Consider the following 112,824-nt stretch of genomic DNA (forward strand, 5'->3'; position numbering starts at 1 on the left):
GGTCACCCTGCTGGAGGCGGTCACCGAGTCGTGCAACACCGGCTTCGCCCAGCTCGGTGTGCGGCTCGGTGCCGAGACTGTCAAGGAGAAGGACCAGGATCGGTCCTCCACACCGGCCGACGTCGTGTCGCGTTCGGACGGGTCGATCAGGAGTACGGAAGCCGCAGCACCGACTGGTTGCCGATGCCCAGGGTGGTCGGGTTGCTGCCGATCGCCGACCAGACCTCCACCCGGACCGTGCCGTTGCTCAGCGTGCCCAACGTGCCGGTGGCCGAGGACAGGCCGGCGTTCTGGGTGTAGTGCTCGTAGCCGGTGACCGGGTCGGTGGCGAAGTAGCGCAGAGTCTCCACCCGTTCCCAACTGCCGTTGCCGGTGAGGTCGTAGGAGACCCGCACCTGCACGCCGTTGCCGACCGCCGTCCCGGCGTCCACGAACAGGTCGAACGCCGTCTGCCCGCCGGCGTAGGCGAGGTTGAGGCCGGTCGCCGTGAAGACCTGGGCGTTGGTGGGCGTACCGTCGTGGTTTCCGTTTGCCGCCGCGACCGTCGTCGTGGCCGCGCTGCCGGCGGCGCCCAACCCACCTCCGGGCAGCAGGTACCGCGTCGGGTTGCCCGGGGTCGGCGGCGGGGTGGTCGTCGGCGGGGGGTCCGTCGGCGTCGTCGGGGGGACGCCGCCGGCCGCGTTGCCACCACTCCAGGTGTACGCCCCGGTGGTGGCCGTCTTGCCGGCTCCCACGGCGAGCGTGGTGCCGTTGGAGAACGTCACAGTGATCGGCGTCGCCGTCGGGTTCGACGCCACGTAGGTGCGGGCCCCGTTGCGGGAGAAGACCGCGGACAGCGGATGGTTGCCGGTCACCGTCGTGTCCACATTGCCGAGGGCGGCGAGGTTACGGATCCAGTGGAACGTGTGCGCCCGGCTCTCGCCCTCCTCCGGGGTGTAGCCCGGGTTCGCGCGGAGGTTCGCCAGCGCCGCGTCGGGGTCGCCGAGGGCCTGGAACTGCCAGAGGATGTCCTGCCACACCGTCGGTTGTCCGCCGTTGTTGCGGACGAGTTCGGCATAGTTGGTCCGCACGTACGCCGGGTTGTTGCCCAGGTAGAGATGACCGCCGGTGACCGGCAGCAGGTTGATGCCCTGGATCATCTCCGGCTCGCCGCTGAACCAGGTGGCGTACGCGCCGCCGTCACCCCAGACCATGCCGACCGTCGAGTGCCCGAAGGCGGCGGGGAAGTTCTGGTCGCTGACGTCGAACCAGTACTCCTGGATGGCGGCGGCCTGGGTGGTGTAGAGGAAGACGCCGGCGTCGCGGATGGCGGTGTTACCCGTCGTCTGCCCCCACTGGATGAGGGCGCTCGCGAAGTTCATCCCCTCCGACGAGGACTCCTGGTTGTTGCCGGAGCCGAAGGAGCCGTGCCCGGACGCCCAGTCGTGCCCGGCGTAGATGTCGAAGTCACGCAGGTACGGGAACTGGGGGTCGCCGCGGCGGTAGTTGTTGGCGTCGCGGATCAGCAGGTCGACCATCCCGCCGTAGCGGCTGGTGGCCGCCCAGGCCGGGTCGAACTTCGCCAGGGTCGCGGCGGCGGCGATGTAGTAGCCGTAGTGGAAGTGGTGGTCGTTGAGCTCCTGGTCGGACCCGTACGACGCCGGGTAGCCGATCAGGGTGCCCCAGTTGTTGTCGTAGTAGAAGACCCGGCTGGTCTTGCCGCTGGACGCGGTGAACCAGTCGGTGAGCGTGCTACGGATCGCGTTCAGCGCGCTGTCACGCGTCGTGGTGTCGTTGACCTGATCGGCGATCTCGGCGATCCGAGCGGCCCGGCCGAGCCCCTTGCCGGTCCAGTAGGTGTCGTTGCCGCGTTGGTCCATCGGGTTGGCGCGGGTGGCGGCCAGGTGCCCGGTGAGCGTCGACAGGTCCCCACCGCTGCCGTCACCGACGGCCGGCAGCTCCGGCAGGATGCCCTGGAACTTCATGGCGGTGCGGAACTGGTTGACGCCGGTGAGCACCTTCATCCGGCCACGCGCCGACGGGTAGGTCGGCGTGATCGCGGTGGAACCGCTCAGCGACTTCCACTGGTGCGGGTAGAGACTGACCACGGTCTGCGTGGCGGTGCCCTCCCGGGCGGTAGTGGTGAACGCGTACGTGGTGGTCAGGCCGCTGGTCGCGGGGTTGTAGGCGTACGAGACCTGGGTGCCGGTGACGTGGGCGTGCGCGTACTGACCGTAGGTCGCGGCCAGCGCGGCGCGCTCCGTCGCGCTGGACGTCGGCGGCAGCAGTGCGACGGAGAAGTAGCCGCGGCCGGCCAGGGTGGACGAGATCCGGCCGGACGCCACGGTCCAGCTGGCGCCGCTGGGCGCGAACCCGACGTAGTCGTGGCCGTTGACCCGGAAGCCGATGGTGGCGCCGCTGTTGGACCAGACGTCGGGGGTGCCGGCGGTGCTGATCTGCGCGTTCCCCCCGGTGGTCTGAAAGTACGCGAAGGGCAGACCGTGGCCGATGGTCGCGCGCATGGTGCGCGTGCCGTCGCTCCAGTGCGGGCTGACCGTCCAGTCCGTCCAGCCGTCGACCTTCACCAGGGGAGCGGCGAGCCCGGCCACACCGACCCGGATGTCCTGCACGTACGGGTAGTGGAACTCGCCGACGCCGGTGGCGGTGCCGCTGATGGCGGGCGTGGAGTTGGCGGAGAAGCCGAGCCCGTCGCCAAAGGTGTCGTACGAGATCGGGTGGGCGTGCAGCGGCTCACTGAACGAGCAGTCGGTGCGCTTCCACAGCAGTGAGGACCACCAGTCGTTGGTGGGGATCGGCCCGGCGGGCGCGTTGGCGGTGGCGAACTGCCGGGGGTTGCTGGACATCGCGCCGCAGCCGCTGGGGAGCGGGCCGACCGGGGTGGTGGTGTAGCTGCCGGCGCCGACGGGTGCGGCCTCGGCCGCGCGGGTGACGGGGATGGCGAGGCCGCCGACGACCAGGGCCAGCGCGGTGGCGGCGGCCAGGGCCCATCGGCGGTGGGGGACGGGAGGTTTCATCGTGCCTCCATCGCGCGCGCCGGGTGCGGCCCTTGCCGGGTCCAGCGCTATGCGTCTGAATTGGGGGGAAGGTCAGGTGAGAGAGCGCTCTCTCGGCCACGGTAATGGAGTACCGAGATCCCCGTCAATGTGTCCAACGCGTTGCGTGCTGATGTCGCTATTTGCCGGCGCCCGCACGGTCGCCCAGTAGTTCGCCCGCACGGTCGTTCACCAGTGCGTCCGGCACGCGCATCCGCCACGCGTCGGTCACCAGCTCGGTCAACCGGTCCAGGTCGACCGCCGCCAGACGCAGCAACACCAGGGGCAGGCCGTCGTAACCGGGTGCGGTGAAGAAGACCTCAGGCTCCCCGAGCAGGAGAGCCTGCTTCTCGGCCTCGTCGCCGACGAACAGCACCGCGATGTCCAGCCGGATCACCCGAGGCTTGCCCGGTACCCGCTCCGGATAGGACCAGACGAAGCCCTTGTCGGCCACCCGGAAGTCGAAGCCGTCACTGGGGTTCTCCACCGTGTGCGGCAGGGCCAGCGCCACCCGGCGTACGTCGTCCGCGTCAGCCACCGAGACCCCTCGCACCCCGCACCATCCGCATGGGTCGAGATTACGCGGTGGACAGCTCGACGGCCGTGGCGCCGACGATCGCCCGTTCGCCGTTCTCCTGGACATAGCCGACCACGCTGGCGCTCCGCGGATCGAGGCCAGGTGGTGTCGCAAGCTCCACCTGCCCCCGCTCGGCGTCCAGGCCCACCGACCTGAAGGCGCGTACGACGTTGTCCTGCCGTAGCGTCCGCCCCGCGTTCTCTCCCCGGGCGATCTCGCTGGTCAGGTCCCGTTCCACGACCGCCATCTGCAACACCGCGCCCTCCGGCGGCTGTTCGGTCCGGTAGTCCACCATCACCCGGTCATTGCCCAGGTTGGCAATGGAGAGCGCCAGCGGTGTGGCGGCGGTCGCGGCCATGGCGGACATGATCGCGGCGGCCGCCCGGCGGCGATCGGAACCGACGAACTCGACGGTGCCGTTGACGACCATCTGCGGGGTGTACAGACCCCGGGTGCCGAACGCGCGGGCGTACGCCTCCTGTCGCGCGGTGTACGCCGCGTCCGCGAACTGGTCGGGCCAGCCCAGGTCGTCCCAGTAGTCGACGTGGAACCCGAGGGCGAAGACGTTCTGGCCCCGGTCCCGGGCGTCGCGCTCGATCTCGCTCAGCAACTCCTCCGCGGGAGGGCAACTGTTACAGCCCTGGGACGTGAACATCTCGACGACGGCGAAGCCGCCGTCCGTCGATGGATTCGTCATGGTGGCGTGTCTCCTCCCACGGTGTGCCCGGCGGCGTTTCCCGGTGCCCGGCGGCGTTGCGTTTCCCGTTTCGGCCGGGACAATGCGCGTGGGGTCGCGTCCCCTGCCGGCCTCGCAGCGAGCGCCGCCGGGCCGGGTGGTTGGATGGTCGGGTGCAGTTCACCGTGACAGACGCGCCGGCGCGGGAGCGTTTCGAGGCGCGCGACGAGGCGGACGCGGTCGTCGGGTTCGTCACCTACCAGCTGACCGGCTCGATCATCGCCTACACCCACACCGAGGTCGACCCGGCGTACGAGGGCAAGGGCGTCGGGTCGACGCTGGCGCGGGCCGTGCTGGACGACGCGCGGAGCAAGGGCCGGACCGTGGTGCCGATCTGCCCGTTCATCGCCGACTGGGTGGTCAAGCACCCGGAGTACGAGAGCATCGTGGTCCGGTCCACCCGCAAGATCAAATAACCGCGCTTCCGGCCGGGTGACGTCAGGCGTCCGGTAGGAGCTTGGCGGCGAGAGTGCGGGCCGTGGCGGTCAGGGTGTCGATGTCCAGCCCCGTCCGCCCCATGAACACCAGGCCCTGCTGTGCGGCGAGCAGCGCGCGCGCCGTCTCGACCGGGTCGACGTCGCGCGGCAGGTCGCCCTCGTCCTGGGCCCGTCCGACGCTCTCGGCGACCAGGGCGGTCGTCGCCTCGTAGGTGCGCCGCGCCTCGGCGAGGACGTCGGGGTCGCTGGTGGCGAGTTCGTATGTGCTGTTGGCCATGAGGCAGCCGCGCCGGGCCGCGGCACCACCCGGGTCGTTCACCGGCGCCATGACGAACGCGCGCAGCGCGTCCAGGGCGCGGGGAGCGGCGGTGAGCATCTCGCGCAGGTAGCCGCCGCTGGTGTCGGTGTATTCCCGCAGCGCCTTCAGGAACAGCCGGTGTTTGTCGCCGAAGGCGCCGTAGAGGCTGCCCTTGCCCAGCCCGCTGACGCGCACCAGGTCCTCCAGCGAGGTCGCCGCGTAGCCGGCGTCCCAGAACTGGTCCCGGACGGCGCGGATCACCTGCTCCTCGTCGAACTGCCGTGGCCTGGCCATCTGACCAGGATAGCAATTGTTGACCGGTCGGTCCACCAAGGGTCGGGTGGACCGATCAGGTCACCGGGGGACCAACCCGCGACACCGCCTCTCGCCGGCGGGTCGCCCTCGTCACCGGCGGTTCCCGCGGTCTCGGCGCCGCCACGGCCATCGCGTTCCTGACCAGCCCCGCGGCCTCGTACGTCACCGGCGCCGTGCTTGACTCCAACGGCGGACACACCGCCCGAGCCCCACCCTCCGCAGCCCCGTCGGGAGACCACGCCATGACAGCCTCCACCTTCCGTGCCCTGCACCACGACCGCGCCGCCGGTAACCCGCTCGTTCTACCGGGCCCCTGGGACGCGGCCAGCGCCCGGGTGCTGGCCGACGCCGGTTACCCGGCGCTCGCGACCCCGAGCGCGGGCGTCGCCGCCTCGCTCGGCTACGACGACGGCGCGACCCCGCCGGACGAGATGTTCGCGGCGGTCGCGCGCATCGTGCGCGCCGTGTCCGTTCCGGTGTCCGCCGACGTCGAGGGCGGATACGGCCTCGCCCCCCGCGAGCTGGTCGGACGGCTGATGGAGGCCGGCGCCGTCGGCTGCAACCTGGAGGACTCGGAGGGGGACGCCACCCTCAAGGACCCCCGGCGGCACGCCGACTGGCTGGCCGAGGTGCGCGCGGAGGCGGGCGACGCTCTCTTCATCAACGCCCGCGTCGACACCTTCCTGGTCGGAACGGGTGACCCGGCCGACGCTGTGGAACGCGCCCGCCTGTACGTGGCTGCCGGCGCCGACTGCGTCTACCCGATCCTGGCGCCGCCGCAGGTGCTCCCGCAGCTGCGGGAGGGCATCTCCGGGCCGATCAACATGGCCGCCGGACCGGACCGGGAATCCGTGGCCGAGCTGGGCCGGCAGGGTGCCACGCGCATCACCTTCGGTCCAGGAATGCAGCGGTACGCCATGGCGTCGATCGGCGACCTCGCGGCCGAGCTCCGCGCCTGACCCTGGACGTCACCCGCGTGGCCGTCGCGCCGCCGCGCCGCTCGGCAGGTCGGCCGCAGGGGCTTCCGCCGTCGCGAGATCGCGCAACATCCTGGATGTAGGGGCATCCGCCGCGCCCGACACCACTACATCCAGGATCGAGCACGATCTTGGGGGAGGTCCACCGGTCTCCGTGCGCCGTGCGGCGAGGGCGGGGGTGTGCGGCAGCTCGGTGGGTGATCGACTCGGGTTTCTGGAAGTGGGGGTGTCCCGGTCGGGTGGATCACGCGGTTTCCTGAAGGCCGAGTCGATCACCCAGCGCGGTGGGCGGCGGAGGAGTTACGGCAGCTACGGCCGAGCCCCCGGCGTGCCGTCGCGGTGGACGGCTGCCGGGGGCTCGGATGCAGGCGGTCAGGCCTGGTTGCCGCTCGGCAGTACCGCTGCCATCTCGTCGGCGGCACCGGCGAGCACGCGTGCCTGCTGCGGCCAGCTGGCCAGCCCAGGTGCGGCGCGCAGGCCAGCGGCCCGGATCAGGTCGCGCAGCGCCGGCTCGTCCAACTCGCCGAGCTGGCCGTACGTGCGCACGCCAGCGTCCTGCAACGCGGCCGCCATCTTCGGCCCGATCCCCTGGATCCGGCGGAAGTCGTCGGCCGGGCCCGTCGGGTCGGCGTCGACGCTGTCGATCGCCGTGTTGGCGGCCGAACGGACCGGAGGGGTCGCGCTGGTGGTCGGCCGGACCGGAGGCGTGGCCTCCGCCTGTCGCTCGGCGACCGCAGCGGCAACCGCAGGCTCGGCGTTCACCGAGTCGGCCTGCACTGGCTCGGCATCGGACGGTCCTGCGCCCGCCAACGCCTCTGCCGGCGTTGCGTCGACCGCCGCGGCCCTGGTCTCCACGTCGTCGGCCGGCATGTCGTCGGCCGGCATGTCGTCGGCCGGCGTCGAGTCGATCGGCGTGCTGTCGACGGGCGCGGTCCCGACCGGCGCATCGTCGGCGGGCGCGGTGTTGGCCGCGACCGGCGCATCGTCGATCGAAGCATGGTCAGCCGGCGTCGTGTCGATCGGCGTGGTGTCGGCGGACGGGAGGTCGTCCGCCGGCTGGCGGGGGGCGACGACGGCCGCCGGGGCGGGCTGGTCGTCGACAGTGACCGGCTCGGGGGTCGAGTCCACACCCGGCTCCTGCCGCAGCTCAGCGGCGTCGGACTGCTCGGTGGCCGGTACGGGCGGCGGGTCCTCGGTCAGCGCCATGTCCGCCGGGTCGACGGTGCTCGGAGCCTCCGCCGGCACGGGCACCGGGGTGGGACCGTCCCGTTCGGTCAGCGCGGCTGGCGCGCTGACCGTGTCGACCGGTACCGGCTCGTCGGCGACCGCGGTGGGCGCCGGATCGACGGCGGCCGCAGGCTGGGCCTCGTCGGTGGTGGCAGCCGGCGTGGGCGGGGTGATCACGGCCAGACCGGCGACGGGGTCACCATCCACAATCGAATTGCCCTGTACGCCCCGTCGGCCGCGCAGCAGCCACCCGGCGGCCAGGCCCAGCAACAGTGCCAGTACCACTATCAGCGAGTGTCCGAAAGACCACGCCACGGCGAACCTCCCTCTCAGCTCGTTGGAAAAGTCACGAGAAAAACTCGCCGCAGCTTTGCACACGCGTATTGCCGACGACAGGCAGGATCGGCCGTCGGCGTTGCCCGTCGACCAGCCACCTCAGCCGGTGCCTGCCGGGTAACAGAGCGTCGCCCGGTCACACCCGGACTCGACGTAACGAGACCGGCCCGGCACGGATCGGTCGGGCAGAGCGCTCCGGACACGATGAGACCCGGGCCCGGCGTGGGACGCCGAGCCCGGGTCCGGCGATGCGGGTTCAGTCCCGGTCGCCCTCGTAGGTGTGGAAGTCGTCGACGAACCGGCGACGGAGGCGTGGTATCCGGCTGGTCACTCCGAAGTAGCCGCGTGCGCCGAGCAGCGCGAGCCGACCCACCACCGGTCGGTACATGCGGTCGTCGCCGCTGGTGCCGCTGCGGTTCAGCGATTCGGCGACCCGGGCGAAGCCGTACGGCGCCATCACGGCCTCGTAGTCGGCGACCGCCTGGAGCAGAGTCTTGTCGCCGGCGGTGGCACGGCTGAGCTGTGCGCAGAGCAGGCGAGCGTCGCGCAACGCCGTGTTCGCGCCCACGCCCCGACCCGGGGTCATGGTGTGGATGGCGTCGCCGAGCATGGTGACGGTGCTGCTCTTCCAGGGCGGCACCGGCTCGGACGTGGACACTTTGATCGGTAGGGCGCTGGCCGGGTCCGCGTGGGCGAGCAGTTCCCGTAGGTGCGGGTGCCAGTTCGCGGTGAGGTCCAGGGCGACCTGCACCAGGTCCTCACCGCGGCGTTCCATGATGTCGGCCGGAAATCGGTTGGCCGCACTCCAGATGATCAGATTGATGTTGTCGGTGGTGGTGTCGTGGGCCAGGCCGGGCCAGTCTTTGAGCAGAGCGGCGTCGGGCTCGCTGACGCCGGGCTTGATCGCGCGTTCGGCGTCCCACTTGAACTCCATGACGTGCAGCACGCCCATCATGCCGCCGACGCCGAAGATCAGCGAGATGCCTTGCTGGACCCGCTCCGGAATGAGACCGCGGGTGTGCGGGGTCAGCGGGATCCGGGTGGCGATGTTGATCGTCCCGGCGTCGCGGGTGACGGCGTGCGGCAGGTACTGGCGGCGTACGGCGGAATGGGTGCCGTCGGCCGCCACCAGCAGGTCGCCGGTGGCGCTGGTGCCGTCGGCGAAATGCGCGGTGACCGTGCCGTCGTCGCGCTGCTCGTACCGGGTGAAGGTCTTGTCGAAGTGCACCACGTCCTCCAGGCCGGTCAGCAGCACCTGGCGCAGCACCATCCGGGCCACCGAGTGTTCGGTGCGGACCGGGTCGGCGCTCGGCCGCAGCGCGAACGACGCGGTCTGGCGGAGCCCCTGGGTGACGACGTTGAAGTAGTGCGGCGGCCGGGCGCAGGTGGCCAGGAAGGTGGCGAACAGTTCCGGGGGCAGGCATTCCCGCAGCGCCCGGCTACCGGTGGGGCCGATGCCGACCCGGTAGCCGAGCAGCCCCTCGGCGCGGTCGCGGTGCCGTTCGTAGACGGCGACGCTGATCCCGGCGCGGCGCAGGCCGTGCGCCAGGCACAGGCCGCCCGTGCCCGCGCCGATGATCAGGACGTGCGGCGGCGCGGCGGACATGTCAGCCGGCCGGGTGTGCGGCGGGCGCCTCGGTAACGGACGGGCGCGCGGTGGGCACGTCGGTGCTGGTTGGGCGCGCTGCTGGCGCCTCGGTCGCGTCCCACCGGTAGAAGCAGCCGGCGATCGCGTCCCGGGGGGAACGCCAGGTCGGCAGGTACGGCGACGTGTGCGCGGAGAGCCGCTCGTTGACCTGTCGGAAGAGCGGGTGGTTGCGGGCCGCCGCGAGCGCGTCCGGGTCGACGTCGTCCGAGGTCTCCAGCAGGTGTACGCACAGGTCGTGCAGGCAGTACAGGGATCGGTGCGTGACACCGGTCAGGCTGGGCAGTTCGGTGGCGTCGGACTCGGCGAAGATCTGCGCGACCCGCCCCTCCGCTCCCGGGATGATCCGGCTGACGATCAGTAGACGACTCATGGGACCCCTTCCGCCGGTGGCCTGCCCAACCCCTCGGGGATCGGTGCCACGTGCTCTGTGCGCCCACCGTGCCGCAGCGACTGTCACATCACCGTCACGTACGCCGACCGGGCGGTGACGGGCACCGCCGTCACGTACGTCGAACGGCCGGTGACGGGCGGTCGGAGATGGCCTCGCGGCTGGCCTGTCGGATCGGGGCGAGGGTGTCGTCGAGCAGGGCGCTCATGGCAGGGCTCGGCTCCAGCCGCAGCTCCCGGCGCAACAGGTCCCGGTAGACGTAGAAGGCGTGCACTGCTTCGAAGGCGTTGCCCTCGGCCAGGTGGATGCGGACCACCAGTCGGTGTGGTGTCTCCCGTAACGGCTCGGCGGCCATCGCCTCCAGCGCGGCTTCCAGGGCCTCGCCGTGTCGCCCCGCGGCCAGGTGGTGCCCGGCCACCTGTTCCAGCATGTGCAGGCGGAGTTGGCGCAGGCGTTCCCGGTCCAGCAGCACCCAGTCGTCGTACCAGCCGGGCAGGAGGTCGTGCCGCCCGGCGGCGAGCGCCCCGGCGGCGGTGCGCGGGTCGTCGCCGTCCCGGACCCGGGCCGCGGTGCCGACCAGGTCGTCCACGTCGAGCCGGACCGCCGGGCCGAGGCGTACGGTGTCGCTGGCCACGGTCATCGGGCAGCAAGGATCCTGTCGTAGCCGCCACAGGGCGGTGCGTAGTGAGGACAGCGCCCGTTCCTCCGACGCGTCGGGCCAGAGCAGCCCGGCGAGTTGGCTGCGGGTGGCGCCAGGGCGGAGCCCGATCAGCGCGATCACCCGTTGCAGCCCGCGCGGCACCACGACCGGCACCGCCTCGCGGAGAAGTCGGAAGCCGCCTAGCAGGTGCAGTGAGACGCCCTCCTCGGGCGGGTCTCCGGCGGTCGGCACGGACGGATCAGCGGCCACGGCGGCACCCCCTGCGGAACGCTCGTCCCGACTGTCTGCTGTGTCCCGGATCGGTTGCCCTCGACGCCACTGTCGACCCCGCCGATCGCGGCGTGGCGGGGCGCGGCCCCACCCGCCGAGGCCGCCGGACTGACCACGCTGAAGATTATCAATAACGGTCACGTTGCGTCAACGCCAGCGTGGCCTTCTGTTAGTGACAGCCAACCCGAGATCGGTTCTGAACTGCACAAACATTAGCGCGTGGAGCGCGCCCGGCGCATAGCTGATACACAGGTTGCGTCAACGCAGCGTCACCACCATCCGTCGCTGGCCGACCCGGCGCGGTGACGCCGCCGTGACGAGGATCGGCGCATCGTGTCGGCAGTCGTCCAGCGCGTCCGGGGGCCACCCGTCGCCGGCCGGACGCTGTGGGGGGAGGCCCAGTATGGACCGATCGCTGATCGTCGCGAAGGTGGATCCGACCGCCGAGGAGCGGGTCGCCGAGATCTTCGCCGAGTCGGACGCGACGGAGCTGCCGCGCCTGGTCGGTGTCCGGCACCGCTCGCTGTACCGACTGCACGACCTCTATGTGCACCTGCTCGAGACCGCGCAGCCGGCGGAGGGTGCGGTGGAGGCCGCTCGTGACCATCCCGAGTTCATCCGGGTCAGTGACCGCCTGCGCCCGTACGTGTCGCCGTACCTGTCGACCTGGCGCTCGCCGCGCGACGCCATGGCGCGGTGCTTCTACCGGTTCGACGCCCCGGACGCCGGGCGGCGGTCGTGACGGCCACCGCGCCGCGCGAAGAGCAGCTCTGGTCCCGCTGCGCCGGTTGCGCCAGCCTGCTCTACCGCAAACGGCTGCGCCGCAACCTCGACGTCTGCCCGGAGTGCGGGGAGCATTCCCGACTCGGCGCGCCGGAACGCCTGCGCCAACTGGTCGACCCGGGTTCGCTGCGCCTGCTGGCCGACCGGCTGCCGGAGGCGGACCCGCTCGACTTCGTCGACGTGCTGCCGTACCCGCACCGACTCACCGGCGCGCGGGCCAGCACGGGTCTTGCCGAGGGGGTCGTCTGCGCCACCGCCACCATCGGTGGACACCCGGTGGCCCTGGCGGTGATGGACTTCCGCTTCCTCGGTGGCAGCCTGGGCTGCGCGGTGGGCGAGCTGATCACCCGGGCGGCCGAACGGGCGCTGGACGACCGCACCCCGCTCGTCCTGATCACCGCCTCCGGCGGGGCGCGGATGCAGGAGGGCGCGCTGTCGTTGATGCAGATGGCGACCGTCAGTCAGGCCATCGCCGCGTTGCGCGAGGCGGGGCTGCTCACCGTGAGCGTCCTCACCGACCCGACCTACGGCGGGGTGGCCGCCTCGTTCGCCACCAACACCGATCTGGTGCTCGCCGAGAGCGGCGCGCGGATGGGCTTCGCCGGCCCCCGGGTGATCCGTCAGATCACCGGGCGGGCCCTGCCGGAGGGCTTCCAGACCGCAGACTTCCTGCTCCGACACGGGCAGGTCGACATGGTGGTGCAGCGCCGGTCGCTGCGCGGGCGGCTGATGGCGCTGCTCGCCGCGACCCGCGCCGGCCGTCCGGCACGTCCGCCCGTACCCCGGCAGGAGCCGGCGTCGCGCCGCGAGCGCCTCGCCGACGACGGCGCGGCCCTGGCGCGGCCGGCGGACCCGGCGGCCGAGGGAGACGACGGCACCCCGGCGGTACGCGACGCGTGGGACACCGTCCGGATGGCGCGGCACCCCGGGCGGCCCACCACACTGGACTACCTGGACTCCGTCTTCGACGGGTTCGTGGAGCTGCACGGCGATCGGCTCGGCGCGGACTGCCCGGCCATCGTGGGTGGGGTGGCCCGGTTGGCCGGTCGGTACGTGATGGTCATCGGTCACCAGAAGGGGCACACCACCGCCGAGCTGGTCGCCCGCAACTTCGGCATGGCCAGCCCGGCCGGGCACCGCAAGGCGCTGCGGCTCATGCGCCTGGCGGCCCGCCTCGGCCTGCCCGTGGTCACCCTCGTGGACACCCCCGGCGCCGACCCCGGGGTGAGCGCCGAGGAGCAGGGCCAGGCGGCGGCCATCGCCGAGAACATCCTCACCCTCACCGTGCTGCCCACTCCCGTGCTCGCGGTGATCACCGGTGAGGGCGGCAGCGGCGGCGCGTTGGCGCTGGCGGTGGCCGACCGGGTGCTGATGCTGGAGAACGCCGTCTACTCGGTGATCAGCCCCGAGGGGTGTGCGGCGATCCTCTGGCCGGACCGGTCCGCGGCGCCACAGGCCGCCCGCGCGTTGCGACTGACAGCGCCCGACCTGCGCCGGCTCGGGGTGGTCGACGAGGTCGTGTCGGAGCCGTCGAGTGCCGCGCACGACGACCCGGCGGACACCGCCCACCGGTTGCGCGCCGCCCTGCTGGCCAACCTCCTGCCGCTGCTGGACGTGCCGCCGGCCATGCTGGTCCGCCTGCGTCGGCAACGCTTCCGACGGTTCGGCGCGAACCGCGTCGGCGCCCGGGCGGACCTGCGGTGACCGCCGGCGACCGGGCGCTGTCGACAGTCGACGCGTCCGACGACGTGGGGGTGGACGGCGAGGAGGCGCTGGCCGGGCTGCGCCGGCAGGCGCAGCACCTGATCGCCGAGCTGGCCGGGCCGGTGCGCCGGATCCGGCTGCGCAGCGGGCCGGCGGTGCTGGAGGTCGAGTGGCACCCCGAGGACGTGACCCGACCGGACGTACCCCTGCCCCGGGCCGAGGCGGCGCCGGCGGTCGTGCCGGCGCCCGATGCCCCACCTGCGGTGCTCCGGCCGCCGGTGCCTGGGCGCGCCGCGGTGCGGGCACCGATCGTCGGCACCTTCTACCGGGCGCCGGAGCCCGGCGCGCGGCCGTTCGTCGCGGTGGGCGACCTGGTCCGCCCCGGCCAGCCGGTGGCCATCGTCGAGGCGATGAAGCTGATGAACGAGGTGATCGCCGACCGGGCCGGCCGGGTGGCCGCGATCCTCGTCGAGGACGGCCAGCCGGTCGAGTACGACCAGCCGCTCGTCGAACTGGACCCGGCATGACGGCGCGGGGTGGTTGACCATGTTCGAGACCGTGCTGATCGCCAACCGGGGCGAGATCGCGCTGCGGGTGCTGCGTGCCTGCAAGGAGCTCGGCGTGCGAACGGCGGTGGTCTACTCCGCCGCCGACGCCGACTCGGCGGCGGTCCGCCTCGCCGACCAGGCCGTCCGGATCGGACCGGCGTCGAGTCGGCGCAGCTACCTCAACGCCGCCGCCATCATGGAGGCGGCCCGGCAGGTGGGGGCGCAGGCCGTGCACCCCGGCTACGGCTTCCTCTCCGAGGACGCCGACTTCGCCGAGATCTGTGCTGACAACGGGCTGACGTTCATCGGCCCGCCACCGGCGGTGATGGCCGCGCTGGCCGACAAGTCCTCGGCCCGGGCACTGATGAGCCGCGCCGGCCTGCCGCTGTCGCCGGGCAGTGTCGCGCCGGTGCCGACCGCCGCCGCGGCGGCCGAGGTGGCCGACGCCGTCGGCTACCCGGTGATCGTGAAGGCCGCCGCCGGGGGCGGGGGCCGGGGGATGACAGTGGTGCACACCCCGGGCGAGCTGCGCCGGGCGTACACCCGGACCCGGGCCGCCGCGCAGGCCGCCTTCGGCGACGACCGGGTGTACGTCGAGCGTTACCTCACCGAGGCGCGGCACGTCGAGGTGCAGGTGCTCTGCGACGCGCACGGCAACGGGGTGCACCTGGGCACCCGGGACTGCTCGGTGCAGCGTCGGCACCAGAAGCTGGTCGAGGAGGCGCCCGCCCCGGCGCTGCCCGCCGCCGTTCTCGACACCATCGCCGAGACCGCCCTGCGGGGTGCGCTCCAGGTCGGCTTCGTCGGTGCCGGCACGCTGGAGTTCCTGGTCGACGCCGAGGAGAAGTTCCACTTCCTGGAGATCAACTGCCGGATCCAGGTGGAGCATCCGGTCACCGAGATGGTCACCGGGATCGACCTGGTGCACGAGCAACTGCACATCGCCGCCGGCGTGCCGCTGCGGTGGCGGCAGGAGGAGATCCGCCTGCACGGCGTCGCGGTGGAGTGTCGGGTCAACACCGAGGACCCCGGGCGCGGCTTCGCCCCCACCCCCGGCCGGTTGGAGCGGTTCACCCCACCCGGCGGCCCGTTCACCCGGGTGGACACCCACGCCAGCGCCGGTTACCTGGTCGGCCCCTGGTACGACTCCCTGCTCGCCAAGGTGATCGTCTGGGCGCCCGACCGGGAGTTGGCCCTCAACCGGCTGGAACGTGCCCTGGACGAGTTCGACATCGCCGGTCCGGGCGTGCACACCACCATCCCGTTCGTCCGGCGGGTGCTCGACGACGCCGCATTCCGCAAGGGCCGCTACACCACCGGCCTGGTCGACCGTCTGCTCGCCGCGCCCGCGCCGGTGCCGACGGTCACTCCCGCACCGCGCACCGCGCCCGCCGCAGATCCCGACGCAACCCACAGGAGGACCCGATGACCGTCACCCATGGTCGCCCGATGACCGCCGAGATCACCGACATCCTGGTGGCGCACTGCGGGCTGGACGCCGACGCCGCGGCCCGGGCGCCCGCCGCGTCGCTGGAGGAGCTGGGCATGGACTCGCTCGCCCTGCTGGAGCTGTCGGCGGTCGTCGCCGACCGCTGGCAGGTGGCCATCCCCGAGCAGGCCGGACAGTTGAGCATCCCGGCGGTGGCCGACCTGGTCGCCCGCCGCGCCGACCCGCCCGGGCACACCGAGAACAGCGTGGTCATCGACGCGCCACTGGGGTTGGTCTGGGAGGTCACCAACGACGTGGCGAACTGGACCGAGCTGTTCACCGAGTACGCCGTGGTGGAGATCCTGCACCGCGAGGGGCACACGGTGCGGTTCCGCCTCACCATGTACCCCGACGAGAACGGGGTGTCCTGGAGCTGGGTCAGCGAGCGCACCGCCGACCCGGTGAGCAGGCAGGTCCGGGCGCACCGGGTGGAGACCGGGCCGTTCGAGTACATGCGCATCCACTGGCGCTACACCGAGGAGGCCGGTGGCACCCGGATGACCTGGACGCAGGACTTCGCGATGAAGCCGACCGCGCCGGTCGACAACGCCGCGATGACCGAGCGGATCAACACCAACAGCGTGATCCAACTCGCGGTGATCAAGGACCGGGTGGAGCGGATCGCCTGGCAGCGCGCCGACCAGGGCGGCCCGACCGCCGGCGACGCACCGACGGAGGCCGACGATGAGTGACCTGAGTACCCGCCCGATCGCCGCCCGGGACGTACCCGCCGACCGCCGTCGCGGCGGTGAACTGCGGGTGCTGCTCGGCCCCCGCACCGTCGGCAGCACCTCGGGTTTCCTCGGGGTGGCCACCCTCGAACCGGGGGAGCGGATCGCCGAGCACTACCACCCGTACAGCGAGGAGTTCCTGTACCTGGTGCGGGGCGCCATCACCGTCGACCTGGACGACCAGCAGACTCTGCTGGCCGCCGGTGAGGGGCTGTTCGTACCGGTGAACGTGCGGCACCGGCTGCGCAACACCGGCGTCGAGCCGGCCGAGGTGGTCTTCCACCTGGGTCCGCTCGCCCCCCGGCCCGAACTGGGCCACGTCGACACCGAGTTGGTCGAACAGCGGGGCCCGTCGTGAGCGCGAGGAGTGAGCCGGGTTTGCGAGCCCCGCAGTGGCGAACCATCGGTGGCGTCGTGAGCGCGAGGAGTGAGCCGGGTTTGCGAGCCCCGCAGTGGCGACCAGAGGTGACGCGATGAGCGGGCGCCGCACGGTGGTGACCGGGATCGGGGTGGTCGCCCCGGGCGGCGCCAGCCGGGACCGCTTCTGGAAGACCATCACCGAGGGGCGGACCGCCACCCGGCGGATCAGTTTCTTCGACCCGTCGGCGTTCCGGTCGCAGATCGCGGCGGAGTGCGACTTCGACCCGGTCGCGGCGGGGCTCAGCGAGGCCGAGCGACGCCGGGCCGACCGGTACGTGCAGTTCGCGCTGGCCTGCTCCGCCGAGGCGGTGGCCGACGCCCAGTTGGTGCTCACCGACGCGGAACGGGACCGGGCCGGGGTGGTGCTGGGCACGGCGGTGGGCGGCACGATGGCGTTGGAGCAGGAGTACGTCACAGTGAGCGAGCACGGCCGGCGCTGGCTGGTGGACGGGGCGCGCGGTGGCCCGTACCTCTATCAGGCGCTGGTGCCCAGCAGCCTCGCGGCGGACGTGGCCTGCCGGCACGGGCTGCACGGCCCGGCGCAGGTGGTGTCCACCGGTTGCACCTCCGGCATCGACGCCATCGGGTACGCCCACCAGATGATCGTGGACGGTGAGGCGGACGTGATGCTGGCCGGCGCGTCCGACTCGCCGATCTCACCGGTCACTGTGGCCTCGTTCGACGCGATCAAGGCGACCAGCCCGGACAATGACGACCCGGCACACGCCTCCCGCCCGTTCGACGCCGACCGGCACGGGTTCGTGCTGGCCGAGGGCGGGGCGGTGCTGGTGCTGGAGGAGGCCGGGCACGCCCGGCGGCGGGGAGCGCACATCTACTGCGAGGTGGCCGGCTACGCCAGCCGCAGCAACGGCTTCCACATGACCGGCCTGCGGCCGGACGGGCTGGAGATGGGCCTCGCCGTCACCGACGCGCTCCGGCAGGGCCGGATCCTGCCCGAGCAGGTCTCCTACATCAGCGCGCACGGCTCGGGCACCCGGCAGAACGACAGACACGAGACGGCCGCGTTCAAGCGGGCGCTGGGCCAGGCCGCGTACCGGATTCCGATCAGCTCGATCAAGTCGATGGTCGGGCACTCGCTCGGCGCGATCGGGTCGATCGAGATGGCCGCGTGCGCCCTCGCCATCGAGTTCGGTGTGGTGCCGCCGACGGCGAACTGGAGCACCAGGGACCCGGAGTGCGACCTGGACTACGTCCCCAACGAGGCGCGGGAGGTCCCGGTGGACGTGGCCCTGTCGGTGGGCAGCGGGTTCGGCGGTTTCCAGTCGGCGATGGTCTTCCGTCGGATGCTCGGCGCGGTGGCGGCGTGAGCGCGGAGGTGGCTCGCGCCGTGGTGACCGGCATCGGGGTGGTCGCACCGAGCGGCATCGGCGCGGACGCGCACTGGCGTACGGTCCTCGCCGGCACCCGGCGGACCGGGCCGATCACCTTGTTCGACCCGGCCGGCTATCCGACCCGCTTCGGCGGGGAGGTGCCCGGCTTCACCGCCGACTCCTACGCCGACAGTCGACAACTGGTGCAGACCGACAGGTGGACGCACCTCGGCTTCGCCGCCACCCGGCTGGCGCTGGCCGACGCCGGCCTGCCCGATCGGGCCCCCGACCCGTACGGCTATGCGGTGACCCTGGCCAGTTCGTCCGGGGGCAACCTGTTCGGTCAGCGGGAACTGCAACGGTTGTGGGGCGGCACGTCGCGGACGGTAGGGGCGTACCAGTCGATCGCCTGGTTCTACGCGGCAAGCGTCGGGCAGCTCTCCATCCACCACCAGTTCAAGGGCCCGAGCGGGGTGCTGGTCGCGGAGTCGGCCGGCGGGCTGGACAGCCTGGCGCACGCCGCCCGCGCGGTGCGCCGGGGCACCCCGGTCGTGATCGCCGGGGCCACCGAGTGCCCGTTGAGCCCGTACGCGCTCGCCTGCCAGCTGCGCTCGGGGCTGCTCAGTGACGTCGCCGACCCGGAGCGGGCGTACCGGCCGTTCGACGCCACGGCCAGCGGCTACCTGCCGGCCGAGGGCGGAGCCGTGTTCGTGGTGGAGGAGCTGGGGCACGCCCTGGCCCGGGGCGCCCGGGTCTACGGCGAGGTGAGCGGGTGGGGCTCCACCCACGACGCCGCACACACCACGGCGGAGAGCACCGGCGACCCGGCCCAGTACGCGCGGGCGATGCGGCTGGCCCTGGACCGGGCGGGCGTCGCCGCCGCCGGAATCGACGTGGTGCTGCCCGACGCGCTCGGTGTACCCCGCTACGACCGCAGCGAGGCCGAGGCGCTGCGGGCCGTCTTCGCCGACCGGCCACCCCCGGTGACCACGCAGAAACCGTTGACCGGTCGGGCGTACCAGGGCGGCTCGGCGTTGGACGTGGCCACCGCGCTGCTCGCCTTCGCCCACGACACGTTGCCCGCGTCAGCGGGCCCGGACGAGGTGGCCGACGGCTGTGAGCTGGACTTCCTGCGGGAGCACCGCCGGCCGCGAAGCCGACTCGCCCTGATCTGCGCGCGGGGCTTCGACGGGTTCAACAGCGCGCTGGTCCTGCGCGGGGCCGTGCCGACGAGGGGAGAGGCGTCATGAGCGACAAACGGGCCCGGGTGGTCTTTCTGGTACGGGTGCCGGTGTCGCGCACCGAGCAGTTCCTCGCCGCGTACGAGGAGGTGCGGCACCTGGTCGCCGGCGGTGTGCCGGGGCACCTGGTCGACCAGGTGTGCCGGTCGTCGACCGACCCGGAGCAGTGGCTGATCACCAGCGAGTGGGCGAGCCTGGCCGACTTCGAAGAGTGGGAACGCAGCCCGGAGCACCGGGACCTCGTACGCCCGATGCGGGAGTGCTTCACCGACGCCCGTTCGCTGCGCTTCCACATCCACGCCCAGACCCCTGCCCTGGCCTGACGCCCCCCGCCCCCGCTCCCGGCCGGTGCTGCCCCGTCCGGCACTGCCCTCGTCGATCATGGAGTTGTGGTGGGGACAGATTGCCCTTTATCAGGGGAGATTCGGGCACCGTCATTCCATGATCGACCACCCCTTCCCGCGATCTTGCACTTAGTGTCGCGACATTAGGGGACACGTCACGCGTTTCGACGACCGAAACTGCAAGATCGGCGCGGTGGGGATGGGTTGGTGGCTTGGCTGCGCCGGGCGGGGTCGACATTGTGGCCAGGGGGCGTAGGGTTCTGGAGCCATGAAGGCACTGATCTCGGTGGACCTGGAAGGCATCTCGGGGATCGTGCATCCCGCCGAGACGAATCCGGACCGGTACGACTACGAGCGCGGTCGGGCGTTGATGACGGCCGAGGCGAACGCGGTGGTCGCCGGGGTTCTCGATGCCGAACCCGGCGCGGTGGTGTGGGTCGCCGACGCGCACGGAACGTTTCGGAACATCCTGCCGGAGGACCTCGACCGGCGTGCTCACCTCGTGCGCGGCAAACCCCGCCCGCTGGGCATGCTCGCGGGGCTGGACGAGCAGACGGATGCCGTTCTGCTCATCGGCTATCACGCTCGGGCCGGTGCCGGGCCAGCCGTGCTGGCCCACACGATAAGTGACGCCGTCCTCGACGTGCGGGTGGCCGGCCGGTCGGTGGGCGAGATCGGCCTCAACGTCGCCATGGCCGGGCACCTGGACACGCCCGTCGTCCTGCTCAGCGGAGACGACACCGCCTGCGCGGAATTCAGTGAGCTGGTGCCCTCGGCAGTCACCGTCGCCGTCAAGCAGACCCTGGGCCAGGCTGCCGCGGTGGCCCTGCATCCGCAGGAGGCCCGGGAGCGGCTGCGTCGCGCCGCCGCCGACGCGGTCGCCCGGCGCGCCTCGATTCCCCCGACGAAGATGGCCGGGCCGGTGGACGTCGAGGTCGACCTGTACGGCCCGTACATGGTCGACCTCGCCACTCTGGTGCCGGGTGTGGCTCGCGTCGGCGGCGGCCGGACGGTCGCCTTCCACGCCGTCGACTTCGCCGAGGCGTACCGGCTGGTTCAGCTGCTGGTCCAACTGGCCAGCATCAAACCGAGCTAGCGCGCGCATCGTCCGGCTCACCCGGTGACCGCGACGCCATCGGCCGTCCGGCCGGGGCCGGGCGACGGTGGTACGAGGCGTCATGCCTCGGTGACGCTCCGCCAGACCGCCCGCCCGATCCTGTCCGCCGAACGGGCTGTCGGCAATCCGGCTGGCCGCTGCTTTTGATCCATCCATTCGCATCTAGCAATGGCCCTGTGGGCGTCGTATGGTTCCCCGCAGCACCCCGACAAGCGTACGTGATGGGCGGATTCGCCCTCTTTCATGCTGGGCGGTGAACGGCAGTGACGGCAGAAGATCCTACGGCGACCGACCCCGGATGGGTGGACGAAGTCCTGTTCGCCGGCCACCCGACCGACGTTTGTCTCCGTCTGCCCGAGCCCGTCGACCGGGCCACCCTGCACCGGCTGGTGACCGACGCGCAGGACCGGTTGACCACCGCCGGACTGCGCCCCGGCGGCGCTGCGGCGCTGCGGTTGCCCCCGTCGCTGGCGTACGTGGTGAACCTGCTTGCCACCTGGCGCGCCGGGGGGCAGGCGATCCTGCTCGACCACCGGCTCACCGACCACGAGGTGGACCGGGCGCTGGCCCGGTTGACCCCGCACGTGGTGGTCGCTCCGGTGCGGACCGGTGGCGGCGCGCTGAAGATCTTCGTCGACGTCACCGAGGGCGTCACCCGGTACGCCGACCGCCCGGCGGTCAGCGGCCACGCCGTGATCCAGCTCAGCTCCGGCTCCACCGGCCCGTCCAAGGTGATCGGCCGCACCGTTGCCGACCTGGTCGCCGAGGTGCAGCGCTACACCCGGATCGACGGGGTGGCGCTGCCCGGCGAGCGGATCATCCTGCTGCCCTCGATGGTGCACGTGCTCGGCCTGGTCGGCGGCCTGCTCTACGGGCTGCACGCCGGGGTCGAGCTGGTGCCGCCGGAGCGGCTCAGCGGCGACGCCGTGCTGGCCGCGATCACCGCCGGCACCACACCGGCCACCGTGCTCGGTGTGCCGTTCCACATTGGACTGCTCGCCTCCACGCGCCCGACCGGTCCGCTGCCGCAACTGCGGCGGATGACCACCGGGGGTGAGTTGGTGCCGGCCGCCGTCGCCCGGGCGTTCACCGACCGGTACGGGGTGCCGCTGGGCAACATGTACGGGATGACCGAGGTAGGGGTGATCGGCACCGACCTGTACGGGTCGCACCGACCGTCGATCGCCCCCGCGCCCGGGATCGAGGTCCGCGAGTCCGGCGGTGAGCTGTGGGTGTCCTGCCCGGCGTCGCCGTACGTCGGACTGAGCGACCCGACCCGCTGGTCCGACGGCTGGCTGCACACCCGCGACGCCGGCAGCGTCGATGAGGACACCGGCCTGGTCACGGTGCGCGGTCGACTCGACTCGCAGGTCTCCGTCGGCGGGATGAAGGTCGACCTGACCGAGGTGGAGGCCACCGTCGCCGAGCTGACCGGGGTTGCCGCCGCCGTGGTGGTCTGGGACGACGGCATCACCGCGTACGTCCAACCCGACGGCCCGCTGTCGGAGGAGACGCTGGACAAGCTCCTCACCGAGCGGTTGGCCGGCTACAAACGGCCGCGGGCGCTGCACCTGCTCGATCAGTTGCCCCGTACCACCACCGGCAAGCTGGTCCGCTCCACCGACGCGCTGCGCTCGGCGGTCACCCCGTGACCGGGCCGCTGCACCACAGCGACATCGACCTGCGCGCTCGCCCGCACGGCGACCGCCAGGACGAGGCCCCCGCCCAGCCGCGGGTGACCGACCCGCAGGAGTTCGTCGCCGGGCACCGGCCGCAACGGCAGCCCCGGCGTCGGCATCAACCGGCGCAGCCCACCGTCGCGCAACCCCTGCCCGAGCGCCTTACCGATCGCCTCCTTGGCGGTCCACAGCCGCAGGAAGTCCACCGTCCGGCCGGCCTCGGGCCGATCGTCCAACCAGGCCAGCTCGGCGGGCGGGAACCAGCGGCGGGCCAGCGCGAGCGCCGGCAGCGGGCGGATCCGCTCCACGTCCACCCCGACCGCGCCGGCCCGACGGGCGGCGACCGCCACCAGCCCGGCGGTGCGGCTGACGCTGACCGCCACCTCGACCGACCCGGTCGCCTCGTCGACCCGCACGACCGGCCGTCCCTCGCGGTCGTGCGTCAGCACCAGCTCGTTCTCCGGGCGACCGAGCAGCAGAGCACCCGCCCGCCGCAGCAGCACAGCGGCCGGATCCGGCTGACCGCCGGTGTCCCGGCCGACCCACACGTAGGCGGTGTCCCGACCGGACACCGTCAGCTGAGCCACGCAGAGAGGGTATCCATGAGAGCCGAGGTCCGCGCCTTCGTCGTCGAGCAGCTCGCCGACATGAACTACGACGTCGAGGGGCTCGACGACGACACCACCCTCGGCCCCGCCGGCGTCGACCTGGAGTCACTCGCGCTGGCCGACCTGTCCGTGCGGGTCGAGGACCGGTACGGCCTGACGTTCGCCGACGACGAGTCGGAGCAGCTGGCCCTCATGACGGTCGGCGAGTTCACCACCATGGTCGCCAATCGCGTCACCGAGGCGACGAGCGACAAAGGCTGATGAGCGGTCAGCCCGATCTGGGGCGAGCTGACCTGATGACCATGCTCGCCGAACTCACCGCGAAACCGGCTGCCGAGGTGTCCGACCGGATCGGCTCGATGGAGCTTGCCTGGCTGGTGCACCTCGTCGAGCAGCGCTACGAACGCCGGCTCGACCTCACCGACGACGAGCTGGCCGGCATCCGCACCGTCGACGACGCCCTGGTGGTGTTCCGGGCGTCATTGACCGCCTCCGCAGATGGTTGAGGCGCGCGTCGCCCAGCTCACCGGTGTGCACGCGGTCAGCGCCCTGGGGCGCGGCGCGGACGCGCAGCTCGCCGGTGTGCTGGCCGGGGTGCCGACGTTCGGACCGGTGGGCCGATTCGACACCGCCGCCCGCCGGGTCACCGTGGCGGCCACACTCCCCGAGGTCGCTACCCTCACCGTCGAGTTGGCCGCCGCGATCGACGCGGCCTGCCGGGCGGCCGGCCTGAACCGCGCGCAGCGCACCGGGTGCGCCCTGCTGCTCGCCGTGCACGGCGGCCCGGCCCCAGGTCCGGCGCCAGCCGTGCTCGCCGGTCAGCTCGCCGCCCGTTGTGGACTCTCGGGTCACACCCGGGTCTACACCAGCGCCTGCGTGTCGGCGAGCACGGCGGTGGCCGACGCCGCCGCCCGGATCACCCGGGGTGATGTCGAGCGGGTGGTGGTCGCGGCCGGCTACCTGGTGGAGCCGGACCAGTTCGCGCTCTTCGACGCCGGTCGCGCCCTCGCTGTCGACGGGGCGGTCCGCCCGTTCAGCGCCGGCCGCCGGGGGTTGCTGCTGGGTGACGGCGTGGCCGCGGTGGTGCTGGAATCGAGCACCGGCCGACGGCGCGGCGTCGAGCCGGTGGCCACAGTGGCCGGTTGGGGACGGGCCGGTGACGCGTTCCATCCCTGCCAGCCGGAGCCCGGCGGCACCGGGCTGGCCCGCGCGGTCGGCGGCGCGCTGCGCCGGGCCGGGCTGCCACCGGAGTCCGTCGGCTACGTCAACGCCAACGCCACCGGTACCGCGCAGAGCGACGCCGCCGAGGCGGCCGCCCTGCGCCGGGCCCTCGGCGGGCATGCCGACCGGGTCCCGGTCAGCTCCACGAAGTCGGTGCACGGGCACGCGCTGGAGGCGTCCGGGTTGCTCGAACTGGTGGTCACCGCGCTCGCGCTGCGCCACGGCGAACTGCCGGTCAACGCCGGCTGGCTGGCCCCCGACGAGTCCTGCCCCCTGAACGTCGTGACGAACCGTCCTCGAAAGACGGAAGCCACCCACGCCCTGACCCTCAACGCCGCCTTCGGCGGCGCCAACACCGCTCTCCTGGTCGGCGTCGGATGACCGCCCCCAACTCCCCGCGATCTTGCACTTTCTGCCCCGACGAATCCGACCAACCATCCAAACCGACGACCGAAACCGCAAGATCGCCGGAGGAGAGGGCCGGGGGGAGGGCCGGGGAGAGGGCTCGGGCCTTCTGGCCTGAGGGTGGGGACGGCGGCGGCGCGGCGGCGGGGGTGCCGGGGTTTGTGCACTCGGACTTCGCGCCGGTGGTGGTGGCCGTCGCGCAACGGTGTCTGCGACGGGGGTACGGGTCGGCGGGAGTGCCCGCCGGGGTGCGGACGGGGATCGTGCTGGTCAGCGCCAGCGGTGATCTGGCCAGCGCCCAGCACGTACGGGCCACCGTCGAGGCCGGTGGGCGGATCGGCCCACTGTTCTTCTTCCAGTCCGTGCCCAACAGCGTGGCCGGGCACCTCGCGGCCCGCTGGGGCCTGCGTGGCCCGGTGGTCTGCCTCAGCCCGACCGGCGACCCATACACCGACGGTGTCGCCGAGGCCGACCTGCTGCGCGACGACGGCGACGCCGACGAGGTGTTGCTGATCCTGATCGAACAGGCACCCGACGGGCCGACCGAGGCGGTCGCGGTGCTGCTGGGGGGAGGAGCACGACCATGAGGAAACGGGGACTGCGCGGCGCACTGGCCGCCGACACCGAGCTGGGTGCGGGCAACGTCCTGGCCCGGGTGCTGGCGCACGGCGCCGACCCGGACGGGCCCGGCCTGACCTTCGACACCGCCGTCGACGGGCACCCCGCCGAGACGCCGCTGACGCTGGGGCAGCTCGACGAGCGGGTCGCCGCCCGCGCCGCCTGGCTGCACGAACAAGGGGTACGCCCCCGCGACCCGGTCGCCGTCTGGGCCTCCACCGCCGCCGACATGGTGCTCAGCTTCCTGGCGCTGGCCCGGCTCGGGGCGATCCCGGCGCTGATGAACGGCAAACTCCGCCCGGAGATCGCCGCCGAGTACATCCGTCGCCTGCGGGGCGTCGGAGTGCTGGCCGACGACGCGCACACCGCGTCGCTGGCCGGGCACGACCTGGGCGTACCCCTGCTCGGCACCCCCGCGCAGGCCGGCGCGGGTGACCCGGCCACGGCCCCGGCGCACTACCGGCACCACCCGGACGACCCGATCGTGATCACCCACACCTCCGGGACGACCGGGGTGCCCAAGGCGGTGCTGCACTCGCACGCCAGCCTCTTCGCGGCCACCCGGCACCTGCTCACCATGCCGCAGGCGCAGGGCACCACCCGGATCCTCAACGCGCTGCCCGCACCGCACACCGCCACGGTGCTGATGGTCAACCAGGCGCTGGGCAACCGCGCGCAGATGTTCCTGCTCTCCGAGCAGGGCGGCGAGCGGGTGCTCGACGCCATCCAACGCTGGCGCCCCGACGGGGTGTTCGGTTTCTCGGTCACCTGGGCGGAACTGGCCCGCTTCGACCTGTCCGGGTACGACCTGGACTCGGTGCGACTGTGGTTCAACACCGGCGACGCCTCGCACGAGCCGCACATCCGTCGCCTGGTCGCGGTCGGTTGGCGCGACACCATCACCCGCGACGGGGTGGCGAAGGTGCCCGGCTCGGTCTTCATCGACGGGCTGGGCTCCAGCGAGATGGGGCACTCGATGTTCCACATCACCCACCGCGCCGACACCGACCGGTACGGCCGCTGCATCGGTCGCCCGTACCAGTTCGCCAAGGTGGCGGTGCTCGACGCCGACGGCGAGCCGGTGCCGGTCGGCGAGGTGGGTTTCCTGGGCATCGACTCGCCGTCGCTGTTCCGGGGCTACTGGAACGACTCGGTCACCACCTACCGCTTCCGCCAGCGCGGCTGGTACCTCACCGGTGACCTGGTCCGCGCCGACACCGACGGCCGCTACTACCACCTGGACCGGGCGGTGGACTCGGTCGACGCCGGTGACGGGCGGCGCTTCTACACCGCGCTGTCCGAGGAGCGCATCCTCGCCGCCTGCCCGGACGTCACCGACTGCACCGTGGTGATCGTCGCCGAGGCCGGCGTGGTCGTGACCGACGTACTGCTGGAGTTGGCCGCCGGCGCCGACGAGGCCGAGGACCGCACCGAGCGGGTCCGCGACGCCCTCGGCCCGGACGTCGGCGCCACGCTGCGCCGGGTCGTGCCGGTGCGCTCCGCCGACATCCCGGTCACGGTGACCGGCAAGGTCCGCAAGGTGGTCCTGCGTGAGCGCTACCTCACCGAGGCCAGCTCGTGACCGCGTTGATCACGGGGATGGGTCTGTTCACCCCGGTCGGTCGGGGCGTCGAGGAGACCTTCGACGCGCTGACCACCGGCCGGTCCGGGCTGACCCGCCCGCCCGAGGGTCACCCGGTCAGGGAGTCACTGGACGTGGCCGGCCTGCTGCCCGACATCGACCCGCGGACGGTGACGTCCGGGCCGGAGACCCGGGTGCTGGACCGGATCGTCGTCCTCGCCCTGCTCGCCGCCGCCGACGCTCTCGCCGACGCCGGCATCGAGGTGGGCCGCGACGTCGACCCCGACCGGATCGGTGTGATCGTCGGTGGGGTCGGCGGGATGGCCACACTGGAGTCGCAGGTGCTGGCCCGGGCGGCCCGGGGTCGGGCGGCGGTCAGCCCGTACCTGCTCACCGGGATCCTGCCGAACATGCCGGCGGCCCGGATCGCCATCGCGCACGGCATCCGCGGCTACAGCTCGTCGGTCGGCACCGCCTGCGCCTCCGGCGCCCAGGCCGTCGCCGACGGGGTGCGGCTCATCGCGACCGGAGAGGTCGACGTGGTGCTCTGCGGGGCCAGCGAGGCACCGCTCTTCGCGACCTTCGCCGACACCTTCGGCAACGCGCGGGCCTTGGCGCGCGCCGGCACCGACCCCGGCCGGGCGAGTCGCCCGTTCGACACCTCGCGCAGCGGGTTCGTCCTGTCCGAGGGTGCCGCGCTGCTGGTGCTCGAACGCGCCGAGCACGCCGCGGCGCGCGGCGTCGCCGGGTACGCCGAGGTTGCCGGCCACGGCGCGACGACGGACGCGTACCACCCGACCGCCCCCCGCCCGGACGGCGCCGGTGCGGCGACGTGCATCCGCCGGGCGCTGCGCAACGCCGGTGTGCCGGCGGCGGCGGTCGGTTACGTCAACGCGCACGGCACCGGCACGAAGCTCGGGGACATCGCGGAGACCACCGCCCTGGCCGACGTCTTCGGCGTCGGCGGTGTGCCGGTCAGCTCCACCAAGGCGCTCACCGGTCACCTGCTCGGTGCCTCCGGGGTGCTGGAGGCGGCGGCCACCGCGTTGGCGCTCGGTCGGGGTCTGCTGCCGCCGACGTACCACCTCGACGATCCGGATCCGGCCTGCCCGGCGGACCACATCCGTGGCACGCCCCGCAAGGCCGACCTGGAGTACGCGGTCACCAACTCGTTCGGGTTCGGCGGCCAGAACGTGAGCCTGCTGCTGGCCCGCGTCGCCGAGCCGAGGGGGTGATCGAGGCGGCATCCCGGGCGGGGTCTGCCCGGACGGCAACACAGGGGGAATCGGGTGGGAAGGGTTTCAGGGGACATGGACATCCGTGGTATCGACCACATCGAACTCTACGTGGGGGACGCCCGACAGGCGGCCTTCTACTTCAGCACCGCCGTCGGCTTCCAGATCTGTGGCCAGGGTGGTCCGGAGACCGGGCTGGCGGGGCAGCGCTCGCTGCTGCTCTGCCACGGCGACATCCGGTTGCTGCTCACCTCCGGGCTGAGCGCCGAGCATCCGGCGTCGCGGTACGTGCAACGCCACGGTGACGGCATCGGGGTGGTCGCGGTCGAGGTCGACGACGTGTCGGCCGCGTACGCCGAGCTGCTGGGTCGGGGCGCGACCGGGGTGACGCCGCCGACCACCCGCACCGGCGCGGACGCCGAGGTGGTGGTCGCCGAGGTGGACGGCTTCGCCGACGTGCGGCACCGGCTGGTGCAGCGCCGGGGCGAGGGGGGCGAGTTCCTGCCCGGCGCCATCACCGCTGCCGTGTCCACCACGGACGGTCACCCGCCGGTGCTCGCCGAGATCGACCACCTGGCGGTCTGCGTGCCGCCCGGTCAGCTCGACGAGACGGTCCGGCACTTCGAGGCGCTGTTCGACTTCGCGCAGATCTTCGAGGAGCACATCGAGGTCGACGGGCAGGGAATGAACTCCAAGGTGGTGCAGAGCCCCTCCGGGCGGGTCACCGTGGTGCTGCTCGAACCGGACCGCACCCGACGGCCGGGGCAGATCGACGCGTTCCTCGACCAGCACGCCGGTGGGGGAGTGCAGCACCTGGGGCTGCGCACCGACGACATCGTCGGCGCGGTCGAGGCGTTGGGCCGGCGCGGGGTGCGCTTCGCCGGCACCCCCGCCAGCTACTACGACGCCCTGGAGGCGCGGGTCGGTCGGGTCGACGCCCCGCTGCACCGGCTGCGCGAGCTGGGTGTGCTCGTCGACTCCGACCACGACGGCCAGCTCCTGCAGATCTTCGCCGAGTCGATGCACGTGCGTCGCACGCTCTTCCTGGAGCTGATCGAGCGACGCGGCGCGCGGGGCTTCGGCAGCGGCAACATCAAGGCGCTCTACGAGGCCAAGGAGCGGGAGTTGGCCGCCGTGGCGGCCACACCACAGGGGGTGGGGGCATGACCGCGACCGAGTACGAGCCGACGTTGACCGCCGAGGAGCGGGCGCTGCTACCGTCCGACGACGACGTGCGGCACTACGCCGAGCACGGCTGGTACCTGTCGAAAAAGGTGTTCACCGACGACGAGGTGGACGGCCTCGCCGCCGCCGCTCAGCGCTACTACGACGGGGAGCGGGACCGGCGGCTGCCGGTACGCCCACCGAAGCTGGCCTACTGGGAGCAGTCCAGGGGCCCGGTGCAGCGGCACAACGACTACGTCCACCACGAGCACGACGGGCTCGGCGCGATCCTGCGCAAGCCGCTGCTCGGCGCGGTCGCCGCCCGGCTCGCCCAGGCCGACGAGATCCGGGTCTTCCAGTCCACGCTGATCTACAAGCCGCCGATCTCCGGCGAGCCGAGCAACATCGTGCCCTGGCACTTCGACAAGCACTACTGGGCGTCCTCGTCGTCGGAGAAGATGCTCACCGCGTTCATCCCCTTCCACGACTGCGGGGAGGAGATGGGCACCATCACGATGGTCGACGGTTCGCACCGGTGGAAGGAGGTCGGCGCCGACGACACAGTGGTGCGGCACTTCGCCGACCGGGACCGCGGCCAGCTGGAGGAGATGCTGGCCCTGAACGCCGCGTACAACGGCGCGGAGATCCGCAAAATCCCGATGGTGATCCCCAAGGGACACGTGAGCTTCCACCACTGCCGCACCTACCACGGCAGCGGCCCCAACGTCAGCGGTCGCCCCCGACAGGCGATCTCGCTGCACCTGCAGGACGGCGACAACGCCTGGCGGGAGTATCCGCTCTCCGACGGCACGCTCGCCGCGTACAACCACGACGTGCTGGTCCGCCGCACCCACGACGGGCGGCCGGACTACGCGGACCCCGACTATTGCCCGGTCATCTGGCGCCACCGCGCCCAGCAGGGAGGCTGACATGTCACGGTACGACTGGGGTAGGACGCACCCGGGCATCGAGCGGCTGGAACGGGCGGTGACCGAGCGGCGCGACGCAGTGGTCAAGCACCCGCTCTACGCCAACCTCGACACCCACGAGGCGCTTGTCACCTTCATGGAGCACCACGTCTTCGCGGTGTGGGACTTCATGTCGCTGCTCAAGTCGTTGCAGCGGCAGTTGACCTGCGTGACCGTCCCGTGGATCCCGACCGGCCCGACCGGCAGCCGCCGCCTCATCAACGACATCGTCATGGTGGAGGAGAGCGACGAGCTGGGCGAGGGCTACATCAGCCACTTCGAGCTCTACGTACAGGGCATGGCCGAGGCTGGCGCGGACACCACAGCCGTGAACAGCCTCGTCGACCTGCTGCGCGCCGGCCGGCCGGTGACCGACGCGCTCGCCGAGGCGGGGGCGCCAACCGCGTCCGCGCGGTTCGCCGCGACCACCTGGCACATCATCGAGTCCACGCCGGTGCACTGCCAGGCGGCGGCCTTCGCGTTCGGTCGCGAGGACCTGATCCCGGACATGTTCACGCAGGTCGTCGCGGTCAACGAGCGCAGCAACAGGCTGCACGCCTTCGTCGACTATCTGGAGCGGCACATCGAGGTCGACGGCGAACAGCACACCCCGATGGCCATGCAGATGCTCGCTGATCTGTGCGGCGACGATGACACGAAGTGGCAGGAGTGCGCCGACACGGTCAACACCGCGCTGGCTGCCCGCGCCCGGCTCTGGGACGACATCCTCGCGGCTGTCAAGGGCCCGGCATGACCGACGCCGACCCGGTCCGGCTCTACCGCACGGTCCGGCTGATCCGCCGGTTCGAACAGCGTGCGGTGGAGCTGGTCCACGGCGGGCAGATCGTCGGCGGCATCCACCCGTACCTCGGTCAGGAGGGGATTGCCGCCGGCGTCTGCGCCGCGCTCGGGCCCGACGACGTGCTCGCCGGCACCCACCGCGGGCACGGGCACGTGCTGGCCCGCGGCGCCGACCCGGCCCGGATGCTCGCCGAGCTGTGCGGCCGGCTGACCGGCCTCAACGCCGGGCGGGGTGGCTCGATGCACGCCGCCGACCTGAGCATCGGTGTGCTCGGCGCGAACGCCATCGTCGGCGCCTCCGGGGCGATCATCACGGGCGCGGTGTGGGCCCGGCGACGCCAGGGCCACGACACCGTCGGGGTGAGCTTCTTCGGCGACGGCGCGGTCAACGAGGGGATGCTGTTGGAGGCGTTCAACCTGGCCGCGCTGTGGCGGGTGCCGGTGCTGTTCGTCTGCGAGAACAACGGTTACGCCACCACCATGCCGGTCGCCGGCGCGGTGGCCGGCAGCATCGCCGGCCGGGCCGCCGCGTTCGACATCCCGGCCGTTCAGGTCGACGGCCAGGACCCGGAGGCGGTACGCGTCGCCGCGCGCGCCGCCGTCGACCGGATGCGCGCCGGCGGCGGCCCGGAGCTGATCGAGGCCCGGACCTACCGCTTCGACGTCCACCACACCTTCGAGCACGCGGTACGCCTCGACGACTACCGGCCACCCGACGAGGTGACCCGTGGTCGGGCCCGGGACCCGGTGCGTATCCAGGGCGAACGGCTCACCGACACCGACCGCGCCGCCGTGGACGCCGAGGTCGAGGCGACAGTCGACGCGGCGGTGCGCTTCGCCCTGGGCAGCCCGGAACCCGACCCGGCCGACGCGCTGGCGTACCTGTACGCCAGCGGCCTGACCGCACGCACCGGAGGTGGCTGAATGACCGCACGCACCGGAGGTGGTTGAGGTGCCGCGACTGTCGTACCGCCGGGCACTGACCCGGGCCCTCGGCGACGAGTTGGCCCGCGACGAGGCGGTGTTCCTGCTCGGCGAGGACGTCCAGGTCGGGGCGTCGCTGGTGACCACCGGGCTGGCCAGGCGCTTCGGCGCCGAACGGGTCCGCGACACCCCGCTGTCGGAGCAGGCGTTCACCAGCTTCGCCACCGGGGCGGCGCTGGCCGGGCTGCGGCCGGTGATCGAGTTCCAGATCCCGTCGCTGCTGTTCCTGGTCTTCGAGCAGATCGTCAACCATGCGCACAAGTTCCCGCTGATGACCGGCGGGCAGTGCCGGGTCCCCGTCACCTACCTGGTCCCTGGGTCCGGCTCGCGTACCGGGTGGGCCGGGCAGCACTCCGACCACCCGTACAGTCTCTTCGCCCACGTCGGCGTGGTCACCGTCGTGCCGGCCACCCCGGCCGACGCGTACGGGCTGCTGGTCACCGCGATCCGCCACGACGACCCGGTGGTGGTGTTCGCGCCGGCGGGCGCGATGGACGTACGCGACGACGTCGACGACCTGGCGCCCGTGCCGCTGGGCCGGGGCCGGATCCACCGCTTCGGCGACGACGTGACAGTGGTCGCGATCGGGCACCTGGTGCACGACGCGCTCGCCGTCGCCGAGGAGTTGGCCGACCAGGTCTCGGTGGAGGTGTTCGACCCGCGCACCCTGTACCCGTTCGACATCGACGGTCTCACCGAGTCGGTGACCCGCACCGGACGCCTCGTGGTGCTCGACGACGCCAACCGTTCCTGCGGTATGGCCGCCGAGATCATCGCGAGCGTGGTGGAGCGGGTCCGGCTGCTCGCCCCGCCGCGCCGGGTCACCCGCCCGGACGGGGCGGTGCTGCCGTTCGCCCCCGCACTGGACCAGGCCGTCCAGCCCGGCCGGGACCAGCTCGCCACCGCCATCCACCTGACCATGAAGGACGGATCATGATCGACCCGAACTATCCGTGGCCGGCGGCCGACCGGGCCTGGGCCGACCTTCCGGAGCTGGCCCGTCGGGCCATGGTGGCCAGTGGGGCGGCGGCCTGGGAGCAAGTCTTCCACGGCCGGGCCACCTACAACAAGCAGTGGCGGTTGGCCCGCCCCCCGGTGCTCACCGCCGACGCCTGGCGGGAACTCAACGAGGTCTGCGACCGACTCGCCCAGCTCATCCTCGACGCCTGCCGTCGGCGGGCCGGAACCGCCGGTGAGCTGCGCCGGCTGCTCGGCGTACCGGCGGGGGAGACCCGACTGCTGGACGAGGCCGAGCCGCTGACCGAGGCGCTGCTGGCCGCGTACCGCCCGGACGTGATCTTCTCCGCCGGGGTGCCGAAGTTCGTCGAGTACAACATCGACAGCAGCCTCGGCGGCGGGTTCGACGCCGACACCGTCATCCAGCGGTACGCGGGCCTCTACCGGGAGCGCGGCATCCTCGACGACCTGCCGGTGCGGGCCGCGCCGTCGCTGCTGGACCAGCGGTTCGTGGCGATCCGCGAGGAACTGCGACTGCCCGCGGGCGCCCGGGTGGCGCTGCTGATGGACTTCGACGGCGACTACCCGGGCCTCGACGACCCGCAGACCTTCATCCGGATCCTCGACCCCCTCGCCGTACGGGCCCGGGACTTCGGCATCGACCTGGTCATCGCCCCGGTCGCCACCGCCACAGTGGACGCTGACAACCGCCTGGTCGTCGACGGCGCACCGGTCGACGCGCTGTTCCGGTTGTTCGTGCCCAACCGGGTCACCCCGACCGCCGGGCTGGACGCGGTGGCCGTGGCCCTCGGTGCCGGCACCCTACCGATGTTCGTGTCGGCGGCGGCCTGGCTGCTCGGCAACAAGACCACGTTCGGCTGGCTGTGGGAGGACGTGGACGGGCTGCCCGCCGACGACCAGGCACTGATCCGCCGGCACGTGCCGTACACGGTGCCGTTGACCGCCGCGGTGCTGGACCGGGCCATCGCCGAGCAGGCCACGCTGGTGGCGAAGCCGGCCGACGGTTCGGCCGGGCACGGTGTCCTGCTCGGCCCGGAACTGAGCGCCGCGGACTGGGCCGACGGTGTGCGGGCGGCTGTCGACCAGGGGGGCGCCATCCTCCAGGAGTACCTGCCGACCGACCGGGTGTCGATGGACTTCGTCCAGATCGAGACGGGTGAGACGGTCACCGCCGACGTCCCGTACTCCCTGGCCCCGTACCTGTTCGGACGGCACGCCTCCGGCGGCCTGGCGAGGGTCGGCTACCCGGGCTGCGACGGAGTCCTCAACCTGGCCCACGGCGTCCTCCTGACCGGAATCCTCCTGCACGGCTGACCCCGGCCCTCCTTCCTCTCCGCGGGTGATCATGAGGTTAGCGGGGCTCTGGACCGCTCCTGGCCCCGCCAACCTCATGATCACCGAGGTGGGGGAGCCGGCGGGAGAGGGTGCGGACGGTTTGGGCTGTCGCTATGGCGTCGCTGCGGGCGCTGCCGTGGCGGCCGTCGGTGCTGTACAGGGTGGGGTCTGCCGTCAGGGGATGGTCGGTCAGGTGCACGTGGATCGTGTCCAGGCGCGCGGCCAGGCTTGCGGTGTGTGCCGACAGGCGGCGCATTCGTTCCCCCAGGCCGACCCGGAGGTGCTCGGGCACCGCCGGGCTGTGCGAGACGTCGAACATGCCCAGGGTGATCACGTCGGCGCCCCCGTCGCGCAGCGCGATGATCATCGCGGTCAGCTCGGCGTCCACCGCCTCCGCGTCGTACGCCGGGTGGAAGGCGTCGTTGCCGCCGCAGACGACCAGCGCCAGGTCCGGTGCGAAGGCCAGCGCCGGGGCGAGCTGGGTGGTTCGCACCTGGTGCGCGCGCAGCCCGCGTCGACCCAGATTCCGGTACGCCAGCTCGGGGCGCACGGCGGTCAGCTCGGCGGCGACCCGGTCGACCCACTGCACGTCCGGGTAGCCCGGCGTCGGCTCACACATGCCCTCCACGACGCTGTCGCCGAGCGCCACGAACCGCCGCCACGGGTGCCCGCGCAGCAGTTCGGTGGCCTCCCCGGGGCGCAGACAGTGCGGGTCCGTCGATTCGGTGAGCGTCGATGGCATGCCGGCACGCTAGCCGACCGCCGGGCTGCCGGGCCAGGCTCAGCCGGTCAGGCTGACCTCGGCCAGGTAGACACAGGTCCGACCCTCGTGCGACGAGTAGTAGCTCACCCACAGCAGGTCGTCGTGCCACACCAGGCCGGGGTAGCTGGTGTCGCCGCCGGACGGCAGCGCGACCAGCTCGGTCAGCTTGCCCCGGTCCGGGTCGACCACGCAGATCGCGGTGCGGACCTCGCCGTCGTGCAGCCGCACCCCGGCCAGCAGCAGCCCGTCCGGCAGTCGGAGCAGCGTCGGCCCGCCCACCTGGACACCCAGGTCCGTCCAGGCCCAGTCCCGGTACGGCGGCGCGGCCCTGCCGAGCTGCGCGCTCGCGGTGCCCGCGTCGCGCCGCAGCAGACAGACTGCGGTGCCGTCCGGGGCGAAGACCAGACCGGACTCGTTGGGGTACCCGTCCTCGAACAGCGTCGGCACCCAGGGCCGCAGGTCGACACCGTCGGTGCTGCGGTAGAGCCGGGCGAACCTCGGCTCCCGGGTGGCGTAGCCGACGCCGTACATCGCGTCGTCGTGCCAGGTGGCCCGCCACACCCAGACGCCCGGCTCGCCCACCGGGGTCGGATCGCCCCAGGCATGCCCGTCGGTGGAGAGCCAGGTCACCGTCTGGAACGTCTTGGTGGCCGCGCCGGTGGCGGCCGCCGCCAGCAGTTGCAGCCGCCCGTCGGGGCGCGCCACGAAACGCGGGTCACGCAGGTCGGTGCCGGCCTGCGCGATGACGGCCGCGGAGGTCCAGGACCGGCCGTCGGCCGAGGTCAGCACCCGGATCACGCCGTCGTCGCTGAGGTGGGCGCGGGCCTCGCGGAAGGCGCAGAACCAGCTCCCGGCATACCGGACGAGGTCGGTGAACGCGCTGTGCGGCGCGCTGTCGCCGATCCGGCGTACGGCGGTGACCCCGGCGGTGCGGCGGCGGGTGGGTGACGACGTCATACGCGGTGGCCTCCAGGTGTGATGACGACGGTCGACGCTAGCCAGCCCCCGCCGACGCCCGGGCGACCAGCAACCGAACGTCCGACGAACAACGCTCGGGCGCTGTCGGATTGGCGTCGCGGACGACGCGGCGTCGGCGCGCTGGGCTGGGGTGTTGGCACCAGCCGCCCACGATGGGTGGTGGGCCGACGGCGGAACCATCGGCGAGGGGAGTGACGATGCTCGGTTCGTTCCTGCAGGCCCTCGCGACGAAACTGGCCGAGGAGATCCTCAAGCTTCTGGTTCAGTGGCTGGCGCCGAAGGCGCTGCGGTCGGTGCCGCACCGCGCCTCGCCGAACTGCCCGCGCTGCGGCGGGTACGGGGTCCGCCGCTGGGCGCCGGGCGGCATGTGGATGTTCCTGCCGTCCCTGCTGGCCTTCGCCTGGGGTTTCGGGTTCACAGTGCTCGGCGTGCCGGTGGTCGTGCTCACGGTGGTCGCCGTGCTGGTCTCCGACGGCGTCGGCGGAGTGCCGACCGCGCTGCTCGCGCCTCTCGGCCTGTTGGTCCCCGCCGCGCTGATGGTCGCGGGCGCGTTCGGCCTGGCCCACTACCACAGCTATCCGCCGAAGTGGTGCGCCCGCTGCCACAGCCGGTGGCCACGCCGGGAGCGGGACGAATACCTACGGGCGTCGGCCCCGGTGGTGACCTGCGGCTGCGGTCAGCGGCTACGGGTTCCCCGGACGGCAGCCGGGGCGCGACTGCGCTGCCCGCGCTGCCGGACCGAACACGCCACACCGACTGCGGCCGGGCGCTGACGGGCGCTCGGGTTCAGCGGGCCACCGTGTGCTCGGCGAGGAGTTCGCCGAGCACCTCTCCGGCCCACTCGGCCTTGGCCGGATCCCGGTTGTCCAGGGTGATGAGCGCCTTCCACAAGGCCCAGCCTCGTCCTCGGGCCCAGGTGGCGTCGTCGAGACCGAGCTCGGCGTGGAAGGCGGCCCGGCTGGGGCCGCGCAGCAGGGTCCAGGCGATCACGGTGTCGCAGGCGGGGTCGCCCACGCCAGAGCAGCCGAAGTCGATGACCGCGGTGAGCCGGCCGTCGCGAACCAGCAGGTTGCCGTCCGCGACGTCGCCGTGGAACCAGACCGCCGGCCCGGTCCAGGCGGCGTCGAGGGCGGCCTGCCAGATGCCGGTGACGACGTCGACCGGCACTCGGTCGCGGTGCGTCTCGATCGCCGCGCGGGTCTCGGCGTCGTAGGTGGACAGCGGGCCACCCCGCCAGGCGCTGTGTGGGCCCGCCACCGGGCCGTCGGTGGCGTCCACGCCCCGCAGGGCACGCAGGAAGACGGCGAGGTCGGTGGCGAACCGGGACAGGTCGTCGATCCGCTCAGCGTGGGCGGTCCGCCCGTCGATCCACCGGTAGACCGACCACGGGTACGGGTATCCCGCCCCGGGACGGCCGTGACCGAGTGGGGTCGGCACCTCGACCGGCAACTGTGGCCCGAGCACCGGCAGCCAGCGCTGCTCCTTGGCGACCTGAAGGGCGTACCCGGCGCCGCTGGGCAGCCGCACGCTCATCTTGTCGCCCAGGTGGAACGTGCGATTGTCCCAGCCGTCGACAGCGACGGGGCGGACCGGCAGTTCCGCCCACCGGGGGAACTGCTCGGCCACCAGTCGGCGGACCATTGCCACGTCGATCCGGGCGGCCACGGCATCGTCTGCCACTGGGACGCCTGGCGGCGGCTGCGCGTTCATCGGTCCGAGCCTGCGGCAGCCGGGCCGGGCCCGCAACGGGTTTAGCGGGTGGCGACGGGGGAGGGTCGGGCCGGTGTCTCCGGGCCGGACGCCCTGCTCACCAGCGGGTACGCGGTGACCAGCAGGCACGCCGCCGCCATGGTCAGCAGGGCCGGGGTGAGCCCCAGGGCGTCCACCGACCAGCCGCCGAGCAGCGCGCCGACCGGCAACCCGACGAACGCCAACGACCCGGCGATGCCGATCACCCGGGTCTGCAACTCCGGCGGCACCCGCTCGTAGAGCGCCACCCCGAGCAGCGGGTTGACCGCCGCGATGCCGATTCCGGACAGGAACGTCACCACGAGCACCACCGGCAGTTCGTCGCTGATCGCCAGCGCCACCAGCCGGGGCGTGCCGGCGACCAGCGCGCCGAGGAGGAACGTCAGCCGCCGGGGCAGCCGGGGCCCGAGCGCGGTGAACACCAGGTTGCCCAGCAGCGCGCCCGCCGAGAACGCCGCCAGCACCAGGCCGAGACCGCTCGGTCCGGGCAGCTCCCGGGCGACCCAGACCGGGATGTAGACGGCCACGCTGGCGTTGGCCACCATGTTCAGCGCCGAGATGACGGCGAGCATGCCGAGCAGCGGCCGGTCCCGGCCCAGGTAACTGAAGCCGCCCCGCAGGGCGCGCAGGTAACTCTCCGGCTGGGTGGGCTGCGCCGGGAGGGCCGGCGGGCGGACCAGGACGCCGATGAGCAGTGCGCAGACCCCGAAGCTGGCCGCGTCGATGAGGATCGCCTCGGTCACCCCGAAGACGGCGATCAGCAGGCCACCCACCGCGGCGCCGAACAATGTCACCACCCGGCTGAGCCCGTCGTACGCGGAGGTCAGCCGGATCAGCGGCACTCCGGCGGCCTCCGCGGCCGGGCGGAACATCACGTGCTTCACCCGGTCCCCGATGCCGCGCAGGGCGCCGGCCACCGCGACGAGCGCCACCAGCGGGACGAAGCCCAACCACGGGGTCAGCGCCACGACGACCATCACCACCGCGCTGCCCGTGTCACAGAGGATCGAGGTACGGCGCAGGCCGATCCGGTCCGCCCACGGCGTGCCCAACGCGCTGGACAGCAGGTACGGCAGGGTCTCGGCGAACGCGACCAGACCCATCTTGGTGGGGCTGCCGGTGGTGACCAGCACCAGCCACGGAATGGTCACCACCGAGATGCGGGTGCCCAGGTTGGAGATCAGGTCCGCGCTGACCAGGACGACCAGTTGCCGGCGGGGGGTCACGCCCCGACCGCCGCCGCCCGCCGGGCCGCGTACCGCGCGCGCAGCGCCCGCTTGTCCACCTTCATCGACCGGTTCACCGGCAGCCGGTCGAGGAACTCGACTCCGGCCGGCGCCCACATCTCGTTGAGTTCGGTGGTCACCAGGTCGATCAGTTCCGCCCCGGTGACCCTCGCGCCCGGCCCGAGCACCACGTACGCGTACGGCACCTCGCCGACCGTCTCGTCCGGCACGCCGATCACGGCGGCGGCCCGTACCTGGGGGTGCCCGACCAGCACGTCCTCGATGGGACGGCAGAAGATCGCCCAGTTCCGGCGATGCGTGACGATCATGTCGTGTGCCCGGTCGACGAGGTAGAGGTAGCCGTCGTCGTCGAGGTGGCCGACGTCGCGGGTCCGCACCCACCCGTCGACGAGCGTCTGCGCGGTCAGCTCGGGCTGACCGTGGTAGCCGGCGAAGCTCAGCCGCGTCCGCACCCACACCTCGCCGTCGCGGCCGGTCGGCAGCACCGCGCCGTCGTCGTCGCGGATCTCGATGCGGACGTCGCCGTAGGGCCGCCCGCAGGAGCGCAACCGCTCCGGGTGCTCCGGATCGTCGGTCAGCCCGGGCAGCGCGGTGATCACGACCGCCTCGCTGAGGCCGTACACGATGCGCAGCACCGGACCGAACCGCGCGATGGCCTGGCGCAGCCGGGCGGGCGCGGCGGGCCCTGCGCCCACGTTGAACATGAACATGGCGGAGAAGTCCGCGCCGACCAGCGCCGGGTGGTCCAACACCTCGTAGAGCATCGGCGGGGTGACGAAGGTCGAGTTGATCCGCTCCCGTTGCACGGTGTCCACGAAGGCCACGGGGTCCCAGTCGTCGCGCAGGAACAGCACCCCGCCGGTGAACAGGTTGAACAGTGTGGTGATCTGCCCGCTGGCCAGCCACATCGGAGAGTGCGACAGGTGCCGCAGCAACGGGAAACCGGCGGTGCGGAAGTCGGCGGCCAGGGCGAGGATCTGGGCGTAGAAGCTCTCCCGGTGGTGCACCAGCTTCGGGCTGCCGGTGGTGCCGCTGGTCTGCAGGAACGACTCGGGCGCCGGCACGGACGCCGGCAGCTGCGCCACGTCGGTGTCGGCGGTGAGGTCGGGGCCGGCGCCGCCCGCGCCCAGACAGCAGACCGGTGTGCCGGGCAGCGCGGCGGCCAGCTCCGGGCCCAGACTGGCCCGGTCGCGGGCGTCGTAGACCAGGGCGTCCGGGCGGGCCAGCCGGATGAACTCGTCGACCTCCCGGCGCGCGGTCACCGGGGCGACCCACATCGTCCGGCAGCCGAGCAGATGCAGGGCGAGTTGCAGCAGTGGACCCTCCACCGCGTTCGCGACGGTCACCAGCACCGCCGACCCGGGCCGTACGCCGTGCCGGGTCAACGTCGCGGCCATCGTCCGGACCCGCGCGGCGGCCTCGGCGTAGGTGAGTCGCCGATCGGCGCCGACCAACGCCTCCCGGTCGCCGAATTCGGCGAAGAGGTCCAACACCCTGTGCACGTAGGTAGCGGTGTGCCCGGGTCCGTCAGTCATCCGGCAGCCCCCATCCAGAAAGCGGCGGTCCCCGGGGCAGCTCCCGGTGACGACGCGACGGTGGCGCGCTTGGGCGACCGCACCGACGCCGCCTGGAAGCCTAGGCGGGAAACGGCTGGTCGGAACCGTGCCGACGGGCGGTCCGAGCGGCCCGCCGGACATTTGATGGCGTCGATCAGGTTGATTGACGCCCGTCAACGGCGGCGGCTAGGTTTCTGGACCATCGTCCAGGCGGGCGCCGTCAGCGGACGGCCCTGGGCTGCCACACGATGGAGGTTCCATGGCAACGGCAACCCCGAAGAGATGGCCTGTCATCGCCGCCGCGGCCGCGCTGTTGGTCGCTGGCGCACCCGCCGTCGTCGCCAGCGCCGGTCCGTCCGGTACCGCCGCCAGCCGACCCGACCGCTCCGAGTGGGCGGGCAGTTGGGCCACCGCGGTCACCCGGGGCAACTCGGTCGGGTTGACCAACACCGGCCTCAACGACCAGAGCGTCCGGATGATCGTGCACGTCTCCGTGGGTGGCCCGGCGCTGCGGGTCCGCCTGAGCAACCTCTACGGCGAGCAGGCGGTCCGTGTCGGCCGCGCCACCGTCGCCCGGCCGAACACCGCGACCCCCGACGACCTCTCCGACATCGACGCCGCGTCGGTACGCCCGCTGACCTTCACCGGTGCCACCACGGCGACCATGAACCGGGGCGCCGAACTGCTCAGCGACCCGTTGGCCTTCCCGGTCGCGGACGACAGCGACCTGGTGGTCACAGTGCACTTCCCGACGCCGACCGGCCCGACCACGTTCCATGGGCAGTCCCAGCAGGCCAACTTCATCGGCGCCGGGGATCTGACCGGGGCGGCCGAGGGCACCGGGTTCACCACCCGTCCGACCTGCTGCTGGTTCTTCCTCTCCGGCGTCGACGTGCAGCGCAAGGGCAGCCCCGGCGCGCTGGTCGTGCTCAGCGACTCCATCGGTGACGGCAACGGCAGCACCGTCAACGCCAACCGGCGCTGGCCCGACCTGCTCTCCGACCGGCTGCTCGCCGACCGGCCGGACAAGCGCACCCCGGGCGTGCTCAACCTGAGCCTGGCCGGCAACCGGCTCAACCACGAGGGCACCGAGCCGGGCGACGGCAACTACCCGGGCTACTACCAGCTCGGCCCGAACGCGGCGGCCCGGCTCAACGAGGACGTGTTCGGCCAGACCGGGGTGCGTACCGTCGTCACCCACCTGGGCATCAACGACATCTGGATGTCGAACGACACACCCGAGGCGATCATCGGCACGCTGCGCCAGATCAACCAGCAGCTCCAGCAGCGCGGGCTGACCAGCCTGGTGGCCACGCTGACGCCGTACGAGGGGCACGGCGCGCCGGGCGTGTGGACGCCGCAGAAGGAGGCCACCCGCCAGGCGGTGAACGCGTACCTGCGCGGCAGTCGGGAGTTCGACGGGCTGCTCGACTTCGACCGGGTGCTGCGCGACCCGGCACGTCCCAGCCAACTGCTGCCCGCGTACGACTCGGGGGACCACATCCACCCGAACGACGCCGGCAACCAGGCACTGGCAAACGCCGTGCCGCTGCGGCTGCTCGACCTGTGACCTGGGCCGGGGGCGGCGGGTGATCCCCGCTGCCCCCGGTCACCGACATCGGCGGGGGAGGAGCTGGCCGTGGACGTGGACGAGATACTCACCGGCCTGTACAGCGAGGAGGGCAGACAGGACCCGTACCCGTGGTACGCGGACCTGCACCGGCTCGGCCCGATCAGCGCGGTGCCGGCGCGCGCCGAGCACCGGACGGTCGCCGCCGTCGCGGTCGGCTACGACCTGGTCGACGGGTTGCTGCGCGATCCGGAGTGGACGAAACAGCCGCCGCCGGGCTGGGAGGAGCAGGAGATCCTGCGGACCTTCCAGACCTCGATGATGTTCGTCAACCCGCCCGATCACACCCGGATGCGGCACGTCTTCGCCCGCACCTTCACACCGCGCCGCCTCGGCGCACTGGAACCGGTGATCCTGCGGGTGGTCGACGAGCTGCTGGACCGGATGGCGGACGCCGGGGACGGCGTCGTCGACTTCGTGGCCGACTTCGCGTACCCGATTCCGGCTCTGGTGATGGCCGAGTTCATCGGCATCCCGGCCGCCGAGTTGCCGTGGTACCGCGAGCGGGTGGAGTGGATCGACGAGTTTCTGGACGTGGCGGGGAAGACCCCGCAGCGGCTGGCCGCGGCCAACACCGCCGCGCGGGAGTTACGGGCCTTCTACCGGGAGCTGCTCGGGCACCGCCGCCGGGTGCCCGGCAACGACCTGCTCAGTGCGTTGGTCGAGGCGCTCGACTCCGGGGAGGTGGAGCTGACCGAGGAGGAGTTGGTCAGCAACCTGATCGTGCTGTTCAACGCCAGCTTCGTCACCACGGTCTACATGTTCAGCAACGGGCTGCCGTTGCTGCTGGCTCACCCGCAGACTGTCGCGGCGCTGCCCACCGATGCCACGCTGGCGCAGGGTTGCGTCGACGAGGTGCTGCGGTTGGCGAGCCCCGTGCACTTCCTGGCGCGTGCCGCGCCAGCCGACACCGTGCTGCACGGCGTGCCGGTCGCCACTGACGACAACGTGCTGATCATGATCGGGGCGGCCAACCGCGACCCGGCCCGCTTTCCGGCCCCGGACACCTTCGACCCGACCCGTTCCGGCCCCCCGTCGCTGGCCTTCGGGGTGGGCCCGCACTTCTGCCTCGGCGCGGCGGTGTCGCGGTTGGAGGGTCGCCTCGCGCTGCCCCGGCTGTTCGCCCGGTTCCCCGCCTTGACGGTCACCGAGACCCCGACGTACAGCGGCAGCCTGTTCCTGCGTGGCATCGACACGTTGCTGGTCAGCGCCGGTGGATAGGAGTGACATGGCAGTGCACCCGGAGGTGGCGGCCTACCGGGCGGCCCGTGCCACGGCCGGCACCCCGCCGCTGTACGCACAGACCCTGTCCGAGGCGCGCGCCGCGGATCTGGCCGCGATCCGCGCCGGCAGCGGCGCGGTCGAGCCGGTGACCGAGGTACGCGACGAGCGGATCCCCGGCCCGGCCGGGGAGCTGCCACTGCGGGTGTACCGGCCGAGCGGGTCGGGCCCGCTGCCCACCCTGTTGTACTTCTTCGGCGGCGGCTGGACGCTCGGCAGCATCGACACCGCCGACGGCATCTGCCGGCGGCTGGCCAACGCCGTGCCCTGTCAGGTGATCACCGTCGGCTACCGCCTCGCCCCGGAGCACCCCTTCCCGGCGGCGGTGCACGACTGCCACGCCGCCACCTCGTGGATCGCCGGGCACGCCGACGAGTGGGGCGTCGACCCGACCCGGCTGGCGGTGGGTGGGGACAGCGCCGGCGGGAACCTGGCCGCCGCGGTCACCCTGCTCAGCCGTACGGGCGGGCCGCCGCTCGCCGCGCAGCTGCTGGTCTACCCGAACACCGACCAGAGCGGCGAACCGGCCGGGGACGACGACCCCGCCCTGTTCAACCGCCGATCGGTTGCCTGGTACCGGACGCACTACCTGGCCGACCCGGCGCACGCCCGGGATCCGCTGGCCTCGCCGCTGCTCGCCGACGACCTGGCCAACCTGCCGCCGGCGCTGGTGATCACCGCCGAACTGGATCCCCTGTGCGCCGAGGGGCAGCGGTACGCCGAGCGGCTGCGCGACGCTGGTGTGTCCACCCGGTTGGAGCACTACCCGGGCATGATCCACGGGTTCTTCGCCATGCCGGGCACCTTCACCGACGGTCGGCGGGCACAGGAGAGCGCGGCGGCCTTCCTCCGCGAGCGCTTCGGGCTGCCGGCCGGGCCGGGCGGGGCGGCCGAGCCGGCCGAGCCGGATGCCGCGACGGGCCCGGGGTCGGGCGATGGGTGAGCGGGTGTTGACCGACCTGCCGGCCGTGTCGCTCGCCGACTACGCCGAGCGGGCCCGGGCCGTGCTGCCACCGGACGTGTGGGACTACCTGGCCGGCGGCAGCGCGGCGGAGGTGACACTCGCCGCGAACCGTCGCGCGCTGGACCGGGTCGCGGTGCTGCCCCGGGTGCTGCGCGGGGTGGACACCGTCGACCTCGGCACCCACCTGCTCGGCCGTCGGTACGCCATGCCGGTCGGGGTGGCGCCGATGGCGTACCAGCGGCTGGTGCACCCGGACGGTGAACTGGGTCTGGCGGCGGCGGCCGGCGCGGCCGGGATTCCCTACCTGGCCAGCACGCTGGGCAGCACACCCATCGAACAGGTAACCGGGGCGGGCGCGGACGTCTGGTTCCAGCTCTACTGGCTGCGCGACCGGGGGCTCGTCCGCGACCTGCTGGACCGGGTCGTCGCGGCCGGCTGCCGGGCGTTGGTGGTCACCGTGGACGTCCCGGTGCTCGGTCGACGTCCCCGGGACCTGCGCAATGCGTTCCGGCTGCCGGCCGACGTGGTCGCCGCGAACCTCCCCGACGGTCGCGACGCGCTGGCGCACTCCGGTGCCCCCGGGGTGTCCGCGATCGCCGCGCACACCGCCGCGTCGTTCGCGCCGGCGCTGCGCTGGGCGGACCTGGGGTGGCTGCGTGAGCAGGTCGACCTGCCGTTGGTGGTCAAGGGGCTGCTGGACCCGCGCGACGCGACCGAGGCGGTACGGGTCGGCGCGGACGCGGTGGTCGTCTCCAACCACGGCGGGCGGCAACTGGACGGCTCACCGGCGAGCGTCACCATGCTGCCGGAGGTCGTCGACGCGGTCGGGGGCGACTGCCAGGTGCTGCTGGACAGCGGCATCCGGTGCGGCACCGACGTCCTGCGGGCGCTGGCGTTGGGTGCGGCCGGGGTGCTGGTCGGCCGGCCGCTGCTCTGGGCGCTGGCCGCCGGGGGCGAACCGGCCGCCCGGGACGCGTTGGGGCTGCTCGCCGCCGAGCTGACCGACGCGCTCACCCTGGCCGGCTGCACCGATCCGGTGGCGGCCGGCGAGCTGCGCACCCTCGGGGTGGGCTGAGGGATGAGCGCCGCGGAACCGGTCGACCTGCTCGTCGCCGACCTGCACCCCGCGCTGGGCGATCCGGCGCTGACCTCGATGAACTTCCTCAACGAGGTGTCCGAGCGCTACCCGGCGGCGGTGTCCCTCGCGGCCGGCCGGCCGTACGAGGAGTTCTTCGACCTCGCGGCGGTGCACCGGCACCTGGACACCTTCCACCGGCACCTCGTCGACGACCTGGGGCACCGACCCGCGCAGGCCCGGCGGCTGCTGCTCCAGTACGGCCGGACCAAGGGCATCGTGCACCACCTGATCGCCCGCAACCTCGCGGTCGACGAGGGGATCACCGTGGACCCGGAGGACGTGGTGGTGACCGTCGGCTGCCAGGAGGCCATGTTCCTGGTGCTGCGGGCGTTGCGGGCCGGGCCGGCGGATGTGTTGCTCGCGGTCGCCCCTACCTACGTCGGGCTGACCGGGGCGGCCCGGCTGGTCGACCTGCCGGTGTGGCAGGTCGCCGGTGGGTCGGCCGGGGTGGACCTGGCCGACCTGGCCGCCCAGGTGCACAGGGCCCGGGCGGCGGGGCTGCGGCCCCGCGCCTGCTACCTGATGCCGGACTTCGCCAACCCCTCCGGGATCAGCATCGACACCGCCCACCGGCAACGGTTGCTGGACCTGGCGGCGCAGGAGGACCTGCTGCTGCTGGAGGACAACCCGTACGGTCTGTTCCACAGCGACGACGGCCCGCGCCCGCCCACCCTGAAGGCGTTGGACACCGGCCGGCGGGTCGTCTACCTCGGCTCGTTCGCCAAGACCGTGCTCCCCGGCGCGCGGGTGGGTTACGTCGTCGCCGACCAGCGGGTGGCCGGCCCGGGCGGCCGGGTCGGCCCGCTCGCCGACCACCTCGCCATGATCAAGAGCATGGTCACGGTGAACACGTCGCCCATCGCGCAGGCGGTGATCGGCGGCCGGCTGCTGGAGCACGGATGCAGTCTGGTGGCCGCGAACACCCGGGAGCGGTCCGCGTACACCCGGAATCTGCGCCACCTGGTGGCCGGCCTCGCCCGGCGCTTCCCGGCTCTGCCGGACCAGCTGGACCAGACCGATCAGCCGGACCGGCCCGCGGTGCGCTGGACGGTGCCGGCCGGTGGGTTCTTCGTGGTGGTGACCGTGCCGTTCCCGGTCGACGACGCGCTGCTGGACCGCTCGGGGCGCGACTACGGGGTGCTGTGGACGCCGATGGCGCACTTCTACGACGACACCGCGCCGGTCCACGCGTTGCGGCTGTCGGTCAGCGCGGTCACGCCGGAGCAGATCGACGTCGGGCTGGATCGCCTTGCGGCGCTGATCACCGACGAAGTGATTCGCCGGGCGGGTTGACACACCGCGTTCATCGGATGGCAATGCGCGACGACCCGCGTGCCGCCGTCCTGGTTGGACGGTCATAATAAGCCGCATGGTTGCCTGGGAGTACGCCCTGCTCGTCCGCCGCTATCAGGGACAGGGCCGCAATTTTCACGTCTCGTTCGTCTGGTACGCGCCGGACGGGTCACGCAAGGACATCACCGCCTACGGCGACACCGCCATCGCGCACCTCAACCGCGCCGGCCGGGAGGGGTGGGAGTTGGTCTCCGCAGCCGAGGACGTCAACAACGTCCAGGGCAGCACCGAGGTCCACCGCTACCACCTGAAGCGCCCCATGGCCTGAGCCTCGACGGCCCGCCGCCGGCCCCCGGCCTGCGTCGATCATGGAGTTGTGGGTGTGGACGAAAGTCGTGCACCAGCCCGTGTCGGGCACCACAACTCCATGATCGACGAGAGCGGTCGGGCGCCACCGCCCAGCCGCCAGGGCTCAGCCGTTCAGCCCAGCTCAGGCCAGGTCGATGCCGGGGTAGAGGGGGTACGTGGCCAGCAGGTCGGTGGCCTGGCGGGCGATCTTGTCGGCCAGGCCGGCGTCCAGCGTGTACTTCGCCTTCGACGGGGTGCCGTCGGCGTTGGCGCCGGCGGTGGTCTGGGTCAGCACGGTGTGGATCAGCTCGGCGGTCTGGTCCATCTCGGCGGTGCCCAGGCCCCGGGTGGTCAGCGCCGGGGTGCCGATCCGGATGCCGGACGTGTACCAGGCGCCGTTCGGGTCCTGCGGAACCGAGTTGCGGTTGGTGACGATGCCCGAGTCGAGGAGGGCCTGCTCGGCCTGCCGGCCGGTGAGCCCGTAGCCGGACACGTCGATCAGCACCAGGTGGTTGTCGGTGCCGCCGGTGACCAGCGTCGCGCCCCGGCGCAGCAGCCCCTCGGCGAGCGCCTGCGCGTTGTCGACGATCCGCTGGGCGTAGTCGGCGAAGTCGGGCCGGCGGGCCTCGGCGAGTGCGACCGCCTTGGCGGCCATCACGTGCGGCAGCGGACCGCCGAGCACCATCGGGCAGCCGCGGTCGACCTGGTCGGCCAGCTCCGGCTGGCAGAGCACCATGCCGCCGCGCGGGCCGCGCAGCGACTTGTGCGTGGTGGTCGTGACGATGTGCGCGTGCGGCACCGGGTCGAAGTCGCCGGTGAACACCTTGCCGGCCACCAGGCCCGCGAAGTGCGCCATGTCGACCATGAAGGTGGCACCGACCGAGTCGGCGATCTCGCGCAGGATCCGGAAGTTCACCTTCCGGGGGTACGCCGAGTAGCCGCCCACCAGGATCAGCGGCTTGAACTCGCGGGCGGCCTCGGCCACCCGGTCGTAGTCGATCAGGCCGGTCGCCGGGTCGGTGCCGTAGCTGCGCTGGTCGAACATCTTGCCGGAAATGTTCGGCCGGAAACCGTGGGTGAGGTGACCGCCGGCGTCCAGCGACATGCCGAGCATCCGCTGGTTGCCCAGCTCGCGGCGCAGCGCGAACCAGTCGGCCTCGGTGAGGTCGTTGACCTGGCGGACCTGGGCCTTCTTCAGGGCGGGGGACTCCACCCGGTCGGCCAGCACCGCCCAGAAGGCGACCAGGTTGGCGTCGATGCCCGAATGCGGCTGCACGTACGCGTGCGCGGCGCCGAACAGCTCCCGGGCGTGCTCGGCGGCGAGCGCCTCGACGGTGTCGACGTTCTGGCAGCCGGCGTAGAAGCGGCGGCCGACGGTGCCCTCGGCGTACTTGTCGCTGAACCAGTTGCCCATGGCCAGCAGGGTCGCCGGGGAGGCGTAGTTCTCGCTGGCGATCAGCTTGAGCGACTCTCGCTGGTCGGTCAGTTCGGCGCCGATGGCGTCGGCGACCCGCGGCTCGACAGCCCGGATCACCTCAAGGGCACTCCGGAATGCGGTGGATTCGGCGTTGCGGGACATGCGACCTCCAACAGACGTGCGGGAAGGCCCAGGCGCTCGGCAAACGTCCACGTGACGAGGCCGCTCCCCGATGGTTCTCCATCCCCACGCGCCAGTAACGGCCCGGGAGGATCCTACCGGGCCGGAACCGGCCGTTCGGGCCGCCCTCCGGGAGGCGACCCCGCCGACGTGATTGGGCGATGCGTCGCGGGGCACACCGTAGGTGACCACCGCACCGTCACGGGTGCGGCCAGGGTTCGCACAGAAGGAGTCGAGAACATGACCACACCCACCTCCGAACGGCCGCTCGCCCTGGTGACCGGGGCCTCCAGCGGGATCGGGTACGAGCTGGCCGCGCAGTTCGTCGAGCACGGCTTCGACCTGGTCATCGCGGCCGAGGACGACGGCATCGAGACGGCCGCGCAGAAGCTGCGCCGCGACGGCGGCCCGCAGATCTGGTCGGTCCGCGTCGACCTGGCCCGCGAGCAGGGCGTGACGGAACTGGTGGCCGCCGTCACCGCGACCGGACGGCCGCTGGACGCGCTGGCGCTCAACGCCGGTCGGGGCGCCGGTGGCGCCTTCGTCGGCGGCACCGACCTCGCCGACGAGTTGGAGATCGTCGACCTCAACGTGCGCTCGACGGTGCACCTGGCGAAGCGGCTGCTGCCCGGGATGGTCGAGCGGGGCGCGGGCCGGGTCCTCTTCACCTCGTCGATCGCCTCCACCATGCCGGGGCCGTTCCAGGCGGTCTACAACGCGTCGAAGTCGTTCGTGCAGTCCTTCGCCGAGGCGCTGCGCAACGAGCTGAAGGACACCGGCGTCACGGTGACCTCGCTGATGCCCGGGCCGACCGACACGGAGTTCTTCGACCGGGCCGACATGGAGGACACCCGGGTGGGCTCGGGCAAGAAGGACGACCCGGCGAAGGTCGCCGAGCAGGGTTTCGAGGCGATGATGAGGGGTGATCAGACGATCACCGCCGGCTCGCTGATGAACAAGGTGCAGACCGCCGCCGGCAAGATCATTCCGGACAAGCTCAAGTCCGAGCAGCACCGCCGGATGGCCGAACCGGGATCGGGCAGCTGACCCGCGGGGCACGACGAAGGGCCCGGCGTGGTGCCGGGCCCTTCGGTGTGAGCGGGTGCCTCAGGCCGTCACCGCATCGAGCGCCTTCTTGATCGCCTTCGGTGCGGTGGGGGTACGCGGCGCGTCCGCGCGCAGCGCGATCATCTTCTCGCCGATCTCCTGGAGCTGCTTGCGGCCCAGCGCGTCGCGGACCTTGGGGAACCACTCCTGCTCTTCCTCCTCGACGTGGTGGGTGACGTTCTCGATCAGCACCGTCGTCTTGGCGTTGAACCGCTCGTCGTCGGCGTTCATGCTGGCCAGCTCGGCGCAGAGCACATCGGCGACGTGGTGTTCCTCGTACGACTCGAGGATATCGTCCTCCAGGTCGGGCAGCAGCCGGCGGACCTCCGGATACATCACCTCGTTCTCCAGGTAGGTGTGCACGGTCAGTGCCTCCAGGATCTGGTCCACCAACTTCTGCCGCTGGCTCGCCGGCCCCTCCTCGGCGTCCTGGAAGGCCTTGAACAGGCGGCGCATTTCCTTGTGGTCCTCTTTGAGCAGGACGATGGCATCGGTCGACACCGGTATGACCTCCCTGAAAAGTCTCGGCTGGTGGGGTTCCGGTACCCCGACGCCGAATGCGGAAACAGGTGAAACCGTCTCAGACCATCGCCAGGGTGCGGGGGATCTCGTCGAGCAACTCCCGAGCCAGAAAGCCGATCCGCCCGTAGCGGGGAATCAGCCGCTGGCCGCTCACCGAGTGCGCGAACGAGCCCCAGCAGGCCGCCTGCGCAGGGTCGGCACCCCGGGACAGCAGCCCCGCCAGCAACCCGGCGAGCACGTCCCCGCTGCCGGAGGTGCCCAGCCCGGCGTCGCCGCTCTCCTCCCGCCAACCCCGACCGTCCGGCGCGGCGACGTGCCCGTACAGCGACACGACCGCCTCGTACCGCGCGGCCAACTCGGCCGCCTCGGCGTCCAGGTCGTCGCCCGGCTCCCGCCCGAGCAGGTGCCCCGCCTCGGTGACGTTGGGGGTGAGCACCACGGGCCGACCCGAGCCGACCAGTAGGTCCGGTGCGTGGCTGAGCGCACCGAGGGCGTACGCGTCGAGCACCAGTGACGTGTCCGGACGGGCCGCCTCCAGGACCAGGCTCAGCAGGCGGTTGGTCTCGTCGATCGCCTTCAGGCCGGGGCCGAGCGCCACCACGTCGGCCTGCGTGACCAGGTCGCCGAGCTGGCCGTCCCGGTCGGCGGCCACCGCGCCGTCGGCGGTCTCCGGCAGACCGACCACCAGTGCCTCGGGCACCTGGATGCTCAGCGCGGCCGCGGTCGACTCGGCGGCGGCGAGCTGGAGCACCCCGGCACCGGCGCGCAACGCGGCCACCCCGGCGAGCAGCACCGCGCCCGGCGTGAAGCGGGAACCGCCGACCACCAGCACGGTGCCCCGGCTCTCCTTTCCACCGACCGGCACCGGCAGCGCCCAGTCCCGCAGCAACGCCGGGGTGATCACCTTCACCTCAGACCGGCTCGGCATGGATCTCGTCCTCCCTGGTCGGCTGGGCGCCCTGCTGACGCAGGTGCGCGACATCGTTGAAGGCGGTGAGGGCCAGGCGGTCGTCGCCGTCCGCCGACCACTCGGTGATCGAACAGTTGGCGATGACGTCCTGCCGGGTGAGCGCCATCAGCTCGTCCTCGGTCAATCCCTCCACCAGATAGCGAAGCAGGAAGACCAACGCGTCGTGGCCGAAGAGCAGCACTCGGCAACCCTCGTGGTCGCGGCGCAGGTCGCCCAGCAGCGTCCGCAGCCGCAACGCCACGTCCGTCCAGGACTCCCCACCCGGCGGCCGGTAGTAGAACTTGCCCAACCGTTCCCGGCGGTCGGCCTCGTCCGGGTACCGCCGGCGCACCCCGTGCCCGGTCAGCCCGTCGAGGATGCCCAGCTCCCGGTCGCGCAGCCGCTCGTCGCGGTGCACCGGAATGTCGGTGCCGGCCAGCGCCAGCCGCGAGGTCTGCACCGCGCGCAGGTACGGCGAGACCACCGCCACGTCCGGGCGCTTCGCGTCCGGCAGCTCGGCCAGCCAACGGCCGGTCGCCCGAGCCTGCTCCTCGCCCGTCGCGGAGAGCGGCACGTCGGCGTCGCGGTGGGTGAGGTCGATCAGCTCCGCGCCCGAGGCCTCGGCGTGTGTCGCCGCGACGTTCGCGGTGCTCTCGCCGTGTCGGACGATCCAGAGGGTTGCCAGTTCCGCCATGCGGCCCCCCTACCCGGGCACCGCCGACGGTAACCGTGTCCGATGATCCGCCATGCCGATGTCCGCTCGGTGGGCGTCCGACGTGGGCGCAGGTCGTACCCTCGGTGGCGTGGCCACGGCGGCGGAGGAGATCCAGGTGGGGGAGCGGCTGGTCCGCGTCTCCAGCCCCGACAAGCCGTACTTTCCCGAGCGTGGGCTGACCAAGCTGGACGTGGTCCGCTACTTCCTGGCGGTGGGTGACGGCATCCTGCGGGCCCTGCGGGATCGGCCGACCATGCTGGAACGCTGGCCGCGCGGCGTCTTCGAGGGCGCCACGATCGCCACCCGGCAGACCAACCGGGGCGACGCGTTCTACCAGAAGCGGCTGCCGGCCGGCGCGCCCGAGTGGGTGCGGACCGCGCACATCACCTTCCCCAGTGGCCGTACCGCCGACGAGGTCGCGCCGAGCGAGTTGGCGGTGGTCATCTGGGCGGCCAACCTGGGCACCCTGCGGTTCCACCCGTGGCCGGTCACCGCCGCCGACGTGGAACGCCCCGACCAGCTGCGCATCGACCTGGACCCGATGCCCGGCGTCGGCTTCGAGCAGGTGGTGCCGGTGGCGCACGAGGTGCGGGCGTTCCTCGCCGAGTTGGGCATGACCGGATATCCGAAGACCACCGGCGGTCGGGGCCTGCACGTCTACCTGTCGATCGAGCCGCGGTGGAGCTTCGGTGACTGTCGTCGGGCGGTGCTCGCGCTGGGTCGGGAGATGCAGCGCCGGCTGCCCGACCTGGTCACCACCACCTGGTGGCGCGAGCAACGGGACCGGCCGGTCTTCGTCGACTACAACCAGATGGCCCGCGACCACACGGTGACCTCGGCGTACTCGATCCGGCCGACGTCGGCCGCGCTGGTCTCCGCGCCGCTGGACTGGTCGGAGCTGGACCAGGTCCGCCCGGAGGACTTCGACGTGCTCAGCATGCCGGCCCGGTTCGCCGAGCGCGGCGACCCGCACGCCGGCCTGGACGGTGACCGGCATTCGCTGGAACCGCTGCTGGAGCTGGCCGACCGCGACGGGCTGGAGGCCCCGCCGGAGCGCTGAGCCCAGCGGTCACGCCCAGGGGCTGCCGAGCCCGTCGAACTCCTCGAAGACCAGCCAGGTGCGGGTGGACAGCACCCCGGGAATGCTCTGCACCCGGCCCAGCACCACGTCGCGCAGCGCGGCGTTGTCCGGGGCGCGCACCAGCGCGAGCACGTCGTGATCACCGCCGAGCAGCGCGGCGTGCTCGATGTAGCGCACCCGGGCCAGCTCGGCCGACACCTCCCGCCAGGTGTTCTGCTCGATGGTCAGGGCGATGTACGCCGACGTGCCCAGCCCGGCCGCCTCGGGCGCCACCTGAGCCCGGAACCCGGTGATCACCCCGTCGCGCAGCAGCCGCTCCACCCGCGCGTACGCGTTGGTGCGGGAGATGTGGATCCGTTCGGCGAGGGTGCGCACCGACGTCCGACCGTCGCGGACCAGCTCGTCGAGGATCCGCCGGTCGACCTCGTCCAGGGCTCGGGCCGATCGTCCCGATCCCGCGCCCCGGCTCGCGTCGTCGGCGGTCTCCTGGCTCACTGGTGGGTCCTCCGCATGCCAACCGTCCCGCCTTCTGTGTCGATCTTGAGTCAATCATCCACAAGCGGAAGCATAGGCTCACCACACGTCCCAGGAGGTTCCGCCGTGACGACCACTCCCCAGGCGGTCCGCAGGGCATCCCCGCGCACCCGTCGAACGGTCACCCCGCCCGACCCGGCGCGCTCGTTGCTGCCAGACGCCGAGCCGGTACGCCTGCTCGCCGAGAACGGCACGCCGCTGCCCGCCCGCTCCGACTACCCCGAACCACCCGCCGAGGTGCTGCGCGAGCTGTACCGCCGGATGGTGCTCGGCCGCCGCTTCGACACCCAGGCGACCGCTCTGACCAAGCAGGGCCGGCTCGCCGTCTACCCGTCCTCGCGGGGCCAGGAGGCGTGCCAGGTCGGCGCGGTCCTCGCGGTCCGCGACACCGACTGGGTCTTCCCCACGTACCGCGAGTCGATGGCGCTGGTTGCCCGGGGCATCGACCCGGTCGAGGTGCTCACCCTGCTGCGCGGCGACTGGCACTGCGGCTACGACCCGACCGAGGTACACACCGCCCCGCAGTGCACCCCCCTCGCCACCCAGTGCGTGCACGCCGCCGGGCTGGCGCACGGCGAGGCGTACCAGGGTCGCGACACCGTGGCGCTGGCCTTCATCGGCGACGGCGCCACCAGCGAGGGCGACTTCCACGAGGGGATCAACTTCGCCGCCGTGTTCAAGGCACCGGTGGTCTACTTCGTGCAGAACAACAGGTACGCCATCAGCGTCCCGCTGTCGCGGCAGACCGCCGCGCCGTCGCTGGCCTACAAGGGCGTCGGCTACGGCGTACCCAGCGAGCAGGTAGACGGCAACGACCCGGTCGCGGTGCTCGCCGTGCTCACCCGCGCGGTCGCCCACGCCCGGGCCGGCAAGGGGCCCTTCCTGGTCGAGGCGCACACCTACCGGATGGAGCCGCACACCAACGCCGACGACGCCACTCGCTACCGCGACGGCGCCGAGGTCGACGCCTGGCGCGACCGGGACCCGGTCGCCCGGCTGGAGACCTACCTGCGCGCCCGCGGTGTGCTCGACGACGCGGCGGTCGCCGAGATCGCCGAGCAGGCCGAGGCGTACGCGGCGGACCTGCGGACCCGGATGAACGAGCAGCCCACGGTGGACCCGCTGAGCCTCTTCGACCACGTCTACGCCGAGCCCACCCCGCAACTGATCGAACAGCGTGAGCAGGTCCGCGCCGAGCTGGCCGCCGCCCACGCCGAGGAGGGTGACGCCTGATGGCCACCACCATGGCGAAGGCGCTCAACACCGCACTCGCCGACGCGCTCGCCGCCGACGACCGGGTCGTCGTCTTCGGTGAGGACGTCGGCGCGCTCGGCGGCGTCTTCCGGATCACCGACGGCCTCCAGGCCCGCTTCGGCGAGAACCGCTGCTTCGACACCCCCCTCGCCGAGGCCGGCATCGTCGGCTTCGCCGTCGGCATGGCCATGTCCGGGCTGCGCCCGGTGGTCGAGATGCAGTTCGACGCGTTCGCCTACCCCGCGTTCGAGCAGATCGCCTCGCACGTGGCGAAGCTGCGCAACCGCACCCGGGGCGCACTGAGCGTGCCGATCGTCATCCGCGTGCCGTACGCGGGCGGGATCGGCGGAGTCGAGCACCACTGCGACTCGTCCGAGGCGTACTACGCGCACACCCCCGGGTTGAAGGTGGTCACCCCGGCGACCGTCGACGACGCGTACTCGCTGCTGCGCGAGGCGATCGAGGACCCCGACCCGGTGGTCTTCATGGAGCCCAAGAAGCTCTACTTCGCCAGCGCCGAGGCGTCTCTGCCGATCCGCAACGAGCCGTTCGGCCGGGCCGTCGTGCGCCGGCCCGGACGCGACGCCACCCTGGTGGCGTACGGGCCGGCGGTGCCGGTCGCGTTGGAGGCCGCCGAGGCCGCCCGGGAGGAGGGGTGGGACCTGGAGGTCGTCGACGTGCGCACCATCGTGCCGTTCGACGACGAGACCATCACCGCCTCGGTCCGGCGTACCGGCCGGTGCGTGGTGATCCAGGAAGCGCCCGGCTTCGCGGGCGTCGGCGCGGAGATCGCCGCCCGGGTGCAGGAGCGCTGCTTCCACGCGCTGCACGCCCCGGTGCTGCGGGTCGCCGGCCTGGACATCCCGTACCCGGCGCCGATGCTGGAGCACACCCACCTGCCCGGCGTGGACCGGGTGCTCGACGCGGTGGCCCGCCTCCAGTGGGACGACCAGCCGGACGCGCGTTGGGCGGCGGCATGACCACGGTCGAACGGACACAGGTCTTCCTCCTGCCCGACCTGGGCGAGGGGCTGAGCGAGGCCGAGATCGTCGAGTGGCGGGTCGCCGTGGGTGACGTGGTCACCGTCGATCAGAGCGTGGTCGAGGTGGAGACCGCCAAGGCCGTCGTCGACGTGCCCTGCCCGTACGCCGGGCGGGTGGTCACCCTGCACGGCGCGGCCGGTGAGGTACGCCCGGTCGGCCAGCCGTTGATCACCATCGCGCCGCTGGACGGGGGTGACGAGCCCGCCGGGCACGCCACCTACCGCGAGGAGGAGCGTGCCGGCTCGGGCAACGTGCTGATCGGGTACGGCACCGGCCACGGCAGCGCCACCCGCCGGCGGCGACGGCCCCGCTTGGCGGTGGCCCCCGATCCGGTCGCCACCGGCGCGGCTGCCGGTGCCGCGTCCAGCGCGTCTGCCGCGTCCAGCGACCCGGCGCGCTCGACCGCCGCCCTGGTCATCTCGCCGATCGTGCGGCGGCTCGCCCGCGAGCACGGCGTCGACCTCGACACGGTGCGGGGCACCGGACCCGGGGGCGTGATCCGCCGCGCCGACGTGGAGGCCGCGCTGACCGCGCCCGCCGCCCGGCTCGCCGCCGTACCGGACCCGCAGGTCGGGTCGGCCCCGGTCGGTGACGGTGACGGTGACGTGATCGTTCCGCTGACCGGCGTCCGCAAGGTGATCGCCGACAAGCTCTCCCGCAGCCGGCGGGAGATCCCGGAGGTGACCATCTGGGTCGACGTGGACGCCACCGGGCTGCTGGAGACCCGCGCCGCGATCAACGCCGCGACGCCCGACGCGCCGGTGAGCATCCTGGCCCTGCTGGCCCGGATCTGCCTCAGCGGGCTGCGGCGGTTCCCGCAGCTCAACGCCCGGGTCGACACCGAGGCGCAGCGCATCATCCAGTCCGCCGGGGTGCACCTCGGTATCGCCGCGCAGACCGACCGGGGGCTCCTGGTGCCGGTGCTGCGCGACGCCCAGCGGCTCACCACCGCCGAGCTGGCCGCCGAACTGGCGGCGACCACCGCCGCCGCGCGAGCTGGCAGCCTGCCCCCGGCCCGGCTGACCGGTGGCACCTTCACGCTGAACAACTACGGGGTGTTCGGCGTCGACGGCTCCACGCCGATCATCAACCACCCCGAGGCGGCCCTGCTCGGGATCGGGCGGATCGTGGACAAGCCGTGGGTGGTCGACGGGCAGCTCGCCGTCCGCAAGGTGACCCAGCTCAGCCTCACCTTCGACCACCGGGTCTGCGACGGCGGGGTGGCCGGCGGCTTCCTGCGGCACGTCGCCGACTGCGTCGAGCGACCGGCGCTGCTGATCGCCGCCGTCTGACGCGTACCCCCTCGGCCCCGGCGCCGCCCGTGCGGCGCCGGGGCCGGCGCACGTCCGGGGCTCCCCGCTGGTGTCATCGGGCCGGGGTTTCCCGGCGGCCTCACCGGGAAGTCGGCCCCGCCGGAGCGCACCGAACGCGTCGAAGGGAGCCCGCCGTGGCCGTGGCGAACGAGCTGCTACTCAACTCGGTCCGGGTACGACGGCCCGCCTCAGCCGGCGCGCCGCTGTACTGCGACGCGCTGGAGTACGGGCTCACCGGCGACGGCGCGACCAACGACCAGCCCGCGCTGGCCGCCCTGGTGGACCGCCTCGGCGCCGGCTACGCCTCGGACGGACGGGCCCGGGTCATCTACTGCCCGCCGGGCATCTACTCGATTCGGGACTCGGGCACGGTGTGGCGCAGTGGTGTGTCGCTGATCGGGGCCGGTCCGGCGGCGACCCGGTTCATGCTCAGCAACGAGGGCAACCGAGCCGACCCCACCCCGTTGGCGTTCTGGACCACGGTGCAGCACGGTGCCGACCGGGACCGGCACATCGCCGACTGCACCTTCTCCGACTTCCAGATCGACGGCTCCGGGGTCGCCATGGCCGAGTACAACTACCTGGCCAAGGGCCTCGGCCTCCAGTACGTGGTGCGGGGCGTGTTCCGCAACCTCTACATCCACCACACCGCGGCCACCGGGTTGGGCTGTGACTTCCTCCAGGACTCCCTGATCGACGGCGTGGTGGTGGTCGGCTGTGGCCGACTGGACAACGGCGAGCAGATGGGCGGTGCCGGCATCGGGATCGGCATCGGCGGCTGGGGAGCGGTGGAGCGGCTGACCATCGCCAACTGCACCGCCCTGGCCAACGGCACCAACGGGATCTTCCTGGAGCTGCAGAAGGACTACTGGGAACCGCCCCGCGGTTACCGCATCGTCGGCTGCCACAGTCAGGGCAACCGCTTCGGCATCTCCGACTGGGGCGCCGACGGTCTGATCGTCTCGGCCTGCACGATGACCGGCAACCTGGAGGCCGGCTTTGACGTGTCGTCGCAGGGCACCTCGTCCGTGGCCGGCCGGGGTGGGCTGCTCACCGACTGCGTCATCGACGGCAACCTGCGCGACGGGGTCAGCATCGGCAACAGCCCCGGCCCGTACACCGTCCGGGGCAACCGGATCAGCGGCAACGGCCGACACGGCTACCACTCGCACGACCTCGGGCGCGGCTACCGGGGCTCGGTGCGGGACGTGGTGATCGAGAGCAACGAGTTCTGGGGCAACGGCCTCGACGCGATCCGCATCGACCACCAGATGACCGACGCGGTGCTGCTGAACAACCGGATCCGCAACAACGGACGGCAGTACGGCGAGGGCACCGGCGGTAGCGGCGACGCCGTCCACTACAGCGAGCGGTGCCTGGTGGACCGGTCGGCCAACTGGCCGCACGACGGGCACCGGGGAAAGGTCCTACGGGTCGGCAAGGCCGTGGCCACGGTGGCGTCCAACACCGGCGACGAACTCACCCTCGCCCCGGTCCGCCCGGACGCGTTCAGCGCGTGGAGCGGGGACGTGCCACCGCCGGGATGCGGGTACGAACTGGCCGCCGCGCCGAAACTGCGGGCCGGCATCACCATCGACGCGCCGTTCGACTCGGCCACCATCCGGGGAAACCGGGTCTGGGACAACCACGACAACCCGACCCAGACGCACGGGCTCTGGATCACCGAGCGGGGCAGTTGCGTGGACTGCCGGGTCGAGGACAACGACCTGGCCGGCAACGCCGAGGAGGGGATGCGACTGGACACCCCGCCGGTGGGCGGACGGTGGCGGGACAACCACGTGGACAGCGATTGGAGCTGACCAGCCGCCGGCCGCCGTCCGGACGCCCGGGCGATGGTGCCGGCGAGATCCTGGAGCTGAACGACGTGCGGCGGCGGCCGGAGTGACCCGGCCGCCGCCACTGTCTCGGTTGGACTGATCAGCCGGCCAGACCGGCCACCGGGGTCGGGTCCAGCACCACCGTCGCCGAAGCGGACTGCGGAGGTACGCCCGGGTCGGTCGGGGCGTCGGTGTACTCCGCGACGAACACCGCGGTCAGGTTGTCCGCGCCGCTGTGCCCACCGTCCAGGAAGGTGGGAATGGTCCCAGAGCAACCCGTCGAGGTGGAGAGCGGGTGACCGTGCTCATCGTGCCCGAGCACATAGGTGACCTTCACCCGGGAGCAGTCCACCGGCAGATCGTCGGTGACCTTCACCTCGTACGCGACCGTCTGCCCGAACTGGAACGGCTGCCCGGCCTCCGGGGCGACGAACTCGACGACCGGCGCGGTCGGCCCGACCACCAGCGGCAGGGACGCCGAGGCGGACCGTCCGGTGCGGTCGGTGACCTTCAACGTCGGCGTGTACGAGCCGTTCTCCGGGAACGTCCAGCTCGCGTTCGGAGCGGTGCTGTCCACCGAGCCGTCCGCGTTGAAGTCCCACGCGTAGCTGAGCTTGTCACCGTCCGGGTCGGTCGTGCCGGCGCTGGAGAACGCGACGGTCAGCGGAGCCTGCCCGACGGTCGGGGTGCCACTGATCTTCGGGATCGGCGTCCGGTTGCCCCGGACGAAGTCGATCCGGGACAGCTGCGCGTCCGGGTTCTCGGCGAAGTAGCCGTCGCCGTACTCCAGGACGTAGAGCGCGCCGTCCGGGCCGAACTCCATGTCCATCGGGTTGTCCACCACCAGCGACGGCGCCACCGGACGGATGTCCGTCACGTCGCCGTCCTCGTCCAGGCGGAACTCCTTGATGTAGTCGCGGGACCACTCGTAGAACAGCGGGACCCCGTCGTAGTAGGCCGGCCAGCGAGTGCGCGACGTGCTGGTCCCGTCGTAGTCGTACGCCGGGCCACCCATCGGAGAGATGCCGCCGGTGCCCAGCTGCGGGAACTCGGCCGAGGGGGCGGCCGCGTACCAGACCTCCGGCTGCTCGACCGGCGGCAGCACGCGCTTGCCGGTGTTGTGCGGTGAGTCGTTGACCGGGCGGTTGCAGTTGAACTTGGCGCCGGACTCGCCGGTGGCGAAGTCGTAGTCACGGTAGGCGATCGTCGGCGTCACGCAGTACGGCCAGCCGTAGTTCGCCGGCTTGTCGACGAGCATCCACCGGCCGTGACCGGCCGGGCCGCGCTCCGGGTTCGGGTTGGAGGCGTCCGGCGAGTAGTCGCCGACGTACACGTTGTCGGTACGCCTGTCCACGGCGAACCGGAACGCGTTGCGCAGCCCCATCGCGTAGATCTCCGGGCGGGTCTGCGCCGTGCCCGGCTTGAACAGGTTGCCCGCCGGCACCGTGTAACCACCACCGGCCTTCACCTTGATACGCAGCAGCTTGCCACGCAGGTCGTTGGTGTTGGCCGAGGTGCGCTGGGCGTCGTACGCCGGGTGACGGTCGGCCCGCTCGTCGATCGGAATGTAACCGTCGGACGCGAACGGGTTGGTGTCGTCACCGGTCGACAGGTACAGGTTGCCCTTGCTGTCGAAGTCGATCTGGCCGCCGACGTGGCAGCAGATGCCCCGGTCGGTCGGCACGTCGATGATCTGCTGCTCGCTGGCGAGGTTCAGCTTCGTCCCGTCCAGCTTGAACCGGGACAGCCGCAGCGCGCCCTTGAACCGCTGCCAGTCCGCCTCGGTGCCGGTCTCCGGGGCGTCCCCCTCGTTGACGCCGGGAGTCGCCGGGTCGTCCACCGGAGTGTCCATCGGCGGCGAGTAGTAGAGGTACACCCACTTGTTCTGGGCGAAGTTCGGGTCGATGGCGACGCCCTGCAACCCCTCCTCGTCGTGCTCGTACACCGGAATGTCGGCGGCGAGGGTGTTCAGCCCGGTGCGCGGGTCGTGGATGCGGACCTCACCGGTACGGGAGGTGTGCAGCACCCGCAGGTCGGGCAGGACGGCGAGGCTCATCGGCTCGCCCGGGAAGTCGTTCAGTGTCACTTTCTGGAAGCTGCTGTCCGGCGGCGCGGCCGGCGCTGCGGACGCTGCCGACGGTGGTACGGCCAGGCCGGCCGTCACCAGCAGCAGGGCGGACGCGAATGCGGTCCTGTTCATCAGGTGAGTCCCCCGGGGTTGTTTCAGTACCGAAGTGAAGCGAGATAGTCGAAGCCGACGCGAGCGGTGTCCAGGGCGTCGGCGGGGGAGCGCGGCGCGGTGCCCGCGTCGTCACGCTCCACGATGTACTCCTCGATGCCGGCCTCACGCTCGTGGGCGAAGATGCGGCCGAAATCGATGACACCGTCGCCGAGGTCGGCGAAACCACCCTCGACGTCGAGGTCCTTGACGTGCACCTGCCGGATCCGACCGCGGTTGGCCCGGATCACGTCGACCGGGTCGTGGGCACCCCGCCAGGTCCAGTAGAGGTCGAGCTCGAAGTGGACCAGCCGGGAATCGGTCTGTGAGCTGAGGATGTCGAACCCGGTCGAGCCGCCGGTCAGCGGAACGAACTCGAGCTGGTGGTTGTGGTAGCCGAAGTCGAGCCCCGCGCGTTCGGCGAGCCGACCGGCGCGGTTCAGGTCCCGGGCCAGGGCCCGGTAGACGGCGGGGTCCCGGATCGGCTGGCCGCTCGCGTCCCGACCGAAGTACGGGTGGACGATCTTCTTGCAGCCCACCACGTTGGCGTCGGCGAGAGCCTGCTCCCAGGTGGCGGCGTCGAACGGCTGCGGGATGCCGACGTGCCCGGAGGTGGAACGCAGCCCGGCCTCGTCGAGCGCGGCCCGGAACTGTGCGGCGGTGCGTCCGACGAAACCGGCGTGCTCCACCCGCCGGTAGCCGATCCGGCGCAGCGCGTCCAGGGTGCCGGGCAGGTCGGCGGCGAGCTGATCACGCAGCGTGTAGAGCTGAATGCTGATCCGGTCCACCGGCACCCGGCGGCGGCCCTGGGCCTGCCCGGTGGAAGCGGCCGGCGCGGCGACGGCCGGGCCGCCGAGCAGACCGGCGGCACCGACAGCGGCCGCGGAGACGGTCGCGGCGCGCAGCACTCCACGCCGGCTGACCGGCTCGGACGCCGGTGTCGGCCCCGGTCGGTTGAGTTGTTGATCCATGGTGGTGGTCCCTTCCTGACGGCTGGGACGCCGTCGGCGGCGGTCGACCTGACTGCCGTCCGCCGGGCGCGCCGAACCGGCCGGAGGCGGGCTCCGGCTGGACGGTGAGGGACGGCGCGGGTGCGGCCCGGACCCATCGGGAGCGGAACGCGGCGACCCGGCAGAGGTGGCGGCAAGTTGATCGACGAATGGGCAACCCTCTATCTAGATCGAGACCTTACCCTTGCCCCCGGACGAAGGCAAAGCTTTGTCGTGTTCGCCGGAAGTTTCGCTTCAACTGACAAAAGTCTGTCCACGAGGTGCGCCACCCGGCCTGACCTTCTACTTCCCGTGTCCACCACGCCCCGCGATTCGCCCGGCCTGGTTCGGGCTGGTCGGCGTCGCCTCCCCACGCGACCGATGCCCTTGCCGGGTGCGCACCGAGCCCACCCCCGGTGCCACCACCGCGCCATTCGGACAGTCGACGTCGCGTCGCTCAAGCGGAGCAAAACGCATGACACGGGTCGCTTGAACCCCTGTCCCGTCCAAGTGGAGCATTGTCGGAAAATGCGTCAATAAATGCGAAGCCGATTATTTCTGAATGCCGCGAATGGTCCCCTCAAGCGGGCAAGAATGTGGCGGAGGGAAGTCGAAAACGGGGGGACTGAAACATGACGTTCAGGCGGCGATTGACGCTGTTGACGGTAACCATCGCAGCGGCACCACTCGTCCTGGGTGCGTGCACCGCCGACCGGGGTTCGGCGACCGGTTCGGCCAAGAAGCACGCCGCCCCACCGGAACTCGCCGTGACGCCGGGGGACAAGGCCCGGGACGTCCCGGTCAGCGCCGAGGTGGGCACCGTGGTCAAGGGCGGGCGGGTCACCGGCGTGCGCCTCACCGACGACAAGGGCAAGCAGGTCAACGCCGAGCCACGCGAGGACGGCTCCGGCTGGGTGCCGAGCGCCCCGCTGCAACCACGACGGACCTACACCGCCGAGGTGACCGCGACCGGCGACTCCGGTGCCACCACCACCCGCACCACCACGTTCACGACGATGGACAAATCGACCAAGCCGCAGATCACCAGCACCCTCTATTTCAACGGCAATCGGACGTACGGCACGGCGATGCCGGTAACGGTGGCGTTCGACCCAGGAATTCCGAAAGAGGCCAGGGCGGATGTGCAGCGGCGGTTGTTCGTGAAGACCAATCCACCGCAACCGGGCACCTGGTCGTGGCTCGAGGACGGAAGCCAGGTCTATTACCGGGCCCCCGATTTCTGGAAGCCCGGGACCACCATCAGCGTCCGGGCCGGTCTGGAGGGTCTGCCGATCGGAAAGAAACTGGTCGGCGACGCCGAGCGGACCGCGACCTCCAAGATCGGACGGCAGGTCTCGCTGGAGATCGACAACGCCACCAAGCAGATGACCGTGCTGCGCGACGGCAAGCAGGTGCGCCGGATCCCGGTCAGCCTGGGCAAGCCGAGCACGCCGAGTTCCAGCGGCAAGATGGTGATCATGGAGAAGCACGAGCGGGTCACCTTCGACACCCGCGGTGAGCCGGACGGCGGCTACGTCGTCGACGTCGACGACGCCCAGCGCTACACCTGGGGCGGCGAGTTCATCCACTCCGCCCCCTGGTCGGAGGGGGACCAGGGCAACACCAACGTCTCGCACGGTTGCGCGAACGTCTCCGCCACCGCCGCCGACTGGCTGATGGGGGTGACGCAGGTTGGTGACCTCGTCACCGTCAAGGGCACCGAGGTGGAGTTGCAGCCGGGCAACGGCTGGACCGCATGGAACGTCAGCTGGGACGAGTTCGTCCGGGGCAGCGCCCTGCCGGTGCCGCCCGGGCTCAAGCCCGCGCCGGTCGCCCCGGTGCACCCGGGCGCGGTGGCCGGCGGATCGCCCGCACCGGCGCCCTCGGTCAGCGGCCGCTGAGACACCACTGACGGCAGGACAGGGCCGGCCCGCCATGACGGCGGACCGGCCCTGTCGCCGCCCGCCCAGCCCGTCACACCAGGGGTACCCGGGCGGGGACCGGCCCTGTCGCCGCCGTGGCCATCACTCCAGGGGTACGCGGGCCACCCCGGACCCGGTCAGGCTGCCCAGCCACAGGTGGTCGCCGTGCTGGCGTACCCCGGTGATCATCGAGTAGTGCCCGTTCGGACCGTGCAGCGTCCGGCGGACCGTTCCCGCGTCGTCGACCAGCGCGACCAGCCCGTAGCGGCGTGGCTGCGGCTGCATCGCGTCGGGGAGCAGGGCGGCGATCTGGCGCAGCCGCGGATGGGGCAGCAGCCGTTCGGCGATCGGCACCCGAGGGCTGGGCAGCGCGATCCAGTACGTCCCGTCGCCCACCGAGGCGAGATTGTCCGGGTACGCGGGCAGGTCGGCGAGGACCCGCACGCCGCCGCTGAGCTCGACGCGCAGCAGGCGGTGGGTGCTGGTCTCCACCAGCATCAGCGCCGACTCGTCCGGGGTCAGCGCGATCCCGTTGGGGAAGTACAGTCCGTCGGTCACCACCTCGGTGCGGCCGCTGCCCGGATGGTGGGCCAGCACCCGACCGTTGGGGCGGTGCTCCAGCAGGTCCCGCTTCCAGTGCGAGACCGGGAACCGGTCGGAGCTGTCGGTGAAGTAGATGGTGCCGTCCCGGCCCACCGTCGCGTTGTTGGCCAGGTGCACCGGGGGTGCCGTTCCGGTCAGTTCGCGTACCGCGCCGTCCGGGGTGACCCGCAGCAACCCGCGGTACGCGTCGCAGACCACCAGGGCCTCACCGGACGGGTCCAGCTCGATGCCGAGCGGACGGCCCCCGGTCTCGGCCAGCAGTTGGGGTGGGGTGCCGGCCAGCGCGTCGACCGGCCACCACCAGAGCCGGCCGTCCTCGTCGCCACTGATCACCCGGCCGGAGAGGTCGACCAGCACGTCCTCGGGGCCGACGGCGCCCGCGGGGAGGGGTAGCAACTCGGCCTGGTCGAGCCGGCGGTCGGCGGGGGCCCATGCCCCGGCCAGCGCCGGAGGGCTGGTCGCCGGCTCGCGGACGGGGCGGATCAGCCGGGGCGGCCGGGGCCGGGGGATCAGCATCGGCCTATTCTCCACCCGAATGGCGGCCGACCCCCGGGTTGCCAGCGCGCGGCGCGCCGCCCGGGCCCCTGACTCCACCCCGAGAGGGAGGTGGAGAGCCTCGGGGTATGCCCCTGGGCGTACCCGGAATCACTCCGCGGAGGGGCGAAAGTGTCGGTGGTGGCGGCTAGATTTCTGGGCATGGAAGAGCACAGCGACCGGCTCGACGTGCAGGTCAGCGTGGGTGACCAGATGGTCCTCGTGCGGGTGGCCGGCGAGGTCGACATCGCCACGGTGGCCGCGTTCCGGTCCGCGCTGTGGTCCGCGCCGGCCCGCCCGGTGCTTCAACTGGAGATGTCCGGGCTGCGGCTGCTCTCCGCCGCCGGGGTCCGCGCGCTGCTCGCCGCGCATCTGCGCGTGCGGGCCCGCGGTGGCGAGCTGGTTCTGGTCGACCCGGGCCCGGTGGTGGCGCGGGTGCTGCGCGTCAGCGGGCTGCACCGCGTGATGCCGATCCTGGAGCCGGGCGCGGCGATCGAGGCCGCTCGTCGCCCGCTGGCCGCGGCCACCGACCTGCAACTGGTCGCCTGACCCCGGTCGACGAGGTGGTGCGCGGGGCCGCCGGCGTGGGCCGGCGACCCCGACGTTGGGTCAGCGCACGCCGAGCAGGTCGACGACGAAGATCAGCGTCTCGCCCGGCTTGATGACGCCGGCGGCGCCCCGGTCGCCGTACCCCAGGTGCGGCGGGATGGTCAGCCGGCGGCGACCGCCGACCCGCATGCCCACGACGCCCTGGTCCCAGCCGGCGATGACCTGGCCGCCGCCGAGCGGAAAGTCGAACGCCTCGCCCCGGTTCCACGACGAGTCGAACTCGCCGCCCGTGGAGTGCGACACGCCGACGTAGTGCACGCTGACCAACTGGCCCGGCTCGGCCTGCGGGCCGTCGCCCACGGTGATGTCCTCGATCACGAGGTCGGCCGGCGGTGCACCCTCGATCGGACCAACCTCGGGCTTGCCCGACTGGGCGCCTGCTGCCTGGGTCATGCGGGGATCTCCTGCCGTGTTGGGTGAAGTGTCCGGTCACCGTCGATCCTGCCGGATCACCCCTCACCGATGTGCGGCGGACCCGCAACCTGCCCAGCGGCCCCATCCGCCGGTCGTGCACCGACGGTCCCGGCGGCGCTCCGGGCCCGGGCGGTGGGACGACGACTCGGCGGGCGTCACCGGTGCTGGTGACGCCCGCCGTGAGGGGGTGTGCGGTGGTTCACCGGAGCCAGGGCGTCCGCCGGACGATCGGCAGTGCCGCCCACACCCGGCCGAGGCCCCAGGTGTCGCCGGCGTTGACCAGCGCCAGGACCGCCAGCACCGCCGCGTAGATCAGGTGGTCGTCCATGAAGGGGTTGTTCTCCGGAGGCAGGACGGCGGTCCACATCATGACCAACAGCAGCCCACCGGCGACGGCGGCGACCCGCATGCCGATGCCGAGCAGCAGGGCGGCACCGATCCCGGCCAGGCCGGCCATGAAGAGCCAGTCCGCCCAGGCGGCACCGGCGATCCCGGCGTAGAGATCCTTGAACGGGCCGGTCACGCCGAAGGTCAGGAATCCCTTGGTGGGGCTGCCCCCGTTGATCCAGGCGTTCTTCGATTCGGTGGCCATTCCGAGGCCGAACATCTTGTCGATGAAGGCCCAGAGGAAGATCCAGCCCAGTGCCAGCCGGGTGCCGGCCAGGATGTACCGGACGGCCCGCTCGTGAGCGGTGCCGGCCTTGGCGGCGGTGTTCTCGGCGGTGGCCTGCTCGATCGTCGCGGTCATGGTCTCCACGTCCCTTCTCAGCTTCGCACCGCGCTTCCCGGTGGCATCTCCAGTGGACGCCCACGGCGTTCTGCACGGCAGGGCCGACAGACCGCAACGGCCCGGGACGTTCGACCCCCTCAGGACCCGGCCCGGTGGCCCTGCCGACGGTCGGCGCCCGGACGTAGCGTCCGAGATGGACCACGAGAGGGAGGCCGTGATGAGGACCTGGCAGGTGGGTGACGTGATGACCCGGGAGGTCGAGACCGTGCTGGCCGAGACCCCGTACCGGGAGGTGGTCGACGTGCTGTTGCGCCGCGGCGTCAGCGCGGTGCCGGTGATCGACGACTTTCGTCGGGTGCTGGGGGTGGTGTCCGAGGCCGACCTGCTGCACCGGATCGAGCGCGCCGGTGAGCCGGCGCTGCGACGAGTCTTCGAGAGCCGCCGGCGCGTTGCCCGGGCCAAGAGCGCGGCGCTGCTGGCCGGCGACCTGATGACCGCACCGGCGGTCACCACGAACCCGGAGGCTCCGCTGTCCGCCGCCGCCCGGCTGATGGACCGCGAGCAGGTCAAGCGCCTTCCGGTGCTGGACGACCTCGGCCGGCTGATCGGCATCGTCAGTCGTGCCGACCTGCTGCGGGTGCACCTGCGCTCGGACGCCGAGATTCGTGAGGACGTGGTGCAGGAGGTGCTTCGGCGGGTGCTCGCCGTGCAGGACGGACTGGTCACGGTCGAGGTCCGCCACGGTGATGTGACCCTGGCCGGTCGACTGGACCGCCGCTCCGCCGTCGACCTCGCCGGACGACTCGCGGGGCAGGTCAGTGGCGTCGTACGGGTCACCAACGCGATCGCCTACGACGCCGACGACACGGTTGTCGACCTCGGTCAGGTGATGCCGGTCGCCTGAGGGCGGGCTGCCCCCGCCCGGCGCGGAGCCTGAGCCACCGACGCCGGCCGCTGTTCGCCGCCGGATCGCCGTCCTGACGCCCGACCCGACTTCGCCGGACCGCCCGATGTCGGGTCGGGCGCTCACCTAGGCTCGGAACAGGCCGGTCGGCCTGGTGACGGCGGTGCGCGGTGGTCGATGCGGAGGGCGCCGGTGGCTGAGGCGACGGTCGCGGTCCCGCTCTGGGCCTGGGCGGCGGTCGGCGCGGTGATCGCGGTGATGCTCGCCGTGGATGTGCTCCTGCACCGGGACAACCACGTCATCGAGCTCCGCGAGGCGCTGCTGTGGAGCGCCGTCTGGATCGGCGCGGGTCTGCTGTTCGGGTTGGTCGTCTGGTGGGGCCTCGGCGGTGACCCGGCCATCGCGTACTTCTCCGGCTACCTGCTGGAGAAGGCGCTCTCGGTCGACAACGTGTTCGTCTTCGCGCTGCTCTTCGGCTACTTCCAGGTGCCGCCGGGCTACCAGCACAAGGTGCTGTTCTGGGGTGTCGTGGGGGCACTCGTCTTCCGGTTGCTGTTCATCTTCGCCGGTGCCGAGTTGCTGGACCGGCTCGCCTGGGCCGGGTTCGTGCTGGGCGCGTTCCTGATCTGGACCGGCTGGCGGCTGGCCGTACGCGGAAAGCCGGACGTCGACCCCGAACGCAACGTCGTGGTCCGGCTGTTCCGGCGGCTGGTGCCCACTGACGCCCGCTACCACGGCGACCGGTTCACCGCCCGGGTGGCCGGTCGACGGGTGGCGACGTTGCTGCTGGTCGCGCTCGTCGCCATCGAGGCCACCGACGTGGTCTTCGCCATCGACTCGGTGGCGGCGATCCTTGCCATCACCACAAACACCTTCCTGGTCTGGACGGCCACCGCGTTCGCCGTCCTGGGTCTGCGCAGCCTCTACTTCTGCCTCGCCGGCCTGTTGCGCCACTTCGGCTACCTGCGGTACGGGTTGGCGCTGCTACTGGCCTTCGCCGGGCTCAAGCTGATTCTCGCCGAGACGCCGGTGGGCAAGCTGCCGGTCTGGTTGACCCTGGCCGTGGTGCTGCTGACCCTGACGGTCTCCATCGGCGCCAGCACCCTGGCCGCCCGCCGCCGAACCGACGGCTGAGGCGCCGGGCCGCTGGCTGAGGCGCCGGGCCGCATCCCGACCGCCGGGCGGCGGCCGGGGTCAGCCGGCCAGCACCGGCTGGGACAGCTGGTCGGCGAGCAGCGCGGGCGCCTCGGCCAGGGACGGGCCGTACCAGGTGAGGTGCCGCCCGGAGAGCAGGGCACACGGTACGCCGGGGAACGCCTCCGGCCCGTCGTCGGCGGTGAACCGGTACGGCTCGTCGGGCAGCACCACCAGGTCGGGTTCTCGTTCGCGTAGTTCGGTGAGGGTCGGGCGGGGATAGCGCTCGGGGTGCTCGTCGTAGGCGTTGACCACGCCGAGGCGGCGCAGCACGTCACCGGCGAACGTGTCGCCGCCGAGCACCACCCACGGCCGACGCCAGACCGGCACCACCGCGCGGCGGGCCGTCGTCAGCCGGGGTGGTGTGGCCCACGCCCGCCGGGCGGACCGCAGCCAGGCCGGCTCCGTCGGCGTACCCAGTTCGGTGAGCAGGTCGCCCAGCTCGGTCAACGCGCCGGGAACGGTCCGCGGATAGGTGACCCGCACCGGTACGCCGGCCGCCCGTAGCGCCTCCGCGTCGGCCCGGCGGTTCTCCTCGACGTTCAGCAGCACCACGTCCGGACGCAGCGCGCGCACCCGGTCCAGATCGGGGTACTTGCTGCCGCCGACCCGGGCAACGTCGAGCCCGGCGGGTGGCTGCACCAGTCGGTGGCCCCGACCAGCGCTCCCGGCAGGGTCAGCGCCACCGCCTCGGTCAGGGACGGCACCAGCGACACCACCCGCACCCGCGTACCTCCGTTCGCCGCCGACACCGATCATGCCCCGCGGGTTGGCGTCGGGTCAGGGGTGGCCGGGCTCGATGCGGGCGGTCACGTCGAGGTGCGCGGGCTGGCAGTCGGTGGTCGCCGCGAATCGGCGGACCGCGGCGCGAACGTGCTCGCGTACACCGGCGGTCGGCGCGTCGGCGGTGAGGTCCACCCGGATCCACACGTCGGGGTGCGGTGGCGCGCCGGTGAGCACCACCCGGGCCCGGCGTACCCCGGGGTTGCCGGTCAGGTCGCGGGCCAGCGCGTCGGCGAGAACGTCGGTGGCCAGCCGGGTCCGGCCCGGCCGACGTCCGGGGTGGCTCAGGGTGCCGCGCAGCCTGCCGTCCGGGCCCCGCAGCTCCCGGGTCAGCAGGCGTTGCCCGGCCAGCGCGAACAGCGCTCCGGCGACGGCCGCGGCCAGGGTGCTCCACGGCGCGGCCCTCCGCCACTGGTCGACCAGGTCGGCGCTGAGAAGCACCGCCGCCGGGTCAGCGCCGGGCAACGTGCCGAGGCTGGCCGTCAGCGCCGCCGCGCCGCCCGCGACCAGCAGCAGCGCGATGATGGTCCACAGCAGTCGGTGCCCGGCGTTGGTCACGCCGGCCGTCGCCGGGGCAGCAGCCGGACGTCGATCCGGGCGGGGCGGGGTGCGGTGAGGTGGCGCAACTCCTGGTGCACGGCGAACTCGATCTCCGCCCGGGCCGCCGGGTCACCGGTCGCGCGGACCCGGGGGCGCCACTGGCCGCCGCGCCGCCGGACCCGGACCCGGGCGCGGCGCACGCCCGGCACCGCGCTGGCGGCGTCAGCGAGCCGCCGTTCCACACAGCGCCGGTGCAGGTACCAGCCGTCGCGCTCGTCGGCGCACAGGCGGACCGGCGTCCAGCGGCGCAGCTGGGCGACGAGGATGGCCAGGCCCAGCAGGAGAGCTCCGCCGGCCACGGCCCGGACGGCGGGGTCGCGCCACCGGGTGCCGCTCAGCGCGTCGAGCCAACCGCTGGTGTCCAGCGGTGTCGGTCGGTGCAGGGTGAGCAGCAACGCCTGGACGGCCGCCGCGGCGCCACCGAGTAGCAGAGCGGTGGCCAGCAGCATCGAGGCGACCCGGTTGGCGGTGCGCATCTCAGCCGTCCTCCGGTGTGGCGGTGCCGACGCCGGAGGAGTCGACGCCGGGAACGAGCAGGTCGTCCACGGTGACGGTCACCACCGCCACGCTGAGCCCGGTCTGGGCGGCCACCTGCTCGGTGACCACCGCCCGGACCGTCTCGGCGATCGTCGGCACGCTGTGCCCGTACCAGGTGATGAGGTGCAGGTCGAGTCCGACGGACTGGTCATCCAGGCGGACCGCCGCCGGGCGGACGACGGACACGCCCGGCACGAGGCTGGCCGCCTGCACCGCGATCCGCGCGACGTCCGCCGTGTCGCTCGGGCGGCGCTCGGGACCGGTCGTCCCGGCGGCCAGTCCGGTGCCGGGGTTCGGCCCCGCAGACGGGCGGGTGGTCATTGGCGCCGCCGAGCGTCGGCGCGGCGGTCGCCGAGCCCGGTCACCGCGAGGTCGCCGTCGAGCACCCGGACGACCAGCCAACCGAGCAGGCCGGCGAGCACGGCCAGGGCGGCCACGCCGGCGCCGGCGAGCGCCCAGACCGCCACGGCGAGGAACCCGGCGAGGAAGCCGAACTGCTGTCGCGACATGGTCACCTCCGGGCCGGTCCGGTACCGGCGGTCGCTGGATACACCCGGCGGCCATTCCTGGAACGTCGGCGCTACTGTGATCCGCGTCACATCGGAAGCCGGTGGCCCATGATCGACCACCTAGACTCGGCCCGGCTCGACCGACCGGCGGATGGATCAGGCAGATGACGAGCATCGGGAGCGGCGGCCGCGGTTGGCTGCGGGCGATGCCCGCCGAGGCGGGACGTGACGCGCTGCTCAACCGCGCCGGCCACCGGGTCCTGGCGGCACGCCGGCTCACTGATCTGGTCCAGGGCCGCCCACCCGGTGTCACTGGCAGCCAGTGGACCTCGGCGAGCCGCGCCAGCTTCGACTTCGTGGTCTACGCCGCCGACACCGGCCGTGCGGTCGTCGCCGTGCAGATCGGCCCGGTGCCGTCTCCCGGCTCTGCGGAGCAGCGCGTGGAGCGACTCACGGACGCGGTGAGCGCGGCCGCCGGCCTGCCCGTTCTGCGGATCGGTTCGCCCACGTTGAGCGCCGCCGAGCATGGCCGCCGCCTGGTCGAGTACGTGATCGACGCGCGCGCCTACGCCGCGGGCGGGGCCACCGCCGCCGGGACCGAACCGGCACCGGGCTTCCGCGACATCCTGGGCCGGCTGCCGGACGGGCGTACGGGGCCGGTCAACGACCTCGGCGCGCTGACCCGCGCGGCGGCGGTCGAGGCGTACGTGGCCGGGCAGGTGGCCGACCCGATCGTACGAGGACTGCACGTCCACTGGGTGGACGGGCCGGCGCAGGGGTGGAGCTGGGTGCAGGTACGCCCCGACGCGTGCCTCATCGAGCAGGTCTCGGTGACCGAACACCGTTTCTCCTGCGGCATCGACGCGGCCCGGCTGGCCGAGGATCTCGCCGCCGTCGCCGTGGGGGAACGACTGCGGGAGAACGCCGTGGCCGACCTGCTGCCGCGCGCCGAGTGGACCGCCCGGATCGCCGCGCTGAGCCAGCGCCGTCACGAACTGGTCGGCGGTTTCGCCTTCGACCACCTCTGCGCCGACTGACCAGCGCCGTTTCACCTGCTGATCCCTGCTCCGCACCGGCTCCGTGTCGGGTCGCGGCAATTTCCTGTACGTCTGTTGAACCTTCCCGGCCGCCGCCCCGTACTCCTGCGCGAATGAACAGGATCTCCCCATCCGCGTCCACGGGCGCGGGAGACGGTGCGGAAAGGGCATCGTCGGCCATCGACGCATTACCGGGTAGGTCACGGTGGGTCGCCACCGCGGCGTGCCACCTCACACATCCGTCGGTCCGCCGAGGGCAGAAATCCACTACCGGATCGAGAAGGAGAGCAATTCGATGCGCAGGTCCACTCGGGCGCGCCGGCCTTCCGGCAACGCGCGGAGCAAGCGTCTGCTGGCAGTTGTCGGCACGCTCGCGGTCTTCGGCGGAGTTGTCGCCGTGACTCAGATTTCGTCGGCCCAGGACCGGCGGACAAATAAGCCACGTCCGGCTGCCGGGCAGTGCGTGGAGCCGAGCCCGGGCGCGACCGCGCCGACCGGCGGCGGCTCGACCAGCCGGACCTGGCAGAACGGTCGGTGGGTGCGTAATCACTGGGGTGACGGACAGCAGTCGGTCCCCGAGTGCGAGGACGGCAAGGACGGCACGGTGGGCACCGGTACGGCCATCGCCTGTCCGGATGTGGCGGCCAAACTGCCGCAGGTGCCGAACCGGGCGCGGGCCGAGGTGGACCGCAACCTCGCCCAGTTGCAGACCCAGATCGCCGAGGCGGACCGCCGCCTCGCCGCTGAGGGCAACAAGGGTGAGGCGTTCATCCGTAGCGCGATCCTCCAGCCGTTGGCCGGCAAGCGCCGCGCCGTGCTGGACCGGATCACGACCGCCATCGACCGGGTCGGTCCCCGGCCGCAGGGCCTCGCGCAGCTCGCCGAGTGCCAGGTGCAGCCCACCGGCGGCACGGGCGGCAACAACGGCGGCGGCAGCACGCCCACCACCACCCCCGGTGGCGGCAACAACGGCGGTGGTAACAACGGTGGCGGGAACAACGGTGGCGGGAACAACGGCGGTGGCACCGAGCCCGGCGCCGGGCTCGGCGTGCTCGCCAACGACTGCGACGAGAGCCGGCTCCAGCCGCACGACGGTTTCCAGAACGGCAACCGCTGCGTGAGCACCGAGTTCGGTGAGGTCGGTGCGGCGGCCAACAACCCGTCGCTGCTGATCACCCAGTTCCCCGAGCAGGTCGGCCAGAACCAGCCCTTCACCCTGCGGGTCAGCACCCGCAACCTGGTCCGGGACCGCTTCCTGGCCGCCGGTCAGGGTGGCTACTACGTGGAGAGCTCGCTCCTCAACGACCAGGGCCTGGTCCGCGGTCACTTCCACACCGCCTGCCGGATGCTGGACAGCCTGACCGCTCCGCCGGAGCCGCAGGAGGTGCCCGCGTTCTTCGTCGCGACCGAGGACGGCCGCGGTGGTGCCCAACCCGACGAGGTGACGATCCAGATTCCGGGCCTGCCGGAGTCCGGTACCGCCCAGTGCTCCGTCTGGGCCGGTGACGGCTCGCACCGCCTGCCGATGATGGAGCGGGCCAACCAGACCCCCGCCTTCGACTCGGTGCGCATCGACGTCAACTGAGCTGACGTACAACGGCGGCCGGCCACCCGGGGCGACAACCCGGGGTGGCCGGCCGCCGCTTCGTTTCCGGTGCCCGGACAAACGACGGGGCCCCGCCGTTTCCGGCGGGGCCCCGTCGAGTCGCGTCAGCGGCTCTTGTACGCCTCGACGACCTCAACCGGGATCCGGCCCCGCTCGGAAATCTTGTAGCCGTTCTTGACGGCCCATTCCCGGATGGCCCGGTTCTGCTCCCGATCCATTCCCGCGCCGGCGGGTCGCCCCGGTCGGCGGACTGAACGGGTGCTCTCCACCGGACCGCGCCCGATCCGCCGACCCGCATTGATGTACGGATCGAGCGCCTTGCGCAGGACGCCGGCATTCTCGTCGGAGACATCGATCGTGTAGGCCACGCCGTCGAGACTGAACTCAACCGTCCGGTCGGCCTTCCCACCGTCGAGGTCGTCGGTCAGGACCGTGATTACTTTTCTCGCCATTGCCGATTACTCCCTGTGTGCGGCGGGATGTGTCCAAAGTCTGACCTATCACCCCGGTAATCCGCAACAATATGCCTTCCATTCATTCGGCGCGTCGCGATTCCGTTACCGAGCAAAACCGTGAATCGGTTCGGTGCCGAGGCTTCATTCCCCGAGGATGCCGCTGTGACCGGCGAGGGCGGCCGCCTCGGCCCGGTTCGAGACCCGCAACTTACGCAGCAACGCGGCGGTCATCCGTTTCACCGTCCGTTCGGAGACGTGCAGTTCTTCGGCGATGTCGACGGTGCTGCGGCCGGCGGCGATCGCCCGCAGCAGCCGCCGTTCCTCGCCGTCCAGGTCGACGGGCGTGGAGCGCGTGGGCCGCAGTATGGCGCGCAACAGTTCGGCCGGCAGCACCGCCCAGCCGTCGAGGATGGCCAGCAGCGGGGGCAGCAGCTCCTCCGGTTCGCTGGTCTTGGGCAGGAACCCCTCGGCGCCGGCTCGCAGCGCGTCGACCGCTGGCCCGGGCTCGGCGGAACCGGACATCGCGACCACCCGTACCCGTGGGGTGGTCCGCCGGATCGCGGCCACCGCCCGGATGCCGCCGGGGGGCGGCATGTGCAGGTCGACCAGGGCCAGGTCGGGGCAGTGGTTGCTGACCAGGGCCGCCGCCGCGGCGGCGTCGCCGGTCGAGGCGACCACCTCGGCGCGGCCGTTGGTGGTGATCGGGAGCAGTAACTCCAGGCCGCGGACGAAAAGGGGGTGATCGTCCACGACGACGAGTCGCAAGGTGGAGGCTCCCGGCATGTCTGCGCCGTTCCCCAGCGGGTACCGATCATGCGGGTTCGCACCGAACGAGAGGAGTCGGGTGGATGCGTGTACGGCATGGTTTGCGGGACCTGCTGCGAGGGTTGCGCCCCATCGAGCCGACACCCGGCGAGAGACGGCCGACGGCGGCGGATTCGGAGTTGCTGCTGCGGGTGTTGTGCCACGAGTTCCGTACGCCGATCAGCACCCTGACGTCGCTGACCCGCGCGCTGGCCGACGAGCGTCGCGAGCTGACCGGGGACGACCGGCGGGCGATCACTGAGCTGGCCCGCGACCAGGCCGCCCACCTGCAGAGCCTGCTGCGCGACGCGACCGCCGGCACCGGCGTGCTGACGCCGACTCCGCAGCCGGAGCCGGCCGTCGCGCTGGCGGGCATCCTGCGGGAGGCGGCCGCGCTGGTGCCGGTCGGCCGTCGGCGGGCGCGGGCCACCCGGCGGGCGGCCTCCTGCCCGGTGCCGGCCGGACGAACCCGACAGGTACTGGTCAACCTGGTGCAGAACGCGTTGCGGCACGGGCCGCCGGACGGACAGGTCGGGCTCTACGCCACAGTGCGTGGCTCCAGCCTGAGCATCCTGGTCACCGACGAGGGCCGGGTCGACGATGCGCTGCTAGTCGCGCTGCGGCGTCCGGCGCCGGCCGTCGGGATGTCCGGTCTGGGCCTGTGGATAGCGCGACAGCTCGTCGCGACGGACGGGGGAGCGTTGCGGGCGCACCGGCTACAGCCCCGTGGAGTGGCGCTGGAGGTGTTGCTGCCGATGGCTCGCCCGGTGCGTTGACCCGGGCGGGACATCGGTTGGCCCGCTCGGGTCATCGGGGCGGGAACGGCCTCGCTACCTGTTTACCGGTACCGAGGAGGTTGGATGTTCAGCCACGTCAAGGATCTGCAGTTCGAAGCCAAGCCGGACGGCCCGGACGCGGCGTTCGCCCGCCGTTTGCAGGAGGTGTTGGGCGGCAAGTGGGGCGAGATGACGGTCGCCAACCAGTATCTGTTCCAGGGTTGGAACTGCCGACTGCCCGGCAAGTACAAGGACCTGCTGCTCGACGTCGGCACGGAGGAGATGGGCCACGTCGAGATGATCGTCACGATGATCACCCGGCTGTTGGACAACGCGCCGCTGTCGCTGACCGAGGGGATCGCGGAGGACCCCGGAGGTGCCGCGACGTACGCCGGTGAGAACCCGGCGCACTTCATCCACGGCGGCGGCGGCGCCCTGCCCGCCGACTCCAACGGGGTGCCCTGGAACGGCGCGTTCATCACCGCCAGCGGCAACCTGTTGGCCGATTTCCAGCTCAACGTCACCGCCGAGGCGCAGGGTCGGCTCCAGGTCGCCCGGTTGTTCCACATGACCGACGACCCGGGCGTCAAGCAGATGCTGCGCTTCCTGCTGGCCCGCGACACGATGCACCAGAACATGTGGCTGGCGGCGATCGAGCAGCTCAAGGAGGACGGGCTGGAGGACATGCCGGTGCCGGAGGCCTTCCCGGACTCGGGCGAGTTCACCGAGGAGTACGGCTACACCTACCTGGGTTTCTCCTCGGGCACCGACGCCGCTCAGGGGCGCTGGGCGTCTGGTCCCTCGCCGGACGGCAAGGGCGAGTTCCGGTACGACGACAACCCACGGGCGAACGCGCCGGAGCCGGTGCTGCCTCCGGGTGACCCTCGCCTGTACGGCACCAACCCGGGGGTGGCCGGCTCGGTCGTGAACACGGTGAAGAGCAAGCTCACCTGAGGTGCCTCGTCGGGTCGCCCGCCGGTCCCGGGCGACCCGACGGACCGACCGGAAGAGTGGTCTGGGTCACAGATCGGAACAAGGGGAACGCTTTGTTACTTGAGTGAGACACGCTCAACTCAACGCGAGGTGTTCGATGGCAACTCTTCCGGTACTTCCCCTGACCGACGCCGTACTGCTGCCCGGCATGGTCATCCCGGTGACCCTCGACCCCACCACCCAGGCCGCGATCGACGCGGCGCGTGCGACCGGCGACCGCAAGCTGCTGGCCGTGCCGCGCATCGACGGCGAGTACGGCCCGGTGGGCGTGGTCGCCACCATCGAGAAGGTCGGCCGGCTGCCCGAGGGTGAGCCCGCCGCCGTCATCCGTGGCCTGTCCCGGGCCCGGATCGGCTCCGGCGTGCCCGGCCCCGGTGCCGCCCTCTGGGTCGAGGCGACCGAACTCGACGAACCCGCCTACGCCGGTCGGGCCCGGGAACTCGCCCGCGAGTACCGCGCCCTGGTGACCTCCGTGCTCCAGCAGCGGGGCGCCTGGCAGGTCATCGACGCGGTGGAGCGGATGACCGACCTCTCCGAGCTGGCCGACTCGGCCGGGTACGCGCCCTGGCTGACGCTGGAGCAGAAGACCGAGCTGCTCGCCGCGCCGGACGTCACCGCCCGGCTGGAGCTGCTGGTCGGCTGGGTGAAGGACTACCTGGCCGAGCAGGAGGTCACCGAGCAGATCAACAGTGACGTCCGCGAGGGGCTGGAGAAGTCCCAGCGCGAGTTCCTGCTGCGCCAGCAGCTCGCCGCGATCCGCAAGGAGCTGGGCGAGGACGAGCCGGACGGCTCCGCCGACTACCGGTCCCGCGTCGAGTCCGCCGAGCTGCCGGAGAAGGTACGCGAGGCGGCCATGCGTGAGGTCGGCAAGCTGGAGCGGGCCAGCGACGCCTCCCCGGAGGCGGGCTGGATCCGTACCTGGCTGGACACCGTGCTCGAGATGCCGTGGGGCACGCGTACCGAGGACAACACCGACCTGGCCGCGGCCCGGGCGGTGCTCGACGCCGACCACGCCGGCCTGTCCGACGTGAAGGACCGCATCCTGGAGTACCTGGCGGTGCGCAACCGGCGTGCCGAGCGCAACCTCGGTGTGGTCGGCGGTCGCGGCTCCGGCGCGGTGCTCGCCCTCGCCGGTCCTCCCGGGGTGGGCAAGACCAGCCTCGGCGAGTCCGTGGCGCGGGCGCTCGGGCGTAACTTCGTCCGGGTCTCGCTCGGCGGCGTTCGCGACGAGGCGGAGATCCGCGGGCACCGGCGCACCTATGTGGGGGCGTTGCCCGGTCGGATCGTCCGCGCGCTGCGCGAGGCCGGTTCGATGAACCCGGTCGTGCTCCTCGACGAGGTGGACAAGCTGGCCGCCGGCTACGCCGGTGACCCGGCCGCCGCCCTGCTGGAGGTGCTCGACCCGGCCCAGAACCACACCTTCCGGGATCACTACCTGGAGGTCGACCTCGACCTGTCCGACGTGCTCTTCCTGGCCACCGCCAACGTGGTGGAGTCCATCCCCGGCCCCCTGCTGGACCGGATGGAGCTGGTCACCCTGGACGGGTACACCGAGGACGAGAAGGTCTCCATCGCCCGGGACCACCTGCTGCCCCGGCAGCGGGAGCGGGCCGGGCTGACCGTCGACGAGGTCAGCGTCGCCGATGAGGCTCTCGCGCTGATCGCGGGGGAGTACACCCGGGAGGCCGGCGTCCGGCAGCTCGAGCGGGCCCTGGCCAAGATCCTGCGCAAGGTGGCGGTGACGCTGGCGACGGATCCGACGCCGGCACGGGTGGGCACCGACAACCTCACCGGTTACCTGGGTCGGCCGAAGTTCACCCCGGAATCGGCCGAGCGCACCGCCGTGCCCGGCGTGGCCACCGGTCTGGCCGTCACGGGCGCCGGTGGGGACGTGCTCTTCATCGAGGCGACCAGCATGGAGGGCGAGCCGGGGCTGACCCTGACCGGCCAGCTCGGTGACGTGATGAAGGAGTCGGCGCAGATCGCGCTCTCCTACCTGCGCTCCAACGGGCGGCGGTTCGGCATCGACCCGAACGCTCTCGCGGGACGCCGGATCCACGTCCACTTCCCGGCGGGCGCGGTGCCCAAGGACGGCCCGAGCGCCGGCATCACCATGGTCACGGCCCTGGCGTCGCTGGTCACCGGTCGCCCGGTCCGCCCCGAGTTCGGGATGACCGGTGAGGTGACGCTCTCCGGTCGGGTGCTGCCGATCGGTGGGGTGAAGCAGAAGCTGCTCGCCGCGCACCGGGCCGGCCTCACCGAGGTGATCATCCCGGCGCGCAACGAGCCCGACCTGGACGACCTGCCGACCGAGGTGCGCGAGGCGCTGACCGTGCACACCCTGGCCGACGTGGCCGACGTGCTCGCCCTGGCGCTGCGCCCGGCCGATGTGAAGACGCTGGACGGTCCGGCGCTCTTCGCGGTCTGACGCTCCGACCATCCGGGCCCCCGCCGTCTTCCGACGGCGGGGGCCCTTTCGGTACGCGGGGGACGGTCTACTGTCTCGTCTGCACCGTCAACAACCTCTCCGCCGCGAGGCGGCCCCCTGGAGGAACCCCCGTGAACGTGGTGCTCTGGATCATTCAGATCCTGCTCGCCGCCGTCTTCGCCGGCGTCGGGCTGGCCAAGCTGAGCCAGCCCAAGGAGAAGTTGCGCGACGTGATGCGGTGGGTGGACCCGGTGCCGCCGTCGCAGGTCAAGTCGCTCGGCGCGGTCGAGCTGCTGGCCGCCGCCGGGCTCGTGCTGCCCGCCGCCACCGGCATCGCCACAGTGCTCACCCCGCTCGCCGCCGTCGGGCTGGTCATCGTCATGATCGGCGGCATCCTGGTGCACCTGCGTGCCCGCGAGCAGCAGACCACCCAGGACGGGCGTCGCACCGAGATCCAGGGCGCGGTCGCCTGCGCGGTGCTGCTCGTCCTCGCCGCAGTGGTGGCCTGGGGCCGTTTCGGCCCCTACGCCCTCTGATCCGCGTCGGCCAGCACGCGACAATGCACAGTAGAGTCTGCCCGCCGCTCGAGGTGGCACTCAACGGGGGAGAGGTATGGAACCGATCGTGAGCGCACCTGGTGCGGTACCACCGGCAGTGCCACAACGGTCAGATCCAACGGGCCGACGGTTGGGACGGCGGGTGCTCTTCGCTGGCGGCGCGGGCGCCGCGGTGGCGACGACGGTGGCCACCCTCGCCGGTGCCGAACAGGCGGGATCACCGCCGGTCACGACCGTCCGGGAGGCGCCGCTCAGCCTCCGGGACCCGCGGGTCGGCTGCCGGCTCGACGGCAGTGACGAGTCGGACAAGGTCACCACCGCGCTGAACCTGCTGCCGGCCGGTGGCGGCGAGATCTTCCAACCGGTCGGCGCACTCGGTCTCGGATCGGAGGTCCGCTTCCCGACGAATGTGACCTGGACCGGCGAGAACATCGGCGCGGCGATCATCCAGCCGGCCCCGGGCTACACCGGTCGTCTGGTCTCGAGCGGTAAGTACAACCAGATCTCCAACGTGCACTTCTACGGCATGCGGACCTCCGACGTGCTGTTGACCATCCGCGGCCCCCGGTCGACCTTCCACCACCTGCACTTCGGCAACTCGGGCAGCCACGCCATCGAGTTCCTCGGCAAGGACGCGGACACCAGCGCCCACGCCAACAAGATCACTGATATCAACATCGAGGACTGCCTCGGCGTCGGCATCCTCGTCAACAAGGTCGCGTACGACAACGAGTTCCTCAACGTCTGGGTCGGTGAGTGCCAGACCGGGATACGGCTGCTGGACAGCGCCTGCTTCTTCGACAATCTGCATGTCTGGGGTTGCCGGGGCAACGGCGTGGAGCTGCGCGAACCCGCCCATCGAAACATCTTCCAGAACGTCTACCTGGAGTCGAACGGCACGAGTGGCACCGGCAGCGGCGCCGACCTGCGGCAGGTCTGGGGGACCCAGTTCATCGGCGGCCGGCTGTGGCGCAACGCCACCAACGGCATCGAGGTCACCTCAGCCGGACGTACCCGGATCATGGGGCTGGACATCCACGACAACGGCGCGAACGGGATCCTCGGCCGTGACGCCGACATGTGCCAGGTGATCGGCAACCAGTTCTACGACGAGGCGACGCCCCGCCGCCAGGACCGACCGATCATGACGGTCGGCACCAGCAACAACTGGATCGTCACCAACAACGTGATGCGGGCGTTCGACCACCGGTCCGGTGGCGCGTCGCTGGCCGGGGCCAACAACGTGGTCAACGGGAACATCGGCTAGCACCGGCGGGCGGCGGATATCGCGGTTCTCCCGCCGCCTCGCCGGGCAGTGGCGCGTCGGCGACCGTCGTACTCCGGCGGTCGCCGACGGCGCGCTCAGCGCTCGTCGCCGCCGCGGTCGCGGCGCACGGTGGCCTTGCGGCCCTTGATCGTGCTGGAGCGCAACCCGGAGATGACCTCGTCGGCCACCCCCTGGGGCACCTCCACCAGTGAGAACCGGTCGGCGATCTCGATCGAGCCGATGTCCCGGCCGCGGATGCCCGTCTCGCCGGTGATCGCGCCGACCAGATCCTGCGGGCGCACCCCGGCGCGTCGACCCAGGCCGACGAAGACCTGGACGGTGTTGCCACCGCCGGAACGTGGCCGGCCCCCGCCCCGCCGGTCGCCGCCCCGGCCGCCGGCCTCCGGTCGACCCTCGCGCGGCCCCCGGACCGGAACCTGCGGGATCTCCTCCTCGTCGTCGGAGCCCGGCGACGTCACCTCGTGGGCCAGCTTCACGGCGGCGAGGGCGACCTCCATCAGGTCGAACTCGTCGGTCAGCGTCTCCACGATCACCCGGAACGGGTCGAGGTCGTCCTCCAGCAGGCTCTCCCGCAGAGCCGCCTGGGTCAGCTCCAGCCGCCGGGTGCGCATGTCGGCCACGGTGGGGATCTTGTCGATGGTGATCCGCTGGCCGGTCACCCGCTCGATGGTCTTGAGCATCCGGTGCTCACGCGGCTCGGCGAGGGTGATCGCCACGCCCTCGCGGCCAGCCCGACCCACCCGACCGATCCGGTGCACGTACGACTCGGGGGCGGACGGCACGTCGTAGTTGACCACGTGGGTCAGCTGCTCGACGTCCAGCCCACGGGCCGCCACGTCGGTGGCCACCAGCAGGTCGGCGGTGCCCGACCGCAGCCGGCCCATGACCCGGTCGCGCTGCTCCTGGCTCATGCCACCGTGCAGCGCCTCGGAGCGGTAGCCCCGACCGTTCATCGTCTCGGTCAACCGGTCGACCTCTTCCCGGCTGCGGCAGAACACGATCGCCGCGGTCGGGGACTCCACGTCCAACACCCGACCCAGCGCGGCCGGCTTGTGCGCCCGGGTCACGATGTACGCGCTCTGCCGCACCCGGGGCGCCTCACCCGCGACCTGCTGCTCCCGGCCGATCTCGATCCGTACCGGTTCGCGCAGGTGCTGGCGGGCCATCCCGTCGATGCGCGAGGGCATGGTGGCCGAGAAGAGCACCGTCTGACGCTGCGCCGGCGCGTGCTCCAGGATCGCCTCGATGTCCTCGGCGAAGCCCATGTCGAGCATCTCGTCGGCCTCGTCGAGCACCACCGTGGCCAACCCACCGAGGCGCAGGGTGCCCCGGGCGATGTGATCGAGGGCACGGCCCGGGGTGGCCACCACCACGTCGACTCCGCTGTCCAGTGCCCGCAACTGCCGCCCGATCGGCTGCCCACCGTAGATCGGCAGCACCCGCGCGCCCAGGTCCTTGCCGTAGCGGTGGAACGCCTCGGAGACCTGTACCGCCAGCTCCCGGGTCGGCACCAGCACCAGTGCCACCGGGTCGCCGCCCTGGCGGTGTGCCGCCATGAGGTTCAGCAGCGGCAGCGCGAACGCAGCCGTCTTGCCGGTGCCGGTGGCCGCCTGACCCAGCAGGTCCCGACCCTCCAGCAGCGGTGGGATAGCCTCGCGCTGGATGGGGGTCGGCTCCTCGTACCCGAGGGCGGCGAGCGCGCCCAGCAGCTCGGCGCGGAGCCCGAGCTCGGTGAAGGCGCTCACCTCGTCGGTGCCGTCGGGGGTGGCGTCGATCGGTGCGTCGTGCTGTGCAGGTGCGGAACTCATGTGCCAAGCCTTTCATCACGCCGTCCGGGCCGTTGCGGCGACCGCCACAAGAGCTGTCCCCGAGCCCGTGCTGCGGCTGTCCCGCGACCCCGACGGCGGCCTCGATCAGGCGTCGGTGGTCAGGATGGCCAGCACCATCACCGCGGCCAGGGCCACATCGAGCACCGCGCAGAACTCGGCGTAGCCGCGCGGCACCACCCGGCGGTTGCGGTGGTGCGCCAGGTCCCAGCCGGCGTGCGCCAACCACCCGAACGCCACCATCCACTCGGCGGTCCGCCCGCCGACCATCACCGCGACCAGCGTCAGGGCGACCCAGGCGACCAGACCGGCGAGTTGGGTGGCGAGCACGCCCCGCCCGCCCAGTGTGCGGCGGGCCACGCCGATCAGCAGGTAGCCGCCGGGCAGCACCAGCATCGTCCACGGGCTGAGCACGCCCGGGTCGACCCACATGTCCACCGTCACCAGCAGCGCCAACCCGGCCGGCCAGCGGTGGGCGAGCGCCACCACGACCCGGTGTCGGCGTACCGGCGCCGACGCCTCGTGCCGGTGTCGGAGGGCCACCAGCACCATCGCCGGGATCATCAGCAGGTGACCGCCGAGCAGCAGCGCGTCGGCGTCGATCAGACCGGCCCGGAACGGCACGAGCAGCAGCAGGAACGGGACGTACATCGCGGCGGCCATCTCGCCGACCGCGTGCCAGCGATGCGCCCGGTAGCGCATCCCCACCGTCATCCCGACGGTCATGTTGGTAGCCATCACCAGTGCGGCGACCTCCGGCCGGGCCAGCGCGTCGACGACGCCCAGAGCGGTGCCGGCCAGCTCCCACAACGGCCCGAGCAGCAGCATCCCGGCGACCATCGCCAGTGCCATCTCGCCCAGGTGCCACAGCAGCCGCCGTCTGCTGCTGGCCGGTGCCGCGGCGACCGGTGCCGCCGTGGTCCGTGTCGGGGCCGAGGGGGTCGGCTCGTCGGTGTGCAGGGGCGCGGGCGACGGTACGGCGGTGAGGCTGTCCGCGTACATCCGGGTGTTTTCCATGCCTCGACCCTGCCGGTGACCCCGGTGTGGGCGGCAGATCCGTTCGTCACGGGAAAACGGTGCGGACCGCACGGCCCGACCGTGACAGTTCGCATGGGTGGACCGTGCGCCGGGCGGTCCTAGGATCGGTGCGTGGCGAGCGAGGCGGTGACTCCCCGGGCGGACCGCCGGCTGGGTCGCGCCCGGCGGGCGACGCTGGTGTCGCTGGCCACCGGCGTCTGGGCGAGCGTCCTGCTGCCGGCGGTCGGCCTGACCCGCGAGCCCGACCCGGGCCGGGTGACACTCGGCGCGGTCGGCATCCTCGCCTTCGTGCTCGCCCAGACCGTCGTGCTGTACGCGGCCGTGACGCCGTGGCTCGAGCCGCGCTGGCGGCGTCGGGCCGAGCTGAGCCTGGTCGGGGTGGCGGTGTTGACCGTTCCGCTGGTGGGTCCGGTGGCAGCGGGCAGGTGGCCGACCTGGGCCTGGCTCGGTGCGGCGCTGATCGGCATGACGCCGCTGCTGGTGCGGTGGCGGGCCGGGCTGGCGGTCGCGGTCGGCGTCCTGGCGGTGGCGGTCGCGGTGGCCTGGTGGACCGGCGGTTCCGTTCCGCGCCACCTCGCCGTGACCGGGGGGATCGGCGCGGCAGTGGCCGCCGTGAACGGGTTCCAGGTCTGGTTCTGGGACCTGCTCGTGGAGGCCCGGCAGGGTCAGGCCGCCCAGGCGCGGCTGGCCGCCGCCGAAGAGCGGCTGCGCTTCGCCCGCGACGTGCACGACGTCCTGGGGCACCGCCTCACGGTGATCGCGTTGAAGGCCGAACTCGCCGCCCGGCTCGCCCCGGTCGACCCGGAGCGGGCCGGGAGGGAAGCCGCCGAGGTCCAACGGTTGGCCGCCTCCGCGTTGAGCGAGGTACGGGAGACCGTGCACGGCTATCGGGCCGTCGACCTCGACGAACAGCTCACCGCGGTGGTGGGGGTGCTGCGCTCCTGCGGGGTTCGGTGCACGGTTCTGCCACTGCCGGCGGACCTGCCGCAGCCCGCCGCCATCGAGCTGGCGGCGGTGCTGCGCGAGGCGAGCACCAACGTGCTGCGGCACAGCCGGGCCGACTGGTGCCGGATCCGCATCGATCGGGAGGATGACGTGGCCAGGATGACGGTGGCCAACGACGGCGCCGACGACCGCGGCCCGGACGCGCACAGCCACGGCCTGCGCGGGCTGGCCGACCGGCTCGCCGCTGCCGGGGGCGAGTTGCGGGTACGCCGGGAGGACGCGGTCTTCACCCTCGAAGCCACAGTGCCGGCGCCGTCGTGATCCGCGTCCTGCTCGCCGACGACGAGGACCTGATCCGGGTCGCCGTCGCCGCGCTGCTCGCCCTGGAACCGGACATCGAGGTGGTGGCACACGCCGCCGACGGGAAGGCGGCCGTCACCGCGGCACTGGCGCACAGCCCGGACGTGGCCGTGGTGGACCTGGAGATGCCCGGCCTGGACGGCATCGCGGTAGCCGCCGAGCTGACCCGGGTCCGACCCGACTGCGCGGTGGTCGTGCTGACCGGCCACGGTCGTCCCGGGCACCTGCGTCAGGCGTTGACCGCCGGTGCCCGGGGGTTCCTGCCCAAGGGTTCGCCGGGTGGGGCGCTCGCCGACGTGATCCGCCGGGTGCACGCCGGAGGTCGTTACGTGGACCCTTCGCTGGCCGCCGACGCGTTGACACTGCCCCCGTGCCCGCTGACCCCTCGGGAGTTGGAGACGCTACGGCTGGTGGAGGTGGGTGCTCCGGTCGCGGTGATCGCCCGTCGGGTACACCTGTCCACCGGAACCGTGCGCAACCATCTCTCCGCCGCCGTGCAGAAGCTCGGTGCCGCCGACCGGGCCGAGGCGGTGCGCACCGCCCGGGACAACGGCTGGCTCTGAGCATCCTCAGCAGCGGCGCCGCGCATGATCCACTCGGCTTCAGGGCTGGCTCTGCTCCTCGTTCCCCGCCCGGCTGTCAAGATGGACAAATGCCCAGGAAAGTCGCAGCGGGTCCGGTCGACCCGGTGCGCTCCAGCGCCGTCGAGCTGTTCTTCGACCTCGTCTTCATCTTCACCCTCGGACGTCTGTCGGCGACCCTGGTCGAGGAGCCCAGCCTGCTCGCCGACGCGCAGGCCGTGATCTTCCTGCTCGCCTTCTGGTGGATCTGGTACAACACCAACCTGGCCACCGACAGCCTCGACTGTGAACGACCCACGGTGCAGATTCTGATCATCTGCGTGATGCTCGGCAGTCTGCTGATGTCCATCAACGTTCCGGACGCCTTCGGTGACCAGGCCTTCGTCTTCGTCAGCGCGTACCTCGGGATCCACCTCGGCCGTACCCTGGTCATGGCACTCTACCTGCGCGGCACCCCGGCCTGGCGTCGGCCGGTCCGGGGAATCGTCTGGTACCTGCTGTCCGGGACGGTCTGGTTCGCCGGGGCGGCGGCCGGCGGCGACGAAACCCGGGTCCTGCTGTGGGCTTGCGCGCTGGCGATCGACTACTCGGGGCCGGTCCTGGGGTGGCCGGTTCCGGGGCTCGGCCGGGCGCGAGCCAACGAGTGGCACCTCTCGGGCGAACACCTCAACGAGCGGTACCGGCAGTTCATCATCCTGGCACTCGGCGAGACGATCCTGGCCACCGGCAACTTCTACCGGCTGTCGCCGCGGGATCTGGCGGACACCACCGCATTTCTGCTCACCTTCTGGACGGTGGTGTTCCTCTGGTGGACCTACTTCTACCGCACCACGAGCAGCCTCGCCGTGAAGATCGATACCGCAGCGGACCCGTACCGGCTCAACCTGCGGGCGAGCTACACCCACCTGGTGATGGTGGCCGGCATCCTGCTCACCGGCATCGGCGGCGAGTTGATGCTCAAGGAGCCCGACGGGCAGCGGTCGACCGGCAACGTCGTGGCGATCCTGATCGGACCGCTGACCTTCCTCGTCGGGCGGATGATCTTCGAGATCTGGGTGTTCGGTCGCCTGACGAGGCACTGCCTCGCGGCCGTGGTGGCGTGCCTGATCCTGAGCCCCGTGGCGACGCGGCTCCCACCGCTGGCGGTGGGCCTGCTGGGTGCGGCCACCATCACCGCCGTCGCCATCTTCGACCTGGCCCACCGGGCCCGGATCGCGGGTGAGGTCAACCCGGTGTCGGGCGGGGACGGCCACCGCCGCCACCCGGCGTGACGCGGCGGCGCCGATCCGAGGAGGGTGGCGTGGAGCGTCCGGCTAGCGTGGGCGCGTGCGTACGGTGGAACTGGTCTGCTCACCCGGCCTGGAGATCGCGGTCCGGGCGGTCTGGGACCGGCTGGCGGCCGCCGGGCTGCCCAGCCTGGCCCGCAACGTCCACCCGACCAACCGGCCGCACCTCACCCTCGCCGCCGTCGACGAGTTCCCGCCGGGGGCGGAGCACCGTCTGGCCGACCTGTTCGACGCCGCGCTGCCGGTGCCGGTGGCGCTCGACCGGGTCGTCGTGCTCGACGGCAGCGCCCCACTGGTCTGGCTCGTCCGACCCACTCCGGGGCTGACCGCGCTGCATGCCGCCGTCTGGGACGTTCTCGCCGAGGCCGACGGACATCGCCCGTGGCACGCGCCCGACGCCTGGGTGCCGCACCTGAGCCTGGCTCTGCGGTTCCGCAACGCGGACCTGCGGTTGGCCCGTGCCGTCGCCGGTGGGCAGCGCCCGACGGGGGCTTTCGACGCCGCCCGCAGCTACGACGGCACGGACCGGTCGGTGACCTCGCTGACCCGGCACCGCTGATGTCAGCGCCGACGAGCGACATCAGGGATCATGGTTGCCATGGATGGTCTGGGAACTGAGTGGGTCACCATCGCGGCCTATGCGAACACCCGGGGCTGCCTGCAGCCGATGGCCGCCGTACGCGCTTGACTACGTGATCGGGGCATCGACTGGATGCCCTTCGAGGCGAACGCGATTTCCGTCAGTCTGGCCTGTGGCGTCGGCGATGACGGTCGATGGCACGGCTGGGTCGGCATCCGAGTCCAGGCTGTTGCACTACGGAGACTAGGCCTGCACCCTGACCAGCCGACCGCGACGGTCACCGGCCCGAGCCCGCCGGAGTGGTGGCATGCGGCAGCAGAATGGCACGCCCGGTAGGCCGCAGCGCAGACCGTTCCAGGTGGCCGGGCCGGATGTCGGGGGGCGTCCGTGGCTTCCGCGCCCGTGCCAGTGTCAGCGTGCCCGGCAAGGCGAGCAGGCTTGACAGTGGCCGGAACCTCAGTTGCTGCCGTCGCCGCCTCCGCCATCGACCCCGCCGCCACCGCCGCCCGCACCGCCGGCGTAGCCGTGGCGGCCGTCGACGAAGGGCAGGTCGCCGCGAACGCCGGCTGGTTTGGGCCGCTTGCCCGGCCCGGCGAGATGTTGCAGGCAGACCCGGCCGGAGACCGGGAAGCACTCGCCACGGCCTCCGCAGTCGGCCAGGTAGCGGTTGCCATCGTGGATGTGCAGTTCCTGGTCCACCCGGAACAACAGGGGAAGGCCGGTAGGGCCGCACCCCTCGTCCCGCCGACCGTGGCCCAGCGTGGCGAGCAGGAGAGGCCCGCGACTGGCGTCGGTCGTGTCGCCGCTCCTCGCGGACGTCGGTCGGTGATGCGTAGAGCGCCCGAACGCGGCGTCGCAGAAGGTGGCGTAGTCCCGCGCATGGAGGGTCAGCTCCTGCCACAGATCGTCCACGACCACCGAGGGCATGGACAGCTTCGCGCTGGGCTGGCGGGCGATGATCCGGAACCACTGCCGGGTCGCGGTCTCGACGAGAACGAGGTCGTCGTCGCTGAGATGGGGATACCGATTTCGTAGATGTTGACGTCCGCTGGCAGGAAACCGCAGGTCGGACACGGCGCGGAGTCGGCGAGGGGTGCGGTCGCTTCTGAACTTCGTCCAGATCATCCGGTTACTTCTATCCGCCCGGGGTGCAGGCGCTAAGGCCTCGACTTGCCGAAGTGGCGCCGCGGCTCCTTCAGAGTAGGGCAGTAGGCAAGCAGGCCGGCCTGCCCGCTTTCCTAGACTGGGGCGATGAACGTTGGCACCGACGGTCGGGGGATCGCCGAGCTGGCGGCCCTGCTGGCCGACGGCACGCGTGCCGGGATGTGCCTGGCGCTGCTCGACGGGCGGGCGTGGACCGCCGGCGAGCTGGCCCGGCGCGCCGGTGTCGCACCGTCGACGGCCAGCGACCACCTCACCCGACTCGTCCGCGGTGGGCTGCTCGTCGAGGAACGGCAGGGCCGGCACCGTTACCTGCGACTGGCCGGGCCGTCGGTGGCTCAGCTGATCGAGGACCTGGCCGGACAGGCCCCGGCCACGCCCACCCCGACCGGGTCGCTGCGCGCGACGACCGCCACCGCTTCCCTGGCGTACGCCCGGACCTGCTACGACCACCTCGCCGGACGGCTGGGCGTGCTGATGTACGACGCGCTGCTGGCCGAGCGCCGGCTCGACCGGTCCAGCGGGTTGGCGCTGACACCCGACGGGTGGGCCTGGGTGGCCGGGTTGGGCGTACCCGTGGAGGTGCTGCGCGCCGCCCGCCGCCCGGTGGTCCGCGACTGCCTGGACTGGACCGAACGCCGCCCGCACCTGGCCGGAGCGCTCGGCGCGGCACTCTGCCGCCGCTTCACCGACCTGGGCTGGATCAGTCCGGGCGCCGGCCGCGTCGTCCGTCTCACTCCCACCGGTCGCCCCGGCCTGGCCGCGGCACTGTCCATCCCCGAACACACCCTCGACCCGCCGGCAGCCCCGCCGCCCACGAGTGGCCGCGCCTGACCGGCGAGCAGCAGGCGACCGGGGCGGGATCGTTCGGTGTGGGGCGAACGGTTCACGCCCTACGGTCGGGCGGTGACTGACAACTGGCCGCACATCGCGCCCGCCCCGGGAACACCGGCGTGTGGGCCGCCCTCGTTCGAACCGGAACGCGGTTGGTGGGTGACCCGGCACGCCGACGTGCGGGCGGCGCTGACCGACCCGGTGTTCCAGGTGCCGGCCGTCGACACCGGTCCGCCCGGCACCCTCGCCTGGCTGCGCGCCACTGTCAGCCGGTTCAGTCCACCGTCACGGCACGCCGAGCGGCGGGCGGTCGCGGTGCGGGCGATGGCCGCGCTGGACCCGGACGACCTGCGACACGACGCGGCACGGCTGACCGCTGCCGTTCTCGACCACGCCGGCGACCGCGTCGACGTGATGCGGGAACTGGCTCGGCCGGTTCCGCTGCGGGCGTTGGCCGATCGCCTCGGTTTCGCTGACCCGGCAGCCGCCGGGACGGCGGTCGCGGTCGTCGCGGCGGCGTACCACCCGGGGGTGGACCCGGCCTCGACCGCGCGGGCCGACCGGGCGGTGACGGCGCTGCTGGCGCTCGCGCCGCAGGGCCTGCCGGAGGTACGGGCGAACCTGATCGGTCTGCTGGTCCAGGCGTGCGACGCGACCGCCGGCCTGATCGGCGCCTCCGCCCATCACCTGCTGCCCCCGGCCGCCCCGCGAGCGGCGGCCAGGGCACGGACCGCCGACCTGCTGGCCGAGGTGCTGCGCCTCGACCCACCGGTCCGGGCCACCCGGCGGGTCACCGTCCACGAGGTACGGCTGGGCGGGCAGGATCTGGCGGCCGGAAGCCCCGTGCTGCTGCGCTTCGACGCGGCCAACCGTGACCCGCGGGCGTTCACCGAGCCCGCGGCGTTCCAGCCCGGTCGGTCAGGTGCCGGGCTGTTGACCTTCGGGACGGGGGAGCGGGTTTGCCCCGGCGACCGGCACGCCCTGGCGCTGGCCACCGGGGTGCTCGAGGTGCTGCGGGATCGCTGCCGGCGCGGCCCGACCCCGGTGCGTCACGAGCCGCACCCGACCCTGCGGGTGCCGACAACTCTGGAGGTGAGCGTCCGATGAGCCAACGTCGTGCCGCGTTCCACGCTCTGCACCGTGCCGGCCGCCCTCTGCTGCTGCCCAACGCGTGGGACCACGCCTCGGCGGCGGCGCTCGCCGCGCGCGGACATCCGGCGATCGGCACCACCAGCCTCGGCGTCGCCGCGACCGCCGGCCTTCCCGACGGCGTCGCGGCCACCGCAGGGGAGACCCTCGCCCTGGCCCGCCGGCTGGCTCGGCTGCCGGTGCTGCTCAGCGTGGACGTGGAGGCCGGGTTCAGCGACGACCCGGCGGAGGTCGCCGGGTACGTGGCGGAGTTGGCCGGGCTGGGCGTGGTCGGGATCAACCTGGAGGACGGGCGTGCCGATGGCACCCTCGCCGACACCGAGGTCGCCGCTGCCAAGATTGCGGCAGTGAAGGCGGCGGTGCCGGAACTGTTCGTCAACGCCCGCACCGACACCTGGTGGCTCGGGGTGGACGACCCGCTGCCGCAGACCCTCGCCCGTTCTCGTGCCTACCGGGTGGCCGGTGCCGACGGGATCTTCGTGCCCGGGACCGTCGACCTGGCCACCCTGCGCGTCCTCACCGAGCGGATCGACGCTCCGGTGAACGCGCTGTACCAGCCGGGCGGCCCGAGGCTGGCTGAGTTGGGCGGCGTCGGGGTGGCCCGGGTCAGCACCGGCTCGATGCTGTTCCGGGCCGCGCTGGGTGCCGCGCTCACCGCCGCCGACGCCGTCCGCGACGGCGGGCCCACCACACCGGCGGGACTGCCGTCGTACGCCGAGGTGCAGGCCCTGGTGCCGACGGACGGCGACTGACGGTGGCCGCCGGCGCTCCGGCGGTGGTTGCCGGCGCGCTGGCGGTGGCTGCCGGGCCGGGTCTGCCCTGGCCAGGCGTCGTCCACGCTCCGTTCGGGGAGAAATAGGAGGATTGTTCGGTCCATTCCGATCCAGATGATTACGGTGTGTTTCAGGGCGAACCACCCAGTGCCGTGACCGGAGAGAGGGACCCGTCATGCGAGTGCCCAGCCGTAGCCCGGGACAGCAACCCGGTTCGCCTCCGTCGCCCACCGCTCCGGCCCGCCGCCGACCCTCCGGTGCGACCCCCCGCCGTGTTCCCGCTTCCGCCCCCGACCTGCCCGCTTACCGGGCCGCCGTCGCCGAGCTGCTGGTCGAGGTCGGCGCCCTGGCCGGCGCGGCGAGCACCCGAGCCCGGCAGGTGCTCATCGACGAGCGGCTGCGGGAGCCGGCGCTCGCCGCGGTCCTCGACGCCACCCCGCAGGGGCTGATCGGCGCGCGCGAGACGTTGCTGCTGGAGATGGCCCGCTACCAACCGAACGACCGCACCTCGGCGACCGACCTCAGCGCGCTGGTCCGGATCTACCTGCTCTCCCGCATCGACGTGCTGTGGTGGCAGGACGCGCCGACCTTCGTCACCGACGACCAGGTCAACGGCAGCCCCGAGCTGGTCGACCTGGAGTGGCTGCGCCGCCGCGACCTGCTGCGCTTCCGCTATCAGGAGCAGCCGGCCACGATACTGGGCCGGGCCGCCCGCGGGCTGCGTCGCCGGCTGCGACCCGACGCCACCCCGCGCACCGCGGGGCTGCTGTTCCGGCGCGCCCGCCGCGAGGTGGTGGCGCTGCTCAACGACATCGGACGGGAGTTCACCGCCGTCGCGCCGCCGGCCACCCCGCCGCTCTGGGTGACCAGCCTGGTCCGCAGCGCCGAGCACCAGTATCGGCTGCGCCGCCTGGGCTACGCGGCGATGCTGCCCAGCGGGCACTGCCTCGGCTACTCGGCCGACGTCGAGCTGGCCTGGTTCGAGCGGTTCGGCGCGCGCGACGCCCTGGCGGAGCTGCTGCTGAGCCGGCAGGAGGCCGGTGAGCTGAACGTGATCGACGAGGGGCAGGCCTGGCACCTGTGTCTCGCGCCCAGCGCCCGGCGTCGACTACGCCGGGCGTACGAGGCCGAGATGGGGGTCTGAGCCGGTGTGCGGCATCGCGTTGAGCATCGGCCCCGAAGCCGACCCGGCGACCTTCCGGCGAATGCTCGCCGCCCTGGCCCCGCGCGGTGAGGTCACCGAGACCCGGTCCGAGACCGGTCTGCTCGCCGGCACCCGCCGGCTGCGGATCGTCGACCGGGACCGGGCGGTGCAGCCGTGGACGTCGACCGACGAGCGTTGGCTGCTCTGCTTCAACGGCGAGATCTTCAACTACCGGGAGTTGCGGGCGCAGCTGACCCGCCTGGGGCAGGCCTTCCGCACCGAGAGCGACACCGAGGTGCTGCTCGCCGCGTTCCAGCAGTGGGGCGAGGCGGCGGTGACGCGGCTCCGCGGCGAGTACGCCTTCGCGGTCGTCGAACGGGCCACCCGCCGGGCGTACCTGGCCCGCGACCCGCTCGGGGTCAAGCCGCTGTACTGGTCCCGTCGACCCGGCTGCCTGCACCTCGCCTCCGAGGTCAAGGCGCTCGTCGGGCACGGCGCCCCGATCGCCGAGGTGCCCCCCGGGCACCACGGCTGGGCGGAGGCGGACGGGCACGTGCGACTGAGCCCGTACGTCGATCTGCTCACCATCGGCGACGGCCTGCCGGTCATCGACGACCCGGACGAGGCCGCGCTGCTGGTTCGCGCCGCCCTCAGCGACGCGATCCGGATGCGGGTGGAGACCGACCTGACCGTCGGGGTGGTGCTCTCCGGTGGGCTGGACAGCTCGTTGACCCTGCGGCAGGTGCGCGACATCCACCCGGACTGCGTCGCGGTGACCGTCGGCGTGGCCGACAGCCCCGACGTGGCGTACGCCCGGCGGCTCGCCGCCGACCTCGACGTGCCGCACGTGGTGGTCGAGCTGCGACCGCGTGACATCCGGCTCGCCGACGTCCGCGAGGCCATCCGGATCTCCGAGCTGACCGAGTACGGCGACATCATCAACGCGGTCGTCTCGGTGCCGATCTTCCGGCGGCTCCGCGACCTGGGTATCAAGGTGGTGCTGACCGGTGACGGCTCCGACGAGCTGTTCGGCGGGTACCCGATGTACCACCAGGTCGCCCCGGCGGCGGCCCGCCGACTGTTCCTGCACCGGATCCGCAACCTGTGCCGTACCGAGTTGCAGCGGGTCGACCGGGCCGCCATGGCGTACGGCGTGGAGGCCCGGGTGCCGTTCCTCGACCTCAGCGTGGTGGAGCTGGCGATGCGGTTGCCGGTGGATCTGAAGCTGCGCCACGGCCAGGAGAAGTGGATCGTCCGGCGGGCGTTCGCCGACGTGCTGCCCGACTACATCCTCCGTCGTCCGAAGAACCCGATGTCGTACTCGTCGGGGTTGCACGAGCGGGTCCGGCTGTACAAGCCGCTCTTCGCCCGGCTGCACCGCTCCTTCGGCTACGATCTGCAGGAGCCGGTCCGCCGGGACTTCGACACCGTGCTCAGCCGCTGCGGCAACGACCTGGACCGTGCCATCGCCGACGGGCTGACCCGACCCGACTACACGGTCCTGGAGCACGCCCGCGACCTGGTCGGCGCGGCCAAGTGGAACGCCGCTCCGATGGTCCGCCGGCTGGTCGGCCCGCGCCCCGCCCGGCACTGACGGCCGCCCCGCACACCACGCTTGACTCTGACACGGTGTCAGGGACGAGTGTGAGGGGACCATGTTCACCATCGGAGACTTCGCCAGACTCGGCCGGGTGTCGGTGCGGATGCTGCGCCACTACGACAGCATCGGCCTGCTGCCCCCCGCCAGCGTCGACCCGCACACCGGCTACCGCTTCTACCGCGCCGACCAGCTGCGCCGACTCAACCGGGTGATCGCCCTCAAAGAGTTGGGCCTCACCCTCGAACAGGTGCGCGCGATCGTCGACGACGCCGTCGACGTGGCCGAGCTGCGCGGCATGCTGCGGCTGCGCCGAAGCCAGCTGGCGGAACAGTTGGCCGCCGACACGGCCCGGCTCACGGCTGTCGAGGCGAGGCTCCGAATGATCGAGTCGGAGGGTCGGATGACCACCCAGGACGTCGTCCTCAAGGAGATCGCGCCGGTCCGCGTCGCGGAGCTGACCGCCGTCGCGCCCAGCTACCAGGGCGAGGACATCGGCCCGGTCATCCAGCCGCTCTACCCGGAGCTGTTCCGTCGGCTGGCCGCCGCCGGGATCACACCGACAGGGCCGGGCATCGCCTGGTACGAGCCCGCCGACCCGGGCGGCGACGCCGTCGTCGTACACGCCGGTGTGCTCGTCGACGCCGAGCCGTCCGCGGCGCTCGACGTCACGGTGCGCGACCTGCCGGAGCTGCGCAACGCCGCGACGATCATTCATCACGGTGCGATGGACGACGTCGAGCCGAGCATGCAGGCGCTCGCCCGGTGGATCGAGGAGAACGGCTACCGCACCGACGGCTTCGCCCGGGAGGTCTACCTCGACTACTGCCCGGACACCCCGGAGAAGGGCGTCACCGAACTTCAGGTCGCCGTGTACCGGGACTGAGCGCTCAGCTCACCAGCAGCAGCGCGCCGACCGCGGCGAGTGTCGCGGTGACCGCGAGCAGGGTGCTGGTCAGCACGAACCGGGTCAGCGGCACCGCCACCCCGGCGGCCCGGCAGCGCTCGAACCACAGCAGGGTGGCCAACGACGCCCAGGGAGCGGCCAGCGGGCCGACGTTGGTGCCGATCAGCAGGGCCAGCAGGCGGGTGTGGTCGCCGGTCGGCAGTACCGACTCGCCGGCCAGGTAGGCGGGCAGGTTGTTCACCGCGTTGGCGAGCAGCGCTCCGGTGCCACCTGCGCGAAGTGCGCCCAGCGCACCGCCGTCGGCGCCGACCAGGGTGCCGACCAGGTCGTCCAGCCCGTGCCGGCCGAGGGTCTGCACCACCAGGAACAGGCCGGTGACGAAGAACAGCAGGCGCACCGGGACCAGACCGGAACGCAGCGTGGCGGGGGAGCGGACCAGGAATCCGACCAGCACCAGGGCAAGCCCTGCGGTGGAGGCGATCTCGATCTCCACGCCGGCGAGGATGCCGGCGACGAAGATCAGGCAACCGGCGAGCGCCGTACGGTGCAACACCGGGTCGGCCGGCACGTGCCGGGTCGGCGGAACGAAGCGCCCACCGGCGGGCCGATCCCGCCGCCACCACCCGAACCAGAGCAGGGCCATGGTGACCGTCACGGCGGCGAGCTGCGGCAACGCCATCCGACCCGCGTACGCCAGGGGTGCCAGCCCGACCCGGTCGGCGGCGAGCAGGTTGGTCAGGTTGGACACCGGCAACAGCAGGCTCGCGGTGTTCGCCAGCCAGACCGTGGTGACGGCGAGCGGGGCGGCGGGGATCCGCAGGTTACGGGCCAGCGCGAGCAGCACCGGGGTGAGCAGCACGGCGGTGGTGTCGAGGTTGAGAACGAGGGTGGTCAGGGTGGCGAGACCACCGCAGACCAGGAAGAGTACGGCCCAACTGCCCCGGGAGGCGATGGCCAGTCGGCTGGCCAGCACGTCGAAGACACCGGCCACGGCGGTCAGTTCGGCGAGCACGATCACGGTGCCGAGGAACAGCAGCAGCGGCAGGATCCGGTGCAGGGTGGCGGTGGTCTCCGCGCGGGGGAGCAGCCCGCTCAGCGCGCAGGCCGCCCCGACCACGGCGAGGACGACCGCCACCAGGTCCAGCGGGTGGGGCCGCCAGCGCGTGGACGGTTCGGGCGGGGCGGCGAGGGTCACGTCTGCTCACGTTGGCACAGCCCCTGGCCAGCCGGTTCGCAACCCCCGCCCTGGTGACGGGCCCCACGGTTTCATCCGGCTCGACCCCTGCCGCCGGACATGGACCGGGCCCGGCCCCCACGGATCGGGGGTCGGGCCCGGTGTGGTGCGCGGTGCCTACCAGCCCAGGTAGCTGGGCTGGGTCTGCACGTTGAGCTCCTGGTAGCGGGTCAGCTTGGCCGACCAGGTACGCCAGTCGTTCAGCTCCAGGACGTCCAGGCCCTTCACCATGTCGTTCGAGTAGATGTGGCCGTTGTAGTAGTACGCGGACCAGGTGCCGCCGCCGACGAACGTGTCGGCCGAGAGCGGGCCGCGCTCCCAGAAGGCGATCTCCTTCGGGTTGGCAGAGTCGGTGAAGTCGAACACCGAGATGCCACCCTGGTACCACGCCTGGACCATGATGTCCTTGCCGAGCACCGGGATCAGCGAGCCGTTGTGCGCCACGCAGTTCTCGGTGTCGGCGTTCGCCCGGGGGATCTTGTAGTAGCTGCGGAAGGTCATCGTCCGAGCGTTGCCGCGGCCGGCGATGTCGTAGATGGCGTCCGCGCCGCGGTTCGGGCCGACGGTCTCGTTGCAGGTCGCCGCCCCGCCACCACCCAGCTCGTCGGTGAAGATCACCTTGGTGCCGGAGTTGTTGAAGGTGGCCGAGTGCCAGAACGCGAAGTTGACCTCGTCCCGGACCCGGTTGATGACCCGGGGGGCCTCGCGGTTCTTGATGTCGAGCAGGATGCCGTCACCCATGCAGGCGCCGGCGGCCAGGTCCTTCGACGGGTAGGCGGTGATGTCGTGGCAACCGGTGGTCGCCGAGCCGGTCTGGCTGCCGGGGAAGCCGCCGTCCGGGAAGAGGTTCGGCGTCGCGACCACGGCCGCGTCGGTCGGCTTCTTCACCGGCACCTTGATGATGGAGATGGAGTCGTGCGGCGGCTGGCAGTCCGGGAATTCGGTGCGCGGGCTGTACGACGAGACGTACAGGTAGACGGCCTTGCGGTCCTTGCCCGGCACCAGGGTGTGGGTGTGCGAGCCGCAGGCCGTCTCGACGGACTTGATGTAGCGCGGGTTGGCCTTGTCCTTGATGTCGAAGACCTTGATGCCCTCCCACGAGCCCTTCACGTCCGCTCCCTGCGTGGTGCTGTTGCAGGAGTCGTCGCTGCGCGACGAGTCGGTGGAGAGGAAGAGCAGGTCACCGTGGACGGAGATGTCGTTCTGCGACCCCGGGCAGAGCACCCGGGCCTTGACCGTCGGCGCGCTGGGCCGCGAGATGTCGTAGATGACGAAGCCGTTGTAGTTGCCGGCGAACGCGTACTTGCCCTGGAAGGCGATGTCGCTGTTGGTCGCGTCCAGTGGGGCGACCTTGGGGACGTTCGCGATCTGGCGCAGGTTGGGGCTGCTCACGATCTCGTCGACGCCGGGGATCGTGTTGGTGAGCGCGGGGGCCGGGGCCGCCTGCGGCACCGTCTGGGCGCTGCTCGCCGGAGCGACGAGGGCGCTGGCGACGAGGAGGCCGGTCGTGGCGAGTGCCACGACACGCAGTTGTCGTAACCGTGGCTTGTGGAATCTGATCATCGGCGGGGCCCTTCGCAAGGGGGAGACGATGGTTGACACGTTACCGTCCGACGAAGAACGTCGATGTGAGCTGGATCACATGAAAGCGGGTTCTTCAATGGATAACATCGCGGTGACCTCGACTGCAGGGAGTGGCCCATGACCAACCGGCGCGCACGCATCCTGGCGGTCGTCACACTGGCTCTCGCGTTGCCGCTGGTGGTGTTCATGGTGATCCGCCTCGACGGCGACACCGGTACGAACCCACCGCAGCCGGTCTCCGCGCCCGCCACCTCCGCCGCGTCGCCGACGGCCAGCCCCGTCCCCACCGACCTGACCGTCATCGCGCCCGGCCGCCCGGGCGAGACGGCGGCCACCCGCCCGGCGCACGAGGTCCGCGACGCCGGTCCCGCCCCGCACAACTCGCTCGACGTCTGGTTCGTCCGGATGATGATCCCGCACCACGCGCAGGCCCTGGCGATGGCGGAGCTCGCCCCCGACCGGGCCGCCGACCCCGACGTCCGAGCCATCGCCGAGCGCATCCGGGCCAGCCAGGGGCCGGAGATGGGCATGATGCGCGGCTGGTTGCAGACCCGTGGCCTCCCTGCGGAGGTGCAGGGGCACGACCACGGCACCATGCGCGGCATGCAGTCGCCAGAGGCGATGCGGCAGCTCGCCGCCGCCCGTGGCGCGGACTTCGACCGGCTCTTCGTCCAGATGATGACCGAGCACCACCAGGGCGCCATCGAGATGGCCACCAACCTGCTCACGGTCGGCTCCGACCTGACGCTCAACGAGTTCGCCAACTCCGTCGCCACCGAGCAGACCGTCGAGATCGACCGCATGCGCGAGGTCCTCGGCGGCTGAGCCCGGGCGCCGAGCGTCCCGGCACGTACGCTGGGTGACCGTGAGACGCACCCTGTTCGGTCGCCCGCTGCGCGGCGTCGCCTTCGACGTGGCCGTCGCACTGCTGGTGGTCCTCGTCTCCCTGGCGGCGGCGGTGAACCAGCCGGGCGGTTGGGCGGCCACGGCGGTCGGCGTGGGGATGGCGGTGGCGTTGCTGTTCCGCCGCACCCATCCGAGCGCGGTGACGGTGGCGGTCGCGGTGCTCGCCCTGATCCAGGTGATCGCCCGCTGGGGTCCGCTCATCTACGACGTGGCCGTCCTGATCGCGCTCTACAGCGTGGTGAAGTACGGCCGACGGCTGCGCGACGGCGTCCTGGCCGGCGCGGTCGCTGCCGTCGGCGTGCTGCTGGCCGCCGCACAGACCCCCAACGTCATCCAGTGGTGGGCGACCGCGCTGTGGTACGCGCTGGTCACCGGCGCGGTGTGGTTGGTCGCGCTGAACGTGCGGACCCGCCGGCTCTACGTGCTCAGCCTGGAGGAGCGGGCCACCACCCTGGAACGCGAGCGGGAGGCCGAGTCCCGGGCGGCGGTCGCCGAGGAGCGCACCCGGATCGCTCGTGAGCTGCACGACGTGGTCGCCCACAGCATGGCCGTGATGATCGTCCAGGCGGACGGGGCCCGGTTCATGCTCGACCGTGACCCCGCCCAGGCGCGCACCGCCGTGAAGGTCGTCGCGGACACCGGCCGGCAGGCGCTGGAGGAGATGCGCCGCCTGGTCGGCGTACTGCGCGACGCCGGCCCGGCCGGTGCGGACGCGGCCGACGGGCTGGCGGTGGCGGCCGACCCCGAGCACCGACGCCTCGCGCTGGCCGAACTGCCCGACCTGCTGGCCCGCTTCGACGACGCCGGTCTGCACGTCCGCAGCACCGTCACCGGCGCGCCACCGGCCCTGCCGCCGGGCCTGGAGCTGACCGTCTACCGGGTGGTGCAGGAGGCGTTGACCAACGCGCTCAAGCACGCCGGCGTCGGCGCCGACGTCGAGGTCTTCCTGTCGTACACCGCCGAGGCCGTCGTGGTCCGGGTGGTCGACGACGGTCGCGGCCGCCCGCTGGTCAGCCCGGCGCCGTCCGGCGGTCACGGCCTGCTCGGCATGCGGGAGCGGGTGACGGTGTACGACGGCAGCCTCACCGCCGGTCCCCGGCTGACCGGGGGCTGGCAGGTCGAGGTTCGGCTGCCGCTACCGTCAGAGCCGGCAACGGAGGTGATCGCGGCATGACGGTCCGGGTAGTGATCGTGGACGACCAGGCGCTGGTCCGCGCCGGGTTCCGGATGGTGCTGGAATCCCAGCCCGACCTGGAGGTCGTCGGGGAGGCGATCGACGGCGCGGACGCCCTGCGGGTGCTCGCCCGCACCGAGGCCGACGTGGTCGTGATGGACATCCGGATGCCCACCATGGACGGGGTGGAGGCGACCCGTCGACTCTGCGCCGAGCGACCCGCGGGTGGCCCCCGGGTGCTGGTGCTGACCACCTTCGACACCGAGGCGGACGCGTTCGCGGCGCTGCAGGCCGGGGCGAGTGGCTTCCTGCTCAAGAACGTCCCGCCGGAGGAGCTGCTGGCCGCGATCCGGGTGGTGGCCCAGGGCGACTCGGTGGTGGCCCCGTCGATCACCCGACGCCTGCTGGACCGGTTCGCCGGGCAGCTCGGCGCCGCCCCGAGCGCCGATCCTCGACTCGCGCAGCTCACCGAACGGGAACGGGAGGTCCTGCTGCTGGTCGCCCAGGGGTTGTCCAACGCGGAGATCGCCGCCCGGGTGCACGTGGCCGAGGCGACGGTGAAGACCCACGTCGGGCGGATCCTGGCGAAACTCCAGCTGCGCGACCGGGTCCAGGCGGTGGTCCTGGCGTACGAGAGCGGGCTGGTCACGCCCGGCGGATGACACCGCGTACGACCTGGGTCGTAGCGGCCGGCGGGCGCACCGCGACCCCCGGCGCACGCAGGTCGAGCGCGCAGGTGGAGATCGACAGACCGGTGTCGGCCATAGCGTCGGAGGGGTCCGATCCGCCACCTGCACCGGGAGCCCCGCATGATCCGCCTGACCCTGCGTTCGCTGCGCGCCGAGGCGCTGCGCATGCTACTCTCGGCGCTCGCCGTCGTGCTCGGCGTCGCGTTCGTCGCCGGCACGATGATCTTCGTCGACGGGATGCGGGCCGGGGCGTACGAGCGGGCCGGCACCTTCGACCGCCACACCGACCTGGGGGTCTACTCGGCCGGCCGAAAGGTGTTGCCCCCGGCACTTGTCGACCGGGTGCGGGCGGTCGACGGGGTGGCCGCCGCCGCCGGTGAGCTGACCAACACCGCCGGGATCGTCGGAGCCGACGGTCGGCCGGTCCTCGGCTTCACCATGCTCGTCGCCATCCCCACCGAGGACGCGCTGCGCTCGTACCAAGTGGTGGCCGGCCGGTTGCCCGACCGGGCCGGGGAGGTGGTGCTCGACGCGCCGACAGCGGCCGAGCAGGGCTTCGGGCTCGGCGCTGCGGTCCGGATCGGCGCCACCGACGGGGCGGCCCGCCCGTACACCCTGGTGGGCACCGTCGACGTGGCCGGCACCGCTCGCGACGTCGGCGGTCCGTTCGTCGGCCTGGTCGGGCCGGACGCCTTGGCCCTCACCGGCGAGCGGGGCTACGGCCGGATCATGGTGGCGGCCCGACCGGGCGTCGACGTCGCGGCGCTGACCGAGAAGGTACGCGGCGTGTCCGGCGCCGAAGCCACGGTGAAGAGTCGCCAGCAGATCCTCGACGAGGCCGTGGAGGACGCGGTCCGCAACGTGGACCAGTTCCGCATGCTGCTGTTGATCTTCGTAGGGGTCGCGATCGTGGTGGCCGGCTTCGTGATCGCCAACACCTTCGCGATCGTGCTGGCCCAGCGCACCCGACGGACCGCGCTGCTGCGCCTGATCGGCGCCACCCGGGGACAGGTCTTCCGGTCCACAGTGCTGGAGTCGGCGGTGCTGGGGCTGGTCGCCTCCGCGCTCGGGGTGCTGCTCGGGGTGGCCGTCGCCGCCGGGTTGCGGCTGCTGCTGTCCCACCTGGACGTGCCGGTGACAGGTGCGCTGACCGTGACCGCTTCGACAGTGCTCACCGGCCTGCTGCTGGGCACCGGGCTCACCGTGTGCGCCGCCCTGTTGCCGGCCTGGCGGGGGACGCGGATCGCCCCGGTGGCCGCGCTCACCGACGCCGCCGTGCAGCCCAGCCGGGGTGCTGGCCGGGTTCGGCTGAGCATCGGCGCGGTGGTCCTCGCCGTCGGTGTGGCCGCGCTGGCCGGCGCCGCCAGCGCCGCTCAGCTGCTGCTGGTGGCGGTCGGTGGGATCCTCACCTTCTTCGGGATCGTGCTGTTCGGGCCGGTGCTCGTCCCCGCGCTGGCCCGGGTGTTCGGCTGGCCGGTCCGACGAGTGCTCGGCACGATCGGTGAACTGGCGGTCAGCAACACGGTGCGCAATCCACGGCGGGTCGCCGCGACCGCCACCGCGCTGGTGATCGGTATCGGACTGGTCTCGGCATTCATGGTCGGCGCGCGCAGCACCAAGGACGGCATCGAACGCAGCGTGGACGCCCAGATCGGGACGGACTTCGTGGTCAGCGGAATCGGTCAGGACCTGCCGGCCGCGCTCGTCGGTGAGCTCTCCTCCCGTCCCGAGCTGGGTGTGGTGCACGAGCAGCGCAGCACTGTCGTCGACGACGTTGAGATCCGCGCGGCCCACCCGGCACTGGTCGGCCGGACGCTGAGCGCAGTGCTGGCCGGCGACGCCGAGCGGGTCGGGCCGGGGCAGGTGCTGGTGCACCGCGAGTTGGCGCGGGCCCGCGGCTGGCAGCTCGGCTCCCCGGTGACCGTCGGGGGAAGGTCGTTCCGGGTGGCCGCCGTGGTGACCGACGACAGCCCCGGCGGTGAGGTGCCCGCGGGCCACGTCATCGACCTGTCCGACCAGGACTTCGCCGCGCTCTTCCCCGCCCGGCGCGGCTACCTGGCCGAGATCGACCCCGCCGCCGGGGTGAGCCCCGAGCGGGCCCGCGACGCGATCACCGCGGTGCTGGGCCGCTACCCGACGGTGAACCTCATGGACCAGGGCGCGTACAAGAAGATGCTCACCGGCACGGTGGACATGCTGCTCGCCTTCGTCACCGCGCTGCTCGGTCTGGCCGTGGTGATCGCCCTGGTCGGCGTGGCGAACACCCTGAGCCTGTCGGTGGTCGAACGGACCAGGGAGAACGCCGTGCTGCGGGCGGTCGGGCTCACCCGAGGGCGGATGCGGGCGGTGCTGGCCGTCGAGGCGGTGCTGATGGCGCTGGTCGGCGCGGTGCTCGGGGTCGGGCTCGGCACCGGAGTCAGCGCGTCCGCGATGGCCCTGCTGGACCGCCTGGGCGGCGACTTCCGCGTGGTGCTGCCGCTCGGCCAGCTCGGGCTGATCCTCGGTGTCGCGGTGCTCGCCGCCCTGCTCGCCTCGGTGCTGCCGGCCCGCCGGGCGCTGTCCCGCCCGGTCGTCGAGGCGCTCGCCGACCAGTGAGCCGGTCGCGGTCCGGCCGGCCGGGTCCGACCCCGGGGACCGGGACGGACATCCGCCGGCCGGTCCCGCCATCTTCCCCGGCGGCGGGACCGGCCAGCGGTGCCGGGTCTACAGGCGCTCGACCATCGGGCCGACGCACCGGTTGCGGGTGTCGAAGATGTAGCGGGCGTGCCTGACCACGAGGTCGTAGTCGAAGGTGTCATGGTCGGTGACCACCACCACCGCGTCGGCCGCGCGCACCTCACGCTCGCTGAGCCCGACCACGGTGATCCCGGAGGGGATCTGGTGTGCCTCGGCGTACGGCTCGACGGCGTGCACCTCGGCGCCGAGGGCCTGCAACCGACGGGCCACGTCCACGGCGGGGGAGTCGCGCATGTCGCCGGTGTTCTTCTTGTACGCCAGACCGAGCAGCAGCAGTCGGGCGCCGCTGACGGCCCGGCCGTCGCGGTTCAGCCCTCCCATGATCCGCTGCGCGACGTGCTCGGGCATCTCGTGGTTGACGTCGTTGGCCAGCTCGATGAACCGGAACTGCCGACCGAGGCGGCGCTTGACCTGCCAGGACAGGTAGCACGGGTCGATCGGCAGGCAGTGCCCGCCGACGCCGGGCCCGGGCCGGAACGGCATGAAGCCGAACGGTTTGGTCGAGGCGGCGTCGATCGCCTCCCAGACGTCGATGTCGAGGTGGTGCGAGAGCATGGTCAACTCGTTGATCAGCGCGATGTTGACCTGGCGGAAGGTGTTCTCGATCAGCTTGGTCAGCTCGGCGACGCGGGTGGAGTCCACCGGTACGGTGCGTTCCACGAGGCGCTGGTAGAACTCGTCCACCCGGGCCAGCGCCGCCGGGTCCACACCGGAGACCACCTTCGGGGTGTTCTCCAGTCGCCAGGTCGGGTTGCCCGGGTCGATCCGCTCGGGGCTGTAGCCGAGGTGGAAGTCACCGGGGCTGGTCAGACCGCTGGCCGACTCCAACAGCGGGCGCAGCAGCTCCTCGGTGGTGCCGGGGTAGGTGGTCGATTCCAGGATCACCGTGCAGCCCGGGCGTACGTACGGACCGATACCGATGCCGGCCTGCTCGACGAAGCTCAGGTCCGGGGTCCCGTCGCGCAGCGGGGTCGGCACCGTGATGACGCAGATGTCGAACCCGTCGGCGTCGGTGTACTCCGTGCTGGGGTGGTAGCGGCCACTGCCCAACGCGCGGCCCAGCCGGTCGGCCGGGATGTCCTCGACGAACGACTCGCCGGAGGCGAGACGCTTCACCCGGTCGGCGTCGACGTCGAGACCGACCACGTCGAGCCCCGCCTCGACGGCCCGCATGGCCAGCGGCAGTCCGACGTACCCCTGACCGATCACGACCAGCTTTTCAGCGCTCACCCAGGCTCCCGCGGCAGATGGTGTAAATAGCCTGCTCAGAGCCTAGAGGCGTCTTCGGCGTCGTAAGTCCGTTTTGGGGATATCGGTGCTGGTGGGACTGCCGAGGGTCGGCGACGGTGGTCCGCTCAACCGCCCGCCGGCACCTCCGGATCGACCGGCGCACTGGAGGTGGGGGGCGGGTCGGACGGCGGCGCGGTCGTCGGCGGGGCGCCCGTCGTGGGCGCCGCGCTGGTCGGCGGCGCCGTGGTCACGCCCACCGTTGGCGTCGGCGAGCCGACCGTCTGGCTGGGCTGCACGCTCGGCGTGGCGGAGACCGAGGCCGACGGGGAGTTGCCGGGGACGTGCGGCCGGTCCGGCCGGCCCGGCTCGACACTGGTGATCTGCTCGTTCGCCGCGGGCAGGTCGACGGGGCCGCTCGGCGCCACCGTCGGCGAGGTGGCCGGCAGATTGACCGCCGGGTCATCGCCGACGTTACGCGTCGCGGCCAGCGCCGCGCCGAGCCCGACCAGCGCGACCAGCATGGCCGCCGCCGCGCCGACGAGCGGACCCCGCCGTCGCTGGCGTCCGTCCGCCACCGCCGCGCCGGCCGGCACGTCCGTGCGGGTGCCCGGCCCAGCGTCGCGCAGCGCGACCGGCCCGGCCATCGCCGTCGGCGGCTCGCCCCCGGTGACCGCCGTCCGAGCGGCCTCGGCCATCGCCGCTCCGTTGGTGAACCGCTCCAGCGGATCCTTGGCCAGGGCCCGCGACACCAGGGCGCGGACCGCCTCCGGAATGTCGTGCGGCAGCTCCGGCGGCTCGTCGTCCAGGTGCCGCACGGCGACCTGGAGCGGATTGTCGCCGGTGAACGGCGGGCTGCCGGTCAGGCAGCAGTAGGTGACCGCGCCCAGGGCGTAGATGTCGGTCGCACCGCTGACCGGCCGACCGGCGGCCTGCTCGGGAGCCATGTAGAGGGCGGTGCCCGGCACCGCGTTGGTGCTGGTGATGCTGGTGATGTCGGTGGAGCGGGCCACGCCGAAGTCCACCAGGACGACAGTGCCGTCTTCCTGCACCAGCAGGTTGCTGGGCTTGACGTCGCGGTGCACGATGCCGCCGCGATGCGCCGCGTTGAGCGCTGCGGCCGCCTGGGCCACGATCGACATCGTCTCGGCCACGTCGAGCCGCCCGGCCGCCTCGATCCGCTTGGACAACGGCTCGCCGGCGACGAACTCCATGACGAGGTAGTCCGCCCGCCCGCCGTCGGGGAGGTCGTCCGCACCGCAGTCGAAGACCTGCACGATGCCGGGGTGCCGCAGCGCCGCCATGATCCGGGCCTCGGCGCGGAACCGGGCGATGAAGTCGGGATCGGAGACCAGTGCCGGCAGGAGAACCTTGACCGCGACCTGCCGGCCGAGGATCAGGTCGGAGGCACGCCAAACGTCGCCCATACCGCCCGTGGCGACACGTTCGTCCAAGCGGTAGCGACCGCTGAGCACGACCTCCGATGACAACACCGCATTACCGTACCTAGAGTGGCGCTGGGCGGCGCACCGTGGCAGGGCCACCGGGCGGCTGGTTGAGACTGGCTGATCCGGCCTGACCTGTGTGGACGCTCGACCTTCGTGACGCTGCGGATGTGTGGTGTCACGAAAAGCGACTATTTCCGCCGCTCGGGTCGTCGGCCGGGGCAAGAAGCCGCCTCCGGGGGTGGTTGGCGTCTGCTGCGTGCGGACCGTTACGACGACGCGCCGTCGGACCGGGTTGATAATTGTCACTCTTCCGTGACACGGCCCCGACTTGTCGCGTCGTGAGCCCCCTCTTAGCGTTAGCCCGGCTCGGGCCCTCCCGGCCGCCTCGGCGGGCAGCGCGCCGATCGACCACCCTGGCGTTGGCCCCCGGACAGGCCGCCCCGACAATCATGGTCGCGGGCACAATCAGAGCGGTGGAGGGCGGTGCGGTGCTGGTGCTGATCGGGCGGAGGACTCGTGCCGCGTGGCGTGCGCCAGCTGGTGTGGTCGGGCCGACATGCCCCGAACGATGCGTGGGTCGCCCGTGACCGCCGACCTGTCGGAGGTGGTGACCGCCGCGCAGGCCGGGGACGAGGAGGCGTTCCGCTTTCTCTACCGCAGCCTCCAGCCCGGGCTGCTGCGCTACCTGACCGCGCTCGTCGGGGCCGACGCCGAGGACGTCGCCTCCGAGACCTGGCTCCAGATCTCCCGTGACCTGCCCGGCTTCACCGGCGGCGAGTTCCGGGCCTGGGCGGTCACCATCGCCCGCAACCGCGCGATGGACCACCTGCGTCGGATGCGCCGCCGCCCCTCGCTCCCGGTCCCGGTACAGGCGCTCGTTGAGCTCGCCAGCGACGCGGACACCGCCGAGCGGGCCAGCGAGACGATCGGTACCGAGACCGCCCTCGCGCTGATCGCCACACTCCCGCCCCGGGAGGCCGAGGCGGTCCTGCTGCGGGCCGTGATCGGGCTGGACGCGGGATCCGCCGGCCGCGTGCTGGGCCGCCGGGCCGGCGCCGTGCGGACCGCCGCTCACCGTGGCCTACGCCGGCTCGCGGTCCTGCTGGAGCGGCAGAGCCCGGCCGAGTCGTCGGTCGGGGTCGAGGGGGTGCCACCGCCGCGTGCGGGGGGCGGCCCCGCCCTGCGGACATCGCACGTCGAACCGGCGGACGGCTGACGTGAGGGGACTCCCGATGAACCCGTTCCGGCGGGCCGACCACGCCGACACCGAGCGGCTGCTCGACTCGGCCCCTGCCCGAGTGGACGCCACCCTGGATCAGCGCCCCTCCGCCACGCCCACAGAGGTGGACGCGAACGTCCCTGACGCGCACCTGAACGCCCCGAACGTGCCCCCGGTGGCCGCGTTGCTCGCCGCGGCGGCCGGCCCCGTCCGCCCAGGCGAGTTGGCCGGGGAGGACGCCGCGGTGGCCGCGTTCCGGGCCGCCCGGGCCAACCCGACGCCGGCCGTGCCGCAGCGGCCACGCCGTCGCCGGATGACCACCGGCGCGGTGGCCTGGATCGGCGCGGTGGCAGCCACCGCCACCGCTGGGGCCGCCTTCGCCGCGGTCACCCGGGACCGAGGGCCAGACCCGGTCGCACCGGCACCGTCGCGCCCGTCACCCTCGCCGCACCAGGGCGCATCCCGGTCGACCGAGCCCGGTCGGTCGACGGGCTCCGGCGCCCCGGCACCGGGCGCGCCCTCGCCCGTCACCCCCACGCCGCCGGCCGGTCCCACTACCGCCGGCGAGGTGCACGGACTGTGCCTTGCGTGGCGGGCCAAGAAGCCCGAGCAGCGGGAGAAGGCCCTCCGCACGCCGGCCTTCCAGAAACTGGTGACCGCCGCCGGCGGCCCTGCTGGGGTCGAGGCGTACTGCCAGCGGCTGGTGCCCGAGGCGAAGCCGTCCGAGCCGGCGAAGGTCACGCCCTCCGAGTCGGCGAAGGGCAAGCCGTCCCCATCGGGGAAAGCCCCGCCGTCACCGCCGCGACCGGGTCACCCCGTAGGCGGCTGACCGGTCGGTGGTCGGAGCGGTTTGTTCCGCCCTGCTTCGGAAATTCGTCTGTTAGACAGAGGTTGGTGGCCCGTGCACGCCCCGACGGTGTCGGTGGGTGGGTTTACGGTGGCACGGTGTGCCGGACCAGGCGCACGGAGAGGGGGCCCGACCCTTGGTGACGTCATCCGACCTGGACCGCAGCGCCATCCTGCGCGAGTCCGCAGCCGCAGTCCGACACCTCGCCCGGATCTGCTTCAAGACCGGCCCACCCACCCACACCGGCGTCGAACTGGAATGGACCGTGCACGACGCCGCCGATCCCGCCCGCCCCGTCGACGCGACGCGGCTGCGGGCGGCGCTGGGGCGGCACAGCCCCGCCACGCTGGATGCCACCAGCCCGGCCGAGCCGTTGCGACACGGCGGCATGGTCACCCTGGAGCCGGGTGGCCAGTTGGAGATATCCACCCCACCCCGCCCCTCGGTCGCCGCGTTGATCCGCGCCACCGAGGCCGACATCGCCCAGGTCACCGACCTGCTGGCCGCCGCCGGGCTGGTCCTCGGCCGCAGCGGCATCGACCCCCACCGACGGCCCCGCCCGGTGGTGGAAACCCCCCGTTACCGCGCGATGCGCGGAGCCTTCGACCGCCACGGCCCGGCCGGCCGCACGATGATGTACAGCACCGCCGGCCTGCAGATCTGCCTCGACGCCGGTGAACCGGACCAGGTCGCGGACCGGTGGGCTGCGGCCCACGCGGTCGGGCCCCCACTGCTCGCCGCGTTCGCGTCCGCCGCTCGACACGCCGGGCGGCGCACCGGTTGGGCCTCTGCCCGGATGGCCGCCTGGCTGGCCATCGACCCGACCCGGACCCGCCCGGTCTGGTCGCCATCGAGGGCCGAGGACGATCCGACCGACGCCTGGATCAGCTACGTGCTCGCCGCGCCGCTGCTCTGTCTGCGCCGGCAGAGCGCCGACTGGGCCGCGCCGCCCGGGGTGACCTTCGCCGACTGGCTCGACGGCGCGCTGCCACAACCGCCCACCACCGATGACCTCGACTACCACGTCAGCACCCTCTTTCCGCCGGTGCGGCCGCGCGGCTACCTGGAGCTGCGCTACCTGGACGCCCAGCCCGACCGCGGCTGGCGGCTGCCGCTGGCGGTGCTGACCGCCCTGTTCGGTGACCCGGGCACCGTGCGCGAGGCGTACACGATCGCCACGCCGGTGGCGCACCGCTGGTCGGCCGCCGCCCGGCACGGCCTGGCCGACCCGGCGCTGGCCGCCGCCGCGGCGGCCCTGCTCGACCTGGCCCTGACCACCCTGCCCCGCCTGGAGCTGCCGGCCAGCACCCACGACGAGATTTGGCGAGGGGTACGCGAGCGGCTGGCCGCCGCAGAGAGGAGAGACCAGTGAGCGCGAGGAGTGAGCCGGTGGTGCGAGCCGCGCAGTCGCGAACGGAGGACGGCCCGGTGAGCGTGCGGAGTGAGCCGGTTTCGCGAGCCCCGCGGGCGGGCCGGGTCGACGGCGAGCAGTTGCGCGACCACATCGCGGTGGAGTTGGCGCGGGCCCGCGCCCGCACCGCTCTGCTGACCGAGGTGGTCGATGACGCCGACCTGACGCGCCAGCACTCACCGCTGATGTCGCCGTTGGTCTGGGACCTTGCCCATGTCGGTAACCAGGAGGAGCTCTGGCTGGTCCGGGACGTCGGGGGCCGGGAACCGGTCCGGTGTGACATCGACGAGTTGTACGACGCGTTCAAGCAGCCGCGCCGGGACCGCCCTGCGCTGCCGCTGTTGCCGCCCGCGGAGGCGCGCGCCTACCTGGCCACCGTTCGGGACAAGGTGCACGACCTGCTCGACGCGGTGACCTTCAGCGAGCGCCCGTTGGTCGCCGACGGGTTCGCCTTCGGCATGATCGTGCAGCACGAGCAGCAGCACGACGAGACCATGCTCGCCACCCACCAGCTGCGCTCGGGGCCGGCGGTGCTGCACGCCCCGGCGCCGCCCGAGCCGTCGGTCCGGGTCGGCACGGAGGTGCTGGTGCCGGCCGGCGAGTTCACCATGGGCACCGACACCGATCCGTGGGCGCTGGACAACGAACGTCCGGCGCACCGGGTCGACCTCCCGGCGTACGTCATCGACGCCGCCCCGGTGACCAACGGCCAGTACGCGGCCTTCATCGCCGACGGCGGCTACACCGAGCAGCGCTGGTGGAGTGCGGCCGGCTGGGAGCATCGCGTTCGGGAGCAGCTGAGCGCTCCGATGCACTGGCGTCGCGACGGCGACGACTGGTCGTATCGGCGCTTCGGTGGGTGGGCGCGGGTCCGCGCCGACGAGCCGGTGGTGCATGTGTGCTGGTACGAGGCGCAGGCGTACGCGGCGTGGGCCGGCAAGCGGCTGCCGACCGAGGCGGAGTGGGAGAAGGCGGCCCGGTGGGATCCGACGACCGGGCGGTCGCGTCGTTACCCCTGGGGGGACGACGACCCGACCGAGGCGCACGCCAACCTCGATCAGCGCCATCTGCGGCCGGCGCCGGTGGGCGCGTATCCGGCCGGGGCGTCGCCGTTGGGTGTGCACCAGCTCATCGGCGACGTCTGGGAGTGGACCTCGACCGCGTTCGACGGGCATCCGGGGTTCGCCGCGTTCCCCTACCGCGAATATTCGGAGGTCTTCTTCGGCGGCGACTACCGGGTGCTGCGTGGTGGCTCGTTCGGCACCGACCGCTCTGCCTGCCGGGGCACCTTCCGTAACTGGGACTATCCGATTCGCCGGCAGATCTTCAGCGGTTTCCGTTGTGCCCGGGACGCGCGACCGGACGAGTCGTACCGGTGATTCGCCGCACGACCGGCGGCCCGGCGGCGGGCCGTGGGCGCTGATGTGTCGCCACCTGGCCTACCTGGGGCCGCCGGTCACCCTGGCCGAGCTGTTGTTCGACCCTCCGCACTCGCTGGTGCGGCAGTCCTGGGCGCCCCGCGACATGCGCGGCGGCGGCACGATCAACGCCGACGGGTTCGGCGTCGGCTGGTACCCGGGTGAGGGTGAGCCGGTGCGCTACCGGCGGGCGCAGCCGATCTGGAGCGACCCGACCATCGCCCAACTGGCGGCGGTGACCCGAAGCGCGGCGGTGGTGGCGGCGGTGCGCTCGGCCACGGTCGGGATGGCGGTGCTCGACGGCGCGGCGGCGCCCTTCGCCGAGGGGCGGTGGCTGTTCAGCCACAACGGTGTGGTCCGCGGCTGGCCGGACGCCGTGGTGCCGCTCGCCGCCGCTCTGCCGGTGCGGGACCTGCTCACCCTCGACGCCACCACCGATTCGGCGCTGCTCTGGGCGCTGGTGCGGCATCGGTTGCGCGCTGGTGCCGACCCGGTCGAGGCGGTCGGGCGGACGGTGACCGACGTCGCCGCCGCCGCCCCCGGGTCGCGGCTCAACCTGCTGCTCACCGACGGGCACCGGGTGGTGGCCAGCGTGGCGGGGCACGCGTTGTCGGTCCGCGAGACGCCGGGTTCGGTGCTGCTCGCCTCCGAGCCACACGACGACGATCCCGGGTGGCGGTCGGTGCCGGAGGGGCACCTCGTCGTCGCCACCGCGGGTGAGGTGCGGGTACGTCCACTGCCGACCCCGGTCAGCCGCGCCGGGCAGGCACGCAACGGTTGATCGAACGAAAGGAGCGAACCGATGACCGCGGAACCCCTGGAGATCTACCTCGAAGAGGGTGACCTGGAGCGTGGCCTGCGCGACGACGTCCGGGCGGGGCTGAGCGCCGAGCGGAAGTGGCTGCCGCCGAAGTGGTTCTACGACGCCCGGGGCAGCGAACTCTTCGAGGAGATCACCCGATTGCCCGAGTACTACCCGACCCGGGCCGAGCGGGCGGTGCTGGCCGCGCGCGCTCCCGACATCGCGGCGCTGACCGGGGCCAAGACGCTCATCGAGTTGGGCTCCGGCTCGTCGGAGAAGACCCGGCTGCTGCTGGACGCCTTCACCCGCCGCGGTGGGCTGGGCACGTTCGTCCCCCTCGACGTGTCGGTCAGTGCGCTGCGCGGGTCCA

The 112,824-nt window shown here is 72.5% G+C and carries 106 protein-coding genes, 1 pseudogene and 1 riboswitch (1 of these 108 only partly in view); of the genes and pseudogenes, 69 read left to right on the forward strand and 38 right to left on the reverse strand.

What is annotated here, in order from left to right; all coding sequences use genetic code 11:
* Positions 1-146: 146 nt before the first annotated feature.
* The 3 genes from ABTW72_RS28880 to ABTW72_RS28890 form a co-directional block, all read right to left on the reverse strand.
* Positions 147-3,014 (reverse strand): glycosyl hydrolase, encoded by a 2,868-nt coding sequence (locus tag ABTW72_RS28880; protein WP_350864022.1) that lies wholly within the window; start codon positions 3,012-3,014, stop codon positions 147-149.
* Between the two features lie 157 nt (positions 3,015-3,171).
* A complete protein-coding gene (locus ABTW72_RS28885) occupies positions 3,172-3,570 on the reverse strand; it encodes an MmcQ/YjbR family DNA-binding protein (RefSeq protein ID WP_350864025.1) in 399 nt (132 codons plus the stop codon).
* Positions 3,571-3,610: 40 nt separating this feature from the next.
* Positions 3,611-4,306, reverse strand: coding sequence for a DUF1223 domain-containing protein (locus ABTW72_RS28890; protein WP_350864028.1), 696 nt, complete (start codon positions 4,304-4,306; stop codon positions 3,611-3,613).
* A gap of 152 nt (positions 4,307-4,458) precedes the next feature.
* Between ABTW72_RS28890 and ABTW72_RS28895 the strand changes: the two genes are divergently transcribed.
* A complete protein-coding gene (locus ABTW72_RS28895) occupies positions 4,459-4,761 on the forward strand; it encodes a GNAT family N-acetyltransferase (RefSeq protein ID WP_350864031.1) in 303 nt (100 codons plus the stop codon).
* Positions 4,762-4,783: 22 nt separating this feature from the next.
* Here the strand turns inward: ABTW72_RS28895 and ABTW72_RS28900 are convergent, their stop codons facing one another.
* A complete protein-coding gene (locus ABTW72_RS28900; RefSeq protein WP_350864034.1) occupies positions 4,784-5,374 on the reverse strand; it encodes a TetR/AcrR family transcriptional regulator in 591 nt (196 codons plus the stop codon).
* 263 nt (positions 5,375-5,637) lie between these two features.
* On the opposite strand from ABTW72_RS28900, the gene ABTW72_RS28905 reads away from it, so the two are divergent.
* Positions 5,638-6,354: an isocitrate lyase/PEP mutase family protein gene (locus tag ABTW72_RS28905; protein ID WP_350864037.1), complete on the forward strand. Its 717-nt coding sequence runs from the start codon at positions 5,638-5,640 to the stop codon at positions 6,352-6,354.
* Positions 6,355-6,744: 390 nt separating this feature from the next.
* Here ABTW72_RS28905 and ABTW72_RS32755 read toward each other — a convergent pair whose 3' ends face one another.
* The 4 genes from ABTW72_RS32755 to ABTW72_RS28925 all read right to left on the reverse strand — a co-directional run bounded on the left by ABTW72_RS32755 (position 6,745) and on the right by ABTW72_RS28925 (position 10,881).
* Positions 6,745-7,914 (reverse strand): helix-hairpin-helix domain-containing protein, encoded by a 1,170-nt coding sequence (locus ABTW72_RS32755; RefSeq protein ID WP_502892261.1) that lies wholly within the window; start codon positions 7,912-7,914, stop codon positions 6,745-6,747.
* Between the two features lie 277 nt (positions 7,915-8,191).
* A complete protein-coding gene (locus ABTW72_RS28915) occupies positions 8,192-9,541 on the reverse strand; it encodes an FAD-dependent oxidoreductase (RefSeq protein WP_350864039.1) in 1,350 nt (449 codons plus the stop codon).
* Between the two features lies 1 nt (position 9,542).
* Complete coding sequence (locus ABTW72_RS28920; RefSeq protein ID WP_350864041.1) at positions 9,543-9,953, reverse strand: TcmI family type II polyketide cyclase; 411 nt, start codon at positions 9,951-9,953, stop codon at positions 9,543-9,545.
* Between the two features lie 130 nt (positions 9,954-10,083).
* On the reverse strand, positions 10,084-10,881 hold the full coding sequence (locus tag ABTW72_RS28925) for an AfsR/SARP family transcriptional regulator (protein WP_350864044.1): 798 nt from the start codon (positions 10,879-10,881) through the stop codon (positions 10,084-10,086).
* A 424-nt stretch (positions 10,882-11,305) separates the two neighbouring features.
* On the opposite strand from ABTW72_RS28925, the gene ABTW72_RS28930 reads away from it, so the two are divergent.
* From ABTW72_RS28930 to ABTW72_RS28980, 11 genes are all read left to right on the forward strand, one after another.
* Positions 11,306-11,644, forward strand: a complete 339-nt coding sequence (locus ABTW72_RS28930; protein ID WP_238685782.1) for a TcmI family type II polyketide cyclase — start codon at positions 11,306-11,308, stop codon at positions 11,642-11,644.
* A complete protein-coding gene (locus tag ABTW72_RS28935; protein ID WP_350864047.1) occupies positions 11,641-13,389 on the forward strand; it encodes an acetyl-CoA carboxylase carboxyltransferase subunit alpha in 1,749 nt (582 codons plus the stop codon). Before ABTW72_RS28930 ends, ABTW72_RS28935 begins: the two co-directional genes overlap by 4 nt.
* Positions 13,390-13,406: 17 nt before the next feature.
* Positions 13,407-13,916, forward strand: a complete 510-nt coding sequence (locus tag ABTW72_RS28940) for an acetyl-CoA carboxylase biotin carboxyl carrier protein (protein WP_350864285.1) — start codon at positions 13,407-13,409, stop codon at positions 13,914-13,916.
* A gap of 19 nt (positions 13,917-13,935) precedes the next feature.
* Complete coding sequence (locus ABTW72_RS28945) at positions 13,936-15,366, forward strand: acetyl-CoA carboxylase biotin carboxylase subunit (RefSeq protein ID WP_350864050.1); 1,431 nt, start codon at positions 13,936-13,938, stop codon at positions 15,364-15,366.
* Positions 15,363-16,118 (forward strand): SRPBCC family protein, encoded by a 756-nt coding sequence (locus tag ABTW72_RS28950; RefSeq protein WP_350864053.1) that lies wholly within the window; start codon positions 15,363-15,365, stop codon positions 16,116-16,118. The genes ABTW72_RS28945 and ABTW72_RS28950 overlap by 4 nt, the downstream gene beginning before the upstream one ends.
* Positions 16,111-16,515, forward strand: a complete 405-nt coding sequence (locus ABTW72_RS28955) for a cupin domain-containing protein (protein WP_350864056.1) — start codon at positions 16,111-16,113, stop codon at positions 16,513-16,515. Before ABTW72_RS28950 ends, ABTW72_RS28955 begins: the two co-directional genes overlap by 8 nt.
* A gap of 115 nt (positions 16,516-16,630) precedes the next feature.
* Positions 16,631-17,905, forward strand: coding sequence for a beta-ketoacyl-[acyl-carrier-protein] synthase family protein (locus tag ABTW72_RS28960; protein ID WP_350864059.1), 1,275 nt, complete (start codon positions 16,631-16,633; stop codon positions 17,903-17,905).
* Positions 17,902-19,158: a beta-ketoacyl synthase N-terminal-like domain-containing protein gene (locus tag ABTW72_RS28965; protein ID WP_350864062.1), complete on the forward strand. Its 1,257-nt coding sequence runs from the start codon at positions 17,902-17,904 to the stop codon at positions 19,156-19,158. The genes ABTW72_RS28960 and ABTW72_RS28965 overlap by 4 nt, the downstream gene beginning before the upstream one ends.
* Positions 19,155-19,472 (forward strand): antibiotic biosynthesis monooxygenase family protein, encoded by a 318-nt coding sequence (locus ABTW72_RS28970; RefSeq protein ID WP_350864065.1) that lies wholly within the window; start codon positions 19,155-19,157, stop codon positions 19,470-19,472. Before ABTW72_RS28965 ends, ABTW72_RS28970 begins: the two co-directional genes overlap by 4 nt.
* 289 nt (positions 19,473-19,761) lie before the next feature.
* Positions 19,762-20,589 carry a M55 family metallopeptidase gene (locus ABTW72_RS28975; protein ID WP_350864068.1) on the forward strand — a complete coding sequence of 276 codons (828 nt, stop codon included), beginning with the start codon at positions 19,762-19,764 and terminating at the stop codon, positions 20,587-20,589.
* 323 nt (positions 20,590-20,912) lie between these two features.
* Positions 20,913-22,262 carry a class I adenylate-forming enzyme family protein gene (locus tag ABTW72_RS28980; protein ID WP_350864070.1) on the forward strand — a complete coding sequence of 450 codons (1,350 nt, stop codon included), beginning with the start codon at positions 20,913-20,915 and terminating at the stop codon, positions 22,260-22,262.
* Here ABTW72_RS28980 and ABTW72_RS28985 read toward each other — a convergent pair.
* Positions 22,190-22,876, reverse strand: coding sequence for a 4'-phosphopantetheinyl transferase family protein (locus ABTW72_RS28985; RefSeq protein WP_350864073.1), 687 nt, complete (start codon positions 22,874-22,876; stop codon positions 22,190-22,192). The genes ABTW72_RS28980 and ABTW72_RS28985 overlap by 73 nt on opposite strands.
* A 15-nt stretch (positions 22,877-22,891) precedes the next feature.
* Here ABTW72_RS28985 and ABTW72_RS28990 point away from each other — a divergent pair, with 15 nt between their 5' ends.
* The 12 genes from ABTW72_RS28990 to ABTW72_RS29045 all read left to right on the forward strand — a co-directional run bounded on the left by ABTW72_RS28990 (position 22,892) and on the right by ABTW72_RS29045 (position 34,167).
* Entirely contained in the window at positions 22,892-23,158 is a 267-nt protein-coding gene (locus tag ABTW72_RS28990; RefSeq protein ID WP_350864075.1) for an acyl carrier protein, read from the forward strand.
* Positions 23,158-23,403: an acyl carrier protein gene (locus ABTW72_RS28995; protein WP_112587240.1), complete on the forward strand. Its 246-nt coding sequence runs from the start codon at positions 23,158-23,160 to the stop codon at positions 23,401-23,403. The genes ABTW72_RS28990 and ABTW72_RS28995 overlap by 1 nt, the downstream gene beginning before the upstream one ends.
* Positions 23,396-24,499 (forward strand): beta-ketoacyl synthase N-terminal-like domain-containing protein, encoded by a 1,104-nt coding sequence (locus tag ABTW72_RS29000; RefSeq protein WP_350864078.1) that lies wholly within the window; start codon positions 23,396-23,398, stop codon positions 24,497-24,499. The genes ABTW72_RS28995 and ABTW72_RS29000 overlap by 8 nt, the downstream gene beginning before the upstream one ends.
* 173 nt (positions 24,500-24,672) lie before the next feature.
* Positions 24,673-25,110, forward strand: coding sequence for a beta-ketoacyl synthase chain length factor (locus ABTW72_RS29005; RefSeq protein WP_350864081.1), 438 nt, complete (start codon positions 24,673-24,675; stop codon positions 25,108-25,110).
* The gene (locus ABTW72_RS29010; protein ID WP_350864084.1) at positions 25,107-26,723 is read left to right on the forward strand and encodes a class I adenylate-forming enzyme family protein; all 1,617 of its coding nucleotides are present in this window, start codon (positions 25,107-25,109) and stop codon (positions 26,721-26,723) included. The genes ABTW72_RS29005 and ABTW72_RS29010 overlap by 4 nt, the downstream gene beginning before the upstream one ends.
* Positions 26,720-27,958: a beta-ketoacyl-[acyl-carrier-protein] synthase family protein gene (locus ABTW72_RS29015; protein WP_350864086.1), complete on the forward strand. Its 1,239-nt coding sequence runs from the start codon at positions 26,720-26,722 to the stop codon at positions 27,956-27,958. The genes ABTW72_RS29010 and ABTW72_RS29015 overlap by 4 nt, the downstream gene beginning before the upstream one ends.
* Positions 27,959-28,033: 75 nt before the next feature.
* Complete coding sequence (hppD, locus tag ABTW72_RS29020) at positions 28,034-29,125, forward strand: 4-hydroxyphenylpyruvate dioxygenase (protein ID WP_350864089.1); 1,092 nt, start codon at positions 28,034-28,036, stop codon at positions 29,123-29,125.
* The gene (locus tag ABTW72_RS29025; protein ID WP_350864092.1) at positions 29,122-30,051 is read left to right on the forward strand and encodes a phytanoyl-CoA dioxygenase family protein; all 930 of its coding nucleotides are present in this window, start codon (positions 29,122-29,124) and stop codon (positions 30,049-30,051) included. The genes hppD and ABTW72_RS29025 overlap by 4 nt, the downstream gene beginning before the upstream one ends.
* A gap of 1 nt (position 30,052) precedes the next feature.
* Positions 30,053-30,844, forward strand: coding sequence for a DUF3050 domain-containing protein (locus ABTW72_RS29030; protein WP_350864095.1), 792 nt, complete (start codon positions 30,053-30,055; stop codon positions 30,842-30,844).
* On the forward strand, positions 30,841-31,815 hold the full coding sequence (locus ABTW72_RS29035) for a thiamine pyrophosphate-dependent dehydrogenase E1 component subunit alpha (RefSeq protein WP_350864098.1): 975 nt from the start codon (positions 30,841-30,843) through the stop codon (positions 31,813-31,815). The genes ABTW72_RS29030 and ABTW72_RS29035 overlap by 4 nt, the downstream gene beginning before the upstream one ends.
* Before the next feature lie 28 nt (positions 31,816-31,843).
* Positions 31,844-32,812: an alpha-ketoacid dehydrogenase subunit beta gene (locus tag ABTW72_RS29040; protein WP_350864101.1), complete on the forward strand. Its 969-nt coding sequence runs from the start codon at positions 31,844-31,846 to the stop codon at positions 32,810-32,812.
* Positions 32,809-34,167 carry a hypothetical protein gene (locus ABTW72_RS29045; RefSeq protein WP_350864104.1) on the forward strand — a complete coding sequence of 453 codons (1,359 nt, stop codon included), beginning with the start codon at positions 32,809-32,811 and terminating at the stop codon, positions 34,165-34,167. Before ABTW72_RS29040 ends, ABTW72_RS29045 begins: the two co-directional genes overlap by 4 nt.
* Positions 34,168-34,204: 37 nt before the next feature.
* Here ABTW72_RS29045 and ABTW72_RS29050 read toward each other — a convergent pair whose 3' ends face one another.
* Positions 34,205-34,930, reverse strand: a complete 726-nt coding sequence (locus ABTW72_RS29050; RefSeq protein ID WP_350864107.1) for an SGNH/GDSL hydrolase family protein — start codon at positions 34,928-34,930, stop codon at positions 34,205-34,207.
* A 39-nt stretch (positions 34,931-34,969) separates the two neighbouring features.
* A complete protein-coding gene (locus tag ABTW72_RS29055; protein WP_350864110.1) occupies positions 34,970-35,908 on the reverse strand; it encodes an exo-alpha-sialidase in 939 nt (312 codons plus the stop codon).
* Between the two features lie 218 nt (positions 35,909-36,126).
* On the opposite strand from ABTW72_RS29055, the gene ABTW72_RS29060 reads away from it, so the two are divergent.
* Complete coding sequence (locus ABTW72_RS29060) at positions 36,127-36,702, forward strand: hypothetical protein (protein ID WP_350864112.1); 576 nt, start codon at positions 36,127-36,129, stop codon at positions 36,700-36,702.
* Between the two features lie 13 nt (positions 36,703-36,715).
* Here the strand turns inward: ABTW72_RS29060 and ABTW72_RS29065 are convergent, their stop codons facing one another.
* From ABTW72_RS29065 to ABTW72_RS29075, 3 genes are all read right to left on the reverse strand, one after another.
* A complete protein-coding gene (locus tag ABTW72_RS29065) occupies positions 36,716-37,609 on the reverse strand; it encodes an aminoglycoside phosphotransferase family protein (protein ID WP_350864114.1) in 894 nt (297 codons plus the stop codon).
* Between the two features lie 71 nt (positions 37,610-37,680).
* Positions 37,681-38,904 (reverse strand): MFS transporter, encoded by a 1,224-nt coding sequence (locus tag ABTW72_RS29070; RefSeq protein ID WP_350864116.1) that lies wholly within the window; start codon positions 38,902-38,904, stop codon positions 37,681-37,683.
* Complete coding sequence (locus tag ABTW72_RS29075) at positions 38,901-40,460, reverse strand: AMP-binding protein (protein WP_350864118.1); 1,560 nt, start codon at positions 40,458-40,460, stop codon at positions 38,901-38,903. Before ABTW72_RS29075 ends, ABTW72_RS29070 begins: the two co-directional genes overlap by 4 nt.
* A 313-nt stretch (positions 40,461-40,773) precedes the next feature.
* Here ABTW72_RS29075 and ABTW72_RS29080 point away from each other — a divergent pair, with 313 nt between their 5' ends.
* The 6 genes from ABTW72_RS29080 (at position 40,774) to ABTW72_RS29105 (ending at position 47,115) form a co-directional block, all read left to right on the forward strand.
* Positions 40,774-42,051, forward strand: a complete 1,278-nt coding sequence (locus ABTW72_RS29080) for an SGNH/GDSL hydrolase family protein (protein ID WP_350864288.1) — start codon at positions 40,774-40,776, stop codon at positions 42,049-42,051.
* 69 nt (positions 42,052-42,120) lie between these two features.
* Complete coding sequence (locus tag ABTW72_RS29085) at positions 42,121-43,332, forward strand: cytochrome P450 (RefSeq protein ID WP_350864120.1); 1,212 nt, start codon at positions 42,121-42,123, stop codon at positions 43,330-43,332.
* A 7-nt stretch (positions 43,333-43,339) separates the two neighbouring features.
* The gene (lipP1, locus tag ABTW72_RS29090) at positions 43,340-44,335 is read left to right on the forward strand and encodes a LipP1 family hormone-sensitive lipase (protein WP_350864122.1); all 996 of its coding nucleotides are present in this window, start codon (positions 43,340-43,342) and stop codon (positions 44,333-44,335) included.
* Positions 44,328-45,431: an alpha-hydroxy acid oxidase gene (locus ABTW72_RS29095; RefSeq protein WP_350864124.1), complete on the forward strand. Its 1,104-nt coding sequence runs from the start codon at positions 44,328-44,330 to the stop codon at positions 45,429-45,431. Before lipP1 ends, ABTW72_RS29095 begins: the two co-directional genes overlap by 8 nt.
* A 3-nt stretch (positions 45,432-45,434) precedes the next feature.
* On the forward strand, positions 45,435-46,787 hold the full coding sequence (locus ABTW72_RS29100) for an aminotransferase-like domain-containing protein (protein WP_350864126.1): 1,353 nt from the start codon (positions 45,435-45,437) through the stop codon (positions 46,785-46,787).
* 67 nt (positions 46,788-46,854) lie between these two features.
* On the forward strand, positions 46,855-47,115 hold the full coding sequence (locus tag ABTW72_RS29105; RefSeq protein ID WP_091397680.1) for a hypothetical protein: 261 nt from the start codon (positions 46,855-46,857) through the stop codon (positions 47,113-47,115).
* 162 nt (positions 47,116-47,277) lie between these two features.
* On the opposite strand, the gene ABTW72_RS29110 is transcribed toward ABTW72_RS29105, so the two are convergent.
* Positions 47,278-48,714, reverse strand: a complete 1,437-nt coding sequence (locus ABTW72_RS29110) for a glycine hydroxymethyltransferase (RefSeq protein WP_350864128.1) — start codon at positions 48,712-48,714, stop codon at positions 47,278-47,280.
* 19 nt (positions 48,715-48,733) lie between these two features.
* Positions 48,734-48,823: riboswitch (ZMP/ZTP riboswitch) on the reverse strand.
* A 149-nt stretch (positions 48,824-48,972) separates the two neighbouring features.
* Between ABTW72_RS29110 and ABTW72_RS29115 the strand changes: the two genes are divergently transcribed.
* Complete coding sequence (locus ABTW72_RS29115) at positions 48,973-49,779, forward strand: SDR family NAD(P)-dependent oxidoreductase (RefSeq protein ID WP_350864130.1); 807 nt, start codon at positions 48,973-48,975, stop codon at positions 49,777-49,779.
* Between the two features lie 60 nt (positions 49,780-49,839).
* On the opposite strand, the gene ABTW72_RS29120 is transcribed toward ABTW72_RS29115, so the two are convergent.
* The 3 genes from ABTW72_RS29120 to ABTW72_RS29130 form a co-directional block, all read right to left on the reverse strand.
* Positions 49,840-50,340, reverse strand: coding sequence for a hemerythrin domain-containing protein (locus tag ABTW72_RS29120; protein ID WP_091397687.1), 501 nt, complete (start codon positions 50,338-50,340; stop codon positions 49,840-49,842).
* 79 nt (positions 50,341-50,419) lie between these two features.
* Positions 50,420-51,289 (reverse strand): NAD(P)H-hydrate dehydratase, encoded by an 870-nt coding sequence (locus ABTW72_RS29125; protein ID WP_350864132.1) that lies wholly within the window; start codon positions 51,287-51,289, stop codon positions 50,420-50,422.
* Positions 51,273-52,004, reverse strand: a complete 732-nt coding sequence (locus ABTW72_RS29130) for a histidine phosphatase family protein (protein WP_112622087.1) — start codon at positions 52,002-52,004, stop codon at positions 51,273-51,275. Before ABTW72_RS29130 ends, ABTW72_RS29125 begins: the two co-directional genes overlap by 17 nt.
* Before the next feature lie 58 nt (positions 52,005-52,062).
* On the opposite strand from ABTW72_RS29130, the gene ABTW72_RS29135 reads away from it, so the two are divergent.
* Positions 52,063-53,085 (forward strand): DNA polymerase domain-containing protein, encoded by a 1,023-nt coding sequence (locus tag ABTW72_RS29135; protein ID WP_350864291.1) that lies wholly within the window; start codon positions 52,063-52,065, stop codon positions 53,083-53,085.
* Between the two features lie 9 nt (positions 53,086-53,094).
* Here ABTW72_RS29135 and ABTW72_RS29140 read toward each other — a convergent pair whose 3' ends face one another.
* Positions 53,095-53,601 carry an Lrp/AsnC family transcriptional regulator gene (locus ABTW72_RS29140; protein WP_350864134.1) on the reverse strand — a complete coding sequence of 169 codons (507 nt, stop codon included), beginning with the start codon at positions 53,599-53,601 and terminating at the stop codon, positions 53,095-53,097.
* A 105-nt stretch (positions 53,602-53,706) separates the two neighbouring features.
* Here ABTW72_RS29140 and pdhA point away from each other — a divergent pair, with 105 nt between their 5' ends.
* The 4 genes from pdhA to ABTW72_RS29160 all read left to right on the forward strand — a co-directional run bounded on the left by pdhA (position 53,707) and on the right by ABTW72_RS29160 (position 59,070).
* Positions 53,707-54,873 carry a pyruvate dehydrogenase (acetyl-transferring) E1 component subunit alpha gene (gene pdhA / locus ABTW72_RS29145; protein ID WP_502892262.1) on the forward strand — a complete coding sequence of 389 codons (1,167 nt, stop codon included), beginning with the start codon at positions 53,707-53,709 and terminating at the stop codon, positions 54,871-54,873.
* On the forward strand, positions 54,870-55,874 hold the full coding sequence (locus ABTW72_RS29150) for an alpha-ketoacid dehydrogenase subunit beta (RefSeq protein WP_203119752.1): 1,005 nt from the start codon (positions 54,870-54,872) through the stop codon (positions 55,872-55,874). Before pdhA ends, ABTW72_RS29150 begins: the two co-directional genes overlap by 4 nt.
* Complete coding sequence (locus ABTW72_RS29155) at positions 55,871-57,229, forward strand: dihydrolipoamide acetyltransferase family protein (protein ID WP_502892263.1); 1,359 nt, start codon at positions 55,871-55,873, stop codon at positions 57,227-57,229. Before ABTW72_RS29150 ends, ABTW72_RS29155 begins: the two co-directional genes overlap by 4 nt.
* Positions 57,230-57,390: 161 nt before the next feature.
* Positions 57,391-59,070: a right-handed parallel beta-helix repeat-containing protein gene (locus ABTW72_RS29160; RefSeq protein ID WP_350864300.1), complete on the forward strand. Its 1,680-nt coding sequence runs from the start codon at positions 57,391-57,393 to the stop codon at positions 59,068-59,070.
* A 118-nt stretch (positions 59,071-59,188) separates the two neighbouring features.
* Here ABTW72_RS29160 and ABTW72_RS29165 read toward each other — a convergent pair whose 3' ends face one another.
* Positions 59,189-61,288 (reverse strand): PQQ-dependent sugar dehydrogenase, encoded by a 2,100-nt coding sequence (locus tag ABTW72_RS29165; RefSeq protein WP_350864136.1) that lies wholly within the window; start codon positions 61,286-61,288, stop codon positions 59,189-59,191.
* Between the two features lie 23 nt (positions 61,289-61,311).
* Positions 61,312-62,277 (reverse strand): sugar phosphate isomerase/epimerase family protein, encoded by a 966-nt coding sequence (locus ABTW72_RS29170; protein WP_091397722.1) that lies wholly within the window; start codon positions 62,275-62,277, stop codon positions 61,312-61,314.
* 650 nt (positions 62,278-62,927) lie between these two features.
* On the opposite strand from ABTW72_RS29170, the gene ABTW72_RS29175 reads away from it, so the two are divergent.
* Positions 62,928-64,196, forward strand: coding sequence for a L,D-transpeptidase (locus ABTW72_RS29175; protein WP_350864138.1), 1,269 nt, complete (start codon positions 62,928-62,930; stop codon positions 64,194-64,196).
* A gap of 123 nt (positions 64,197-64,319) precedes the next feature.
* Here the strand turns inward: ABTW72_RS29175 and ABTW72_RS29180 are convergent, their stop codons facing one another.
* A complete protein-coding gene (locus ABTW72_RS29180; protein WP_350864140.1) occupies positions 64,320-65,336 on the reverse strand; it encodes an SMP-30/gluconolactonase/LRE family protein in 1,017 nt (338 codons plus the stop codon).
* Positions 65,337-65,516: 180 nt separating this feature from the next.
* Here ABTW72_RS29180 and ABTW72_RS29185 point away from each other — a divergent pair, with 180 nt between their 5' ends.
* A complete protein-coding gene (locus ABTW72_RS29185) occupies positions 65,517-65,903 on the forward strand; it encodes an STAS domain-containing protein (protein ID WP_350864142.1) in 387 nt (128 codons plus the stop codon).
* 60 nt (positions 65,904-65,963) lie between these two features.
* Here ABTW72_RS29185 and ABTW72_RS29190 read toward each other — a convergent pair whose 3' ends face one another.
* Both ABTW72_RS29190 and ABTW72_RS29195 read right to left on the reverse strand, forming a co-directional pair.
* Positions 65,964-66,356 (reverse strand): FKBP-type peptidyl-prolyl cis-trans isomerase, encoded by a 393-nt coding sequence (locus tag ABTW72_RS29190; RefSeq protein WP_350864144.1) that lies wholly within the window; start codon positions 66,354-66,356, stop codon positions 65,964-65,966.
* A gap of 220 nt (positions 66,357-66,576) precedes the next feature.
* Positions 66,577-67,134 (reverse strand): hypothetical protein, encoded by a 558-nt coding sequence (locus tag ABTW72_RS29195; protein WP_350864146.1) that lies wholly within the window; start codon positions 67,132-67,134, stop codon positions 66,577-66,579.
* A 190-nt stretch (positions 67,135-67,324) separates the two neighbouring features.
* On the opposite strand from ABTW72_RS29195, the gene ABTW72_RS29200 reads away from it, so the two are divergent.
* A complete protein-coding gene (locus ABTW72_RS29200) occupies positions 67,325-68,011 on the forward strand; it encodes a CBS domain-containing protein (RefSeq protein ID WP_350864148.1) in 687 nt (228 codons plus the stop codon).
* Between the two features lie 177 nt (positions 68,012-68,188).
* On the forward strand, positions 68,189-69,145 hold the full coding sequence (locus ABTW72_RS29205; protein ID WP_502892264.1) for a TerC/Alx family metal homeostasis membrane protein: 957 nt from the start codon (positions 68,189-68,191) through the stop codon (positions 69,143-69,145).
* Positions 69,146-69,205: 60 nt separating this feature from the next.
* Here ABTW72_RS29205 and ABTW72_RS29210 read toward each other — a convergent pair.
* The 5 genes and pseudogenes from ABTW72_RS29210 to ABTW72_RS29230 form a co-directional block, all read right to left on the reverse strand.
* Positions 69,206-69,930 (reverse strand): annotated as a pseudogene (locus ABTW72_RS29210) (helical backbone metal receptor).
* Positions 69,931-69,985: 55 nt separating this feature from the next.
* On the reverse strand, positions 69,986-70,546 hold the full coding sequence (locus tag ABTW72_RS29215) for a hypothetical protein (protein ID WP_350864152.1): 561 nt from the start codon (positions 70,544-70,546) through the stop codon (positions 69,986-69,988).
* A complete protein-coding gene (locus ABTW72_RS29220; RefSeq protein ID WP_350864154.1) occupies positions 70,543-71,064 on the reverse strand; it encodes a DUF6286 domain-containing protein in 522 nt (173 codons plus the stop codon). Before ABTW72_RS29220 ends, ABTW72_RS29215 begins: the two co-directional genes overlap by 4 nt.
* 1 nt (position 71,065) lies before the next feature.
* Positions 71,066-71,446: an Asp23/Gls24 family envelope stress response protein gene (locus ABTW72_RS29225; protein ID WP_350864156.1), complete on the reverse strand. Its 381-nt coding sequence runs from the start codon at positions 71,444-71,446 to the stop codon at positions 71,066-71,068.
* Positions 71,443-71,634 carry a hypothetical protein gene (locus ABTW72_RS29230; RefSeq protein ID WP_350864158.1) on the reverse strand — a complete coding sequence of 64 codons (192 nt, stop codon included), beginning with the start codon at positions 71,632-71,634 and terminating at the stop codon, positions 71,443-71,445. Before ABTW72_RS29230 ends, ABTW72_RS29225 begins: the two co-directional genes overlap by 4 nt.
* Before the next feature lie 164 nt (positions 71,635-71,798).
* Between ABTW72_RS29230 and ABTW72_RS29235 the strand changes: the two genes are divergently transcribed.
* Both ABTW72_RS29235 and ABTW72_RS29240 read left to right on the forward strand, forming a co-directional pair.
* On the forward strand, positions 71,799-72,671 hold the full coding sequence (locus tag ABTW72_RS29235; RefSeq protein WP_350864160.1) for a PDDEXK family nuclease: 873 nt from the start codon (positions 71,799-71,801) through the stop codon (positions 72,669-72,671).
* A gap of 295 nt (positions 72,672-72,966) precedes the next feature.
* Positions 72,967-74,256, forward strand: a complete 1,290-nt coding sequence (locus ABTW72_RS29240) for a hypothetical protein (protein ID WP_350864162.1) — start codon at positions 72,967-72,969, stop codon at positions 74,254-74,256.
* A 125-nt stretch (positions 74,257-74,381) separates the two neighbouring features.
* On the opposite strand, the gene ABTW72_RS29245 is transcribed toward ABTW72_RS29240, so the two are convergent.
* On the reverse strand, positions 74,382-74,729 hold the full coding sequence (locus ABTW72_RS29245; protein WP_091397759.1) for a histone-like nucleoid-structuring protein Lsr2: 348 nt from the start codon (positions 74,727-74,729) through the stop codon (positions 74,382-74,384).
* A 144-nt stretch (positions 74,730-74,873) separates the two neighbouring features.
* Positions 74,874-75,497, reverse strand: a complete 624-nt coding sequence (locus tag ABTW72_RS29250; protein ID WP_350864165.1) for a response regulator — start codon at positions 75,495-75,497, stop codon at positions 74,874-74,876.
* Between the two features lie 83 nt (positions 75,498-75,580).
* Here ABTW72_RS29250 and ABTW72_RS29255 point away from each other — a divergent pair, with 83 nt between their 5' ends.
* The 5 genes from ABTW72_RS29255 to ABTW72_RS29275 all read left to right on the forward strand — a co-directional run bounded on the left by ABTW72_RS29255 (position 75,581) and on the right by ABTW72_RS29275 (position 81,557).
* On the forward strand, positions 75,581-76,312 hold the full coding sequence (locus tag ABTW72_RS29255) for a sensor histidine kinase (protein ID WP_350864167.1): 732 nt from the start codon (positions 75,581-75,583) through the stop codon (positions 76,310-76,312).
* Positions 76,313-76,396: 84 nt separating this feature from the next.
* Positions 76,397-77,266, forward strand: coding sequence for a manganese catalase (locus tag ABTW72_RS29260; RefSeq protein ID WP_350864169.1), 870 nt, complete (start codon positions 76,397-76,399; stop codon positions 77,264-77,266).
* Between the two features lie 136 nt (positions 77,267-77,402).
* Positions 77,403-79,733, forward strand: a complete 2,331-nt coding sequence (lon, locus tag ABTW72_RS29265; protein WP_350864172.1) for an endopeptidase La — start codon at positions 77,403-77,405, stop codon at positions 79,731-79,733.
* A gap of 131 nt (positions 79,734-79,864) precedes the next feature.
* A complete protein-coding gene (locus tag ABTW72_RS29270; RefSeq protein ID WP_350864175.1) occupies positions 79,865-80,269 on the forward strand; it encodes a DoxX family protein in 405 nt (134 codons plus the stop codon).
* Positions 80,270-80,432: 163 nt separating this feature from the next.
* The gene (locus tag ABTW72_RS29275; RefSeq protein WP_350864178.1) at positions 80,433-81,557 is read left to right on the forward strand and encodes a right-handed parallel beta-helix repeat-containing protein; all 1,125 of its coding nucleotides are present in this window, start codon (positions 80,433-80,435) and stop codon (positions 81,555-81,557) included.
* A 95-nt stretch (positions 81,558-81,652) separates the two neighbouring features.
* Here ABTW72_RS29275 and ABTW72_RS29280 read toward each other — a convergent pair whose 3' ends face one another.
* Together ABTW72_RS29280 and ABTW72_RS29285 are read right to left on the reverse strand one after the other, a co-directional pair.
* The gene (locus ABTW72_RS29280; protein ID WP_350864181.1) at positions 81,653-83,386 is read right to left on the reverse strand and encodes a DEAD/DEAH box helicase; all 1,734 of its coding nucleotides are present in this window, start codon (positions 83,384-83,386) and stop codon (positions 81,653-81,655) included.
* Positions 83,387-83,491: 105 nt separating this feature from the next.
* Positions 83,492-84,421: a hypothetical protein gene (locus ABTW72_RS29285; protein WP_350864183.1), complete on the reverse strand. Its 930-nt coding sequence runs from the start codon at positions 84,419-84,421 to the stop codon at positions 83,492-83,494.
* Between the two features lie 132 nt (positions 84,422-84,553).
* Between ABTW72_RS29285 and ABTW72_RS29290 the strand changes: the two genes are divergently transcribed.
* The 4 genes from ABTW72_RS29290 to ABTW72_RS29305 all read left to right on the forward strand — a co-directional run bounded on the left by ABTW72_RS29290 (position 84,554) and on the right by ABTW72_RS29305 (position 88,173).
* Entirely contained in the window at positions 84,554-85,708 is a 1,155-nt protein-coding gene (locus tag ABTW72_RS29290) for a sensor histidine kinase (protein ID WP_350864186.1), read from the forward strand.
* A complete protein-coding gene (locus ABTW72_RS29295) occupies positions 85,705-86,310 on the forward strand; it encodes a response regulator transcription factor (protein ID WP_350864189.1) in 606 nt (201 codons plus the stop codon). Before ABTW72_RS29290 ends, ABTW72_RS29295 begins: the two co-directional genes overlap by 4 nt.
* Positions 86,311-86,399: 89 nt before the next feature.
* On the forward strand, positions 86,400-87,599 hold the full coding sequence (locus ABTW72_RS29300) for a low temperature requirement protein A (RefSeq protein ID WP_350864192.1): 1,200 nt from the start codon (positions 86,400-86,402) through the stop codon (positions 87,597-87,599).
* Between the two features lie 55 nt (positions 87,600-87,654).
* Complete coding sequence (locus tag ABTW72_RS29305) at positions 87,655-88,173, forward strand: 2'-5' RNA ligase family protein (protein WP_350864194.1); 519 nt, start codon at positions 87,655-87,657, stop codon at positions 88,171-88,173.
* 477 nt (positions 88,174-88,650) lie between these two features.
* Here the strand turns inward: ABTW72_RS29305 and ABTW72_RS29310 are convergent, their stop codons facing one another.
* Positions 88,651-89,268 (reverse strand): UCP032817 domain-containing protein, encoded by a 618-nt coding sequence (locus ABTW72_RS29310; RefSeq protein ID WP_350864197.1) that lies wholly within the window; start codon positions 89,266-89,268, stop codon positions 88,651-88,653.
* 177 nt (positions 89,269-89,445) lie between these two features.
* Between ABTW72_RS29310 and ABTW72_RS29315 the strand changes: the two genes are divergently transcribed.
* From ABTW72_RS29315 to ABTW72_RS29340, 6 genes are all read left to right on the forward strand, one after another.
* Complete coding sequence (locus tag ABTW72_RS29315; protein ID WP_350864200.1) at positions 89,446-90,189, forward strand: ArsR/SmtB family transcription factor; 744 nt, start codon at positions 89,446-89,448, stop codon at positions 90,187-90,189.
* Positions 90,190-90,261: 72 nt separating this feature from the next.
* Positions 90,262-91,296, forward strand: coding sequence for a cytochrome P450 (locus ABTW72_RS29320; protein ID WP_350864203.1), 1,035 nt, complete (start codon positions 90,262-90,264; stop codon positions 91,294-91,296).
* Positions 91,293-92,090 (forward strand): isocitrate lyase/PEP mutase family protein, encoded by a 798-nt coding sequence (locus ABTW72_RS29325; protein ID WP_350864206.1) that lies wholly within the window; start codon positions 91,293-91,295, stop codon positions 92,088-92,090. The genes ABTW72_RS29320 and ABTW72_RS29325 overlap by 4 nt, the downstream gene beginning before the upstream one ends.
* 196 nt (positions 92,091-92,286) lie before the next feature.
* Complete coding sequence (locus tag ABTW72_RS29330; protein WP_350864208.1) at positions 92,287-93,255, forward strand: DUF5715 family protein; 969 nt, start codon at positions 92,287-92,289, stop codon at positions 93,253-93,255.
* A gap of 4 nt (positions 93,256-93,259) precedes the next feature.
* Positions 93,260-94,849 carry an asparagine synthetase B family protein gene (locus ABTW72_RS29335; RefSeq protein WP_350864211.1) on the forward strand — a complete coding sequence of 530 codons (1,590 nt, stop codon included), beginning with the start codon at positions 93,260-93,262 and terminating at the stop codon, positions 94,847-94,849.
* A gap of 61 nt (positions 94,850-94,910) precedes the next feature.
* Complete coding sequence (locus ABTW72_RS29340; RefSeq protein WP_350864214.1) at positions 94,911-95,738, forward strand: MerR family transcriptional regulator; 828 nt, start codon at positions 94,911-94,913, stop codon at positions 95,736-95,738.
* A 4-nt stretch (positions 95,739-95,742) separates the two neighbouring features.
* Here the strand turns inward: ABTW72_RS29340 and ABTW72_RS29345 are convergent, their stop codons facing one another.
* Together ABTW72_RS29345 and ABTW72_RS29350 are read right to left on the reverse strand one after the other, a co-directional pair.
* The gene (locus ABTW72_RS29345) at positions 95,743-96,954 is read right to left on the reverse strand and encodes an ArsB/NhaD family transporter (protein ID WP_350864217.1); all 1,212 of its coding nucleotides are present in this window, start codon (positions 96,952-96,954) and stop codon (positions 95,743-95,745) included.
* Between the two features lie 156 nt (positions 96,955-97,110).
* On the reverse strand, positions 97,111-98,556 hold the full coding sequence (locus ABTW72_RS29350) for an LVIVD repeat-containing protein (RefSeq protein WP_350864220.1): 1,446 nt from the start codon (positions 98,554-98,556) through the stop codon (positions 97,111-97,113).
* A 138-nt stretch (positions 98,557-98,694) separates the two neighbouring features.
* Here ABTW72_RS29350 and ABTW72_RS29355 point away from each other — a divergent pair, with 138 nt between their 5' ends.
* The 4 genes from ABTW72_RS29355 (at position 98,695) to ABTW72_RS29370 (ending at position 103,941) form a co-directional block, all read left to right on the forward strand.
* The gene (locus tag ABTW72_RS29355) at positions 98,695-99,402 is read left to right on the forward strand and encodes a DUF305 domain-containing protein (RefSeq protein ID WP_350864222.1); all 708 of its coding nucleotides are present in this window, start codon (positions 98,695-98,697) and stop codon (positions 99,400-99,402) included.
* 34 nt (positions 99,403-99,436) lie between these two features.
* A complete protein-coding gene (locus ABTW72_RS29360; RefSeq protein WP_350864225.1) occupies positions 99,437-100,657 on the forward strand; it encodes a sensor histidine kinase in 1,221 nt (406 codons plus the stop codon).
* Positions 100,654-101,319, forward strand: a complete 666-nt coding sequence (locus ABTW72_RS29365) for a response regulator (RefSeq protein ID WP_091397823.1) — start codon at positions 100,654-100,656, stop codon at positions 101,317-101,319. The genes ABTW72_RS29360 and ABTW72_RS29365 overlap by 4 nt, the downstream gene beginning before the upstream one ends.
* 147 nt (positions 101,320-101,466) lie before the next feature.
* Positions 101,467-103,941 (forward strand): ABC transporter permease, encoded by a 2,475-nt coding sequence (locus tag ABTW72_RS29370; protein WP_350864228.1) that lies wholly within the window; start codon positions 101,467-101,469, stop codon positions 103,939-103,941.
* Between the two features lie 108 nt (positions 103,942-104,049).
* On the opposite strand, the gene ABTW72_RS29375 is transcribed toward ABTW72_RS29370, so the two are convergent.
* A complete protein-coding gene (locus tag ABTW72_RS29375; protein WP_350864231.1) occupies positions 104,050-105,312 on the reverse strand; it encodes a nucleotide sugar dehydrogenase in 1,263 nt (420 codons plus the stop codon).
* A gap of 125 nt (positions 105,313-105,437) precedes the next feature.
* Positions 105,438-106,802 (reverse strand): serine/threonine-protein kinase, encoded by a 1,365-nt coding sequence (locus ABTW72_RS29380; RefSeq protein ID WP_350864234.1) that lies wholly within the window; start codon positions 106,800-106,802, stop codon positions 105,438-105,440.
* 523 nt (positions 106,803-107,325) lie between these two features.
* On the opposite strand from ABTW72_RS29380, the gene ABTW72_RS29385 reads away from it, so the two are divergent.
* The 6 genes from ABTW72_RS29385 to egtD form a co-directional block, all read left to right on the forward strand.
* Positions 107,326-107,973 carry an RNA polymerase sigma factor gene (locus ABTW72_RS29385; RefSeq protein ID WP_502892265.1) on the forward strand — a complete coding sequence of 216 codons (648 nt, stop codon included), beginning with the start codon at positions 107,326-107,328 and terminating at the stop codon, positions 107,971-107,973.
* A 16-nt stretch (positions 107,974-107,989) separates the two neighbouring features.
* Positions 107,990-108,805, forward strand: a complete 816-nt coding sequence (locus ABTW72_RS29390) for a hypothetical protein (RefSeq protein ID WP_350864237.1) — start codon at positions 107,990-107,992, stop codon at positions 108,803-108,805.
* A gap of 154 nt (positions 108,806-108,959) precedes the next feature.
* Positions 108,960-110,195, forward strand: coding sequence for an ergothioneine biosynthesis glutamate--cysteine ligase EgtA (egtA, locus tag ABTW72_RS29395; protein ID WP_350864240.1), 1,236 nt, complete (start codon positions 108,960-108,962; stop codon positions 110,193-110,195).
* Positions 110,196-110,257: 62 nt separating this feature from the next.
* Positions 110,258-111,613: an ergothioneine biosynthesis protein EgtB gene (egtB, locus tag ABTW72_RS29400; RefSeq protein WP_350864305.1), complete on the forward strand. Its 1,356-nt coding sequence runs from the start codon at positions 110,258-110,260 to the stop codon at positions 111,611-111,613.
* 43 nt (positions 111,614-111,656) lie between these two features.
* The gene (gene egtC / locus ABTW72_RS29405) at positions 111,657-112,433 is read left to right on the forward strand and encodes an ergothioneine biosynthesis protein EgtC (RefSeq protein ID WP_350864307.1); all 777 of its coding nucleotides are present in this window, start codon (positions 111,657-111,659) and stop codon (positions 112,431-112,433) included.
* Positions 112,434-112,454: 21 nt separating this feature from the next.
* On the forward strand, positions 112,455-112,824 hold the 5' end (the start) of the coding sequence (egtD, locus tag ABTW72_RS29410; RefSeq protein ID WP_350864242.1) for an L-histidine N(alpha)-methyltransferase. It continues 596 nt past the right edge of the window; the window shows 370 of its 966 coding nt (coding positions 1-370); the start codon lies at positions 112,455-112,457; its stop codon lies beyond the right edge, outside the window.

It is taken from the genome of Micromonospora sp. NPDC127501 (assembly GCF_040302185.1).
Lineage (GTDB): Bacteria > Actinomycetota > Actinomycetes > Mycobacteriales > Micromonosporaceae > Micromonospora.

What these genes read in the sequence shown, in the direction of transcription:
- ABTW72_RS29045 (WP_350864104.1), top strand. Translation starts at nt 32,809, where the DNA reads ATGATCGACCCGAACTATCCGTGGCCGGCGGCCGACCGGGCCTGGGCC.
- ABTW72_RS29055 (WP_350864110.1), bottom strand. Translation starts at nt 35,908, where the DNA reads ATGACGTCGTCACCCACCCGCCGCCGCACCGCCGGGGTCACCGCCGTA.
- ABTW72_RS29330 (WP_350864208.1), top strand. Translation starts at nt 92,287, where the DNA reads ATGCGAGTGCCCAGCCGTAGCCCGGGACAGCAACCCGGTTCGCCTCCG.
- ABTW72_RS29030 (WP_350864095.1), top strand. Translation starts at nt 30,053, where the DNA reads ATGTCACGGTACGACTGGGGTAGGACGCACCCGGGCATCGAGCGGCTG.
- lipP1 (WP_350864122.1), top strand. Translation starts at nt 43,340, where the DNA reads ATGGCAGTGCACCCGGAGGTGGCGGCCTACCGGGCGGCCCGTGCCACG.
- ABTW72_RS29165 (WP_350864136.1), bottom strand. Translation starts at nt 61,288, where the DNA reads ATGAACAGGACCGCATTCGCGTCCGCCCTGCTGCTGGTGACGGCCGGC.
- ABTW72_RS28970 (WP_350864065.1), top strand. Translation starts at nt 19,155, where the DNA reads ATGAGCGACAAACGGGCCCGGGTGGTCTTTCTGGTACGGGTGCCGGTG.
- ABTW72_RS29245 (WP_091397759.1), bottom strand. Translation starts at nt 74,729, where the DNA reads ATGGCGAGAAAAGTAATCACGGTCCTGACCGACGACCTCGACGGTGGG.
- ABTW72_RS28930 (WP_238685782.1), top strand. Translation starts at nt 11,306, where the DNA reads ATGGACCGATCGCTGATCGTCGCGAAGGTGGATCCGACCGCCGAGGAG.
- ABTW72_RS29285 (WP_350864183.1), bottom strand. Translation starts at nt 84,421, where the DNA reads ATGGAAAACACCCGGATGTACGCGGACAGCCTCACCGCCGTACCGTCG.
- ABTW72_RS29235 (WP_350864160.1), top strand. Translation starts at nt 71,799, where the DNA reads ATGACGAGCATCGGGAGCGGCGGCCGCGGTTGGCTGCGGGCGATGCCC.
- ABTW72_RS29025 (WP_350864092.1), top strand. Translation starts at nt 29,122, where the DNA reads ATGACCGCGACCGAGTACGAGCCGACGTTGACCGCCGAGGAGCGGGCG.
- ABTW72_RS29110 (WP_350864128.1), bottom strand. Translation starts at nt 48,714, where the DNA reads ATGTCCCGCAACGCCGAATCCACCGCATTCCGGAGTGCCCTTGAGGTG.
- ABTW72_RS29100 (WP_350864126.1), top strand. Translation starts at nt 45,435, where the DNA reads ATGAGCGCCGCGGAACCGGTCGACCTGCTCGTCGCCGACCTGCACCCC.
- ABTW72_RS29155 (WP_502892263.1), top strand. Translation starts at nt 55,871, where the DNA reads ATGACCACGGTCGAACGGACACAGGTCTTCCTCCTGCCCGACCTGGGC.
- ABTW72_RS29385 (WP_502892265.1), top strand. Translation starts at nt 107,326, where the DNA reads ATGCGTGGGTCGCCCGTGACCGCCGACCTGTCGGAGGTGGTGACCGCC.
- ABTW72_RS29130 (WP_112622087.1), bottom strand. Translation starts at nt 52,004, where the DNA reads ATGGCGGAACTGGCAACCCTCTGGATCGTCCGACACGGCGAGAGCACC.
- ABTW72_RS29010 (WP_350864084.1), top strand. Translation starts at nt 25,107, where the DNA reads ATGAGGAAACGGGGACTGCGCGGCGCACTGGCCGCCGACACCGAGCTG.
- ABTW72_RS28880 (WP_350864022.1), bottom strand. Translation starts at nt 3,014, where the DNA reads ATGAAACCTCCCGTCCCCCACCGCCGATGGGCCCTGGCCGCCGCCACC.
- ABTW72_RS28960 (WP_350864059.1), top strand. Translation starts at nt 16,631, where the DNA reads ATGAGCGGGCGCCGCACGGTGGTGACCGGGATCGGGGTGGTCGCCCCG.
- egtC (WP_350864307.1), top strand. Translation starts at nt 111,657, where the DNA reads ATGTGTCGCCACCTGGCCTACCTGGGGCCGCCGGTCACCCTGGCCGAG.
- ABTW72_RS29095 (WP_350864124.1), top strand. Translation starts at nt 44,328, where the DNA reads ATGGGTGAGCGGGTGTTGACCGACCTGCCGGCCGTGTCGCTCGCCGAC.
- ABTW72_RS29390 (WP_350864237.1), top strand. Translation starts at nt 107,990, where the DNA reads ATGAACCCGTTCCGGCGGGCCGACCACGCCGACACCGAGCGGCTGCTC.
- ABTW72_RS29185 (WP_350864142.1), top strand. Translation starts at nt 65,517, where the DNA reads ATGGAAGAGCACAGCGACCGGCTCGACGTGCAGGTCAGCGTGGGTGAC.
- ABTW72_RS29255 (WP_350864167.1), top strand. Translation starts at nt 75,581, where the DNA reads ATGCGTGTACGGCATGGTTTGCGGGACCTGCTGCGAGGGTTGCGCCCC.
- ABTW72_RS29225 (WP_350864156.1), bottom strand. Translation starts at nt 71,446, where the DNA reads ATGACCACCCGCCCGTCTGCGGGGCCGAACCCCGGCACCGGACTGGCC.
- ABTW72_RS29220 (WP_350864154.1), bottom strand. Translation starts at nt 71,064, where the DNA reads ATGCGCACCGCCAACCGGGTCGCCTCGATGCTGCTGGCCACCGCTCTG.
- ABTW72_RS29350 (WP_350864220.1), bottom strand. Translation starts at nt 98,556, where the DNA reads ATGATCAGATTCCACAAGCCACGGTTACGACAACTGCGTGTCGTGGCA.
- ABTW72_RS29125 (WP_350864132.1), bottom strand. Translation starts at nt 51,289, where the DNA reads ATGCCGAGCCGGTCTGAGGTGAAGGTGATCACCCCGGCGTTGCTGCGG.
- ABTW72_RS28905 (WP_350864037.1), top strand. Translation starts at nt 5,638, where the DNA reads ATGACAGCCTCCACCTTCCGTGCCCTGCACCACGACCGCGCCGCCGGT.
- ABTW72_RS28920 (WP_350864041.1), bottom strand. Translation starts at nt 9,953, where the DNA reads ATGAGTCGTCTACTGATCGTCAGCCGGATCATCCCGGGAGCGGAGGGG.
- ABTW72_RS28890 (WP_350864028.1), bottom strand. Translation starts at nt 4,306, where the DNA reads ATGACGAATCCATCGACGGACGGCGGCTTCGCCGTCGTCGAGATGTTC.
- ABTW72_RS29205 (WP_502892264.1), top strand. Translation starts at nt 68,189, where the DNA reads ATGCGGAGGGCGCCGGTGGCTGAGGCGACGGTCGCGGTCCCGCTCTGG.
- ABTW72_RS28955 (WP_350864056.1), top strand. Translation starts at nt 16,111, where the DNA reads ATGAGTGACCTGAGTACCCGCCCGATCGCCGCCCGGGACGTACCCGCC.
- ABTW72_RS28900 (WP_350864034.1), bottom strand. Translation starts at nt 5,374, where the DNA reads ATGGCCAGGCCACGGCAGTTCGACGAGGAGCAGGTGATCCGCGCCGTC.
- ABTW72_RS29280 (WP_350864181.1), bottom strand. Translation starts at nt 83,386, where the DNA reads ATGAGTTCCGCACCTGCACAGCACGACGCACCGATCGACGCCACCCCC.
- hppD (WP_350864089.1), top strand. Translation starts at nt 28,034, where the DNA reads ATGGACATCCGTGGTATCGACCACATCGAACTCTACGTGGGGGACGCC.
- ABTW72_RS29000 (WP_350864078.1), top strand. Translation starts at nt 23,396, where the DNA reads ATGGTTGAGGCGCGCGTCGCCCAGCTCACCGGTGTGCACGCGGTCAGC.
- ABTW72_RS29260 (WP_350864169.1), top strand. Translation starts at nt 76,397, where the DNA reads ATGTTCAGCCACGTCAAGGATCTGCAGTTCGAAGCCAAGCCGGACGGC.
- ABTW72_RS29200 (WP_350864148.1), top strand. Translation starts at nt 67,325, where the DNA reads ATGAGGACCTGGCAGGTGGGTGACGTGATGACCCGGGAGGTCGAGACC.
- ABTW72_RS28945 (WP_350864050.1), top strand. Translation starts at nt 13,936, where the DNA reads ATGTTCGAGACCGTGCTGATCGCCAACCGGGGCGAGATCGCGCTGCGG.
- ABTW72_RS29060 (WP_350864112.1), top strand. Translation starts at nt 36,127, where the DNA reads ATGCTCGGTTCGTTCCTGCAGGCCCTCGCGACGAAACTGGCCGAGGAG.
- ABTW72_RS29115 (WP_350864130.1), top strand. Translation starts at nt 48,973, where the DNA reads ATGACCACACCCACCTCCGAACGGCCGCTCGCCCTGGTGACCGGGGCC.
- ABTW72_RS29315 (WP_350864200.1), top strand. Translation starts at nt 89,446, where the DNA reads ATGAACGTTGGCACCGACGGTCGGGGGATCGCCGAGCTGGCGGCCCTG.
- ABTW72_RS29170 (WP_091397722.1), bottom strand. Translation starts at nt 62,277, where the DNA reads ATGGATCAACAACTCAACCGACCGGGGCCGACACCGGCGTCCGAGCCG.
- ABTW72_RS29370 (WP_350864228.1), top strand. Translation starts at nt 101,467, where the DNA reads ATGATCCGCCTGACCCTGCGTTCGCTGCGCGCCGAGGCGCTGCGCATG.
- ABTW72_RS29355 (WP_350864222.1), top strand. Translation starts at nt 98,695, where the DNA reads ATGACCAACCGGCGCGCACGCATCCTGGCGGTCGTCACACTGGCTCTC.
- ABTW72_RS29190 (WP_350864144.1), bottom strand. Translation starts at nt 66,356, where the DNA reads ATGACCCAGGCAGCAGGCGCCCAGTCGGGCAAGCCCGAGGTTGGTCCG.
- ABTW72_RS28915 (WP_350864039.1), bottom strand. Translation starts at nt 9,541, where the DNA reads ATGTCCGCCGCGCCGCCGCACGTCCTGATCATCGGCGCGGGCACGGGC.
- ABTW72_RS29230 (WP_350864158.1), bottom strand. Translation starts at nt 71,634, where the DNA reads ATGTCGCGACAGCAGTTCGGCTTCCTCGCCGGGTTCCTCGCCGTGGCG.
- ABTW72_RS28975 (WP_350864068.1), top strand. Translation starts at nt 19,762, where the DNA reads ATGAAGGCACTGATCTCGGTGGACCTGGAAGGCATCTCGGGGATCGTG.
- ABTW72_RS28950 (WP_350864053.1), top strand. Translation starts at nt 15,363, where the DNA reads ATGACCGTCACCCATGGTCGCCCGATGACCGCCGAGATCACCGACATC.
- ABTW72_RS29365 (WP_091397823.1), top strand. Translation starts at nt 100,654, where the DNA reads ATGACGGTCCGGGTAGTGATCGTGGACGACCAGGCGCTGGTCCGCGCC.
- ABTW72_RS29050 (WP_350864107.1), bottom strand. Translation starts at nt 34,930, where the DNA reads ATGCCATCGACGCTCACCGAATCGACGGACCCGCACTGTCTGCGCCCC.
- ABTW72_RS29075 (WP_350864118.1), bottom strand. Translation starts at nt 40,460, where the DNA reads ATGACTGACGGACCCGGGCACACCGCTACCTACGTGCACAGGGTGTTG.
- ABTW72_RS28990 (WP_350864075.1), top strand. Translation starts at nt 22,892, where the DNA reads ATGAGAGCCGAGGTCCGCGCCTTCGTCGTCGAGCAGCTCGCCGACATG.
- ABTW72_RS29180 (WP_350864140.1), bottom strand. Translation starts at nt 65,336, where the DNA reads ATGCTGATCCCCCGGCCCCGGCCGCCCCGGCTGATCCGCCCCGTCCGC.
- ABTW72_RS28995 (WP_112587240.1), top strand. Translation starts at nt 23,158, where the DNA reads ATGAGCGGTCAGCCCGATCTGGGGCGAGCTGACCTGATGACCATGCTC.
- ABTW72_RS29340 (WP_350864214.1), top strand. Translation starts at nt 94,911, where the DNA reads ATGTTCACCATCGGAGACTTCGCCAGACTCGGCCGGGTGTCGGTGCGG.
- ABTW72_RS29175 (WP_350864138.1), top strand. Translation starts at nt 62,928, where the DNA reads ATGACGTTCAGGCGGCGATTGACGCTGTTGACGGTAACCATCGCAGCG.
- ABTW72_RS29240 (WP_350864162.1), top strand. Translation starts at nt 72,967, where the DNA reads ATGCGCAGGTCCACTCGGGCGCGCCGGCCTTCCGGCAACGCGCGGAGC.
- ABTW72_RS29325 (WP_350864206.1), top strand. Translation starts at nt 91,293, where the DNA reads ATGAGCCAACGTCGTGCCGCGTTCCACGCTCTGCACCGTGCCGGCCGC.
- ABTW72_RS29135 (WP_350864291.1), top strand. Translation starts at nt 52,063, where the DNA reads ATGTCCGCTCGGTGGGCGTCCGACGTGGGCGCAGGTCGTACCCTCGGT.
- lon (WP_350864172.1), top strand. Translation starts at nt 77,403, where the DNA reads ATGGCAACTCTTCCGGTACTTCCCCTGACCGACGCCGTACTGCTGCCC.
- ABTW72_RS29035 (WP_350864098.1), top strand. Translation starts at nt 30,841, where the DNA reads ATGACCGACGCCGACCCGGTCCGGCTCTACCGCACGGTCCGGCTGATC.
- ABTW72_RS29300 (WP_350864192.1), top strand. Translation starts at nt 86,400, where the DNA reads ATGCCCAGGAAAGTCGCAGCGGGTCCGGTCGACCCGGTGCGCTCCAGC.